Origin of the sequence: Roseomonas sp. BN140053 (assembly GCF_047690175.1) — a bacterium.
Lineage (GTDB): Bacteria > Pseudomonadota > Alphaproteobacteria > Acetobacterales > Acetobacteraceae > Roseomonas.
This window is the reverse complement of the sequence record NZ_JBLLEB010000001.1, coordinates 1-112957: the sequence shown is the minus strand read 5'-3', so window position 1 is coordinate 112957 and position 112957 is coordinate 1. Positions and strand designations below refer to the sequence as shown.

Below are 112957 nucleotides of genomic sequence, written 5' to 3'. Positions count from 1 at the left end.
TGTTAGATAGTCGGCACCACGCCGTGTCCGAGTCCGGGGTTTTCCCAGCGCACGGTGCAGGGTCCTTAGGGATCGAGGGGAGATCGAGATGAGCCTGAAGAAGGCGCTTTTGGCGGCGACCATGCTGGCGCTGCCGGTTGTGGCCAACGCCCAGCCTGTCACCGGCCTCTATGTCGGTGCCGGCGCCGGTGCGAACTGGCTGCAGAGCACCCGTAACGACGTGGACCGCGACAGCTCCTTCGCTGTCCGCAACCTCGGCCTGCCGAGCGACAGCACCAAGTTCAAGTTCGACCTGGGCTTCGGTGGCGTCGTGAGCATCGGCTACGGCTTCGGCAACGGCCTGCGCGTCGAGGCGGAAGGCAACTACCGCCAGAACGACATCGACGACGTGCAGATCTTCGGCGCGCGCACCTTCAGCACCGGCGGGCGCACGCGCTCCTACGGCGCCATGGGCAACGTGCTGTATGACTTCACGATGCCGTCCTTCGTGCCGCAGTTCATGCCCGTCGTGCCGTATGTCGGCGTCGGCGCCGGCTATGTCTGGCACGAATACGACAACGTGACGGGCCGCGCCGGCTCCAACGGCCGCCTGACGGTGGACGACACGGACGGCCAGTTCGCCTTCCAGGGCATCGCCGGTCTGGCCTTCCCGATCGCCGCCGTTCCCGGCCTGGCGATCACCGCCGAGTACCGCTTCCTGGGCACGCTGTCCCCGGACCTGGACGCGCGCGTGAGCACGGTCAGCAACAACGCGACTGTGAGCCGTGGCAAGATCGAGGTGGACAACTACAACCACTCCGCCTTCCTCGGCCTGCGCTACGCCTTCAACGCGCCGCGTCCGGCCCCGGTGCCGGTGGCGCCGCAGGTGCAGTCCACGGCTCCGCAGGCAGCCCGCACCTACCTGGTGTTCTTTGACTGGGATCGTGCGGACCTGACCGACCGCGCCCGTCAGATCATCTCCGAGGCCGCGCAGAACGCGCGCCGGGTGTCCTCGACGCGCATCGAAGTGGCCGGCCACGCCGACCGTTCGGGCACGCCGCAGTACAACCAGCGCCTGTCCCAGCGCCGGGCCGAGGCCGTGGCCGCCGAGCTGGCGCGCCAGGGCATCAGCCGCTCGGAGATGTCGGTCCAGGCCTTCGGCGAGAGCCGTCCCCTGGTCGCCACCGCCGACGGCGTGCGCGAGCCGCAGAACCGCCGCGTGGAGATCGTCCTGCGCTGATCCGCGCAGAACGCACGCGACCTTCAAGGGAGGGCCGGTCCGCAAGGACCGGCCCTTCTCTTTTCTGCCCCACCGCCTGAACGGCGCCGCCGTGCTCCTGCCCCGCCCGTCCGGCGCGAGGCCGATGCGGCCCGCCGATTCCCGGCCGCTCCGATCTGCTCTAGGAGAGCGGCCCATGTCCCCCGTCCCTCTCCGTTCCCACATCGCCACCCCCGGTCCCCGGATCCTGCCGTGACCCGCCCGCCCCCGGAGGAGATCGCCGCCGCCATCCTGCGCGTCGCCGGCGAGCGCGGGCCGCGCAAGACCATCTGCCCCAGCGAGGTCGCCCGCGCCCTGGGCGGCGAAGAGTGGCGCCCGCTGATGACCCCCGTGCGCAACGCCGCCGTGGCCCTGGCACGCGAGGGCCGGTTGGAGGTCCTCCGCAAGGGCAAGCCCGCCGAGCTGGACCCGCTTCGCGGCGTCATCCGGCTCAGGATCGTGCCGGGGTGAGCAACCCGCCCGCGATCCGGCCCTGCCGCTGATCCGGCGCGACGCCGCCCCATCCCGTTCCGGAACCACCCCCTCCTCTCCCCACGCGACGCGGAGCTTCGAACCCCCATGCGCGGAACCATCGACGCCCTCCGGGACGCCTGGACGCTGGCCAAGCCCTTCTGGACCGGCGAGGAGCGCTGGTCGGCGCGGTGGCTGCTGGCCGTGGTGGTGGTGCTCAACCTGGCGCTGGTGGGGATGAACGTGATCCTCACCTTCTGGCAGCGCGCCTTCTACAACGCCCTGGAAGCCAAGGACTGGGACGCCTTCATCGGCCTGCTCTTCCTCGGCCGCACCGACCCGGAGGATGGCTTCCTGCCCGGCTTCTGCCTGGTGGCCGGGCTGTTCATCCTGGTGGCGGTGTTTCAGCTCTACCTCAAGCAGCTGCTGACCATCCGCTGGCGCCGCTGGCTGACGGAGAAGCTGACGGCGCAGTGGCTGCACGGCCGCGCCTATTACCGCATCGCCCTGGCCGACCCCGGCACCGACAACCCCGACCAGCGCATCGCCGAGGACGTGGACAACTTCGTCACCCAGAACCTCAGCCTCGGCCTGGGGCTGATGAGCTCGGTGGTGACGCTGCTCTCCTTCGTGGTGGTGCTGTGGAACCTGTCGGGCCCGGTGAACGTGCTGAACCTGCCGATCCCCGGCTACCTCGTCTGGGTGGCGCTGCTGTATTCGGCGCTAGGCACCTGGCTGACGCACCTGATCGGCCGCCGGCTGGTGGAGGTGAACTTCCAGCGCCAGCGGCTGGAAGCGGATTTCCGCTACGCCCTGATCCGCGTGCGCGAGAACGCCGAAGGCATCGCCCTGCACCACGGCGAGGCCACCGAGGAGCGCGGCCTGGGCCAGCGCTTCGCCGTGCTGGTCGCCAACTGGCGGCAACTGATGACGGTGACCAAGCGGCTGACCTTCTTCACCGCCGGCTTCGGACAGGTGGCCAGCATCTTTCCCATCGTGATCGCCGCCCCCGCCTTCTTTGCCGGGCGGATCCCGCTGGGCTCGCTGATCCAGACCTCCTCCGCCTTCGGGCAGGTGCAGGGCTCGCTGAGTTGGTTCGTGGACAACTACACGACGCTGGCGGAATGGCGCGCCACCGTGGCCCGGCTGACCGGCTTCCGCACCGCCGTGGCGGCCGCCGAAGCGGCCGAGCACGGGGGCCCGCAGGTGGTGGCCGGCCCGGTGCCCGAGTTGCAGGCGAGCGGCCTGGAGCTGGATTTGCCCGACGGCCGCCGGTTGCTGGCCGATGCCTCGCTGGGCGTCGCCCCGGGTGAGGCGGTGCTGATCACCGGTGCGTCCGGCAGCGGCAAGTCCACCCTGTTCCGGGCCCTGGCCGGCATCTGGCCCTTCGGCCGCGGGCAGGTGGCGATGCCCACTGGCGCCCGGGCCCTGTTCCTGCCGCAGCGCCCCTACTTGCCGCTGGGCACGCTGCGCCAAGTGGTCTGCTACCCCGGCCATCCCGAGGACTTTCCCGAGGCCGCGGTGCGCGACGCGGTGACGGCGGCCGGGCTGGAGCACCTGCTGCCGCGGCTGGACCATCCGGAAGCCTGGGACCGCCAGCTCTCGGGCGGCGAGCAGCAGCGTCTGGCCTTTGCCCGCGCCCTGCTGCAACGCCCGGACTGGCTCTTTCTCGATGAGGCCACTGCCAGCTTGGACGGCCCCGCGGAGGAACAGCTCTACGCCCTGCTACGGCAGCGGCTGCCGAACACGGCGGTCGTGTCCATCGCCCACCGGCCGGCGGTGGCGCGGTTCCACGACCGCGCCGTACGGGTGGAAGCCGGCCGGCTGGTACCGGCCTGACAGGCCGCCGGCCCCGTCATGCGGGGCCGGTTCGCCTTACGCCCTCACATCCTCACCGGGGGCGGGCAGAGTGCCGCCGCGACGCGGGGTGTCAGTCGCCCGCGTTCTGCTCCTGGTCCGGCGCCGGATCGCTGTTGAGCAGCGTGTAGCGCTCCTCGCCGATACGCTCGATCAGCGAGAACTGGGCGTGCAGGTAGTCGGCGTGATGCTCCTCATCCTTCAGGATAGTGATCAGCAGGTCGCGCGACACGTAGTCCCGCACCGACTCGCAGTAGGCGATGCCCTCCTTGAGGTCGCCGATCGCCTTGGTTTCCAGCCGCTCGTCGCATTCCAGGATTTCCTTCACGGACTGGCCGATCAGGACCTGGTTGTAGCGCTGCACGTTGGGCAGGCCGTCGAGGAACAGGATGCGGTGGATGAGATCATCCGCGTGCCGCATCTCCTCGATGGATTCCTTGTACTCGTGCCGGCCGAGCCGGGTGACGCCCCAGTGGTTCAGGATGCGGGCGTGCAGGAAGTACTGGTTGATGGCGGTCAGCTCGTTGGTGAGCTGGGTGTTCAGGTGTTCGATCACCCGCGGATCGGACGGCATGGGGGATTCTCCTCTGTGCCGGCAGAGAAGGCCCCGCGGCCCCGCGAAGTCAAGTCTTTGATTTCAATGAATTTTGCTACTGAAAGGCAGTCTCAGTTGGCGACGGGCTTGCTGCCCTCCGCCGCCGGGCTGCGCAGCATGGACACGATGGTGCGGACGCAGGTGCCGCACTGCGCCCGGGTGCCGCAGCGGGCATAAACCTCGCAGGGGCGGCAGGCGCCGGCCGCCACGGCATCGCGGATACGGGTATCGGTCAAACCATTGCAGAGGCAGACATACATACCGGGTCGGGTCCGTCGCGCTGGGTGACGAAGCCTATACCGGGCGTTTCCATCGTTTGCAAGTCACTCGCAATTGCGGAGAACGCGAAGAACCTCATCGCCGTAGCGGTCCAGCTTGCTGGCCCCCACCCCCGGTACGGCGCTCAACTCGTCCAGGTCGCGCGGGCGCGAGGCGGCGATCTCCGTCAGCGTCCGGTCGGAAAAGATCATGTAGGCCGGCAAGGACTGCCGCGACGCTTCTTCCCGCCGCCAGGCCCGCAATGCGTCGAAGGCGGGATCGCCGGACATCGCCGGGACGGGCGCCCTGCCCGCCTTGGCCCGGCTGGGTGCGCGGGTGCTGCCGCGCGGGGTGGCGGCGTCCTCGCGCAGCATCACCTTCTCCTCGCCGCGGAGGATGGCGCGGCTGGCCTCCGTGGGGCGGTATTCGCCGTGGTTCTCCACCGCCACGTCCAGCGCGCCCTGCGCCACCAGCTGGCGGGCAACGCCGCGCCAGTTGTGCTCGGATACGTCGCGGCCGACGCCGAAGGTGGGCAACTGGTCGTGGCCGAACTGCACCACCTTGGCGGTGCGCTCGCCGCGCAGCACGTCGATCAGGTGGCCCAGCCCGAAGCGGGAGCCGGTGCGCAGCACGGCCGAGAGCAGCTTCTGCGCCGCCACCGTGCCGTCGCGCAGGGTGGGCGGCCGCAGGCAGGCGTCGCAATTGCCGCAATCGGCGGGCAGGTCCTCGCCGAAGCAGCGCAAGAGGATACGGCGGCGGCAGGTGGCGGCCTCGGCGATGGCCACCATGCGGTTGAGGCGCTCGCGCTCGATGCGCTTCTGCTCGTCCGAGGCGGGGCTGTCCTCCAGCCGGTGGCGGGCCCAGACGATGTCCTCGGCGCCGTGCAGCAGCAGCGACCGGGCGGGCAGCCCGTCGCGGCCGGCGCGGCCGATCTCCTGGTACCAGGACTCCGGGGAGCCCGGCAGGTTGGCATGCGCCACCCAGCGCACGTCGGGGCGGTCGATGCCCATGCCGAAGGCGATGGTGGCGGCCATCACCACCGCGTCGCCGCCGGCGAAGCGGCGATGCGCGGCGCGCTTGTCGGCCGGCTCCATGCCGGCGTGGAAGCACAGGGCGTCGTAGCCGGCCTCGCGCAGCCAGCCGGCGGTCTGCTCGGCCCCCTTGCGGGAGGCGCAGTACACGATGCCGGCGCCGCGGCCGTCCGAGGATTTGGCGGCGAAGTCCAGGATCTGCCGCCGGGCGCCGTCGCGCGGCGCCGCCTCGATGTGGATATTGGGCCGGTCGAAGCCGCCGCGGAACACGGGGTCCTCGGTCAGGCCCAGGCGTTCGCGGATGTCGGTGACGGTGCGAGCATCGGCCGTGGCCGTCAGCGCGATGCGCGGCACTTCCGGGAACAGCCGCTGCAGCACGTCCAGCTGGCGGTATTCGGGCCGGAAATGGTGGCCCCACTGCGACAGGCAGTGCGCCTCATCCACCGCGAACAGGGCGAGGTCGGTGCGGCTGAGGCGTTCGAGGGTGGATTCCAGCGTCAGCCGCTCGGGCGAGACGTAGAGCAGCTTGAGGGTGCCGCGGCCGAGGTCGCGCAGCACCGCGGCGCGCTTCTCCTCGTCCAGCTCGGAATGTAGGGCCGCGGCGTGGACGCCCTGCTGCCGCAGGGCGTTCACTTGGTCTTCCATCAGGGCGATCAGCGGCGAGGCCACCACGCCCAGGCCGGGACGGCACAGGGCGGGCACCTGGTAGCACAGGCTCTTGCCCCCGCCGGTGGGCATCAGCACGAGGCCGGAGCCGCCGTCCACGACGTGGCGCACGATCTCCTCCTGCCGGCCCCGGAAGGCCGGAAAGCCGAAGGTGTCGTGCAGGACCTTGGCCGGGTCCGGTTTCCCCCCGAAGAAGCCCGCCATCAGTTGTGGATGCGGATCTCCACCCGGCGCGACTCGACCTGGGCCGCCTCGTAGGCGACGGCGCCCAGCGGGGCGATCCGGATGCGGCCCTGGGGCACGCCGTTGACGCGCAATTCGGTGGACACGGTCCGGGCGCGGGCCTCGCTCAGCTGGCGGTTGCCGCCGGGGAAGCTGGTGCGGTCATCGGCCGCGAAGCCCAGCACGTCCACCACGGCGGAGGGGTAGCGCTTGGCGATCTCGGCGGCCTCGGCCACCACGGCGCGGGCGGGGGTGTCGAGCTCGGTGCTGTTGGCCTCGAAGAACACCACCCGGGCCTCGGGGCTGCGGAGCTCCGTCGGGGCGCAGGCCGCCAGCAGCGGCAACGCCGCGATCGAGGCGAGAAACAGGCGGCGCATGGCGGGTATTCTCCGGTTTTCGGGCAGGAAACGGGCCGAAGCGGCGCATCCCTCCGCGGAGGGATGCGCCGCGGGGCCCGGCCGCCCAGATGCGACCTGTCGCCCGAACCGTCAACGGGGCGGAGGGGGCGCGGTTACCGCCCATTCATTCCCGGCATGGGAGGATGGGGCATGTCCGCCCCCCTGCCCGACCCGAAGGCCTTCGATCCCGTCGCCTTTCCCGGCCAGGAGGAAGGGGAGGAATGGCCGCCGCCGCGCTTCGACTTCTCGGCCAGCCGGTTGCGCTCCCCCGGGCTGGTGTTCGAGCGCGACGCCGCCGGCGAGGCCCGGCTGGTGCGCGACTGCGGCACGGTGCGCTTCGTGATGCCGGTGGACACGGTGCATGTGGCGATGGACATCATCCCCGGCAGCCGGGACTACCGGCTGCTGCGGCTGGTGCCCACGGCGCTGCGCTTCGCCGAGCGGCTGGGTGCCGACGACCCGGTGCCGGAGGTGCTGCGCGGCGGCGAGCCCCCGCCCGTGGCGGACGAGCAGGTCTACGCCGCCACCACCGCGCTGGTGTCCGCCCTGACCACCCAGGCGGGGTCGCAGGGCCGCGCCCTGTGCGACGCGATCCGCCGCGTGCCGCCCGGTCAGGACATGTTCGAGCGTGCCGTGGCCCACTGCGTGGTGGAGGGCGGCCAGTCCATGGAGAACGTGGCGCTGCTGGCCCGCTCCCTGCAGCGGCTGGCCAATGCCCATGCCCGGGTGCTGGCGACCCAGTCGGCGCAGCCGGACTACCTCGGGATGGAACAGGCGGTGGCCTCCATCCACGCCGCCATGGTGCGGGACCGGGCCTGGTCGGCGGACCTGCTGACGCATGGGCTGGGGGTGCTGGCCGGCAAGATCACCCTGCCGCGGCAAGCGGTCACGGCCATCCTGGCGGAAGCCACGGCGGCGCTGGGGCGGCAGGGCGTGCTGGCCAATTTCGGCCGGTTGGTGGCGGCCCAGGATGCCGCCCGCGACCGGCTGCTGGACATTGCGGTGTTCTGGCAGCGGCTGGCGGCGGCCTGGATGGCGGTGGACCTGAACACCACCGACCGGCGGGAGATCGAGGCACTGGCGCGCAATTCCGCCCGGCGGCTGATGCTGGCGCCGCTCTACCAGCTCGGCAAGAACTAAGTTCCCGGCGCAGGAAGATGGCGTAACATGCTGTTCCTGCAATACTCCGACATCACCCGGCGGCGGGAAACGCCTTGCCACCCGCGAGGCGCAGGATACGGGTCGGCCGTTCCACCCCGGTGAGCCGGTGCAGCACCAGCAGCACGGTGCGGCCGGCGGTGGCTTCGTCCAGGGTTTCCAGAAAGGCGCGCTCGGCATCGACATCCAGGCCGGAGGCCGGTTCGTCCAGGATCAGCACGGGGGCCGGGGACAGCAGCGCCCGCGCCAGGGCGAGGCGCCGCGCCTGCCCGCCGGAAAACCGCACCCCGCCCTCGCCGCAGGGCGTGTCCAGCCCGGCCGGCAGGGCGCGCACGAGGTCGGCCACCCGCGCCCGTTCCAGCGCCTGCCAGAGATCGGCATCCGGCGCTTCCGGCGCGGCGAGGCGCAGGTTGGCGGCGATGCTGTCGTCGAACAGGCGGGCATCCTGGGTCAGGCAGGTGATGCGGGTGCGCACCGCCTCGGGCGACAGGCGGGACAGGTCGGTGCCGCCCAGGGTGATGCGGCCGGATTCCGGCTCGGCCAGGCGCAGCAGCAGCGTGGCCAGGGTGGACTTGCCGGAGCCGGACGGGCCGAGCAGCGCGACCCGGGCGCCCTCGGGGATCTCCAGCGACAGCCCGTCCAGCACCAGGGGGCGGTCGGCCGACCAGCGGAAGTGGAGGTTCTCCAGCTTCAGGGCGTTGCCGCGCGGCAGCGGCAGGGGCTCGGCCGGGGCGGCAACCGGCACGGGGGCGTCGGCGGCTTCCAGCAGGCGGCGGGACGCGGCACCGGCCGCGGCCAGGGCGGCGCCGGCGCGCGGCACGGCGGACAGGCTCTCGGCCGCGGCGAGGGCCAGGAACAGGGCGGGCACGGCCAGCAGCGCGGCCTCGCCCCCCGCGAGACCCCAGGCCAGGGCGCCCAGCAGCGCCGCCTGGGCGAGCAGCGCACCTGCGGCACCCCCGAGGGCGCCGGTGCGGGACAGGCGGCGCTCGGCGCAGGCCTGCCCCGCGCCGGCGGCGGCGAGGCGCTCGGCGGCACGGCCCTCGCCGTTGCTGGCCAGCACGTCCTCCAACCCCAGCAGCGGCTCCACCGCGCGGGCGCGCAGGGCGCCGCGGCTTTCCGCCACGGCGGCGGCATCGCGTGCTGCCACGGGGGCCAGCAGCGGCGGCAGCACCAGCGCCACGGCCAGCGGCAGCGCCACCACCCCGGCCAGGCCGGGGGCGGCGACGCCCAGCAGCACGGCGATGGCCAGCACCGCCGCCGCGGCCGCGGCCATCGGCACCAGGGCGCGGAGGTAGAGCCCGTCCAGCGCTTCCACGTCGGCCACCAGCCGGCCCAGCAGGTCGCCGGCGCGGCGCAGGCCGAGGCCGGTGGGCAGGCGTTCCGCGAGGCGCGAGAAGAACCAGACGCGGGTATCGGCCAGGGCGCGGAAGGTGGCGGCGTGGGTGACCATGCGCTCGCCCCAGCGCAGCGCCGGGCGCAGCAGGATCAGCGGCCGCAGCAGCAGCAGGGAAGCGGCGGCCACGGCGGTGGCGCCGTGCCGCAGCCCCTGGGACACGCCGTGCCCGGCCAGGGCCAGCAGCGCCACCCCCGCCAGCACGGTGAGCGCCGCAGCCAGGGCGCCCAGGACGAGGCGGGACCGGTGCGCCCGCCACAGCGCCAGGACTCGGCGGAGGTCACGCCACATGGCCGGCCTCCCGCCCGCGGCGGGGCGCATTGGCCACGCGGCCGTTCTCCAGGGTCAGCACCTTGTTGAAGCGGGCGCGCAGGGCCGGGGAATGGCTGGCGATCACGGCGGTGCGGCCGGCGCAAAGGCGGCGCAGCCCGTCCAACACCTCGGCCTCCGTGCCGGGGTCGAGATGCGCGGTGGGCTCGTCCAGCAGCACCAGCGGGCGGTCGCGCAGGAAGGCGCGGGCCAGGGCGACGCGCTGCGCCTGCCCACCGCTGAGGCCCCAGCCGCCCTCGCCCACCACGGTGTCGAGACCGTACGGCAGCTGCGGCAGGAAGTCGGCGACGCGGGCTTCGCGCGCCGCGGCTTCCACGGCGGCGTCGGTGGCCTCGGGCCGGGCGAGACGGATGTTCTCGCGCAGCGTGTCGCGGAACAGATGCGGCTTCTGAGGCACGTAGGCGATCATGCGGCGCAGCTCCTCCGGCCGCAGCGCGGTGGCGTCGCGGCCGTTGAGGGCGATGCGGCCGGCATCCGGGCGCCGGAAGCCCAGCAGCAGCCGCAGCACGGAGGACTTACCGGACCCCGACGGCCCGGCCAGCACCAGCGCCTCGTTGGGCAGGACGCGGAAGGACACGCCGTCCAGCGCCGGCGGTCGGGCGGGGTCGTAGCGCAGGGTCACGTCCTCGAAGGTGACCACGACGCTGGGCGGGACTTCCTGCAACAACAGGCCGTTGTCCGGCTCGGCTGCCAGCAGGGGTGCGAGCTCCGCGGCGGCGCCGGTGGCTGAGAGGCGCTCGTGATAGGCGGCGGAAAAGGCCCGCAGCGGGGCGAAGAAGGCCGGCACCAGCAGCAGCGCGAACAGCGCCGCCACCGGGGCGGGATGCCCGCCCGTCACCAGCGCGGCGTGGCGCCAGGCGATGCAGCCGAGCACCGCCGCGGCCAGCAGGTCCAGCGCGGCGGAGCTGAGAAAGGCGACCCGCAGCACCCGCATGGTGCGCTGACGCAACTCGGTGGCCGCGGCGCCGAGGGCCTGCGCCTCGGCCGCCTGCCGGTTGAACAGCACCAGCGTGGGCAGGCCGCGCACCCGGTCCAGGAAGCGGCCGCTCAGGCGCTGCAGGGCGCCGAACTGCCGGCGGCTCTGCACCGCCGCGCCGATCCCGGTCAGCGCCATGGCCACCGGCACCAGCAGCCCGCCGACCACCAGGATCAGCCCGCCCACCGGGTCGGCCAGGGCCACGGCCAGTGCCACGGCGAGGGGGGACAGGATCGCCAGCGCGGCGGTGGGCAGCCAGCGGGAGAAATAGCCGTCCAGCGCTTCCACCCGGTCCACCACCAGCGCGGCGCGTTCCCCCGCGGGGCGCTCGTCGGCCGGGCCGAGTTCCAGCAGCCGCGCCTGCACCCGGCCGCGCAGCCGCGCCCGGGCCGCGACGCCGGCGGCCCCCTGGGCGCGCTCGGCCGCCACGGACAGGCCGACCTGCACCAGGGCCAGCGCCGCGGCACCCCCCAGCGCACCCCACCCGGCCTCGGGGAAGCCCAGCAGCGTGGCCAGCAGGGTCGCGATCAGCCAGGCCTGCGCCACGCCACACAGGGTGGCGACCAGGCCGAGGGCCACGGGCAGGCGACGCCCGGCGCGGTTCTCGCGGGCGGCCTGGGAAAGGAAGCGGCGGGCAGCGGCCGTGCGGGCGGCCTCATCGGTGTCGGGCGACGACATGGCGCCTTCCTAGACCAGGGCGGCGCCGCGCGCATCCCGCCCCGCCCGCGGGCTTGCCCCCGGCGACCGCGGTGGGCGAGCATCGGCGATGCTCCCGCATCATGGCCGCTACGACTACCACCCCTGGCCCGCGCGCCCGCGCTGGAACTGGCCCGGCGGGGCGAAGCTGGCGGTGTATCTCGGGCTGAACCTGGAGCACTTCGCCTTCGGCGAGGGGCTGGGGGCGGAGCTGGCGCCGGGCGCAGCCTCCGGCGCCGGGCCGCAGCCGGACGTGCTGAACCACGCCTGGCGCGACTACGGCAACCGCGTCGGCGCCTGGCGCCTGCTGGAACTGCTGGACGAGCTGGCCCTGCCCTGCACGGTGCTGCTGAACAGCGCGCTCTACGACCACGCGCCGGAGCTGGTGGCCGCGCATCGCGCCCGCGGCGATGAGATCGCCGGCCACGGCGTCACCAACAGCCAGCGGCAGAGCGCCCTGGACGAGGCCGGCGAGCGCGCGGTGATCGCCGCGGCCACCGCGGCCCTCACCCGGCACGAGGGCACCCCACCGCGCGGCTGGCTGTCCCCCTGGATCGCCGAGAGCCATGCCACCCCCGACCTGCTGGCCGAGGCGGGCTACCGCTACACGCTGAACTGGTGCTCGGACGACCAGCCGGTGTGGCACCGCACGAAGCACGGCCGGCTGCTGGCCATCCCCTACCCGCAGGAGATCAACGACATCCCGGCGATCATCGCGCGCAAGCACGGCGCGGCCGAGTTCGCCGAGATGATCGTGGCGGATTTCGAGGAACGGCTGGACCAGGTGCGCGACGGCCGGGCGCAGGTCATGGGCATCGCGCTGCATCCTTATATCCTGGGGCAGCCTTTCCGGCTGCGAGCGCTGCGCGGCGCCCTACGCCGCCTGCGCGCGGCGCGTCCGGATGTCTGGCTGTGCACGGCAGGGGCCATCTTCGACCACGCGGCGACGTTGCCGGACGGCATGGTGATGGGCTGACGGGAACCAACGCCGCTGGGGAGGTGCCGTCCCGCATGGCCCCGGGACGCAGCTGGAACATCGAGGGCGAACATGCGTGCCCACAGCCGGAGGTAAGCCGATGCTGAGACCTAGCACCAACCACCGGGATCACCATATGCTCTGAGCCCATCCACGGGTTGAAGCGATGTCGATCTGGAGTTGAGCGGCGTTTTTTATTTGAGATTTGGTAAGGTTCCCGTTACTGATCGCGCCGCGGCGAGCGTGTCGTCCGCCCGAACTCATTGCGAGCCGATGCCATGACCCTCCGCACCGTTTTCCGGACCACCAACAGCTGGGACCAGGGGTTCACGGGCGAGATCCTCGTGATCAACGACGGCCCGGACACGGTGACGGGCTGGACGGTGTCGTTCTCCGCCCCCTGGGCGATCCAGAACTTCTGGAACGTCACGCCGATCGGCGCGCCGTCGGGCACCTACAGCTTCAGCAATGTCGGCTTCAACGGCACCCTTGCCCCCGGGCAGAGCGCCAATTTCGGCTTCAACGCAGCGGGCGCCCCCAGCAGCCCGGTGTTCCTGGACAACGGCGCCCCGATCTCCGGCCTGCCGGAACTGACCATCTCGGATGCCGCGGTCACGGAAGGCCACAACGGCACCACCCCCCTCACCTTCAACCTCAGCCTCTCCCACGCGTCCGACACGGCGGTGACGGTGCGCTGGGATACGGCGGCGGGCAGCGCCACGCCGGGGGTGGATTTCCAGGCGGCCGGCGGCACCGTGACCTTCGCCCCCGGGCAGACCCAGGCCACCGTGCAGGTGCAGGTGCTGGGCGACACGGCCGCCGAGAACAACGAGACGGTGCGGCTCGTGCTGTCCTCGCCCAGCGGCGCCCGGCCCACGCGCTACGAGGCCACCGGCACGATCCGCGACGATGACGGCGGCACCCTGCCGGCCGGCCAGAACAGCGGCTTCCTGTCCACCCGCGGGGCCGACATCGTCGATGCCTCCGGCACGGCGGTGCGGCTGGCGGCGGTGAACTGGTTCGGGCTGGAAACCACCCGCGGCGCGCCGGACGGGCTGAATGTCCGCAACTGGCAGGACATGATGAAGCAGATGGCGGATCTGGGCTTCAACGCCATCCGCCTCCCCTATTCCTCGGAAGTGCTGCACGGGCTGCCGGCCTCGGGCATCAGCACCAACCTGAACCCCGACCTCGCGGGCGTGTCGGGGCTGGCGCTGATGGACAAGATCGTGAACTACGCCGGCCAGCTCGGGATGAAGATCATCCTGGACCACCACCGCAGCAGCGCCGGCGATGGGCCCAACCTCAACGGGCTCTGGTACGATGGCCAGTGGACCGAGCAGGGCTGGATCGACGACTGGAAGATGCTGGCGCAGCACTATGCCGGCAACACCACCGTGGTCGGCGCCGACCTGCACAACGAGCCGCGCGAGCAGGCCACCTGGGGCGACGGTAACCTCGCCACCGACTGGGAAAAGGCCGCCGAGCGCGCCGGTGCCGCCATCCAGTCGGTCAACCCCGACTGGCTGATCGTGGTGGAGGGCATCACCCGCTACGAGAACGACTGGTACTGGCAGGGCGGCAACCTGCAGGGCGTGCGCGAGCATCCCGTGGACCTGCCGATCGCCAACAAGCTGGTCTATTCGCCGCACGACTACCCGAATTCCGTCTACGCGCAGCCCTGGTTCCAGGCCGCCAATTTCGGCGACACGCTGCAGGGCGTCTTCGACAAGCAATGGGCCTATATCGCCCGCGAAGGCATCGCCCCGATCCTGGTGGGCGAGCTCGGCACCAAGCTCGAAGACCCCAAGGACAGCGTCTGGCTGCGCGAGATCACGCAAACGCTGAACGGCGACTTCGACGGCAACGGGGTCCGCGACGCCGGCGCGCCCTCCGCCGGCATCTCCTGGGCCTGGTGGTCCTGGAACCCCAATTCCGGCGACACCGGCGGCATCCTGCAGGATGACTGGCGCACCCCCGTGCAGGCCAAGCTGGACGCCATCGTGGCGATCCGCGGCACCTCCTTCACCAGCGACGGCGTCTACGAGGGCGCGGAAATCCACCTTTCCGTCGGCCTGGGCGACCACGCCGTGTTCGACGAGAGCATGTCCGGGCTGCGCGGCAGCCAGTTCCTGGCGCGCGGCAACGGCGACACCCTGTTCATCGAGCAGGACGGCACGGTGCACGCGCTGCGCAACTTCGACGCAGTGCAGTTCGCCGACGGCCGCATGGTGATCGACCCCACGGATCCGGCCTCGCAGGTGGTGCGGCTGTACAACGCCGCGCTGGCCCGCAGCCCGGAGCAGGCAGGGCTGAACTTCTACATCGACAAGCTGCAGTACGGGGCCGGGCTGGCCGACATCGCCACGGGGTTCAACAACAGCCCCGAGTTCCAGGCCCGCTTCGGCAACGGCTTGAGCAACGACCAGTACGTCGTGCAACTCTACCAGAACGTGCTGCACCGCGGCGCCGCGGAATCCGAGCTGAGCTACTACCGCGACCAGTTCGCCGCCGGGCAGAGCCGCGAGCAGACCCTGGTGAACTTCTCCGAAAGCCCGGAAAACCAGCGCTTGACCGCCGCCACCGTGCAGGGCGGCATCTGGGACATCAGTGAGAACGCCGCCACGGTGGCCCGCATCTACGACGCCGCCTTCGGCCGCAAGCCCGACCTGCCGGGGCTGGGCTTCTACCGCGCCCAGCTCGACGCCGGCAACAACAGCGAGACCGGCATCATCACCGGCTTCCTCAACAGCCCCGAGTTCCAGGCCCGCTACGGCGCCAACACCTCCAGCACGCAGTTCGTGGAGTTGCTGTACCAGAACACGCTGCACCGCACGGCCTCGGCCGAGGAGGTGCACTACTACACCGTGCAGCTGGATGCCGGCGTCCTCAGCCGGCCGCAGGCGGTGGCCAATTTCTCCGACAGCCCCGAGCACGTGGCGCTGACCGCGGACAACATCATCAGCGAAACGCCCTCGCAGTTCGGCATCGCCTTCGCCTGATCGACGCCCTCTCCCCAGGGCGGACCCGCCTTGGGGAGATGGCACGGCCGGCGGTGGCGCCCCGCTAGATCTCGGCCTCGATCTCCTCGGCGGTCATGAAGGGGAAGCGGGCCCAGAACATGGTCTTGTGATTCTTCAGGGCCGCCTTCCAGGCATCCACCCTTCCGTCCGGACAGACGCGGTAGCCGGCCAGGCCATTGGCGCTGGGAAAGCGGCGCACCACGGCATTGTCGAAGGAATGGCCGGGCACGGCATGGCCGTAGACCTCCATCCCGTACTGCGCCCAGACCTTGAGGTTCTCCGACATGGTATAGGCGATGCCGCCATGCGCCGCGCAGGAACAGGCGTAGAGCAGCACCTTCACCCCCGCCGAGCCTTAGGTGTCCACCGCGTCGGTCAGCGCCCGCACCGTGGTCTGGTCCCAGCCGATGGACGACAGGTGCGTCTTGGTGCCGTGGCCGAAATACACGATCGCTCGTAGTACTGGCTGTTGGAACCGCGCACCAGCGCGTCCAGGATGCCCTGGCTGACCTTGGCACAGCCCAGGCCGCGCTCGTTGTTGAAGTAATGCTCCACCACCGTGCCGCCCAGGCCCTCGTGGTATGTTTTCCACATCCGCATGCCCGGGTGAAAAGCGCCCACGGCGTCATTGGGGTCCATGCCCGGCTTCTGCGTGTTGTTGAGCGGGGCGAAGATGAAACTCCGGGCCGGTGCGGTCACGGCACCCTGTCCTGGCGGTTGCGGGCGGAGCCTAGACCTCCCGCAATCGGACCGGAATCACAACGTTTCGAGCGGGTCCCGCGGTGCTTCCGCCGCCGCGGTCAGCTTCGGAACAGGCTGAGCAGGGTCTGCGGCGTCTGGTTGGCGATGCCCAGTGCCTGGGTGCCGAGCTGCTGCTTGATCTGCAGGGCCTGCAGCCGGGCGGATTCCTTGGCCAGGTCGGCGTCGATCAGCGCGCCCAGCCCGCTCTCCATGCTGTCGAGCTTGTCCTTGTTGTAGGTGATCTGGGCATCGACGTACTTGCTGTCGTTTCCGTAGCGGTTCATCGCCGTGTTCACCGCGCCCTGCACGGCGCTGAAGGTCTTGATGGCCGTGGCGGTGCCGGCGCCGGCGCGCACGTCGGGCAGGTCCGCCGCCGGCCCGGTGCCGAGCATGGCGCGGGCGTTCAGCGCCGTCATGGCGGCACCGGCCGCCAGGGTGAAGGCGCCGTCCGCCGTGGTCAGGGTGCCCGCCGTGGTCAGGTTGATGGCGGTGTCGAAGGTCAGCGTGGCACCGGCGACCTGTCCCACCGCGAAGGTCTGCCCGCTCTCGTTGCGCACCGTGACCACGTCGGTCGCGGCGTTCTCGTCCGTGCCGATCAGCGACTTGCCGTTGTAGGTGGCGTCCGACAGGAAGCGGTTCACCTTGTCCACCAGGGCGCCGAACTGGGCGGTGTACTGGGTGCGCTGGTCCGTGCTGGTGTTGTCGTCGGCCAGCTTCACCAGCACGGTGCGGATTTCCGTCATGGTGTCCGACACGTTCTTCAGCGCCGTGTTGGTGGTGTCCAGGATGCCCTTGATGCCGCCCAGCTGCTCGTTGGCGGAGGTCAGGCCGGCGACATCGGCGCGGATGCCCTGGGCCACCGCGAAGGCGGCGCCGTCATCCTTGGCGTCCGACACGCGGAAGCCGGTGCTGACGCGCTTCTGCGTGACGCTCAGCGCGTCGCTGGTGCGGTTGAGCGATTGCAGCGCCACCATGGCGCCGAGATTGGTGTTGACCGAGTTCATCGCCATCGCGGGATTTTCCCCTGCACCGCGCAGCCTCTTGCCGCGCTACGCCCCCGGCATAGCGGATTCGTCCTGAACGGACGGTTAACCCAGCTCACCCTTTCGTTGGCCCCCGCGCCCCGGGGCGCGGGCATGAAAAAACCCCGGCACGTCGCCGTGCCGGGGTTTCCGTTGCGCCGCCGAGGGGCGACCCGGGATCAGTTGTCCTTCAGCACCACGGCCTGGCGGCCGCGCTGGCCGTCACGGACTTCCAGGTTCACCTTCTGGCCCTGCTGCACGTCGGCCACGCCGGCGCGCTGCAGCACGGAGGAGTGCAGGAACACGTCCTGGCCGCCGTCATCGGGGGTCACGAAGCCGAAGCCGCGGACCTGGTCGAACCACTTCACGGTGCCGTTGATCGGGTAGCTCGGGCCACCTTCGTCGCGGCCGAAGTCGCGGCGCGGGGGACGGTCGCCGAAGCCACCACCACCGCCGCCACCGCCGAAGCCGCCGCCGCGCGGGGCCCCGAAGCCACCGCCGCCACCGCCACCGCCGAAGCCGCCACGGTCGCCGCCGCCGAAGCCGCCGCGCGGGGCCCCGAAGCCGCCACCACCACCGCCGTAGCCGCCGCCACCGCCGAAGTCACGGCGCGGGGGACGGTCGCCGAAACCACCGCCGCCACCGCCGAAGCCGCCACCGCCGCCGAAGTCACGGCGCGGGGGACGATCGCCGAAATCCCGCCGGGGGGGACGGTCGCCGAAGCCACCGCCACCGCCGGCAGCGCCGCCGCCCGGGCCCTTGCGCAGCTCGGTGATCCGCGTCACGAGGCGACGGCCCTGGCGGTCCGTGCCGATCTCACACACCAGCTTGTCGCCTGTTTCAGGCGGCTCGATCCCGGCCTCGGTCAGTGCCGAAGCATGAAAGAAGACGTCCTGCCCGTCGGGGCCGAGGACGAAGCCGAAGCCCTTGCGACCGTTGTACCACTTGACCTCGGCCTCGACGGACCCGGAGCCGCCCTGGAAATCGTTATCGTGAGACACTGTCTCTATCTGCCTACGCAACACTCGCGACCCGACGGGATGTAGGGCCGGTATGCTCAGACTGGCACGGCATCTGGGCGATTGCTAGCCGAAACGTATTGACCGCGGGGCATGCTTCGCGGAGGGGTGATCCCCGCCGCCCCGCCGCGCGTCCCGTCGCGAAAACCCGCCCCGGCCCGTCGCGCCCCACCGGTGGCGCGACGATGCCGGCCGCGGCGCGCAGGGCCCGCGCTGCCGCGGGCCCGGATGGCGGGTTCAGCCCGCCTCGGCCAGCGCGCGCTTGGCCATCACCGTCACGAGGTGCGCGCGGTATTCGGCGCTGCCGTGGATGTCGCTGTTCAGGTCGTCGGGGGACTGCTTGATCCCCGCCACCGCCTCGGCCGACCAGTTGGCCGCCAGCGCCGCTTCCATCTCCGCCTGGCGGAACACGCCGGGGCCGGCCCCGTTCACCACCACGCGCAGGCCCTTCGGCCCCTTGGCCACGAACACGCCGGTCATGACGTAGCGCGAGGCCGGGTTGCGCATCTTCGCGTAGCCGGCCTTCTCGGGGATCGGGAAGCGGATCGACACCAGCAGCTCGCCCGGCTCCAGCGCCGTGGTGAACATGCCCTGGAAGAACTCGTCCGCCTCGATGCGGCGGCGGTCGGTCACGAAGGTGGCGCCGAGGGCCAGCGCGGCCGAGGGGTAGTCCGCCGCCGGGTCGTTGTTGGCGAGGCTGCCGCCCATGGTGCCACGGTTGCGGACCTGCGTGTCGCCGAGGTTGCCGGCCATCTTGGCCAGGGCGGGAATGGCGGCCATCACCTCGGGGCTGGTGGCGATGTCGTTGTGGCGCGTCATGGCGCCGATCACGATCTCATTGCCCTCGCGCCGGATGCCCTTCAGCTCGGCGATGCCGCTCAGGTCCACCAGCGCAGCGGGGCGGTCCAGCCGGTGCTTCAGCGCGGGCAGCAGGGTCTGGCCGCCGGAGACCGGCCGGGCCTCGGGGTCGGCCAGCAGCGCCACGGCGTCGGCGATGGTGGCGGGCTTGTGGTAGCTGAAATCATACATGCGCTCGGTCCCTGGGCTCGGCGGCTCGTGCCGGCGCGGGGGCCGGCGGCTGCGCGTTTCGGATGCCGCGTGTGTCCGGCATCATGTGGGCAACCGGCCGGGCCCCGCGAGGGCGCCCGGCACGGGATTCACTCGGCGCGGGCGAGCTCCGCCACGCGGCCGTGCATCACGTCCTGCGCCGCGTCGATGGCGCGCACGATGTTGTGGTAGCCGGTGCAGCGGCACAGGTTGCCTTCCAGCCCGTGCCGGATCTCCTGCTCGCTCAGCCCCTGCGGGTGCTTCTGCACGAGGTCGATGGCCGACATCACCATGCCCGGGGTGCAGAAGCCGCACTGCAGGGCGTGGTACTCGCGGAAAGCTTCCTGCATCGGATGCAGTGTGCCGTCGGCCGCGGCCAGCCCCTCGATGGTGGTGACCTCGGCGCCCTCGGCCATCACGGCCAGCATGGTGCAGGCCTTCACGCTGTCGCCGTTCACGTGCACCACGCAGGCGCCGCACTGGCTGGTGTCGCAGCCCACATGCGTGCCGGTGAGGCGAAGCTTCTCGCGCAGCAGCTCCACGAGCAGGGTGCGGCCTTCCACCTCCACGGTGTGCGGCTTGCCGTTCACGGTCAGCGAAACCTGCGGCATCGCGCGTCTCCCCCAAAAGCATCAGGATCAGGTCGGCGGGCACCGCGGTGCCCGCGCGTCGTGCGGCAAAATCCCGCGCCCGGGTGCACCGCGTCAAGTGTCAGGTCAGTTGAGAACCATTCGCATGGATTTGCGCCGGGCGAAGCGGGTTCTCCGCTGCCGGGCGGTCGTGCAGGTGGCAAGCCGCGAGGTGCCCGGGATCGGTGGGCGCCAGCACCGGCACCTCCACCCGGCAGCGGTCGAAGGCGTAGGGGCAGCGGGTGTGGAAGCGGCAGCCGGCCGGCGGGTTGATCGGGCTGGGCACGTCGCCGCGCAGGATGATGCGCTGCCGCGCCGCCCCAGGCTGCGGCACCGGCACGGCCGACAGCAGCGCTTCGGTGTAGGGGTGCCGCGGGCTGGCGAAGATGGCGCGGCGCGGCGCCAGCTCCACGATCTGGCCCAGGTACATCACCGCCACCCGGTGCGTCATGTGCTCCACGACGGCGAGGTCGTGCGAGATGAACAGCAGCGCCAGCCCCAGCCGCGCCTGCAGGTCGCCCAGCAGGTTGACGATCTGCGCCTTGACCGACACGTCCAGCGCCGACACCGCCTCGTCGCAGATCAGCAGGTCCGGCTCGGCGGCCAGGGCGCGGGCGATGCCGATGCGCTGCCGCTGCCCGCCGGAGAATTCGTGCGGCCAGCGGTTCAGCGCGTCGCGCGGCAGGCGCACCGTGTCCATCAGCTCGAACAGCCGGCGGTCCAGCGCCTCCCGCGTCGGGGCGAGGCCGAAGTTGCGGATCGGCTCGGCCAGGGCGTCGCGCACCCGCATCCGGGGGTTGAGGCTGCTGAAGGGGTCCTGGAATACCACCTGCATGCGGCGCCGCAGCGGCCGCAGCGTGGCGGCGGGCATGGTGTCGATGCGCTGCCCGTCCAGCAGAACCTGCCCGTCCGTGAGGTCGAAGAGCCGCAGCACCGCCTTGCCCACGGTGGACTTGCCGCAGCCGGACTCACCCACCAGGGACAGGGTTTCGCCGCGGGCGATGGAGAAGCTGACGCCGTCCACGGCGTGCACCACGCCGCGGCTGCCGCCCAGCCAGCCGCCGCGCAGGGGGAAGTGCTTGCGCAGGTCGCGCACCGCTAGGATCGGGGTGCCAGTCGGCGCGGGCTCCGCCCCCGGTGCCGCGGGACGACGCATCGTGCCGGGAAACGCCGGTGCGGCCGCGCCGCTCATGCCGCCACCGCGTCGCGGTGCGCGTAGTGGCAGGCGGCGAGGTGCCCGGGCGCCTTGCCTTCCAGCGCCGGCGGCACGGCGCGGCACAGCTCGGTGGCGTGCGGGCAGCGGGAGGCAAAGACGCAGCCCTCGATGCGGGCCTTCAGGCTGGGCACCTGGCCGGGGATCTCGGCCAGCCGCGTCGCCGTGCCTTCCAGCGAGGAGCCGAGCCGCGGCACCGCGCCCAGCAGCCCCTGGGTGTAGGGATGGCGCGGGGCGCGGAACAGCGGCCCCACCGCGGCCTGCTCCACCACCCGACCGGCATACATCACGATCACCCGCTCCGCGACCTCCGCCACCACGCCGAGGTCGTGGGTGATCAGCACGATGGCCGCGCCCACCCGCTGCTTGAGGTCGCGCATCAGGTCCAGGATCTGCGCCTGGATGGTGACGTCCAGCGCGGTGGTCGGCTCGTCGGCGATCAGCAGCTTGGGGTTGCAGGCCAGGGCCATGGCGATCATCACGCGCTGCCGCATCCCGCCCGAAAGCTGGTGCGGGTATTCGCGCACCCGGCGCCGCGGCTCGGGGATGCCCACCAGGGTCAGCATCTCCACCGCCCGCGCTTCCGCGGCGCGGCCGTCCAGCCCCTGGTGCAGCCGCAGCGTTTCGCCGATCTGCCGCCCCACCGTCAGCACCGGGTTCAGCGAGGTCATCGGCTCCTGGAAGATCATGCTGATCTCGTTGCCGCGGATGGCGCGCATCTCGCGGTCGGACAGCTGCAGCAGGTCGCGCCCCTCGAAGCGGATGGCGCCGGCGATGCGGCCGGGCGGCTCGGGGATCAGGCGCAGCACGGACATGGCGGTGACGGACTTGCCGCAACCGGACTCGCCCACGATCGCCACCGTTTCGCCGGCCCGCACGGTGAAGCTGACGCCGTCCACGGCGCGGTTCACGCCGTCTGGGGTGCGGAAATGCGTTTGCAGCATCTCCACCGACAGCAGCGGCGGCGCGTCCGCGTCCATGCCGGTCACAGCCGCCGCGCCATGCGCGGGTCCAGCGCGTCGCGCAAACCGTCGCCCAGCAGGTTCACCGCCAGCACGGTGACGCTGAGGAACAGCGCGGGAAAGAACACGATATAGGGCTTCACCTGCCACAAGGCCCGGCCCTCGGCCATGATGTTGCCCCAGGAGGGGATGATCGGCGGGGTGCCGGCGCCGATGAAGCTCAGGATGGCCTCGGTGATCATGGCGGAGGCGCAGATATAGGTCGCCTGCACGGTCAGCGGCGCCAGCGTGTTGGGCAGGATGTGGCGCCACACGATGGCGGGGGTGCGGGTGCCGGCGGCCACGGCGGCGTCGATATAGGGCTGCTCGCGCAGGCTCAGCACCACGCCGCGCACCAGGCGCGACACGCGCGGCACCTCGGCCACGGTGATGGCCAGGATAACGTTGCCGACGGAACCGCGGGTCAGCGCCATCAGCGCGATGGCCAGCAGGATCGGCGGGATGCTCATCAGCCCGTCCATGATCCGCATAATGAGGCCGTCGGCCCAGCGCACGAAGCCCGACACCAGCCCGATCAGCAGCCCCGCCGCGGAAGCCAGGATCGCCACGGCGAAGCCCACCAGCAGCGACACGCGGGTGCCGTAGAGCACGCGGGAATACACGTCCCGCCCCAGCATGTCGGTGCCGAACCACCACTGTGCCGAAGGCTCGCGCGTGCGCAGCCGCGGCGCCAGGGCGGTGGGGTCGGCGGTCCAGAGCAGCGGCGCCAGTACCGCGGCCAGCAGCAGCAGCAGCAGCAGCCCGCCGCCCACCGCGATCGTGGGATGGCGGCGGACGAAGCCCAGCACGCCGCGCCGGGCGCGCACCGGCGGTAGCACGTCCGGCAAGGGGGCCGCGGCGCCGCCGCTGGGATGGTCGGACACGCCGGGCAGCGCCGGCAGGATGGCCTCGCCGCTCAATAGCGGATCCTCGGGTCGAACAGGGTGTAGAGCAGGTCCACGCCGAGGTTCACCAGCACGTAGACGAAGGAGAACAGCAGCACGACGCCCTGGATCACCGGGTAGTCGCGCCGCAGGATGGCATCCACCGTCAGCCGCCCGAGGCCGGGAATGGCGAAGACGCTTTCCGTCACCACCGCGCCGCCGATCAGCAGCGCCACGCCCAGGCCGATCACGGTGACCACCGGCACGGCGGCGTTCTTCAGGGCGTGCACGAACAGGATGCCGCGCTGGCCGACGCCCTTGGCGCGGGCGGTGCGGACGTAGTCCTGGCCCAGCACCTCCAGCATGGTGGCGCGGGTGATGCGGGCGATCAGCGCGATGTAGATGCCGCCCAGCGCCACGGCGGGCAGGATCAGGTTCTGCAGCCAGGGCCAGACCCCGCGCGCGATCGGCGTGTAGCCCTGCACCGGCAGCCATTGCAGCTCCAGCGCGAAGATATAGGCCAGGATGTAGCCCACCACGAAAACCGGGACCGAGAAGCCCAGCACCGCCAGCCCCATCACCCCGCGGTCCAGCCAGGACCCGGCCTTCCAGGCTGCCACCACGCCCAGCGGCACGGCGATGCCCACCGCCAGCACCAGCGTCAGCAGCATCAGCGACAGGGTCGGCTCGATGCGCTGGGCGATCATGGTGGACACCGGCAGGTTGGTGAAGATCGACTGGCCGAGGTCGCCCTGCCCGATGCGCCAGACCCATTCGCCGAAGCGCACCAGGAAGGGGCGGTCCAGGCCCAGCACGCCGCGGACGCGCTCCACCTCGGCCGGGGTGCACTGGTCGCCGCAGATCACCGCCGCCGGGTCGCCCGGCGAAACGTAGAGCAGCGAGAACACGAACAGCGCCACCACGGCCATCACGGGGACCGTGGCGACGATGCGCCGGAGCAGGTAGGGGAGCATCTGTGCAGGCTGCGCGGGGCGGTTGCTCAGCCCTCGCGCTTGACGTTCCAGAAGACCGGCATGCCCTTCAGCACCCCGCTCAGCCCGCGGCGATAGGCCGTGGCCTGGAAATACTGCCCCAGCGGCAGGTAGGGCACGTCCTGCAGCGCCTGGGTCTGCACCTCGGCCGCGGCCTTCTTCTGGGCGTCCAGGTCGGGGGCGTCGAACCAGGCGTCGCGCAACTCCTCCAGCCGCGGGGCGGTGGGCCAGCCGAACCAGGCCTCCGCGCCGTTGCCGCGCAGGGACTGATTGACGCCGGGGTTGAACACGTCCGTGCCGGCCCAGAAGGTGAAGAACACGTTCCAGCCGCCCTTTTCCGGGACTTCCCGGCTGGCGCGGCGCTGCACCACCGTGGTCCAGGAGGTGGACACGAAATCCACGTTCATGCCGGCCTTGCGGAACATGTCCACCCCCACCTGGGCCAGCGCGTTCAGCGAGGGCAGGTCGGAAGCGGCGATGATGGTCACCTTCTCGCCCTTGTAGCCGGCGGCGGCGAGGTCCGCCTTGACCTTGTCGTAGTCGCGCGGGGCGGTCAGAACCTCCATCCCGACATCGGTGGCCAGCGGCGTTTCCGGCGGGAAGATGCCGACATTGTCGCGCCACAGGGACCGATCCTCGCCGATCACCGCGGTCATGAAGTCGCCCTGCACCACGGCGCCGAGCAGGGCGCGGCGGATCGCCGGGTTGTTGAAGGGCGGGTGCAGGTGGTTGAAGCGGCACATCCCCATCAACCCGGTGGGGTCGGGGATCTCCAGCACCACGTTGCGGTTGGTGCGCAGCTTGGGCTGCAGGTCGGCGGTGGCCTGTTCCCACCAGTCCACCTCGCCGGCCTGCAGGGCGGCCGCGGCCGTGGCGGCATCGGGGATCACCGTCCACTCGACGCGGTCGAAATGGGCCACCTTGGGCCCGGCAGTCCAGGTCGGCGTCCCCTCCCCCCGCGGCACGTAGCCGTCGAAGCGCTGATACACGAGGCGGGAGCCCGGCACCCGCTCGTCCGCCACCCAGCGGAAGGGGCCGGAGCCCACCATCTCCGTGATCGCGGTGGCCGGGTCGGTGCGCGCCAGCCGCTCGGGCATCATGAAGCAGCAGGGGGTGGAGGGCTTGCCCAGCGCGTCGAACAGCAGCGGGAAAGGCCGCTTCAGGCGGAACACGACCGTCTTGTCGTCGGGGGCCGCGAGTTCCTCCGTCAGCGCGATCAGCCGCTGCCCCAGCGCGTCGCGGGCAGCCCAGCGGCGGATGGAAGCGACGCAGTCGCGCGCCCGCACCGGCTCGCCGTCATGCCATTTCAGCCCGTCGCGCAGGGTGATGGTGACGCGGCGGCCTTCTTCCTCCACCTGATGGCCCTGGGCCATCTGCGGCTGCGGCTTGTAGTCCTCGTCGTAGCCGTAGAGCGTGTCCCAGATCAGCAATCCGTGGTTGCGGGCGATATAGGCCGTTGACACGATGGGGTCCGCCACGCCGAGATCGGCATGCGGGACGAATTTCAGCACCCGCTGCGCCGCCGGCTGCGCCAGGGCGGGGCGGCTGAGCGGTGCCGCCAGGCCCAGGGCCGCAACCCCGCCCGCGGCGCCGAACAGAAGCTCACGACGCTGCATCCCGCATTCTCCCTGGCCCCGGAACGGGGTGAAGGAAGCGGAGCGCCGCCCGCCGTGCAAGCCCTGCCGTCGCCGGGGGCGCCGGATGCGCGGCCGCGGCACCCGGCGTGGCGGGCGCGCCGGGGCCCCGTGCCGCCGCCCCGGTGTTGCAGGAATGCCGCGCGCACGGCGGCATGGCCAGGGGTGGCGGGGGCGGGTCGCTTCCCGCTTGGCAGCCCTCCCCCGCTCCCCTATGCGTGGCCGGCATGCAGGCGACGCGATCTTGGACGGCTGCGGCCGGGCGGCCGCATGCGGTGCTGCTCGGGCAGGTGCTGCGCTTCGGCGTTGTCGGAAGCGTGGGCTTCCTGGTGGACTCCGCCGTGCTGCTGCTGACGATGCTGGCCGGGGCCGGCCCCTATGCCGGGCGGGTGCTGTCCTATCTCGCCGCGGCCAGCACCACCTGGGCGCTGAACCGCGCCTGGACCTTTCGTGCCTCCGGCGCCAGCCAGCCGGCGCGCCGGCAATGGGTCCGCTTCCTGCTGGTCAACCTCGTGGGCTTCGCGCTGAACTACGGCACCTATGCCCTGCTGGTGGCCAACGTGCCGGCGGTGGCGGCGCAGCCGGTGCTGGGGGTCGCGGCCGGGGCGCTGGTGGGCATGGGGGGCAACTTCCTGCTGTCCCGCCGCTACGTCTTCGCCCCGCTTCCCGGGGCCGCCCCGTGACCCCGCCGCCCCGCATCGCCGTGCTGGTACCCTGCCGGGACGAGGAAGCGGCCGTGTCCGGCGTGGTGGCGGGCTTCCGGGCGGCGCTGCCCGAGGCCACCGTCTACGTCTACGACAATTGCAGCACCGACGGCACCGTGGCGGTGGCGGAAGCCGCCGGCGCCGTGGTGCGGCAGGAGCCGATCCCCGGCAAGGGCAACGTGGTGCGCCGCATGTTCGCCGACGTGGAGGCCGAGATCTACGTGCTGGTGGACGGCGACGGCACCTACGATGCCGGGGCTGCCCGCGACATGGTGGAGCTGCTGCGGCGGGAACGGCTGGACATGGTCACCGCCGTGCGGGTGGACCAGGTGCAGGGCGCCTACCGCCCCGGGCACCGCCTGGGCAACCTCGTGCTGACGGGCATGGTGCGTTGGGTCTTCGGTAACCGGATCACGGATATGCTCTCCGGATACCGGGTCTTCTCGCGGCGCTTCGTGAAATCCTTTCCGGCGCTGTCCGAGGGCTTCGAGACCGAAACGGAGTTCACCGTTCATGCGCTGGAACTGCGGCTACCCGTGGGCGAGCTGCCCACGCCCTATGCCGAACGGCCGGCCGGGTCGGCCTCCAAGCTGCGGACCTATCGCGACGGGGTCCGCATCCTCCGCACCATCGTGGCGCTGATGCGCCGCGAAAAGCCGCTGCCCTTCTTCGGGGCGCTGGCCGGGCTGCTGCTGGCCGTGGCGACGCTGCTGGTGCTGCCGGTGCTGTCCACCTATCTCGCCACCGGGCTGGTGCCGCGGCTGCCGACTTTCCTGGCCGCCGTGGCGCTGGTCGTGCTTTCCTTTCTTTCGCTTGCCAGTGGGCTGATCCTCGATACGGTCACCCGTGGCCGGCGCGAGGCGAAGCGCATGGCCTACCTGGCGCTGCCAGGTTTGCCTGGCTGAGCACGAGGGGATAGTAAAATCTCGTTCCGCGAAAAAATCTCGGATCGCGCAACTTCGGCGTGCATCCAGGGGTTCCCGGGATTCGTAACTAACCCGCGATCAAGCCGCGTGGATCCGGTGGTCGGTTCCCGCGCTGGAGACGATGGATGACCCAGAACGCGACCGCGAGTACCGCGGGCGGCCCGGCGATTGCGAAGAACACGGTGCTGACGCGGGCCGTGGGTGCCTGCCGCGGAGCCTTTCTCGCGGTGGCGCTGTTCAGCGGGGTGGTGAACCTGCTGCAGCTGACCGTGTCGCTCTACATGATGCAGGTCTTCGACCGGGTGATGGCCACCCGCTCGCTGGACACGCTGTTCTGGCTCAGCCTGATCGCCATCTCGGCGGTGCTGCTGCTGGCGCTGCTGGAATATTCCCGCGGCCAGGCGATGCAGCGCTCCGCCTCCTGGATCGAATCGCGGGTGGCGCCCGAAGGTTTCCTGCGCGCCCTGGAAGCGCAGCTGCGCGGCCGCCCCTACCGGATGGAAGCACTGCGCGACCTCGGCCTGTGCCGCTCCTGGCTGGGCAGCCCCGGGGCGCTGGCGCTCTACGACGTGCCCTGGGTGCCCGTGTACCTGGGCGTGATCTTCCTGCTGCATCCCCTGCTGGGCGCGGTGGCCACCGGCGGCGCCGTGGCGCTGTTCGCCCTGACCCTGGTGAACGAGGGCACCACCTCCGCCCTGCTCAAGCGCGCCGGCACCGCCAGCATGGCCGCGCATCGCCGCACGGAAGTGCTGGCCCGCAACGCCGAGGTGATCGACAGCATGGGCATGGCCCCGGCCGTGCTGCGCGGCTGGCGCGCCTCGCTGGCCGAGGCCGCGCCGCTGCAGGAAAGCGCCGCCAACCGCGCAGCGGTGCTGGGCTCGGTGACCAAGTTCTTCCGGCTGGCCCTGCAGATCGCGATCCTCGGCCTGGGCGCCTGGCTGGTGCTGAAGCAGGAACTGACCTCGGGCGCCTCCATCGCCGGCTCCATCATCATGGGCCGGGCGCTGGCGCCGGTGGAACAGCTGATCGGCGGCTGGAAGGGGCTGGTGCAGACCCGGCAGGCGCTGACCCGCCTCAAGACCTTCCTGGGCATGCCGCGGCTGCGGCCGCCGGGCATGGTCATGCCCGAGCCCAAGGGCGAGCTGACCGCCGAGCGGCTGACCTTCATGGCCCCCAACAACGGGCAGGCGGTGATCAAGGCGCTGAACTTCCGCATCGAACCCGGCGAGAGCGTGGCGGTGATCGGCCCCTCCGGCTCGGGCAAGACCACGCTGGCGCGGCTGCTGATCGGCACGCTGGCCCCCACGGCGGGGGTGGTGCGGCTGGACGGGGCGGACGTGTCCACCTGGCTGCGCGAGGATCTCGGCCGCCACCTCGGCTACCTGCCGCAGGACGTGGAACTCTTCGAAGGCAGCGTGTTCCACAACATCGCCCGCCTGCACGAGGCCGAGCCGGAAGCGGTGTTCGAGGCCGCCCGGCTGGCCGGCTGCCACGACATCATCCTGCGCCTGCCGCAGGGCTACGACACGGAGGTCGGCGAAGGCGGCGCGCAGCTGTCCGGCGGCCAGCGCCAGCTGGTGGGGCTGGCGCGCGCCCTGTTCGGCCGGCCCAAGCTGGTGGTGCTGGACGAGCCCGACAGCAGCCTGGACGGGGATTCGGAAGCCCGGCTGCTGCTGGCGCTGAAGGAACTGAAGTCGCGCGGAACCACGGTGGTGCTGGTCAGCCACCGCCCCGTGCTGGTGCAGGGCGTGGAGAAGGTGATGGTGCTGCGCGACGGTCAGATCGATGCCTTCGGGCCGCGCCAGGAGGTGCTGAGCCGCATCATGGGCCCCCGTCCCGCGACGCTGCCCGCAGTGCGCCCGCCCGTGCCCCCGGCGACGCCCCCCGCGGCGCCCGGTAGCCGGCCGGGAGTGGCGGCATGAGCGCGACCTTTCCCCCGCTGGTGGGCCACAATGCCGGCATTCCGGCGGTGCTGCCCCGGCCCTCCATGCCGGAGTTGGTGCTGGACCTGCCGCGGCCGCGCACTCGCACGCCGATCATCATCGGCATGCTCGGCATCGCCGTGTTCGTCGGCGGCTTCGGCGCCTGGACGGCCTTTGCGCCGCTGAGCGAGGCCGCCATCGCCGCCGGCACCATCAAGGCGGAAGGCAGCCGCCGCGCGGTGCAGCACCTGGAAGGCGGCATCGTGCGCGAGATCCTGGCGCGCGACGGCGACGAGGTGAAGGCCGGGCAGGTGCTGATGCGGCTGGACGACATCCAGTCCGGCGCCAGCCTGGAATCGCTGCGCGGCTCGCGCTGGGCGCTGCTGGCGCAGGAAGCGCGCCTCGCGGCCGAGCTGGCCGGGGCCGCCGCCATCGCCTTCCCGCACGACCTGCAGACCAGCGACGACCCGCGCGCCCGGGAAGCCATGACCGGGCAGAGCATCCTGTTCAACACGCGGCTGGCCAACCTGGCCAGCCAGGTGCAGGTGCTGGAATCGCGCCTGCTGCAGCACCAGGCCACCATCGCCTCCGCCCGCGGCCAGTCCACCAGCCAGCGCCGCCAGATGGAACTGCTGCGCCGGGAGGAGAGCGACGTGCGCGCCCTGGTGGCCCAGGGCCTGGAACGCATGCCGCGACTGTTGGGCCTGCAGCGCCAGATCGCCTCGGCCGAGGGCAACCTGCTGGACCTCCAGGGCCAGATCGACCGCGCCCAGGGGCAGATTGCCGAAACCGAGCACCAGCTCCAGGGCCTGCGCGACCAGCGCCTGCAGGAAGTCTCCACCGAGGCGCGCGAGGTCCGCTCCAAGCTGACCGACGCCGAGGAACGGCTGCGCGCCGCCTCCGACGTCGCCACCCGGCGCGAAATCCTGGCGCCCGAGGACGGCACGGTGCTGAGCAGCCGCTTCTTCAACCCCGGCGCCGTGGTGCGGCCCGGCGACACGGTGCTGGAACTGGTGCCGGCGCGCGACCGGCTGGTGGCCGAGGTCCGCGTATCCCCCACCGACATCGACGTGGTGCATGCCGGCCTGCAGGCCGAGGTGCGGCTGCCCGCCTTCAAGCAGCGGCTGGTGCCCTATCTGCACGGCCACGTCACCTTCGTGGGCGGCGACGTGAACCAGGACCAGGCGCGCGGCATGGAATTCTACCGCGCCCAGATCGTGATCGACCCCGACCAGCTGCGCGCCCTGGACCACGTGTCCCTGCGGCCGGGCATGCCGGTGGAGGCGCAGATCCAGATCGGCGAGCGCTCCTTCCTGCGCTACATGCTGCAGCCGCTCTTCGACAGCTTCCACAAAGCGTTCCGCGAACAGTGAGACCCACCCCATGACCACGCTTACCACCCTGTTCGCCGACGGCGTGCTGGACGCCCAGATCCGCAACGGCGTGGCCCGGGTCACGCTGGGCCAGCTGGACGGCGAAGGGCGCGGCGTGCCCACCGGGCAGCTGGTGCTGCCGCTGGGTCAGCTGCCCTCCACCATCAACAGCCTCGTCCGGCTGTGGCAGGAATTCGAGAACCGCTCCCGCCAGGCCGCGGCCGCCGCCGCGCAGCCGGGCGCACCCGCCCCTGCCGCCGCGCCGGAACCGCCGCCCCCCGCCGGCGGCGCCTTCCGCTTCGGGCAGGAATAAGGGAGCGCGCGCTCGCTCAGGCGTAGGTGGAGGGCGCCCGCCGCGCGGCCAGGGCGTCGAGGATATCCATCTGCCGCGGTAGGCAAACCCGCCGCAGGTCGTAGAGCTCGGTGATCGTGCGGCGCGCGGCCTGGCGCAGCGCGGCGTGGCGGCCAGGGTTCTCGAGCACGGCCACCAGCCGCTCACACAGCACGGCACTGTCGTGGAAATCGGTCAGCAGCCCGTTGCGGCCGTCAGTGATGACCTCCTGCACCGGCGGCGTGGCGGAGGCCAGCAGCAGCGCGCCGCAGGCCATGGCTTCCAGCATCGACCAGGACAGCACGAAGGGCACGGTCAGGTAGACGTGCACCGCCGAGATGCGGAACAGGTTCAGCAGCGTGGCGTAGGGCACGCGGCCGGTGAAGATGACGCGCGCGGGGTCCAGCGCCCCGACCTCGCGCAGCAGCTGGTCCTTCCAGCTGCCGCCCGCTTCCGGGGACGGGCCGTAGCGCGCCTCGTCGCCCCCCACCACGACCACGCGCGCACCGGGCCGGCGGCGCAGCAGCTCCGGCAGGGCGCGCAGGAATGTCGGAAAGCCGCGATAGGGTTCCAGCCCGCGCGCGACATAGGTGACGACCTCGTCGCCGGGCTTCAGCACGCTGCCATCCGGCAGGGTGACGCGCGCCTGCGGGTCCGGGCGGCAGGTCTGCGTGTCCACGCCCTCATGCGCCAGGCTGATGCGCTGCCGGAACCAGGGCGGGAAGCGGTCGCGCTGCCACCGCGTGGGCGAGACGCCCCAGTCGGCGGCATTCATGGCCGACAGCATCGGCGCGTTCATCGCGCGCACCCGCATCGCCGTGCGCACCGTGGGGGTTTCGCCGGGCATGAAGCCCACATCGGCGCCGGTGACGCTGTAGAAGAACTCGCCGTAGAGCAGCATCGGCGCGTCGGGGAACACGTCCTTCAGGAAGATCGCGTCGCCCCAGCCGATATGGCAGGCGATCACGTCCGGCACGAAGCCGTCGCGGCGCAGCGCCAGGGCTTCCCCCGCCACCAGTTCCGCACGCTTCAGGGCGGCCATCATGTAGCGGCCGTAGCGCGCTTCCGGCGGTTCGGCCGCCGGCGCCTGGTACACGCGCAGCGTCACGCCCGCCGGCACCTCGACGTGCCGGGCGGAGATCGCCGCCACCTGCACGTCGCCCCGCGCCAGCAGGGCCGGCATCAGATGCGCGTACTGCCCGGGGAAGTTGGGGTGCACCAGCAGAACACGCACGGGATTCGGCTTCTTCCTGTAACGCGGCGGATCATGCCGGCTCTGTCCGGTGGCGCCAACGGGCGGCGCCCCGGCCACCGCGCCCCCGTGCAGCGTTCAGCCGCGCATCTGCAGCGCCAGCACGGGGTCGTCCGTGGCCATGGCGTCCACACCCAGCGCCAGCATGCGCCGGATGGCCGGCGCGTGGTTGGCCGCCCAGACGCCGACGCGCAGCCCGGCGGCGCGCAGCGTCGCCAGCAGCTCCGTGTCCATCGCGGCCTCATGCGTTTCCACCATCCCCAGCCCATGCGCCCGGGCCACGGCGACCACGCCGTGCTGGCCGATCTGCTGCAGCAGCGACGCCTCGAACAGCCAGGCGACGTGGTCCAGCCCGCCCGCGGCCTGCGCTGCCGCGGCGGTGCCGGCGTGGAAGGCGATGATGCCGCAGCGCGCGCGCATCCCCGCCGCGTCCAGCACCGCCAGGCTGTGGTCCAGAAGCGCCGGCGGCGGTGCGCCCTGCGGCCCGGACTTGACCTCCACCTGCAGCCGCAGCGGCGAGTCGCGCAGGGTCGCAGCGACCTCGGCCAGCAAAGGAACGCGATATTCCCCGGCACCGCGCAATCGATAGCTGCAAAGCTCCCGCGCCGTATGAACCGACAATGGTCCCCGCGCTTCCGTGGTACGCTCCAGCACGGCATCGTGATGAACCACGGGGATGCCGTCCGCCGAAAGATGCACATCGCACTCGGCCATCTCCAGCGGCAGTTCCGCCGAACGCCGGAAGGCGAGCAGGCTGTTCTCGGGCCACAGAAAGGCCCCGCCGCGGTGGCTGATGATCTGGACCGGCATCTTCTTCCGCCTCCTGAGACGATGTCTCAAATCAGAGTTGTTGGTTTTATGGCCGACCGGCGCATATGGTGCGGCCCGTTGTTGGAAAGCGGAGCGAGCCTCCATGCCCCTTTGCCTCGTGTTGCACGACCTGCCAGCCGGCGGGACGGAGGTGCTGGAAGCGGCGATCTGGGAACTCTCCGAGAGCCACTGGACGCCCATGGCCAACGCGTTGCTGGTGTCGAGCGACCTGTCGGTGGACTACATCTCCAGCCATCTCACCCGGGCGCTGCGCCGGGAGAACATCGGCGGCACGGTGCTGGTGATGCGCGCGGAATCCCGCGTGGTGGCCGAGGGTGTGTCGCCCGAGGCGGTGGCCTGGCTGCACGAGCAAGGGCGGCTGGAACCCGCGGGCGCCGCCATCAACTGAGCCGGCCCGCAGCAGCAGGAAGCGCCCCGCCGGCCCGGCACGAACCGTGCCTCACGGCAGCGCGGCCAGCCGTTCCCCCAGCAGGGCGAAGAACCCGTCCGCATCCAGCGTTTCCGCCAGCCGCACATTGGCCGGCGCCCCCCAGCGGTCCCAGCGGTCCCAGCGGTCCCAGCGGTCCAGATGCGTGCGGCCGCGCCCCGGCCCTTCGCCGCATTCCACCCGCGCCGCGACCTCCCGCACCGCGAGGAGCTCCGGCCTGACGGCCAGCGCCACGGCGCAGGGGTCGTGCAGCGGAAAGCCCGCAAAGCCGAAGCGGCGCGAGGTCGGCACCGCCGCCAGGATGTCGCAGGCCGCGCCCAGGCAGCGCCCCTCGCCGCGGGCGCGCAGGGCGGCCAGCCGCTCCGGCGTCACGAAGGCCTGGGCGGTGAGGTCCAGCGTCACCAGCGACACCGGCAGCCCGGCCGCCAGCAGCATCGCCAGCGCCTCGGGGTCGGAGGCGGCATTGAACTCGGCGCCTGGGGTGATGTTGCCCTCCCCCCAGGCGCCGGTCATCAGGATGATCTCGCGCACCCGGTCGGCCAGCGCCGGCTCGGTGGCGAAGACCAGGGCGAGGTTGGTGGCGGGCCCCAGGCCGATCAGCGTCGCCTCGCCCGGCCCGGCGCGGCGCAACAGGTCGCGGATCGCGTCGGAGGCCACGCCGGGGGCGGCCGGCGGCCCTTCGGGCAGGGTGATGCCGCCGATGCCGTTGGCGGCGTGCACCCGGGTTTCGCTGACATAGCGGCCCAGCAGCGGCCGATCCGCGCCGCCCACCACCGGCACCGGCAGGCCGGCCAGCCCTACCACGGCGCGGGCATTGGCCAGGGTCAGCTCCAGCCCGACATTGCCGCCCGCCACCGTCACCAGCCGCACATCCAGCTCCGGCGAACCCAGGGCGAGCCAGAGCGCCAGCGCGTCATCCGTGCCGGGATCGCAGTCGATCACGGTGAGGCGGCCGGTCATGCCGGCAGGGCTCCGGCCGCCCCGCGGGGATCGCCGGCCGGGCGAACCGGCGGCGACGGGGTGGAACCGGGACCGGCGAGGTCGTCGGGGCTGGGCATGGAAACGGCTCTCGCTGTGCTTGCGTTCCGGGGCGGCGCGGATCATGCCAGGGACGCCTTGCCACCGCCACCGGACCCGCCCCATGCCGCAGCACGCCCCCTCACCCGCCATCCTCCCGGGCCTGGCCGCGTGAGCACCGAGGCGGCCACCCGCGCCCGCGCCATCCGCGCTGCCCGGGGTGCGGAACCCTTCGACCTGCTGCTGGCCGGCGGCACGGTGGTGGACGTCGCCACGGGCGAGTTGCGGGCGGCCGATCTCGGCCTCGTCGGCGGGCTGATCGCTTCCGTGCACTCGCCGGGCGCGCGTCGGGACGCCGCCGAAACGCACGACCTGTCCGGCCGCTTCCTGAGCCCGGGCTTCGTGGACAGCCACCTGCACTTCGAATCCTCCTTCATGGCGCCCGCGGACTACGCGGGCGTGGTGGTCCCGCACGGCACCACCACCGCGGTCTGGGATCCGCACGAGCTGGCCAACGTGCTGGGCGTGCCGGGCGTGCGCTGGGCGGTGGACGCGTCGCGCGACCTGCCGCTGCGGGTGCTGGTGGCGGCCCCCTCCTGCGTGCCCTCCGCGCCGGGGCTGGAGGTCGCGGGGGCGGAGATCGGCCCGGCCGAGATGGCGGAGATGCTCTCCTGGCCGGAAGTCGCCGGCGTGGCGGAGGTGATGGACATGGCCGGGGTGCTGGCGGGCAGCCCGCGCATGTCCGGCATCGTCGGCGCCGGCATGGCGGCAGGCAAGAACGTCAACGGCCACGGCCGCGACCTCGCCGGCGCCGACCTGCAGGCCTACGTCGCCGCCGGGGTGACCAGCGACCACGAGATCACCTCCGGCGAGGACCTGCTGAACAAGCTGCGCGCCGGCCTGACCGTAGAGCTGCGTGGCAGCCACGACTACGTCCTGCCCGGCGCGGTGGCGGCGATCCGCTCCCTGCCCGCCTTTCCCGCGACGCTGGTGGTCTGCACCGACGATGTCTTCCCCGACGAGCTGGTGAACAAGGGCGGGTTGCGCGACACGCTGGCGCGGCTGGTCGGCCACGGGCTGGCGCCGATCGAGGTGTTGCGCATGGCCACGCTGAACGCGGCGCTGCGCCTGAAGCGCGACGATATCGGCCTGCTGGCGCCGGGACGCCGGGCGGAGATCGCCGTGCTGTCCGACCTGCCGGGCATGGTGGTGGAACGGGTCTACGTCGGCGGCCGGCTGGTGGCGCGCAACGGCGCCCTGCTGGAACCCTTGCCGCGCGACCTGTCCGACGCGCCGCGGGACACGGTGCACCTGGCGCCGCAGCCGCCCGAAGCCTTCGCCCTGCGCCCGCACGGCGTGACGGAGGGCACGGCGCGGCTGCCGGTGGTGGGCGGCGCACGGGTGGTGCGCTGGGCGGAGGCAGAAGTCTCCGTGCGCGGCGGCGTGGCCGCGATCCCGCCCGGCCACGCGCTGATCGCCATCCTGCACCGGCACGGCCGGCGCGACCCTGGCCCCATGGTCTGCCTGGCCGATGGCTGGGGCGAGCCGCGCGGCGCGGTGGCCACCACGGTCAGCCACGACAACCACAACCTGCTGGTGATCGGCCGCGACCCCGCCGACATGGCGGCCGCCGCCAATGCGCTGATCACCTGCGGCGGCGGCATGGCCGTGGCGGCGGGCGGCCGGGCCACGGCCGTGCTGCCCCTGCCGATCGCCGGGCTGCTGGCGGAAACCCCGCCGGCGGAGACCGCGGCCGCCTTCGCCACGCTGCGGGCCGCGGCGGACGCGGTGATGGACTGGGCGCCGCCGCTGCGGGTGTTTCGCGGCGTCACCGGCATTTCCCTGGCCTGCAACCCCGGCCCGCACCCGACCGACCTCGGCATCACCGATGGCGGCACCGGCGAGGTGCGCGACCCCGCGGCGCCCCTCGCCGCCTGACGCGGCGACCCGCTCGCGGCGGCCGGTCGGCCCCCACGGCGGTGGCAGTCCCACCGGCCGTGCGGCATCGCCGGATCGCGGCACGACGCCGCCCCGGTCCGGCGCGGAAAACCCCGCATCAGGCTGGCAGGTAGTCCAGGCCGCGGGCCAGCCAGCTGCCGAGCTGCAAGCCGGCGACCCGCCCTGCCCCGTCGCGCCGCAGCCGGACCGTCCAGTCGCCCGGCGCGGCGAAATCCAGCGCGCGCGGACAGGGCAACAGCCAGGTATCGGCGGCCAGCGGCAGCAGCGGCTGCATCGCCCCCTGGCCGAGATCGCCGGAAAACGCCGCGTAGGGCACGCCCCCGGCCAGCACGCAGGTGAGGTCGGCGTCCAGCTCGGCGCAATGAAAGCGGCCCTCGAAGGGTTCCGGCGCGGCCGCGGCGCAAGGGCGCAGGGTAGTGTCGAGGTGGTCCAGCAGCCGCCGCATCCGGATGCCCTCGGGGCCGCGGTGCAGGCGGATCTCCGGGCTGGCGGCGTCCTCGCCCGCGGGGGTCAGGAATTCCGGCCCGGGCGCGAAGCGCAGCCGCAGCCGGCCGTCCGGCTGCGCGTCGAGCCGCGCGGCCAGGCCGGTTTCCGGCTCCTCGAAGCAGCCGTCCCAGCCCGTCGCGGCCACCGCGGGGGCCGGCGGCGCGACGGGAAGGCCCAGCGCCGCCGCGAACAGGTCGCGCGCCGCCGCCCGGGGATCGGCCATGTGGTTGAACAGCACCACCACCGAAACGCGCTCGGCCGGGGCGTAGCAGCGAAAGGACCGCCAGCCCCGCAAGCCGCCGCCATGCGCGGTGATGGGACGCCCGAGCAGGGTGGGGCGCCCCAGGCCGAAGCCGTAGCCGGCGGGGGTGCCGTCCCGGAAGGCGACCGGCGCGCAGAGGCGGCGGTACAGCCCGTCCGCGTCGTCGCGCGTGGCGTCGATGAAGCGCTCCCAGGCCACGAGGTCGTCCAGCGAGGCCGCCAGCCCGGCATCGCCGGTCCAGTGGATGCGGTTCACCGCCGGCTGGAAGCCCGCCTCCACCGAGCCCTCGTAGCCCACCGTGCCGCCCGGCACCCGCGCCGTGTCGGGGCTGACGGCGGCGCGCGGCATCGCGGCGCGGTCCAGCACGCGCTCGCGCAGCAGCGTGCCGAAGTCGCGGCCGGTGCGCGCCTCGATCAGGTCGGACAGGAGGCGGAAATTGCCGTTGCTGTAGGAATAGCGCGTGCCCGGCGCGAAGTGCAGCGACCGGGTGCGGCCGATCAGCCGGCGCGCGTCGTCCGGGCCGAACTCACCCTCGGGCGCCGAGCCGCACAGCATGGCCAGCGCCCAGTAGTCGCGCAGGCCGGACTGGTTGTGGCACAGGTCCAGGGTGCGGGGCGCCTCGCCTTCCAGCTCCGGCAGCAGGCGGCGCAGGTCGGCATCCAGCACGCCGGGGTCGGGGAACTGGTCCAGCAGCAGCGAGCAGGTGAACTGCTTGGTGATGGAGCAGACCAGGAACATCGTGTCCGGCGTAAAGGGCCGCTGCGCCTGCGCATCCGCCCAGCCCCAGCAATGCTGCGCCAGCACCTCGCCCTCGCGCAGCACGGCCAGGGCGCCGCCGGGGCCGGGATAACGCCCGGGCAGCGCCGCGACCGCCCGGTCCAGCCGTTCGGAAACACCCATGCCGCTGCCGCCTTTGCCCGATGTTGCGACGGTGTGGTTACCGCATCCGCCCGCCGGCGCGCAGTCCCGCCGGGGAAGGAACAGGCCCGCCCGGGTCGCGGCGGCGCCTCGCCCGGGTCGCGGGGACGCCAACCCGGGGCGGGCAGTGCCTTACCCGGGCCGCCCCCCTCACCCCGGTCGCGGCAGCGCTTTGCGCAGGCCGTGCGACGCCCCGCCCGGGCGTCGGCGCTATTCCGCCGCCTGTGCCGCGGGTGCCTCGTATTTCCGCAGCAGCGCCAGCAACTGCCGCCGCATCATCACCCCCGGCTTGTCGGAGGGCATGTTCATCTCCACCCCCGTCTGGTCCAGCGGCACGTCGAATTCCGTGCTTTCCAGGATTCCGCGGTCTTCTTCCGTCACCTGGCGGTCGAACTCGATCACCTTGGCGGCGGGCGCGTCCGCTTCCGTGTCGTTGCGGTACACCCACTGGCAGACCTGGATGTGGCCATCGTCGATCGGCGTGGCCGCGGTAACGATGGAATGCACCAACCCGTTCGGATAGGTGATCCGCAGCTTGCGCAGGAAGGGCACGTACCAGCGGGCGCGCATGATCCGCACCGTGTCGTCGCTGTCCATCTTCAGCAGCTCCTTCTGCAGCGCCGGGTTCTTCACCGGCACCTCGGAGCGGAACAGGAAGCCGTCCTCGAACTCGTCGATCTCCAGCTTGGCGGGCTCGGGGTGGCCCTGGTCGCCGAAGGTGGCGCGATGCACGAAGGCGAAATGCGCGTTGTCGAAGGAGTTCTCCATCAGCCGCAGCCCGGCGCAGGCCCAGACGTCGTAGAACTCGTGGATCTGCCGGAAGCCCTCGCCCTCCTCCTCGAATTCCGGGAAGTCGAAGAGCGGCTCCTCCAGAGCCACCCAGGCGTAGCCGTAGCGCGACACGGCGCGATAGCTCGGCACGGACATGCGGGTGCGGCCTTGCCGGTCCACCGGGCGCTGCGGCACCCGCACCACCGTGCCCTCGGCGTCGAACTCCCAGCCGTGGTAGCCGCAGGCCAGGCAGCCGTTGCTGTAGAAGCCCTTGCTGAGCTTGGCGGTGCGGTGGCAGCAGCGGTCCTGCAGCGCGGCGACGCGGCCCTCGCCGTCTTGCCAGAGCACGAGTTTCTCGCCCAGCAGGGTGAAGGGCTGCGGGCCCTCGGCCAGCCGGTCCACGGGCATCACGGGGTACCAGAAGCGGCGCAGCAGCGGGGTCTGGGTGGCGAGCATGAACGGACCTCCATCGGGGGTCTGGCGGCACGGTGTTGTCCGGCATGGCTCTCAGCCGGCCGCGGTTCGGACCACGGGGTGCGCGCCCCGGGAAGCGCCGGGCGCATCGGTCCACCGATCCTACGAAACACCCCGGAGCAAGAGCCGGGCCAGGACCGCCGCCCCGGCCCTCACCGCCGCCGCGTCAGCCATCATCCCGCCGCCACGGCGAAGCCGGGAAACACCAGCCCGGCCGCGAGCACCGAGCGCGACCACCACCAGGTGCCCACGGCGCCCCATTCCGCGACGGCGGTGGGCGTGCGCGGCAGGGCGGCAGCATGGAGGAGAACGTCGTGCGCCATGCCGCCACCTTAGCCGCGCCTCGGCGACGCGCAGTTGCCCAGGAAACCACCACCGGCCGGTTTCCGTCCGATGGTGGCCGGTCCGGGCTCGCGCTGCGGAACGGCCGCGGGGCCCGGGTCCCTTCCCGGCCGCCCGGGCGGGCGCTGGGGCGGACGGGTTCAGGCGAAGGCGATGCCGAACTGCTGGGGGTTCTCGCTGACGATGTTCTCGGCCGTGAGGGCGACGTGCTCCGGACTGTCGGAGAAATTCACCACGGCCTGCGACCGGCTGAGCACCCCGGCGTCGAGCTGGGATACGTAGTAGGAGATTTCCTCCGCCGTGGCGCCCCGGTGCAGCGTGTTCTGGTACAGCAGCCCCACGAACTGCGTGTTGGAGGTGTTGGCGCCGTAGCGGGCCTGGAACTCGGGGCTGCCGATGAACCCCTCGACGATGCCGGTTTCGGAGTTGGTGCCGGCGGCCAGCTGGTCGCGGTAGAATACCAGCCCTTCGAAGTCGGGCTTGCGGCCCAGCGCCGTGTCGTAGATGCGGGCCACCGTCGCGGCATCCTCGTCCACGTCCCAGATCCCGGCCTTCACGGCGTTGGCCGTCAGCGCCTTGTTCTCCGGGCTCTCGGAGAAGTTGACCAGGGTCTGCTCCCGGCTGTCGCCCAGGGCGAAGCGCTCGCGGTAATAGTCCAGCTCGCTCTGGCTGGCGGAACGGTGCAGCACGTTCTGGTACAGCTGCACGACGTACTGGTCGTTGCTCAGGCCGGCGCCGAAGCGCGCCTGGAATTCGGGGCTGCCGTTGAAGCCCGCAGCGATGTCGGTCAGCGACCGGCCGCCCTGCAGGAAGTCGATATAGTAGTTCAGCCCGGCCTGTTCCGGGCCGCGCGCCAGGGCCGCGTTGTACAGCCGCACCACCTGCGCCGCCGGGTCCGTTTCGTCGAACACCATGCGGCCATCGGCGAAGGTCACGATCTCCATGCCGCGCAACGTGTCCACCTCCGTGCCACGGGTCATGGTCACGTCGCCATTCGGCTGCAGCGCGAAGTTGCTGGCCCGCCGGCCGAAGTTCAGCAGGTCCACCCGATCGAAGCCCGGGCCGCCGTCCAGCAGGTCGTCGCCGATCCCGCCGATCAGGACGTCGTCGCCGGTGCCGCCGATCAGGGTGTCATTGCCGACGCCGCCATCCAGGGTGTCATTGCCTCCGCCACCGGCGAGGCTGTCCGCGGCGACCGTGCCCGGCAGGAACTCGGCGGTGTCGGCGCCCGAATACTGGCCGTCATTGTCCAGGATCACCCCGGTGGCGCGCAGCGTCGGCGCGCCGCCGGCCAGCACCGCGCCGCCGGTCGGGTTGAAGAGCTCGAGGGAGAGGGTTTCGTTGGCCTCGACCAGCGTGTCGCCCCAGACGCGGACCGGCACGGTCAGGGAAGTCTGGCCGGCAGCGAAGGTGATGGCTCCGGACCTCGGCTCGAAGTCGAGGTCGGCCACGGCGGTGCCCGGCACCGTGCGGTAGCTGACGCTCACCGGCGCGGCCGAGGCCTCCGACAGCGTCAGCGTGAAGTTCAGCAGGTTGACGCTGGAGGCGTCCTCCACCGTGCTGGCGCCCGCGATCGAGAGCACGGGCACGGCACCGCCGCCCGCGTCGTCGTCCAGCACCGTCGCCGTGCCGGCCGCCGCCGCGATGCCGGCCGTGGCGGAGGTGACCACCAGCGAGAAGCTCTCGCTGTCCTCGACCAGGCCGTCGCCGCGCACATCCACCGCCACCGCCGCGCTGCTCTGGCCCGCCGCGATGGTGAAGCTGCCGCTCCGGCCCGTGTAGTCGGTGCCGGCCAGCGCACTGCCGTTCGCGGTGGCGTAGTTGAAGGTCATCGGCGCGGTGGCCGCCTGGGACAGGCTGACCTGGAACACCGCCTGCTGCGTGCCGCTGTCGCCCTCGACGAGCGTGGTGTCGGACACGAAGAGCGCCAGGTTCGAGCCCGATCCGTCATTGTCCAGGATCACCCCGGTGGCGCGCAGCGTCGGCGCGCCGCCGGCCAGCACCGCCCCGCCGGTCGGGTTGAAGAGCTCGAGGACGACGTTCTCGTCCAGCTCGTTGAGCGTGTCGCCCCAGGCGCGGACCGGCACGGTCAGGGAAGTCTGGCCGGCGGCGAAGGTGATGGCTCCGGACCTCGGCTCGAAGTCGAGGTCGGCCACGGCGGTGCCCGGCACCGTGCGGTAGCTGACGCTCACCGGCGCGGCCGAGGCCTCCGACAGCGTCAGCGTGAAGTTCAGCAGGTTGACGCTGGAGGCGTCCTCCACCGTGCTGGCGCCCGCGATCGAGAGGATAGGTGAAGCCATGATACGGGCTGCCTTTCTGGGAAATCTTCGATGACGTCCGGCGGAGCTTGAGTGACTTTCTCGAGAAGCCGCAACAGTTCGTTTCTTAGTCGTTACATTTTCCCGTAACGGGGATTGTCTGAATGAACGAGTTCTCCTTCGTGGCGAGGCGGGGCCTCACTTCCGCGCATAAACTCGCCGGGCGGAGGAAACATTCGCTCATCGGTTGTGGAACCGGCGCCAACGTCAGCATCGGGACGGTGTGGGTCGTTTCAGCCGATCCGGGGCGATGGGTGGACAGCCCGCGACGCACCGGGGGCTGCCGATCCTGGGATGGCGCGAGTTGCGGCGGAACCGGGTCGCTGCTGCTTGATCCTGGCTCACGCTTTGCTGGACCGTGCGGCGTGGACGAGCGACCCTGGGCCGGCATGCTGCCCGCCAAACGTTGCCGCGCCACCTGCATGTTGCTCGCGCGCCCGGAGGCCAAGCCCCTGCCGACCTGTCAAGCATCCCCGAGCGCGGCCGCTGCCTCGCCCGCCCTTCTCTCCTCCTTTACCGGACCCTGACACACATGCCGATCCGCACCCGCTTCTGGGCCGAACTCCGCTGGCCCGAATTCCGCGATCTGCCGGACAACACCGTGGCCGTGCTGCCGGTGGCCAGCATCGAGCAGCACGGGCCGCACCTGCCGGTCTCGGTGGACACCACCATCAACCAGGGCGTGGTCGCCCGCACTCTATCGCTCCTCCCGCCCGAAGTGCCGGTGCTGGTGCTGCCGACGCAGTGCGTGGGTGTGTCTGTGGAACACCTGGCCTTCCCGGGGACGCTGACCACCACGCCGGAAATCCTGCTGGCGTTGGTGACCGACATCGGCGCTTCCGTGGCGCGGGCGGGCGTGAAGCGGCTGGTGGTGGTGAACAGCCACGGCGGCAACGTCTCGACGTTGGACCTCGCCTGCCGCCGCATCCGCATCCAGAGCCGCATCCTGGCGCTGAACTGCATGTGGGCGCGCCTGGGCAAGCCCGCCTCCATGAGCGACCCGGTGGAGAACAAGTACGGCATCCATGCCGGGCAGAGCGAAACCGCGCTGATGCTGCGCTTGGCCAAGCACGACGTGGACATGGGCAAGGCCCGCAACTTCGTTTCCGCCTGGCAGGGACTGGAGAACAGCTTCCCCGCCCTGTCGCCGGACAAGGGCGCGCCGCTGGGCTGGCAGGCGCAGGACCTCAACCCAGCCGGCGCGGTGGGCGACGCGTCCAAGGCAACGGAACCGCTGGGCGAGGAAATCCTGCAGGACGCCGGCGAGCGCATGGCCGCGCTGTGGCAGCAGGTTTCCGGCTTCGACGTGGACGCCTGGCTGCGCGACGCCCCCGATGCCGGCTGAAGGAAGCGGCGTTGCCGCGCTGATCGCCGCGACGCCGGAACTGGACTGGATCACCGATCCCGCGCTGGTGCGGCAGAAGTCGCGCGACTTCTTCTGGTACTCCCCCGTCCTCAAGCGCCAGCTCAACCGCGTCACCGGCGAAGCCGTGGTGCAGCCGCGCGATGAGGCCGAGGTCCGCGCCGTGCTGGCCGCGGCCTTCGCCGCCGGTGTACCGGTCACGGCCCGTGGCGCGGGCACCGGCAATTACGGCCAGGCGATGCCGCTGCACGGCGGCGTGGTGCTGGACCTCAGCCGGCTGGACCAGGTGCTGTGGTGCAAGCCGGGCATCGTGCGCGCCCAGGCCGGCATCAAGCTGATCGACCTGGACGCACAAACGCGGCAGCAGGTCGGCGGCGAGCTGCGCTTCCACCCCAGCACCAAGCGCACCGCGACGCTGGGTGGCTTCATCGCCGGCGGCTCCTCCGGCATCGGCGCCACCACCTGGGGCACGCTGCGCGAGGCCGGCAACATCCTCGGCCTGCGGGTTCTGACCTGCGAGGCCGAGCCGCGCGTGCTGGAACTGCGCGGCGCCGAGATCAGCAAGGCCAACCACGCCTACGGCACCAACGGCATCATCACGGAAGTGGAGATGCCGCTCGCCCCGGCCTGGGACTGGGTGGACCTCGCCGTCTCCTTCCCCACGCTGCGCGAGGCGGCGCGCTTCGCCGACAGCTTCACCCGGCTGGACGGGGTGGTGAAGAAGCTGGCCTGCGTGGTGGCGGCACCCATCCCGCAGCAGCACTTCCGCTCCTTAGGCCACCGCGTGCCGGAAGGCCACAGCGTGGCACTGCTGATGGTGGCGGAACCCTTCCTGGACGCGCTGCCGCCACTGGTTGCCGCCCATGGCGGGCGGGAAATCCTGCGCGTGCCCACGGAACAGGCGGAAGTGCCGCTCTACGAGCACTCCTGGAACCACACCACGCTGCAGGTGCTCAAGACGGACAAGTCCGTCACCTACCTGCAATCCCTGTTCCCGGCGCCCCACCACCTGGACAAGGTGGCGCAACTGGAAGCCGCCTTCGGCGACGAGGTGCCGCATCACCTCGAATTCGTCCGCCTCGGCGGCGAGGTCTGCGCCTTCGGCCTCAGCCTGATCCGCTTTTCCACCGAACAACGGCTGGCCGAGATCATGGCGGCCTACGAGGCCGCGGGCTGCCCGGTCTTCGACCCGCACGCCTTCACCCTGGAAGCCGGCGGCATGAAGCGGGTGGATGGCGCGCAGCTGGCGTTCAAGCGGGAGAACGACCCCAAGGGCCTGCTCAACCCCGGCAAGATGGCCGCCTGGGACGACCCGGACTGGAAGCCGGACCGCCCGCAGAGCATGCACCTGTTCGAAACGGCCGAGCCCGCCCCGGCCGAGGTGCTGGAATAGCGCGGCCTGGGAAACAGCAAGCCGGGGGGAAGTATCCCCCCGGACCCCCTTCTATTTTCGGGAGTCTGCGGTGTGCGCCATGGCCACCCGTGCGCTTCTACTTCCGAAAAAAGGAGGGGGTCCGGGGGAATTCACTCCCCCGGCCTTTCCTGCCTCAGAACCCCGACATCCGGCGCCGCACCTGTTCCAGAAAGGCGCCGCAGCGCGCCGGCGTGGCGCGGTTCATGTCGTACATCGCGTGGTACTCCACCCGCGACCGCCCCCCGCTGACCATGCGGAAATACCGCGTCACCACCTTGCGCGGCGGGTCCGCCATGACCAGCGCGGTCCATCGTGGCCGCCCATAGGTGGAGATGCCCGCGACCTTGCGGATATGCGTCAGGGCCGGCGTCGCCTTGCCGTCGATCAGGTTGAAGGACACGCCGGGGATCATGGTGCGGTCGAACCAGCCCTTCAGGATCGCCGGCATGCCGAAGCACCAGGTCGGAAAGGACAGCACCAGCGCATCGGCCCGCTGCAGCCGCTCCACATAGGGACCGACGCGCTCGCGGTTGAGCGCGGGGTCGTGGTAGTCGCGCCGCTCCTCGACGCCCAGCACGGGATCGAAACCCTCGGCATACAGGTCGCACAGGTCCACCTCGTGGCCGGCGGCGCGCAGCCCTTCCAGCGCGGCGTCGCGGATGGCGGCGTGGAAGCTGTCCGGCAGCGGGTGGGCGTAGAGGTAGTGCACGCGCATCAGGGCCGCATCCCCGCCCGGGCGTTGCGCCGCCTCGCGGCGGGCTGAATGATGCTGGCCGACATGCGCGTCCTCCTGATTTATTGCCATCCCCGCGCCGACAGCTTCAGCGCGGCGCTGCGCGACGGCGTTGCCGCCGCCCTGCAACGGGTGGGCCACGACGTGGAACTGCGCGACCTTTACGCCGAGGCGTTCCAGCCCGCGATGGACGCCGCCGAGCGCGAACGGCACATGGACCCCGCGAGCAACACCCAGGGGCTGGAAAGCCACATCGTCTCCCTGCGCGCAGCGGACGCCCTGGTGCTGGTCTACCCGACCTGGTGGTACGGCATGCCGGCGATGCTGAAGGGCTGGTTCGACCGCGTCTGGGTTAACGGCGTCGCCTGGCACCTGGGCGAGGGCGCGATCGAGCCGGGCCTGCGCAACATCCGCCGCATCGCCGTGGTCACCACCTACGGCTCGCCGCGCTGGCTGCTGTGGTACCTGGGCTGGCCGGACCACCGGGTGATGTCGCGCGGCATCCGCCGCCTCTGCGCCCCGCGCTGCCGCCTGGACTGGCACTGGCTGCCCGATATGGACCGCCAAGGGCCGCCCGGCGCTGGAAGCCTTCCTGCGCCGCGTGGAAGCCCGCTTCGGCCGCTGGTGAAGCGCCTCCAGGCTGGGCGCCGGCACGCGCTGTGTGCCGGCGCCCCGCGCCCCGGTGGTCAGGCCTCCGCCACCCCCAGCACCGCGTCCAGCTCCCGCCAGTCCGGCAGCTCCGCTTCCAGCACCCGCCCCCCGCGCAGCACCACGCGGTCGCTCTGCGGCCGGCTCAGCAGCTCCGTCATGCCGCGCCCGCGGAACACCACGAGGTCCGCCGGCAGCCCCGGCGCGATCCGTCCGCGCTCCGGCAGGCCCAGCGCCTCGGCCGGGAAGCGCGTGGCGGCGCCCGGCCAGTCCGCGAAGGGATGGTCGAGGTGCAGGATGCGCGCGCTCTCGCGGAACACTTCCAGCATGTCGTGGTCGCCATAGGCGTAGAACGGATCGCGGCAGTTGTCGGAGGCCACGGAAACCCGGACCCCCGCCGCGCGCAGCTCATGCACCAGCGTCACGCCGCGCCAGCGCGGGGTGCGGCCGGCGACGCGGTCCTGCAGGTACATGTTGCACATCGGCAAAACGATGATCGACAGCCCGGCATCGGCGCAGGCCGCGACCGTTTCCCGCGCGAACTCCTCCGGCTGCAAGGACAGTGAGCAGCAATGCCCGCACTGCACCCGGTTCTTGAAGCCGCGGCGCACGGTGGTCAGGGCGATCTCGCGCAGCGCACGGGCGCCGGTGTCGCCGCTCTCGTCGACGTGCAGGTCGATCTCCAGCCCGCGCGCCTCGGCCAGGGAGAAGAAGTGGTCCAGCATGGCCTGGAAATCGGGCGGCAGCGCGTCGTGCAACCCGCCCTGCAGCCGCGTCACCATGCCCAGCACGCCGCCGGACTCCGCCACCATGTCGGCGATGCGGTCGCCTTCCTCCCCTTGGAAGCGGTCCAGCGGCGCGATGGAAGAGGCCTGGATGTCGATCCGCCCCGCCCAGGCGTCCCGCAGTTCGCGGAACACCGCCCAGGAGGTCGGGCCCTGCGGGTAGTAGGTGTCGATATGCGTGCGCAGCGCCACGGTGCCGTGCGCCTCGGCGCAGCGCAGGCCGAACTCGAAGCGGGCGCGCACGTCCTCGGCGCTCCAGCGCGCGCCGCGGTCGCTCGTCACGGCGTTCATGGCGCCGAAGAAGTCGCCCGTCGGATTGCGCATGCGCGGCCAGATATGGCCCTTGTCCAAGTGCTTGTGGCCGTCCACGAAGCCGGGCCAGACCTGGCCGCCATCCAGATCGGCGGCGCCTTCCGCCGGCGCGGTGCCGGCCGGCGCCACGGCGGCGATGCGGCCGGCTTCCAGGCGGATATCCGCCCGCACCAGCCCCTCGAAATCGGCGGGGCCGGGCGGCTGATCCAGGAAAGCGACGGAAACGCGGGCGTTGCGCAGCCAGTCGGGCGCTGCGGGGAAGTCGGGACGCGGGCTCAAGAGGTTTCCCTTCGGATCGCGCTCTCGTGCCAGGAGCGCAGCAGCAGGTGGCTCAGCAGCGAGAGCAGGAGGTAGATCGCGATGCCCGTGCCGGACACCAGCACCAGCGCCGCGAACATGCGCGGGATCTGCAGCTGGTACCCCGCTTCCAGGATGCGGTAGGCCAGCCCCGAGGCGGAACCGCCCGTGCCGGCCACGAATTCCGCCACGATGGCGCCGATCAGCGCCAGGCCGCCGGAAATCCGCAGCCCCGCCAGGAAATACGGCATGGCCGAGGGCAGCCGCAGCTGCGTCAGCACCTGCCAGCGGCTGGCGCGGTACAGGCGGAACAGGTCCAGCAGGTTGTGGTCGGCGCTGTTCAGCCCCAGCGTGGTGTTGCTCAGGATCGGGAAGAAGGCGACGATCCAGGCGCAGATCAGCAGCGACAGGATCACGTTGTCCGCCCAGATGATGATCAGCGGCGCGATCGCCACGATGGGCGTGACCTGCAGGATCACCGCGTAGGGGAACAGCGACAGCTCGATCACCCGCGACTGCGCGAAGAGCACCGCCAGCAGCAGCCCCAGCGTGGCCGCGATCACCAGCGCGGCAAAGGTGATCTGCAGCGTGATCAACAACGACCCCGACAGCGTGCCCCAGTCGCGCACCAGCGCCGTCACCACCGCCACCGGCCCGGGCAGAATATAGACCGGGATCTCCCGCGCCCGCACCACCCATTCCCAGCCGCCCAGCACGAGGATGCCGAGCACGGTGGGGGCCAGCAGCCGTATCCAGGACAGGCGGGTCATGCATGGGCCTCCCCGCCCATCGCCCCCGACAGGGCGTGGGAGATTTCGCGGCAATGCGCGGCATAGGTGGCGGAGGTGCGGAACTCCTCGCCGCGCGGGTAAGGTTCGTCCACCGCCAAATCGGCGGCGATCCGCCCCGGGCGCGCCGCCATCACCACCACGCGGCGGGACAGGTAGACGCTCTCGAACACCGAATGCGTGACGAAGATCGCGGTGAAGCGCTCCGCTTCCCAGAGTGTCAGCAGGTCGTTGTTCAGCTTGAAGCGGGTGATCTCGTCGAGCGCGGCGAAGGGCTCGTCCATCAGCAGCAGCCGCGGCTTCGTCACCAGCGCGCGGGCAATGGACACGCGCATCTTCATCCCCCCCGACAGCGCGCGGGGATAGGAGTTCTCGAAGCCCGCCAGCCCGACCTGCGCCAGCGCTTCCGCGGCGCGTGCCTCCGCCTCGGATTTCGCCATGTGCGACAGGCGCAGCGGCAGCATCACGTTGCGCAGGGCGGAACGCCACGGCATCAGCGTCGGCTCCTGGAACACGAAGGAGATACCCTCCGCGCCGCCCGACGCCGCGATGCGCCCGCTGCTGGGTTGGCTCAGCCCCGCCATCATCCGCAGCAGCGTGGACTTGCCGCAGCCGGAGGGGCCGAGCAGCGACACGAAATCCCCGTGCGCGATGCTCAGGTCCACGTCGCTGACGGCCGTGGTGCCGTTGCGGAAGCGCTTGGAAACGCCGCGCAGTTCCACCGCGGCGGTGGGCGTCGCCACCGCGCCATCGGGGGCGGGTTGCAGCAGGCCGTCAGGCAAGGCCGACCTTCTTGTTCACGAATTCCAGGCTATAGGCCTTGCGCAGGTCGATCCCGGGCGGGGCGGCGCCGGCATCGCGCATGGTGGTGTAGAAATTCTCCCATTTCGCGTCGGTCATGGCGCCGATGCCCAGCGTGGTCGCCTCGCCGGAGGACACGATGCCGCGCTCGTTCATGGTCTTCACCGCGAAGGCGATCTTCTCGTCCGTCATCTCCGGGTTGTCGCGCTTGATCATCGCGTTGGCGGCGGCCACGTCCTGCCCGGCCAGGTACTGCGTCCAGCCCTCGATGCTGGCGTTGATGAAGCGCTGCACGAGGTCCTTCTTCTCCGTCGCCATCTTGCGGGAAATGTCGATGGTGGTCTGGTAGTTGTCGTAGCCGGCATCGGCGATCAGGTGCACCAGCGGCTGAATGCCGGCCTGCTGCGCCAGAAAGGGCTCGGACGACACGAAGCCCTGCATGATCGTGTTCTTGTCCGCCAGGTACGGCGCGATGGAGAAGGTGTAGGGCCGGATCTGGTCGTCGGTGTAGCCGAACTTCGCGCGCAGGAAGGGCCAGAAGGTTACGCGCCCGGCGGCGCCGATCAGCATCGGCTTGCCCTTCATGGCGGCGAAGCTGTCGTTGCCGACGCCCGGATGCACCATCAGCCCTTGCGGGTCCTTCTGCATGATCGCGCCGATGCACAGGAAGGGGATGTCCTCGCGCGCGTAGTTCAGCGCCTGGAAGCCGTTGGACATGATCATGTCCACCCGCCCCGCCAGCAGCAGCTGCGCCGGGTTCTGCTGCGGCCCGCCCATGCGCAGCTCGCACTCGATACCGTGCTTGCGGTAAAGGCCCGCGGCCACCGCCTGGTAGTAGCCGCCGTGCTCCGCCTGGGCGCGCCAGTTGGTCTGGAAGGACACCTTCTCCATCGTTTGCGCGCGGGCGAAGCGCCCGGCCAGGGGCATCAGTGCGAAGGCGGCGGCGCCGGAAAGGAGTGCTCGGCGCTCGAGGCGGTAACGCATGGCCATTCCTTCGATGGGGCCGGCCCGGTTCCCCGGAACGGCGGATCGTGCGGTTTCCCCGTTCCTAGCAGGCGGCGTGCCGCGGCCCGTTCCGGCCGCAGCGTGGCGGCAGCCGGCGCGGGTTCCCTCCCCGGCCCCGAGCCCAAGGAAAGGGCAAGTGCTTGCCGAATGTCCAGCGCGACCCGGCTACACGGCCCACCCCGGCCGCGCTAAGGAATGGCACACTTCTTGGTGTGCGAGATACCGTGCCCGACCTTTCCCTGCGCCATCTCGTGAAGCTCTACGGCACGCAGGCCGCCGTGGATGACGTATCGCTGGAGGTCGCGGAAGGCGAGTGCATCGCGCTTCTCGGCCCCTCCGGCTGCGGCAAGACCACGACGCTGCGCATGGTGGCCGGCTACGTGACGCCCGACTCGGGCGAGATCCGGCTGAGCGGCCGGCCGATCCAGCGCGACCCGCCACATCGCCGCAACATCGGCATGGTGTTCCAGGCCTACGCGCTGTTTCCCCACATGACCGCCGGCGGCAACGTCGCCTTCGGGCTGGAGATGCGCGGCCTCCCCCGCGCCGAGCGCGACCGCCGCGCCACCGCGGCCCTGGCCATGGTGGGGCTGGACGGGTTGGGCGACCGCTACCCCGCGCAGATGTCGGGCGGGCAGCAGCAGCGCGTGGCGCTCGCCCGCGCCCTGGTGATCGAACCCGACGTGCTGCTGCTCGATGAGCCGCTGAGCAACCTCGACGCCGGCCGGCGCGCGGAGATGCGCAACGAGATCGCCCGCCTGCGCCGCCGCATCCCCGTGACCACCCTGTTCGTGACGCATGACCAGGAGGAAGCGATGGCCCTGGCCGACCGCGTGGCGGTGATGGAGCGCGGCCGGCTGGTGGAAGTGTCCGACCCGCGCACGCTGTCGGAAACGCCGCGCCACCTGTTCACCGCCGGCTTCCTGGGCGCCCGCACGGTGCTGCCCGGCCGCGTCCGCGACGGGCACTTCGCCACCGAAGCCGGGCCGGTGGCGAAGCTGGACGGCGCCGCCGCCTCCCCCACCCATCTCGTGCTGCGCGCCTCGCGGCTGCTGCTGCGCCCGGCCGGCGCCCCGGACGACGGCGCGCCCCTCGCCTGCGACGGCGTGGTGGCCGAGGCCGCCTGGCTGGGCGACGCCGTGTCCTACGAGGTGACGGCCGGCACCGCCCGGCTGCGCGTGCTGCGCCCCACCACCGAACCTGCCTTCCCCCCCGGCGCGCCGGTGCGCGTGCTCGCCGGCCCCGGGGCCCTCGCCTTCCTGTCGGATATCGGAGAGCTGCCATGACCCTGTCGCGCCGCCTGATCCTGGGGGCCGGTGCCCTGGCGCCGCTGCACTACGTCGTGCCCGCCCGGGCGCAGATCGCCCGCGGCAGCGAGCTGACGGTGGGCGTCTGGGGCGGCGAGCAGGAGCGCATCCTGCGCCAGCACGTGGTCGCGCCGCTGGAGGGGCAATACGGCGTGAAGTGCAACCTGGTGCTGGGCGGCACGCCCGAACGCCGCGCCCGCGCCTATGCCGAACGCGGCAACCCCAGCTTCGACATCGTCTACCTCAACATCTCCGAGAGCCGCCGCGCGGTGAAGGACGGCGTCACCCAGGCGGCCACCGACCGCGTCCCCAACGCCGCGCATCTCTACGCGCCGGCCAAGCTCGGCGGCTACGGCGTCGCCTTCAACCCCGTCACCGTGGTCTACGACAAGCGCGCGGTGTCCTCGCCCATCACCTCCTGGAAGGACCTGTGGCGGGACGAGCTGAAGGGCAAGCTGATCTGGCCGAGCTATCCCGGCGCGGAAGGCACCGCGGCGCTGCTGATGGCCGCCAAGCTGTGGGGCGGCAGCGAGACCAACATCGAGCCCGCCTTCGAGCGCATCAAGGCGCTGAAGCCTTTCGCCGCGATCCAGGGTGGCCAGGACCAGCTCTACGCCATGTTCGACCAGGGCGTCGGCGCCGCCTCGATCGAGTTCGGCTCCTTCACGCAGAAATACGTGGAAACCCGCAACCCCAACATCGTCGTGGCCGACCCGACGGAGGGCCAGGTGATCGCCATGAACGTCGCCTGCATCACCGTGGGCACCAAGAACCAGGCGCTGGCGGAAGCCTGGATCAACCTGCACCTCGCCCCCGACTGCCAGCGCGCCTATGCCGAGCGCATCTACTACTCCCCCACCGTGAACAACGTGGAGTTCCCGCCCGAACTCGCGAGCAAGCTGGTGCTGGGCGAGCAGACCCGCCGCCTGGTGGATTTCGACTGGGACGTGGTGGCGACGCAGGAACCGCGCTGGTCTTCCCGCTTCACGCGCGAGATCGCCGCGGGGTGAGCCACGCCGCACCGCACCGCCGCGAAACGAACCGCAGCGCAGCGCACCACCGCGAAGCGAACCGCACCGCACCGCATCGCCGTGGCACGAACCGCGCCGCAGCCTTGGGCCGGGGGCTGCGGCACGCCGCATCCCGCTGCCGCGGCGCGTCCCGGGCATGACCCGCTCGCGCGCCGCGCTGGGGGCGATCCCCTACGCGCTGTGGCTGCTGCTGTTCTTCGCGGCGCCGCTGGTGACGGTGCTGCTGCTCAGCCTGCAGGACGATCCCTCGCCCTTCGCGCCGATCTCCCTGGCGCTCTCGGCGGTGAACTATTCCGAAATCCTGGGCGACGCCTTCCTGCTGCGCACCCTGGGCCACACGCTGCTGCTGGGCGCCGTGGTCACCGCCATAGCGGTGCTGCTGGCCTATCCCGTGGCGCTGTGGCTGACGCGTCTTTCCCCGCGCTGGCGGCCCTGGGGCTTCGCGCTGGTGCTGGTGCCGCTGCTGACCAACGTGGTGGTGCGCTCGCTGGGCGTGATCCTGCTGCTGTCGCCCACGGGCGTGATCGCGGGCACGGTGCAGGCGCTGGGCTTCCCGCGCCCGGACCTGCTGTTCGGCTGGTTCGGCGTCGGCCTGTCCCTGTGCCAGGTCTTCCTGCCCTACATGGTGCTGTCGCTCTACGACGTGCTGGAAGCGCAGGAAGCGCGGCTGCAGGAAGCGGCGGAGGGCCTGGGCGCCGGGCCCGCGCTGCGCTTCCTGCGCGTCACCCTGCCGCTGTCGCTGCCGGGCCTGCGGGCCGGGCTGGTGGTGGTGTTCCTGCTGGCTTCCACCGCCTACGTCTCGGCCACGCTGGTGGGCGGCCGCAAGGTCTGGGTCACCGGCATGGTGATCTACCGCGAAGGGCTGGAGATCCTGAACTCCCCCCTCGCCGCCGCGCTGGCCGTGCTGATGCTGCTGGCCAGCATCCTGGTGACGATCCTGATCGGCCGCGCCGTGTCCGCAGCGATGCCCTGGGCCGCCCGCCGTCCGCCCCGGCTGCGCCTGTCCCTGCCCCCGGCGGCCCGGCGCCTGCTGGTTCCGCTGGCTGAGGCCGTGGGGCCCTGGCTCGGCCGGCTGCTGCTGGTGATCGCGGTGCTGCTGCTGGTGTTTCCGCTGCTGCTGGTGATGGTGGCCAGCGTCAACGACACGCCGCAGGCCAGCGTCGCCGGCTTCTACGGCTTCACCTGGAAATGGTACGCCCGCATCGCCGAGAGCACGCGCTACCTCCTCGACGCCTGGACCTCGGCGCAGCTCGCCCTGGCCACGGTGATCGTGTCCCTCACCCTGTCGCTGCCGGCGGCCTTCGCCCTGGTGCGCGGCCGCTTCCCCGGGCGGGAAGCCCTGGGCGCGGGGTTCATGCTGCCCCTGGCCCTGCCCGGCATCGCCGTGGGCCTGGGCATGCTGAAGCTGCTGCACTGGTTCGGCGCGCTGCCGCCCTTCCTGGGCATCCTGGGCGTCCACGTCGTGCTGGTGGCGCCCTTCACCCTGGCCCTGCTGCGCGCTTCCGTCGCCGGGCTGGATGTGGCGCAGGAGGAAGCGGCCGCCGGCCTGGGCGCCTCGCCGGCGCGGGTGTTCCGGCGGGTGATCCTGCCGCAGCTGGCCCCCGGCCTGGCAGTGGCGGGCATCCTGGGCTTCCTGATCTCCTTCGGGGAGGTCACGGTGACGGCCTTCCTGACCAATGCCCGGATGCAGACCCTGCCGGTGCGGATCTATGCCGAAGCCTCCTTCAGCCTGGAAAACACGGTGAACGCCATCTCCACCCTGACCATCCTGCTGACGGTGGCGCTGCTGCTGCTGGTGAACCGCTTCGTGCGGCTCGACCGCGCTTGGCGGCGGTGATGCGGCCGACCGTGCTTGGCGCCGCTGATGCGGCGCGGGGCCTGAGCGGCTAGCCTCCGCCCCATGGCCCCGCTCGTCGCGCTCACCCATCGCACCCGCTACCGCTACGCGCGGCCGGTCAGCCTCGGCCCGCAAACGGTGCGGCTGCGCCCGGCGCCGCACGGGCGCACGCCGATCCTGGACTACGCCCTGCACGTGGACCCCGTGCCGGAAACCCTGCGCTGGCTGGCCGACCCGCTGGGCAACCCGCAGGCGCGGCTGCTGATCCCCGGGCGCATTTCTGCGTTCGAGGTGCGGGTGGAGCTGACCGCCGACCTGTCCCCGATCAACCCTTTCGACTTCGTCCTGGAGCCGGAAGCCGCCGAATGGCCCTTCCGCTACCCCGACCTGCTGCAATCCCAGCTCGCCCCCTTCGGCGAAACCGAGATCCCCGATGCCGAGCTGGGCGCGCTGGTGCTGTCGCTGGGCACCGGCCGGCGCGACACGGTGGCGCTGCTGGGCGCGGCCAACACCCTGGTGCAGAACCGCATCGCCTATGTCACCCGCGACGAGCCCGGCATCTGGTCGCCGGCGCGGACCCTGGCGGAAGGCCGGGGCTCCTGCCGCGACTCCGCTTGGCTGCTGGTGCAGCTGCTGCGCGCCCTGGGCTTCGCCGCCCGCTTCTGTTCCGGCTATCTCGTGCAGCTGGCGGAGGGCGAGAAGCCCGACCGCGCCGACCTGCACGCCTGGGCGGAAGTCTGGCTGCCGGGCGCGGGCTGGATCGGGCTGGACCCGACCTCCGGCCTGTTCACCGCCGAAGGGCACATCCCGCTGGCGGCGGCGCCGGAACCCGCCTCGGCCGCCCCTATCGCGGGACGGCTGGAAGCGACGGAGACAGAGTTCTCCGTGTCGATGACGCTGCGGCGGGTGGCCGACCGGCCCTGACGGGCGCCCTCGGCGGCGTGATGCGCGCGGGCTGGTGCCGCGGCACCGCCCCCGGCAAGATGCACCCGATGACTCCGCCCCCCGGCCCCGCCGCCGCATCCCCGGCCGCGCCCCGGGACGCCCAGCCATGAGCGCTGCCCTCGACGAGATGGTGGACGGCAGCGGCCGCGTCCGCCCGCACTGGCGCGGGGTGCTCAGCGCCTTTTCCGCCCTGCCCGAGAACGAGCTGGCCGACCGCGTGCTGCGCCTCCACCGCGCCCTGGAGGAGGAAGGCATCACCGCCCTCCTCCCCTCCGAGGAACGGGTGGTGGCAGGCTGGCGCTGCGACCCCTTCCCCCTGCCGCTGCCGGCGGCGGAGTTCGCCGCGCTGGAAGCCGGGCTGCAACAGCGCGCCCGGCTGCTGGAAGCGCTGCTGCGCGACCTGTACGGCGAACAGCGCAGCCTCGCCGAGGGGCTGCTGCCGGCCGAGCTGGTGTTCACCAACCCCGGCTTCCTGCGCCCCTGCCGCGCCGCCGGCCAGGTGCCGCAGGGCATGCTGGCACAGTCCTGCGCCTTCGACCTCGACCGCGCGCCCGACGGCCGCTGGCGCGTGGTGGCCGACAGCACCGCCCGCATGGCCGGGCTGGCGCAGGCGCTGGAAAACCGGCGCATGCTGGCGCGCAAGCTGCCGGAAGCCTTCCGCAACGCCTTCCTGCGCCCGCACCGCCCCTTCCTGGAAAGCTGGGCCGAGGCGCTGCGCCGGGCGGCGCCCCCGGGCCGCGCTGGCGACGGCATCGCCCTGCTCACCCCCGGCGTCGGTGATCCCAGCTGGGCCGAGAACGTGGTGCTGGCCCGCGCCCTGGGCTGCATCCCCGTGGAGCCCGGCGACCTGACGGTGCGCAACGGCGACCTGTTCCTGAAAACCCTGCGCGGCCTGCAGCCGATCGGCGTGCTGCTGCGGCGCATGGAGGGCCGCCGGCTGGACCCGCTGGAATTCGGCGCCGCCGCGGCGGGCGGCGTGGTGGGGCTGCTGGACGCGGCACGCAACGGCGCGGTTCGCATCCTCAACGACCCCGGCGCCGGGGTGGTGGAAGCCCCCGCCCTGGCTGCCTTCCTGCCCGCCCTGTGCCGCCGCCTGCTGGCCGAGGAGCTGCGGCTGCCCTCCCTGCCGACGCGCTGGCTGGGCGAGCCCGGCGCGCTGGACGAGGCGCTGCGCGAGCCCGGCCGCTGGGTGCTGCGCCCCGCCGCCGATGCCCGCGCCCCCGCGGTGCCCCTGGCCGAGGCGGGCGCGGAGCAACGGGCGGCGATGGCCGCGCGCCCGGGCGATTGGGCGGTGACGGAGGCGGCGCCGCCTTCCCTGGCGCCGTGCTGGGACGCAGCGGGCGGCAGCCGCGGCAACAAGACCCCCCTGCCGGTCCGGCTGCGCCTGTTCCTGATGCAGGATGCCGGCCGCTGGCACGCCCTGCCCGGCGGCTTCGCCCGGGTGGTCGCGCCCGACGCGCCGCCGCTGGAACGCATGACGGCCGGCGGCTTGAGCAAGGATGTCTGGGTGCTGGAGGAGGAGCGCGGCGACCGGCCCGCCCCGTCCCCCGCGCCGCTGCCCACCCGCCGCCCCGCCCGCGCCGCGGCCGACCTGCCCTCGCGCGCCGGGGACAACCTGTTCTGGCTCGGCCGCTACGTGGAACGCCTGGACAACGCCGCCCGGCTGAGCCGCGCCGCCCTGGCCCGGCTGGAACGCGACGCGCTGCTGCCGCACGAACTGGCGGAGCTGGCCACCCTCGCCCGCTGCCTGATCCCCGCCGGTTTGGCCACCGCCGAGGACGCGCCCGCCGGCGGCGATGCCGGGGCGCTGCGCCGCGCCCTGCTGCGCGCCGCCCGCGCCGACGGCCCGCTGAGCCAGAGCTTCGGCCGCATCGCCCGGCTGGTGGACGCCACCCGCGACCGGCAAACGGGCGACATGCACGACGCCTTCCTGCAGCCGCTGCGCGAGCTGCGCCGCGCCCTGCCGGAAATCCGCGACGAGGCCGACCTGTCCCGCCTGCTGGGCGCCGCGCTGCGCTACGGCGCCGTGGTGGCCGGCGTGGCGGCGGAGAACATGGTGCGCGGCGGCGCCCACACCTTCCTGGACCTCGGCCGCCGGGTGGAGCGGGCGCAGTCCATCGCCTCGGCGCTCGGCCTGGCGCTGGACCAGCCGGCGGCGCGCGCTGAGGCCGGGCTGCGCCTGGCACTGGAACTGTGCGACAGCGTGATCACCTACCGCACCCGCCACCTGGACGCGCCGCAGCCGGGGCCGGTGCTGCTGCTGGTGCTGGCGGAAGCCGGCAACCCCCGCGGCCTCGGCTTCCAGCTGGCGCAGGCGCGGCTGCTGCTGGAAGACCTGGCCGGCGGCCCCGACGCCCTGTCGGCCGAAGCCGCCGCCCTGCTGGCCGAGGTTTCCGCCGTCGCCGCGGAAGGCGGCACCGGCGCCCCGGCCCGCCTCCGTCGCGTGGGCGAACGCGCCGGCGAACTGGCCGAGGCGATCTCGCGCCACTACTTCACCCTGCTGCCGCCGGCCCGCACCCTCGGGCCGGAACCGCTCACGCCGGCGCTGCGGGGGGCGGCGTGAGGCTGCGGGTGCGCCACCGGACCACCTACCGCTACGGCCAGCCGGTGGACATGGCGACGCACATGCTGCACCTCAGCCCGCGCCCGCTGCCGCACCAGCGCGTGCTGCACGAGAGCCTGTCCAGCACCCCCGCGGCGGCGCGCGTCACCGGCGGCCTGGACCATTTCGGCAACCGCACCGCCTGGATGTTCCTCAACAGCGAGCACGAGCGCTTCGAGGTGCTGTCCGAAGCCACGGTGGAAGTCCGCTTCCCCGACCCGCCCGCGGCGGACGCCACCCCCGCCTGGGAATCCGTGGCCGCCCTGGCGCCGCGCACGGCGGACGTCGCGGAGTTCCTGTTTCCCAGCCCGATGGTCGAGATCGGCGAGGCGGCGCGCGACTTCGCCGCCGCCTCCTTCCCGCCCGGCCGGCCCGTGCTGGCGGGGCTGCTGGACCTCAACGGCCGCTTCCGGCGGGAATTCGCCTTCCGCTCCGGCGTCACCACCATCGCCACCCCCGTGGAGGAGGTGCTGCGCCGCCGCCAGGGCGTGTGCCAGGACTTCTCGCACGTCATGATCGCCGGGCTGCGGGCGCTGGGCCTGCCGGCGCGCTACGTGTCGGGTTACCTGCGCACCTACCCGCCGCCGGGGCAGCCCAAGCGGCAGGGCGCCGACATGTCGCACGCCTGGGTCGGCGCCTGGCTCGGCCCGGAGCACGGCTGGGTGGACCTCGACCCCACCAACGACCTGGTGGTGCGCGAGGAACACGTGGTGCTGGGCTGGGGCCGCGACTTCGGCGACGTGTCGCCCCTGCGCGGCGTGATCCTGGGCGGTGGCCGGCACAGCCTGGACGTGGCGGTGGACCTGGAGCCGGTGGAGGGTTGAAGGAAGCCGGGGGGAAGTATCCCCCCGGACCCCCTTCTATTTTCGGGAGTTTTGGGGGTGCCGCTCAAGGCACCCACAGACTCCCGAAAAAAGGAGGGGGACCGGGGGAGTTCACTCCCCCGGCCTTTCTCCTCCCTGGGCGCACCGCCCACCGAGCCGCTAGGGTCGCGCATCCCTGAACGGCGCCCGAACACCATGAACCCTGGCCTGCTGCTGCTGATCGACCTCGCCCCCGCCTCGCTGCAACGGCTGGAAGCGGCCGGCTACCACGTGCACCGCGCCACCCCGGCCGCCCACCGCGCCGAGGGCGTGGCCGCCGCCGGCGCCCAGGTGCGGGCGGTGCTGACCAACGGCACCACCGGCCTGTCCGCGGCGGAGATGGCGCAGCTGCCGGCGCTGGAGATCGCCTGCGCCCTGGGCGCCGGCTACGAGGGCATCGACCTGGACGCCGCCGCGGCCCGCGGCATCGCGGTGGTCAACGGCGCCGGCACCAACGACAGCACGGTGGCCGACCACGCCATGGCGCTGCTGCTGGCCGCCGTGCGCGCCGTGCCGCAGGGCGACGTGGCGGCGCGCGGCAGCGGCTGGGCGACGTCGCGCGACACCCGCCCCAGCGTGTCGGGCAAGCGGCTGGGCGTGCTGGGGCTGGGGCGCATCGGCGCCGGCATCGCCCGGCGCGGCGCCGGCGGCTTCGGCATGACCGTGCGCTACCACAACCGCTCGCCCGTGGCGGACAGCCCCTGGGAATACTGCGCCACCCCGCGCGAGCTGGCCGCGGCGTCCGACTTCCTGGTCGTGGCCACCCCCGGCGGCGCGGGCACGCGCCACCTGGTGGACGCGGCGGTGCTGGAAGCGCTGGGGCCGCAGGGCTTCCTGGTCAACATCGCCCGCGGCAGCGTGGTGGACACCGCGGCGCTGATCACGGCGCTGGAGGCCGGCCGCCTAGCCGGCGCCGCGCTGGACGTGGTGGAGGGCGAACCCGAAGTGCCCCCCGCCATGGTGGGGCTGCGCAACCTGGTGCTGACGCCGCACATGGCGGGGCGCTCGCCGGAATCCGCCGCCGCATCGGTGGGGCTGGTGCTGGACAACCTCGCGGCGCATTTCGCCGGACAGCCGCTGCGCACGCCGGTGCTGCCGGCGCGGCGCTGAACCCCGCGGGCCGCGTGCGGCAACACCGCCGCGCCCGGTCCCGGCCCGGTTCTTGCCTCCCACCACGGGACGGTTCCCGCCGCTGTGGAGCCGCCCGCACCGGGAGAACACGCAACGTGACGCACCGCCGCACCCTGCTGGGCGCCGCCCTGGCCGCCCCCCTGGCCACCCCCTTCCTGCGCGGGGCCGCGGCACAGACACCACTGCGCTTCTCGCTGGACTGGGCGCTGCAGGGCAACCACGGCATGTGGGCCCTGGCCGAGGACCGCGGCCTCTACGCCCGCGAAGGGCTGGCGGTGCGGATGGACCGCGGCTTCGGCTCCGGCGACACCATCGTGAAGCTCGCCTCCGGCGCCTACGACATCGGCTTCACCGATCCGTCCGGCGCGGTGAAGTTCAACGCTGAGAACCCCGACAAGAAGCTGGTCTCCATCTACCAAGTCTTCGACCGCACCGCGGCGGCGCTGGTCACGGTGAAGGGGCGCGGCATCGACAAGCCGCAGGACGCCGCCGGCAAGAAGCTCGGCGCGCCGGATGCCGAAGCCTCGCGCATCCTGTTCCCCGCCTTCGCCAAGGCGGCGAACATCAACATGGCGGGGATCAACTGGACCTCCATGGCGCCCAATCTGCGTGACACCATGCTGGTGCAGCGGCAGGTGGACGCGGTGACGGGCTTCCTGTTCACCGTGCACTTCAACCTCGTCGGCATCGGCGTGCCGGAGGACAGCATCCTGAGCTGGCCCTATGCCGAGAACGGCCTCGACCTCTACGGCTCCGCCGTGATGTGCCGCGCCGACTGGCTGGAGCGGAACGGCGAGACCGCCGCCAAGTTCGTGCGCGCCTCGGTGGGCGGGCTCAAGGCGCTGCTCAACGACGTCCCCGCCGGCATGGCCGCCCTGAAGAAGCGCGAACCGCTGTTCGACGAAGCACTGGAAGCCCGCCGCTTCGCCATGACCCGCGACCGTTCCATGCTGACGCCCAACGTCCGCAGCAACGGCCTCGGATACCTCGACATGGAACGCGCCCGCCTGCTGGTGCGCACCAACGCCGAAGCCTACGGCATCGGCAGCCCGCCCACGGCGGAAAGCCTGTTCACGGACCGGTTCCTGCCGCCGGCCTCCGAACGCGCGGTGTGAGCTGCCCCCGGGCGGGCAGCCGGCCGAAAGCCGCGCGTCCCGCCCGAGACGGCAGGGGCTTGTTTCGATCCGGCATGCATCCTTAGTTCAAGCTCCCCTTGCGTTTCGGACAGGATCGATGCGCCTGCCTCGTTTTCCATGGCGTCCCTCCCTTCCCCGCCGGCCGGTGCCGATCCTGCTGACCGTGGCCGTGGCGGTGCTGGCCCCGATCCTGGCGCTGCGGACGGCCCAGGGGCTGGAGGAAGGGCCGCCCTGGCACGACTGCCTGGGGCAGCAGAAGACCTATCGCAGCTCCTCCCCCTCCATGGCGCCGCTGCTTCCCGAAGGCGAAGCGGCCAGCTTCGAATGCTTCGATCACGCCGCCTTCTTCGGCAGCCGGGTCGCGGCGTCCTCCATCGCGCTCAACACGCTCCACCCGACGCTGCAGGCGGGCGACGTGGTGACGTTTCGGGTACCCGCCGAATACGGCCGCGGCACCTGGGCGAAGCGGGTGATCGGCCTGCCCGGAGATGTCGTCGAGATCCGGGCCGGCCGGCTCCTCGTCAACGGCCGGACGGCCGACCTCGATCCGGCGGGCACCTTCACGCCGGCGCCGGGCCAGGGCGCCCCGCGGCCCATAAGCCGCGAAACCCTGCCGAACGGCCGCTCCTACGTGATCCTGGCCGAGGCAGCGCCCCGGGAAGCCAACATGCCGGCGGTCACGGTCCCGGCGGGGCACCTCTTCGTGCTCGGCGACTTCCGCGACCGGTCCCTGGACAGCCGCGTCGGGCGCTTCGGCTTCGTGCCCGTGTCGCACCTGATCGCCCGGCTGCCGCCCGGCTCCGAGCGGGCGCTGTAGGAGGGGGGCGCGCGATCCCGCGCCCCCGGGCGGGCGGCAAGGGCGAACGCCGTCGCGGCACATGAAATTCGCACGGACAGCCACAGGAATGTTTGCCTATTCGTGCGCGTTCTGGTTCACTCCCTTCCATGCCCCTTCCTCATAGCCCTCGCCTGACCCCGCCCCGACCCTGGTCCCCGCTCTCCGACGGCGAGTGGCAGGCCCTTCTGCCCCACCTCGCCCGCGACCTCCCCCAGGGCCGCCCGCTGCGTGACGCGCGCACCCGCATGAACGCCATCTTCCACCTCGCCTGCACATCAGGCGCGCCCTGGCACGCCCTGCCCGCCCGCTTCGGCAAGCCCGACACCGTGTCGCGGCATTTCCGCCGCCTCACCCATGCCGGGCTGTGGGGACGCCTCCTCCGCGCCCTGGCCGAGGCCCCCGCCGACCACCCGCTGCGCGCCCTGGAATCCTGGATCTGCCGCGCCGCCCGTCGCGCCCACCGCGTCCTCGGCCTCGGCCTGGTGCTGCTGATCCGCCGCCTCGGTTTGCGCTCCGCCCTACGCGCCCCGCCCTGGCTGCTGCCCGACCCGCTTTTGTCCGAAACCCTCGCGCGGCTGCCGTCCGCCGTCGCGAATTCCTTCGGCCCGCGCGGCGGCCGGTCCCGCACCGGCCCTTTCCGCTCCCTGCGGCACCTGCTGCGCGACGCCGCCGGCCGCGCCCGCATCCCGCGCGCCGTGGCGCTGGGCTGGCCGTGACCGCCGCCGCTCCGGTGCCACCCACCGCCCCTTCGGTGGCCGCCGCCCTCCCCCCGGCGGCTCCCGCCGCCCCCCACCGCCTGCTCCTCGCCGGCGCCCGCGTGCTGGCGGCGGATGCGCGCTCCGCCCCGCACCGCGACCTGCTGATCGAGGGCGACCGCATTGCCGCCCTCCTCCCCCCCGGCACGCCGGTCGAGGCGGCCGAGCGCCTCGACGCCGCCGACCGCCTCTGCCTGCCCGGCCTGGTGAACGCCCACACCCACGGCCATGGCGGGCTGAGCAAGGGCATGGGCGACAAGTGGGACCTCGCCCTGCTGCTGGCGCACGCGCCCTGGGTCGGCGGGGGCCGCGGGCTGGAGGCCAAGCGCATCTCCACCCGGCTCACGGCGGTGGAGATGCTGCGCAAGGGCTGCGTCGCCGGCTTCGACCTGGCGGCGGAGTTCCCCGGCCCCACCGCGGACGGGCTGCTGGCCATGGGGGAGGCCTACGCCGCCGTCGGCCTGCGCGCCGTGCTGGCGCCGATGATCGCCGACCTCAACTTTTTCCAGGCCACGCCGGGCCTGGTGGACGCCCTGCCGCCCGAACACCGCGCCCGCGCCGCAGCGATGCGGATGCCTGATGGCGCCGAAACCCTGGCCACGATCGACGCCCTGGCGCGCCGCTGGCCCGCCGGTCCGGTGCGGCTGGGCCTGGGCCCCACCATCCCGCTGCACGGCACCGACGGGTTCCTGCGCGGCTGCGCCGCCCTGGCCGCCGAGCACGGGCTGCCCGTGCAGACCCACGTCGCTGAGGCCCGCTACCAGGCCGCCGCCGGCGCGGAGCGCTACGGCACCACCCTGCTGCGCCACCTCGACGCGATGGGCCTGGTGACGCCCCGCTTCTCCGCCGCCCACGGGGTCTGGCTGACCGAGGCCGACCTCGCCCTGCTGGCGGAACGCGGCGCCGGGCTGGCGCACAACCCCGGCGCCAACATGCGGCTGGCCTCCGGCATCGCGCCGGTGCGGCGGGCGCTGCGGGCGGGCGTGACGGTGGGGATCGGCACGGACGGTTCCGGCTCCTCGGACAACCAGAACATGTTCGCGGCGATGCGCCTCGCCGCCTTCGCTTCCCGCCTGCTGGAGGACGAGGACTGGCTGGGCGCGGCGGAAACCCTGCACCTCGCCACCGCCGGCTCCCGCGCGCTGCTGGGGCTGGAGGGCGACGGCACCCTCACCCCGGGCCAGCCCGCCGACCTGCTGCTGCTGGACCTCCGGCACGTGAACTGGGCGCCCTTCAACGACGCCGCGCAGCAGCTGGTCTTCACCGAGGACGGCGCCGCCCTGCGCGACGTGATGGTGGCCGGGCAGTGGCGCCTGCGGGATGGCGCCGTGCTGGGCCTGGACGAGCAGCAGCTGTTCCGCGACGCCGAGGCCGTCGCCGCGGAGATCCGCGCCACCACCGCGGAGGTCCGCGGCTGGTGCGAGGCCATCGCCCCCGCCGTGGCCTGCCACTGCGCCGGGCTGGCGAAGCACTTCACCGGCGCCCGGCGCCTGCTGCGCGCCGAATGAGGGCGGGACGCCGCATCGCCCGCGGCGCCCCGGCCGCCGCGCGGCAGCCGCCGGGCATCCTGGTGCCGCTGCGCCTGGCGCTGGACGGACGCGCGCTGAGCTTCCTCAGCACCACCACCGTGTTCGGCACGCCGCTGGAGATCACCGTGTCGGAGCTGACGCTGGAAAGCTTCTTCCCGGCCGACGCGGCCACGGCGGCGCTGCGGCGATGAGCCTGCGCCGTCGCGACGGTCGACAGACCTGCGCCCCCCGCGGCATCCTTCCCACCCCGGGAGGAGCGCCGCATGGGCCAGATCGAAGTGCGTCAGATGGTCAAGAACACGCCGCGCCCGCCCTGGGCCGGGGTGGTCACCATCTCCGACAACAAACCCTTCGGCACCAACGACTGGCACACGATCGAGAGCAACGTGCCGCGCAGCGTCTACGGGATCATCGTGCCGGTCACCACCAAGGGTCGGCCAGGTGCCCCGAAGCCGCTGAACGAGCATCCGACCGGCAAGGCCTACGGCACCGACAAGGGCCACCTGCTGGGTCTCGACCTCGGCGGGCCCGACATCAGCGCCAATATCGCGCCGCAGTCCAACCTGTGGCAGCAGAGCGGCGGCTGGCGCGCCATCGAGACCAATGCCGGCGACATCGCCAAGCACTGGATGGGCATCACCGACACCTACGACCCTGCCGGCCCGATCCCGGCCCCCGCCTGCGCCGCCTTTTTCCGCGTCGGCCCCTACCCGGAAAAGGACCCGCGCACCGGCGAACCGCTGAAATACACGGGCAGCGTCACCAAGATCGAGCTCGACGGACGCAACAACGGCGGCTACCGCCCGCACCGCGATCAGGAAACCTACATCTTCCTGATCAGCCCCAAGGAAGTCTGGTGGGAGCGCGGCCGGTTGATCGGCGCCTGAACCCCTCAGGCCAGCATCCGCATGTCGCCATCCACCGCGATGGCCTGGCCGGAGATGGTGCGGCCGCGCGGCGAGCACAGGAACAGCACCTGATCGGCGATCTGCCCGGGCGTGACATAGTCCTTGATCGAGGTGAAGGAGAAGGCGAGCCGCTCCACCTCCGCGAAGCTCAAACCGCGTTCCTGCGCCTTGGCTTCCAGCACCCGGCGCTGCCGGTCGCCCGCCACCAGCCCGGGCAGGATGGCGTTGACGCGGATGCCGGCCTCGCCCAGCTCGATGGCCAGCGACTTGGTCAGCCCGATCACGCCCCACTTCGCCGCGGCATAGGGGCTGCGCTGCGCGAAGCCCATCCGCCCGGCGGCGGAGGACATGTTCACGATGGAGGCGTTGCCGCTGCGCCGCAGGTGCGGCACGGCGAGGCGGGCGCAGTTGAACTGCCCGGTCAGGCAGACCGCCAGGGTGCGGTCCCAATCCTCCGGGTGGATGGCCTCCAGCGCGCCGGTAGGGCCGGCGATGCCGGCATTGTTCACCAGCACGTCCAGCCCGCCGAGATGGTCCAGCGCCGCCGCCATCATCGCCGCGACCTGCGCCCGGTCCGCCACGTCGGCCACGGCGCGGCCGATGCCCGGCGGCAGCGCGTCCAGCGCCGCGGCGTCCAGGTCGCAGGCGAAGACGCGCGCGCCTTCCGCCGCGAAGCCGTCCACCACCGCGCGCCCGATGCCGGCCGCCCCCGCCGTCACCAGCACCCGCAAGCCCTCGATCCCGAGATCCACGCCCTTTCCTCCCCGCTCCGCGTCGCGCGCCCCGCCAGGATGGCCCAGCCGGCGCCGCGCCGCGAGTTGCACCCTGGGCGGGCGCGCCGCAGGCTGCCGCCGGGCCGGGAGGGAGTGCGGGCATGAGCGGCAGGGGAATTGCCCTGGTCACCGGGGCGGGGTCGGGCATCGGCCGCGCCGCGGCCCTGGCGCTGCTGGCGGAGGGCTGGTCCGTGGCCCTGGCCGGCCGCCGCGCCGAAGCCCTGCGGGACACCGTGGCAAAGGCCGGCGAGGCCGCCGCGCGCTGCCTGCCCGTGCCGGCCGACATTTCCGACCCGGCGCAGGTCACCGCCCTGTTCGCGGCGGTGCGGGACCGCTTCGGGCGGCTGGACCTGCTGTTCAACAATGCCGGGCGCGGCAGCCCCAGCGCCGAGATCGACGAGACCACCGACGAAGACTGGTTCGGCGTGGTGGCCGCCAACCTGCACGGCAGCTTCCTGTGCGCCCGCGCGGCCTACGCGATGATGAAGGCGCAGCGGCCGCAGGGCGGGCGCATCATCAACAACGGCTCCATCAGCGCCCATGCGCCGCGGCCGGGCAGCGTGCCCTACACGGCCACCAAGCACGCGATCACCGGGCTGACCAAGTCCCTCAGCCTGGACGGGCGGCGGCACAACATCGCCTGCGGCCAGATCGACATCGGCAATGCCGGCACGGAGATGACCGGGCGTATGGCCCGCGGCGTACCGCAGGCGGACGGCTCGATCGCCGCCGAGCCGCTGATGGACGTGGCCCATGTCGGCGGCGCGGTGGCGCACATGGCCGCCCTGCCGCTGGACGCCAACGTCCAGCACATGACGATCATGGCGACGGCGATGCCCTTTGTCGGGCGGGGCTGAGGTGACCGGGCAGCCCCGTCAGGCGGCGTCCCGCGCCGGCGCGGCGGCCGGCCGGGGCTGCTCAGCGCGCGCGGGCGATGCAGAACTCCACGATATCCGCCAGCGCGCGGCGCTCCGGCCCGTCCGGGAAGCGCCCCAGGGCGTCGGTCGCCGCCCGGCCGTAGTCCCGCGCCCGCGCCACGGTGGCGTCCAGCGTGCCGTGCCGGTGCATCAGTTCCAGCGCGTGCTCGAGGTCGCCGTCCCGCTGATCGCGGTCTTCCAGCACGCGGCGCCAATAGGCGCGCTCCTCCTCCGTGCCGCCCTCGAAGGCCAGCAGCACGGGCAGAGTGATCTTGCCCTCGCGGAAGTCGTCGCCCACCGTCTTGCCGAGCGCGGCTTGGCTGGCGCTGTAGTCCAGCGCGTCGTCCACCAGCTGGAAGGCCATGCCGAGCGCCCGGCCATAAGTGGCCAGCGCCGCCGCGTCCTCCGCCGGACGGTCGGCCACCACGGCGCCCACCTCCGTCGCCGCGGCGAACAGGGCGGCGGTCTTGCCCTCGATCACCTGCAGGTACTGCTCCTGCGTGGTGGCGGTGTCGTTCTGGGTCACGAGTTGCAGCACCTCGCCTTCGGCGATGGTGGCGGAGGCGCTGGACAGAATCTCCAGCACCCGCAGCGAACCGTCCTGCGTCATCAGCTGAAAGGCGCGGGCGAACAGGAAGTCGCCCACCAGCACGGATGCCTTGTTGCCGAACAGCGCGTTGGCGCTGGCCTGGCCACGGCGCAGCGCACTCTCGTCCACCACGTCGTCGTGCAGCAGGGTCGCGGTGTGGATGAACTCCACGCAGGCAGCCAGGCCGACATGCCGGTCGCCGCGATAGCCGCACAGGCGCGCGGCGGCGAGCGTCAGCAGTGGCCGGAGCCGCTTGCCACCGGCGGCCACCAGATGCGCCGCGAGCTGCGGGATCAGCGCCACCGGGCTGTCCATGCGCGCCACGATCAGGCGGTTGCAGGCTTCCAAGTCGTCGCGCACGAGGTTGGTCAGCGTGGTCAGCGCCGCCTCGGGGTCGCGATCCGTCCCGCGCGCGGCAGCGAGGCCCGCGGCGCCGTCCCGCGCGAGATCGAGCCTGGAAGGCGTAGGGCTGGTGGCGGCGCTCAAGCGGGCATTGACCTCGGGGAATGGCGGCGCACCATAGCCATCGCGGCCCTTCGAGCCAAGGCACGCGAAATCAAGGGTTTGAACGCTGCATGCAGGTTGTCGCGGTGTCCACGGATCTGGTTCGCCTCGGTTTCCTGCAGGCGCTGCTGCGCGATGCCGGCATCGAGCCGCTGGTGCTGGACGCCCATATCAGCGCGGTCGAGGGCGGCATCGGCGCCTTTCCCCGCCGCCTCGCGGTGCGGACGCAGGATGCGGCTGCCGCCCGCGCCGTGCTGCGGGACGCCGGCGAAGACACGGTTTGAGCGAGCGCACGGAAGACCGGCTGCTGGGCGGGCGCGTCCGGCTGCTGCAGCCGCGGGTGGGGCTACGTGCCGGGCTGGACGCGGTGATGCTGGCGGCCCGGGTGCCGGCGCGGCCGGGCGAGCAGGTGCTGGAGCTCGGCTGCGGCTCGGGGGCGGCCACGCTGTGCCTGCTGGCGCGGGTGCGGGGATTGCGGGCCGTGGCGCTGGAGCGCGACCTGGCGCTGGCGGCGCTGGCCGCGGAGAATGCCGGGCTGAATGGCTGGGGCGAGGCGGTCGCCGTGCGGGTGGCCGACCTGACGCGGCCCGAAGCCCTGGACGGCCTGCCCCGCTGCGACCACGGCTTGGCCAACCCGCCCTACTGGAACACCGGCACGACACCGCCCGCGGCCATCCGGGCCGCGGCCACCCATGCCGAAGCCGAGGTGCCACTGCTGGCCTGGACGGCCGCCCTGGCCAGGAAGCTGCGGCGGGGGGGGACCGCCACGCTGGTCCTGCCCGCGGCGCGGCATGGGGAAGGCTGGGCGGCGCTGCGGGAAGCCGGCTTCGGGGCAGTGTCGACCCTGCCGCTCTGGCCGCGAGCCGGGATGGCGGCGAAGCGGGTGCTGCTGGACGGGCGCCTGGGCGCGCGTGGGCCGGACCGGCTGCTGCCAGGGTTGGTGCTGCATGCCGGCCAGGGCTGGACGGCGGCAGCGACGGCCATCCTGCGCGACGGGGCCTCGCTGGGCGATGCCGGGCTGGACGGGGCTGCCAGCTGAACGGCCTAGCCGGAGTTCCTTCCGGAGATGGAGGACGGCGCCCAGGCCGCGCCAGACCTTTCGAGCGGACCCTAGCGCCGGGGCTCCGGGTGCTTCAACAACCAGAGACGCTCGTGCGCGGCGACCAGGCTCTCGATGTTCTTGCGGCGGTTCGCGTCCGGCTGCACCGGTCGGCGGGTCAGCATCATCTCCAACAAACGCAGTAGCTCCTCCGCAATCTCATAGTCTTCCTGATCGCAAGCGTGATGGAACGCGATCAGGATCTTGTCGGACAGGCGGCGCGTCTGCCGAGGGACGGAAACGCCACGTGGCGCCGCTCGGCCGCTGATGTCGTCGCCTTCAGGCATGCTCAGTTCAGGCTCCTCGGCACATCTTCTGGGTAAAACCCCCGGATGCCTGAACAGCCTAAGCGGAGCGGCAGCCGAAGCCTAGAAGGCCGAGAAAAATGTACGTGAACTGATTTAGATTTGCTGAAACAGTTCCTTTTTATCGACAGTAGAGGCCGCCGCGCAGCTTCGCGGCGGTCTGCAACGAAAATTCGACTTCAATGCTGGGCGGTGATCTCTTCTGCTGGCCGGACGGGGCTGAACACGGAGTCGGAGAAGGCTTCTTCCCAGGTCCCGACGGTGGAGGCCTTGGAGTACTCGGTGGCCCGGTTCTCGAAGAAGTTGGCGTGTTCGATCGCGTTCAGCATCTCGTCGAGCCAGGGGAGCGGGTTCTTCTCCACGTGGTAGAGCGGCTCCAGCCCCAACTGCTGCAGTCGGCGGTCGGCGATGAAGCGGATGTAGGACTTCACCTCCGGCGCGGTCAGGCCCTGCACGCCGCCCAACTCGAAGGCGAGGTCGATAAAGGCGTCCTCGTGGTCCACGATGGTGGCGCAGATCAGGTAGAGGTCGCGGCGGAACTCCTCCGTCCAGATCTCCGGGTTCTCCTGCACGAAGGTGCGGAACAGCCGGATCACGGACAGGCAGTGCAGCGTCTCGTCGCGCACGGACCAGGTCACGATCTGGCCCATCCCCTTCATCTTGTTGAAGCGGGGGAAGTTCATCAGGATCGCGAAGGAGGCGAAGAGCTGCAAGCCCTCGGTGAAGGCGCCGAAGGCGGCCAGGGTCTTGGCGATCTCGGTCTTGTTGGCGACCGAGAAGCTCTGCATGTAGTCGTACTTGTCCTTCATCTCCTTGTACTTGAGGAAGGCGGTGTACTCGATCTCCGGCATGCCGATGGTGTCGAGCAGGTGCGAATAGGCGGCGATGTGCACCGTCTCGATGTTGGAGAAGGCGGAGAGCATCATCAGCACTTCGGTCGGTTTGAAGACCTGACTGTAGTGCTTCATGTAGCAGTTGTTCACCTCGACATCTGCCTGGGTGAAGAAGCGGAAGATCTGGGTGAGCAGGTTACGCTCGGATTCCGACAGGTTCTTCTGCCAATCCTTCACGTCGTCGGCCATCGGCACTTCTTCCGGCAGCCAGTGGACGCGCTGCTGCATCAGCCAGGCCTCGTAGGCCCAGGGATAGCGGAAGGGCTTGTAGACCGGGTTGGAGGTCAGCAGGTCGAACTTCACGGGCAGTTCGTCGGGCGAGCCCGCCCCGTTGGTGCTGAAGCCGTCAGGCATGCGAGAGGCCCTTCCGTTATGGCGCGGCAAGCCCACGGCGCAGTCGGGCCGCGCGGTTCCGCCTTTGTTTCAGGGTTGATCATAGCGCCGCCCGCCGGCCGCAGCCGTTCACGATACGGGCGTGGTGCTGTGGATAGCCTGGATAAGATGACGTCGCCGACCGGGCCCCCCTAGACCCGACCGGCGACGCGCAGCCTCACTGACAGGCGAGGCATTCCTCGTAGTTCGTGGTCTCGGCCGCCTTGGCCACCAGGGGCAGCGGCGGCAGCACGTCGTTGGCCACCGCGAGGCCGAGGCTGGGCTGGATCGCGACCTTCTCGCTGATCGTGTCGGCGCGCTGAATGGATAGCGAGCGGCAGTAATACAGCGACTTCATGCCCTTCTTCCACGCCATCATGTGGATCTGGTGCAGGTCACGCTTATGGATGTTGGCCGGCAGGAACAGGTTCACCGACTGGCTCTGGCAGATGAAGGGTGTGCGGTCGGCCGCATGCTCGATCACCCAGCGCTGGTCGAGTTCCATGGCGGTCTTGAACACCGCCTTCTCCTGCTCGCTCAGGAAATCCAGGTGCTGCACCGAGCCCTTGTTGACGGTGATGCTGGTCCAGGTGTCCTCGTCGTCGCGGCCATGCTTGGCCAGCACCTTGGCCAAGTGCGGGCTACGCACGATGAAGGAGCCCGACAGGGTCTTGTGGTTGTAGACGTTGGCGGCCACCGGCTCGATGCCGGCCGAGGCGCCGCCGCAGATCACGCTGATCGAGGCGGTCGGCGCGATCGCCATCTTGTTGGAGAAGCGCTCGTTGAAGCCGTACTCGGCGGCGTCCGGGCAAGGGCCGCGCTCGTCGGCCAGCAGGCGGGAGGCCGCATCGGCCTGGGCGCGGATGTGCTTGAACATCCGCTTGTTCCACACCTTGGCCACCACGCTCTCGAACGGCACGTTCTGCGCCTGCAGGAAGGAGTGGTAGCCCATCACGCCCAGCCCCACCGAGCGCTCACGCATCGCCGAGTAGCGGGCGCGCGCCATGCTGTCGGGGGCGGTGTCGATGAAGCTCTGCAGCACGTTGTCCAGGAAGCGCATCACGTCGGTGATGAAGAGCGGGTCGTCCTTCCACTCGAACCAGGTTTCCAGGTTCAGCGAGGACAGGCAGCACACCGCCGTCCGTTCCTTGCCGTGCTGGTCGCGGCCGGTGGGCAGGGTGATCTCGGAGCACAGGTTGGAGGTCTTCACCTCCAGGCCCGAGAGCTTGTGGTGCTCGGGCCGCGCGTTGTTCACGTGGTCGGAGTAGATGATGTAGGGCTCGCCCTGCTCCATGCGGGCGGTGAGGATGCGGATCCACAGCGAGCGCGCCGAGATCTTGCGCACCACCGCGCCGTCCTTGGGGCTGGTCAGCGCCCATTCCTCATCCGCCTCGACGGCGCGCATGAAGGCGTCGGGGATCAGGATGCCGTGGTGCAGGTTCAGCGCCTTGCGGTTCGGGTCGCCGCCGGTGGGGCGGCGCAGGTCCACGAACTCCTCGATCTCGGGGTGCGAGGCCGGCAGGTACACGGCGGCCGAGCCGCGGCGCAGCGAGCCCTGCGAGATCGCCAGGGTCAGGCTGTCCATCACGCGGATGAAGGGGATGATGCCGGAGGTCTTGCCGTTCTGGCCGACCTTCTCGCCGATGGAGCGCAGGTTGCCCCAGTAGGAGCCGATGCCGCCGCCCTTGGAGGCCAGCCAGACATTCTCGTTCCACAGGCCCACGATACCATCGAGGCTGTCATTGGCCTCGTTCAGGAAGCAGGAGATCGGCAGGCCGCGCTCGGTGCCGCCATTGGACAGCACGGGGGTGGCCGGCATGAACCAGAGGCGCGAGATATAGTCGTAGATGCGCTGCGCATGGGCAGCGTCGTCGCCATAGGCACTGGCCACCCGGGCAAAGAGGTCCTGGTAGGACTCACCGGGCAGCAGATAGCGGTCGTCGAGGGTCGCTTTGCCGAAATCGGTCAGCAGTGCATCCCGCGAGCGGTCCACCACCACCTGACCGTGACCCGCGAGCTGAACGGCGTCGAACATGGCTACAATCCCTGAGAAACGTGGCCTCTTGAGCGTCACAGGTCGTGTCAGGCGCGGGGGGAGGCCTACCAGATGCTGCGTGCTCGACACCATAACGCCACAAGCCCTGGTGCGTCAGGGGCTCAAATTACGTTCCATCCGCATGTTCGCCGTTGACAGGGTGGTTCAGCACGAGTCGTGACTTTCCGGCCACGGCGTGGCTTTGCGATGCCGCAACCCCGGTGTTTCAAGCCGTTGCACCTGATGTCCTGAGATTCGCGCACAAGATCGTCCACACGGTGGGACCGAGTCGCGGCGCGGTTTCTTTCCCGGAATCGTGAGAATTTTCGGTGACGTCGGCTGGGCAGGCTGAACTGGGGCGCTTTGCCCTGCCCGGCCCGCGTGCAACCGCGCGGTAGCCCGAAACAGTGGCCCACGGATTTCCGAAGCCGCCTTCCGGCCACTCGCTAAGGGGAGAGGCGAGACCCCTCCCCGGCTCGGTTCTCCCCGAGTCGCGCGCGCCTCAGCGCATGGGCGGGGCGTACATCAGACCGCCCTGGTTCCACAGCCGGTTCACCCCGCGCGGCATGCCGGTCGGGGTGATGTTGCGCTCCCAGATCTCGCCGAAGTTGCCGACCGCACTGATCACCCGCACTGCCCAGTCATCCGACACACCGAGCATGGTGCCGAGCCCGCCGGAGCGGCCGGCGAAGCGCTGCACGTCGGGGTTGGCGCTGTTGACCGCCTCCGCCACGTTGGCCTGAGTGATGTTCAGCTCCTCGGCGGTCAGCAGGGCGAAGTGGGTCCAGCGCACCAGGTCGAACCAGCGCCAGTCGCCCTTGCGCACGGCCGGGCCCAGTGGCTCCTTGGAGAAGACCTCGGGCAGCAGCACGTAGTCGCGCCCGGCATCGCCCATCCCGACGCGAAAGGCCGCCAGGGTGGAGGTGTCGGAGGCGTAGGCGTCGCAGCGGCCGGCGGCGAAGGTGGAGCGCAGCTCCTCCAGGTTCTCGATCGCCACCGGGTTCAGCCGCATGTTGTTGCGGCGGAAATAATCGCCGACGTTGAGCTCCGTGGTGGAGCCGGGCTGCACGCAGACCGTGGCGCCGTCCAGCTTTGTGGCGCTGTCCACGCCGAGGCGCCGGTGCACCATGAAGGCGTTGCCGTCGTAGTAGTTGACCCCGGCGAACTCCAGGCCGAGCGAGGCTTCGCGCGCCAGGGTCCAGGTGGTGGCGCGGCTCAGGAGGTCCACCTCGCCCGATTGCAGCGCGGTGAAGCGCGTCTGCGCCGAGGTCGGCACGAAGCGGACCTTGTTCGGGTCGCCCAGCGCCGCAGCCGCGACGGCGCGGCAGTAGTCGGCGTCCAGCCCGCGCCAGTCGCCGCGGCTGTCGGGGGTGGCGAAGCCCACCGTGTTGGGCGTCACGCCGCAAATCACCTGGCCACGGGCGCGCACGGCGGCCAGCGTGTCGGCGGCGGGCTGCGCCACGGCCGGCGCGGCGGCCAGGGCCGGGGCGAGGAGCAGCGGCAGGAACGGCAGGAAGCGTCGCAGCATCGGTGTGGGTCCCCTTCCCTCAGCGCATCGGCGGGGCGTAGTGCAGCCCGCCCTTGGTCCAGAGCTCGTTCACCCCGCGCGGGATGCCCAGCGGCGCGAGGTTGCGGTTCCACACCTCGCCGTAGTTGCCCACCGCGCGCACCACCTGCACCGCCCAGTCATTCTCCAACCCCAGCATCTTGCCGAGGTCGCCGGTGCGGCCGAGGAAGCGCTGCACGTCCGGATTGGTGCTGCTGCCGGCCTGGGTCACGCTTTCCTGCGTCAGCCCCATCTCCTCGGCGGTGAGCAGGGCGAAGTGGGTCCAGCGCACCACGTCGAAGAAGCGCCAGTCGCCCTTGCGCACGGCGATGCCCAGCGGCTCCTTGGAGATCAGTTCGGGCAGCAGCACGTAGCGGGACGCGTTGTCCCCCTGGTTGACCCGCAGCGCGGCCAGCGAGGTCGCGTCGGTGGTGAAGGCGTCGCAGCGGCCAGCCAGGAAGGTGCGGCGCAGCTCCTCGATGTCCTCGATCAGCACCGGGGTGAAGCGCATGCCGTGGGTGCGGAAATAGTCGGCGAGGTTCAGCTCGGTGGTGGAGCCGGGCTGTAGGCACACCGTGGCGCCGTCCAGCTGGCGCGCCGAGGTCACGCCGCCTGCCGCGTGCACCAGGAAGCCCTGGCCGTCGAAGACGTTGATCCCCGCGAAGGCCAGGCCCAGCGAGGCTTCCCGCGACAAGGTCCAGGTCGTCACGCGGGACAGCATGTCGATCTCGCCCGACTGCAGGGCGGTGAAGCGCTGCTGCGTGCTGGTGGGGGTGATGCGCGCCTTGCTGCCATCGCCCAGGATGGCCGCGGCCACGGCGCGGCAGTAATCCGCGTCCAGCCCGCGCATCACGCCCTGGCTGTCGGGGTTGGCGAAGCCGGCGGTGGCCGGGGAAGTGCCGCAGATCAGCGCGCCGCGCGCCCGGATGGTGGCGAGCGTATCGGCCGCCGGCTGGGCCGCGGCGGGAAGCGCGCCGCCCAGCAGGGTCAGCGCGGCGGCGGCCATCCCGGCACGCAGGGTGGAAGCGAGTGTGGGCATGCCGGTCGTACCTCCCGCGGCCCGTCGCGCGGCCCGCCGGGAACAAGGCTTACGGCCTCGCGCGGTTCCCGGGCAAGGCACCTGCGGTCAGTGCGTGACGGAGCCGCCGTCCACCACCAGCGTCTGGCCGGTCATGAAGTCGCTGTCGCCCGAGCACAGGAACACCAGCGCGCCGGTCAGGTCCTGCGGCAGCTGGTCGCGGCGGATCGCGCGGCTGTTCACCGTGGCCTGGGATGATGCGTCCTGCCAGGTCGGGCTGGCCGCCACCGCCTCGCTCATGGTCAGGCCGGGGGCGATGGCGTTGACGCAGATGCCCTGCGGCCCGAGTTCGCGCGCCAGGCAGCGGGTCATGGCCACCACGGCACCCTTGGAGGTGACGTAGTGCAGCATCCCGACGATGCCCTTGAACACCGTGCCGGACGCGATGTTGACGATCTTGCCGCTGCCCCGGCGCGTCATGGCCGGCGCCGCGGCCCGGGCGCACAGGAAGGGGCCGCGCACGTTCACGGCCATCACCTTGTCCCATTCCCCCGCATCGATCTCGGTGAAGGGCTTCTTGTCGAGGTCGGCGAACAGCGCGGCGTTGTTCACCAGCGCGTCCACCGGGCCGAAGCGCCGCTCGGTGTCCGCGAAGAGCGCGGCGACCTCGGCCTCGGAGGTGACGTCGGTGCGGATGAAACCGGCGGTGCCGCCTGCGGCGGCGATGCGGTCGGCCGTCGCCGTGCCGTCCATCACGTCCGCGATCACCACGGCGGCGCCTTCCGCCGCCAGGGCCTCGGCGAAACTGGCGCCGATCCCGCGGCTGCCGCCCGTCACCACGGCAACCTTGTTCGCCAGCCTGTTCGCCATCGCCGCCTCCCCTGATCCGCGGGCCGCCTGCGCGGGAGGCCCGTTCACTGAACGGCTATGCCATGCCGGGCGGCGGGGAAACAGCCGCGGCCGGCCGCCTCAGGCGGTGGTCATTCCCACTCGATGGTGCCGGGGGGCTTGCTGGTGACGTCGTAGGTCACGCGGTTGATGCCGCGCACCTCGTTGACAATGCGGTTCGCCACCCGCCCGAGGAAGCCGATGTCGAAGGGGTAAACGTCCGCCGTCATGCCGTCCGTGCTGGTCACGGCACGCAGGGCGCAGGCCTGGTCGTAGGTGCGGCCGTCGCCCATCACGCCCACGGTGCGCACCGGCAGCAGCACGGCAAAGGCCTGCCAGATGGCGTCGTAGAGGCCGGCATTGCGGATCTCCTCCAGGAAGATCGCGTCGGCCTTCTGCAGGATCTGCACCTTTTCCCGCGTCACCTCGCCGGGGATGCGGATGGCCAGGCCCGGCCCCGGGAAGGGATGCCGGCCGACGATGGCCTCGGGCATGCCCAGCTCGCGGCCGAGGTCGCGGACCTCGTCCTTGAACAGGTCGCGCAACGGCTCCACCAGCCGCATCCGCATACCCTCCGGCAGGCCGCCGACATTGTGGTGCGACTTGATGGTGACGGAAGGGCCGCCCGTGGCCGAGACGCTCTCGATCACGTCCGGATACAACGTGCCCTGGGCCAGGAAATCGGCGCCGCCGAGTTTCTCCTGCTCTACCTCGAACACCTCGATGAACAGCCGGCCGATGGTCTTGCGCTTGATCTCCGGGTCCGTGACGCCGGCCAGGGCGCCGAGGAACAGGTCGGAGGCGTCGCGGTGCACCAGCTTGATGTTGAAGCGGTCGCGGAAGGTGGAAACCACCTGTTCCGTTTCGCCGCCGCGCATCACGCCGTGGTCCACGTAGATGCAGGTCAACTGGTCGCCGATCGCCTCGTGGATCAGCACGGCCGCCACGGAGGAATCGACGCCGCCGGACAGGCCGCAGATGACGCGGCCGTCGCCGACCTGGGCGCGGATGCGCCCGATGGCCTCGGCGCGAAAGGCGGCCATGGTCCAGTCGCCATCGCAGCCGCAGACCGCATGGGTGAAGTTCCGCAGGAGCTGCGCGCCGTGCGGCGTGTGCACCACCTCGGGGTGGAACTGGATGCCGTAGAAGTGGCGGCTGTCGTCGGCCACCATGGCGAAGGGCGCGCCCTCGGAGGTCGCGACGATGCGGAAGCCCTCGGGCAGCTCGGCGACGCGGTCGCCGTGGCTCATCCAGACCTGCTCCCGCGCGCCGGGGGCCCAGACATCCCGGGTCAGGGCGCAGGCTTCCCGCACCTCCAGGTAGGCACGGCCGTATTCCTGGTGGTCGCTCTTCTCCACCGAGCCGCCGAGCTGCATGCACATGGTCTGCTGGCCGTAGCAGATGCCCAGCAGCGGCAGGCCGAGCTCGAAGACAACCTGCGGCGCGCGCGGGCTACCCTGGTCCACCGTGCTGGCCGGACCGCCGGACAGGATGATGCCGCGGGGCGCGAAGCCGCGGATGCGCTCGGCATCGGCCGTGAAGGGCCAGACCTCGCAGTACACGCCGGATTCCCGCACCCGGCGCGCGATCAGCTGCGTCACCTGACTGCCGAAATCGAGGATCAGGATGCGGTCATGCCCCGAAGGGGCGGCGGGGGTGGTGGTCTGCTCGGCCATGGCGGGGTGCAACATGCACGCGGCGCGCCGTCAAGCCCAGCCGTCCGCGGCGGCGGCGTTCCGGCCGTTCTCGGCGGTGCCTCAGCCTTCCGGCTGCACCGCCGTGGCCGTCAGCAGCGTGCCGATCGGGTCCCAGGAAAAGGCGGTCTGCTCGATCTCCTGCCCGCCGACGCGGATGCGCTCCGTGGCCACGGGGCGGCCGTGCAGGCGGCGATAGAAGAAGCGGGCGTGGTTGTCCGACAGCACCCAGAGCATGGCGGAGCGGCAGCCGATGGCGGCGAGATGCGCGGCCGAGGCCCGCAGCAGCCGGCGGCCGATGCCGCCGTCGCGCCAGTCCGACAGCACGTAGAGGGTCTCGATCTCCCCCTCCCCCATGCCGGCGCGCCGCGCCGGGCCGGCGGAGGCGAAGCCCACCACCCCCGGACGGTCGCCGGGCACTTCCGCCACGAACACCGCCTCGCCGCCGCGCCGGGCCAGCAGGCCGTTCTGGTAACCGGCGCCGATGCGGGGGGCCGAAAGGTTGGCCAGGTAGCCGTCGCCGAGGATGCCGGCATAGGTGTCGCGCCAGCAGGACACGTGCACCGCGCCGATCGCGGGCGCGTCGCCCGGCCGGGCGCGCCGGATGCTGATCACCCCGCGCCGTCCGACACGGCGGCCTCGTCCCCCCCGCCGCGGCGTTCCAGCACCGCGCAGAAGAAGCCGTCCGTCGCCTGGGCGTGGGGGGCCAGGGCCAGGAAGGGGCCGGCGCAGGGCGGCGACCCGCCCGCGGAAACCTCGCCCCAGGCCTGTTCCAGCGGCACCACGCGGAATTCCGGCCGCTTCTCGAGCAAGCTCGCCACCTGCGCCTCGTCCTCCTCGGGCAGCACCGAGCAGGTAGCGTAGACCAGCCTTCCGCCGGCGCGCACCAGGGAAGCGGCGTGCGACAGGATTTCTTGCTGTTTCGTGACCAGTTCCGCCAAGTCCTGCGGGCCGGTGCGCAGCCGGGCGTCGGGGTTGCGCCGCCAGGTGCCGGTGCCCGTGCAGGGCGCGTCCACCAGCACCCGGTCGAACTGCCCGGCGCGGCGCTTGGCCCAGCGATCGCCGGGTTCCAGCAGGTGGGTCTCGGCATTGTCCACCCCGGCCCGGCGCAGGCGCTGGGTGGCGCCGGTCAGGCGCGGGACGGACACGTCGCAGGCCACGATGCGGCCGCGGTTGTTCATGGTGGCGGCCATGGCCAGCGTCTTGCCCGCCGCGCCGGCACAGTAATCCGCCACCCGCATCCCCGGCCGGGCATCCGCCAGCAGGGCGATCAGCTGCGAGCCCTCGTCCTGCACCTCCACCAGCCCTTCGCGAAAGGCGGCGGTGGCCAGGATCGGGCGGCGGCCCGGCAGGCGCAGGCCCCAGGGGGACCAGGGGGTGGGGGTGGTTTCCACCCCCTCGGCGGCCAGGGCGGCGCGGGCGGCGTCCCGGGTGGTCTTGAGCAGGTTGACCCGCAGGTCCAGCGGCGCGGCGCCGGTCATGGCGGCGGCGGCTTCCGGCAGTTCCTCGCCGAAGCGCTCCCGGAAGCCCGGCAGCGCCCAGGCCGGCAGGTTGAAGCGGACGTCCTCCGGCATCTCCGGCCGCAGCAGCGGCGGGGCCAGCGCGTCCAGCACCCGGCGCTCGGGGGCGGAAAGCGGGGCCTCGGCGTGGCGCTCGCCGCTGAAGCTGCCCGCCACCGCCGCGGGGGATGCCCCGTCGACGAGGCGCAGATGCGCCGCCACCAGCAGCCGCGCGGTGGGCGCCGCCCCGGCCTGGGCGAGGTGCCAGTCCAGCCGCAGCCGCTCGCGCACCACCGCCCAGACGCGGTCGGACACGTCGCGGCGGTCGCCGGAGCCGATGAAGCGGCGGGCGCGGAAGAAGTCGTTGGCGGTGGCGTCGGCGGGCCGGCGGGGCTGGGCTTCCAGCGCCGCCAGCAGTTCCACCGCCGCCGACAGGCGGGCGGCCGGGGTCAAGGCCGCGGCGCGCCGGCGGGCGGGCTGCACTCAGCCATCGGCGCGGTAGTTCGGCGCTTCGCGCGTGATGGCGACGTCGTGCACGTGGCTCTCGCGCAGGCCGGCGCCGGTGATGCGGCGGAAGCGGCTGTTGTTCTGCATGTCGGCCACGGTGGCGGAGCCGGTGTAGCCCATGGCCGAGCGCAGCCCGCCCACGAGCTGGTGGATCACCGTGCCCACCGGGCCCTTGTAGCCGACCCGGCCCTCGATCCCCTCGGGCACCAGCTTGAGGCTGTCCGACACCTCGGCCTGGAAGTAGCGGTCGGCCGAGCCGCGCGCCATGGCGCCGATCGAGCCCATGCCGCGATACGACTTGTAGGAGCGGCCCTGGTACAGGAATACCTCGCCCGGCGCCTCGTCGGTGCCGGCGAAGAGGCTGCCCATCATCACGCAGTCGGCGCCGGCGGCGATCGCTTTGGCCAGGTCGCCCGAGGAGCGCACGCCACCATCGGCGATGGCCGGCACGTCGCGCTCGCGCGCCGCGGCGGCGCATTCCATCACCGCCGTCAACTGCGGCACGCCGACGCCGGCCACGATGCGGGTGGTGCAGATGGAGCCCGGGCCGATGCCGACCTTCACCGCATCCGCCCCGGCCTCGATCAGCGCGATCACCGCTTCGGGGGTGGCGACGTTGCCGGCCACGATCTGCACGGAATTGCTCAGCTGCTTCACCCGCTCCACCGCGCGCAGCACGCCGGCGGAATGGCCGTGCGCGGTGTCGATCACCACCACGTCCACCTCGGCGGCGACCAGCGCCTCGGCGCGGCGCAACCCGTCCTCGCCGGTGCCGGTGGCGGCGGCGACGCGCAGCCGCCCCAGCGCGTCCTTGACCGCGCTGGGATTGGCCTGGGCCTTGTCCATGTCCTTGACGGTGACCAGGCCGACGCAGCGGAACTGGTCGTCCACCACCAGCAGCTTCTCGATGCGGTGCTTGTGCAGCAGCGCCCGGGCCTGTTCCGGCGTCACCTCGGCCGAAACGGTGACGAGGTTTTCCCGCGTCATCAGCTCGTAGACGCGCAGGTTAGGGTCGGTGGCGAAGCGCACGTCGCGCGAGGTGACGATGCCCACCAGCCGCCCGGTGCCCGGCTCCACCACGGGGATGCCGGAGATGTGGTACTGGTCCTGCAGGGCGCGCACGTCGGCCAGGGTCTGGTCGGGGTGGATGGTGACGGGGTTCACCACCATGCCGCTCTCGAACTTCTTGACGCGGCGGACCTGCGCCGCCTGCTCCTCGAAGCTCATGTTCTTGTGGATCACGCCGATGCCGCCGGCCTGGGCCATAGCGATCGCCATCGGGCCTTCCGTCACCGTGTCCATGGCGGCAGCCACCAGCGGGATGTTGAGCGCGATTTCCCGCGTCAGTCGGGTGCGCGTATCGGTCTGCGAGGGCAGGACCGTGGAATAGGCCGGCACCAGCAGCACGTCGTCGAAGGCATAGGCCTCCTCGAAGCGCGAACGGCTGTCGGGACGGGAAAGCATGTCGGGTGCCATGGGCGGGGGCCTCTCGTGGGGCGGCGCTGCCGCGACCTTGGCGACCCGTCCTACGCCCGGACTGATCGCGCTGTCCAGCGCCCGCCGCGTTACGATCGCGCGGCGCCGCCGCGGAAGCCCTGGGCCACCACGTAGGCCTCGGCGCTGTCCTTGCGGCTGGCCGGGGGCTTGGCGTGGCGCACCTGGGCGTAGTCGCGCTTCAGCGCGTTCAGCAGTTCCCGCTCCGTGCCGCCCTGGAACACCTTGGCCACGAAGGCGCCGCCGGGGGCGAGCACCTTGCGGGCGAAGTCGGCCGCCAGCTCCACCAGGGCGATGATCCGCAGGTGGTCGGTGGCGGTATGCCCGGTGGTGTTGGGTGCCATGTCCGAGAGCACGAGGTCGGCCGGACCGTCCAGCGCCGCCAGCACGGCCTGCTCGGCCGCGAGGTCCTCGAAGTCGCCCTGCAGGATCGTGGCGCCCGGCACGGGGTCCATGGGCAGCAGGTCCAGCGCCACCACCCGGGCCCGCTCGCCGCCATGCTGCACGGACACCTGGGTCCAGCCGCCCGGCGCGGCGCCGAGGTCCACCACGCGCAGCCCGGGCTTGAGGAGGTGGAAGCGCTCATCCAGCTCCAGCAGCTTGAAGGCGGCGCGGGAACGCCAGCCGGCCGCCTTGGCCGCGCGCACGTAGGGGTCGTTGATCTGCCGCTGCAGCCAGCGCTGTGACGCGGTGGAGCGGCCCTTGGCGGTTTTCAGCGCCGTGTGCAGGCCGCGGCTGCCGGGAGTCTGGGACATGCGTGTTCTCGATTCGAAAGCGGGGGGGCCGCGCGGCGCCGCCTCGGCGCGACGCACGGCCCGATTTCCCCGAACAGGTTCAGGGGGAGGCGGCGGCCGCAGGCTGGTGCCACGACGGGTGGCGCCGGACGGCGGGGAACTCGCCCCGCATCAGCCGCAGCAGCATGCCCTCGCGCAGGCCGCGGTCGCAGACCGTCAGCTGCCGGGTCGGCCAGGTGCGCCGGATGGCGGCATAGACGGCGCAGCCGGGCAGCACGAAATCCGCCCGTTCCGGCCCGATGCAGGGATGCGCCGCCATGCCCGGCGTGCCGAGGGCGAAGAGCGCCGCCAGCGCCGCATCCGCCACCGCCGTGTCCAGCACCTGCCCATCCACCGCCGGGCGGGAATAGCGCGGCAGATCCAGGGCGATGCCGGCCAGGGTGGTCACGGTGCCGCTGGTGCCCAGCAACTGCACCCCACCGGCGCGGATTTCCTGCCGGATGCAGTGCACGGCGTCGAAGGCGTCCAGGCGGCTCGCCACCTCCTCCACCACGGCGGCAAAGCCTTCCGGCGTGGTGCAGGGGCGGCCGGGGCGCTCGGCCAGGGTGACGACCCCCACGGGCAGCGACACGTAGCCGATCAGGGAGGGCGCCTCGCAGGGCGATTGCGGCGCGCGAATCCAGGCGATCTCGGTGGAGCCGCCGCCGATGTCGAACAGCAGGGCGCGCCGGAAGCGCGGGTCCAGCAACGGCGAGCAGGACTCCATCGCCAGCGCCGCTTCCTCGCGGGCCGAGATCACCTCGATCGGCATTCCCAGCGCGTCCTCGGCCCGGCGCAGGAACAGCGCGCCGTTGGACGCCCGGCGGCAGGCTTCGGTGGCCACCGCGCGGGCGGCACGGATCGGGCGGCGTGCCAGCTTGCCCCGGCACACCGACAGCGCCCCCAGCGCCCGGTCCATCGCCGCCGGCGACAGGGCACCGCTGGCGCCCAGCCCCTCCCCCAGCCGGACGATGCGGCTGAAGCTGTCCAGCACCCGGAACCCGTCCGGGCCACCGGGGGTGGCGAGCAGCAGGCGGCAGTTGTTGGTCCCCAGGTCCAGGGCGGCATGGGCCTGGGCCGGTGTGGCCGCGTCTGGGCGGAAGGGGGGAAGGACGTTCAACATGCTGGAGCCGAGGGGATGATCCGGAAGGCCGCGGCCTGCGGCAAGAACTTTCATATGGGGATGGTTGCGGCCGGGGAAAACGCGTGGTAACCGCTGCGCCGCCGGCCGTTGGGGAATAGTTTAACGGTAGAACTCCCGACTCTGACTCGGGCAGTCTTGGTTCGAATCCAGGTTCCCCAGCCACCTCAATGCTTTCAGTGACATAGCCGCCACGCCCAGGAGTTCCGGGCGCTGGTGCGCACTCCTGGTCCGCAACCGTGGTCCACGAGGTGGCGCGATGGCTGCAGAGCATCTCCGAAGAAGGTCCGGGACGTACTGGTTCCGGCGCAGGGTTCCCGACGCGTTCGTCGAACGCCTGGGCAGACGGGAAATCCACAAGAGCCTCCGGACGACCTCTCCGCAGGTCGCCGCTGCCCGTGGTAAGCAGGCCTGGCTTGCAACTCAAACCCTGTTCGAATTGATGAAGAACAACTCCTCGCTCACGGCGCGCCAAGCCCAGTTGCTCATCGACCAGCTCCTCGACGAGCCTCTCCATGCATCGCCCACCGCCGACGAACTGGTTGCCGCCCTGGGCCGCGGCGAAGGCGCACTGGCAAGGCAGCTTTTCAACGCCACCGGCGCCGAGCTCGTCATGGCCCTTCCTTCCGAGGAACAGCGGCGGCATGTGGCGGCTCACATGATGCGCGTGGCGGATCGGGCGGAACTGAACGCGGCGCGGACCAGGAAGGAGCTGGAGCAGGAGAAGGCGCGGCTGGCCCTGGAGTATGCCGCCGACGCCGAGGAACGCGCCGCCGACGCCGAGAGCCGTGCCAGCGATGCGGAGCGTCAGCTGATGGAGACCGAGGTCGCCCGGCGGGTCGCGCACGAGGTCACCGCTATCGTGGACAGGCAGAGCGTGCAGCCTCTTCCGCTGGCACCGGCCGATCCGCCGCCGGAAAAGTCGGGGCGCCGCAAGGCCAAGCCCCCTTGTGGTCGGCAGTCGAGGCGAGTTTCGTCGCTTATAAGACGCAGCACGCGGAAGGCCACCGGCCCTACGACGCCCACGAGGTCCGGCAGAGCGAAGGCACCTTCCACCTCTGGCGAGCGATTGTCGGCGACCGTCCGGTAGACGAGTACGATGGTTCCGACGCAGCCCTATTTCGGGAGACGATGCTGCGGATGCCAGCTTCCCACGGGAAAGGCGGGACGCGGGCTGACGTGCGCCGCACGGTCCCGCCTCTGGAGGCAATCCGGCAGGCCGACGAGAAGCAGAAGGCGATCGACGCCCGGAACGCGCTGCTGCCGCCCGGGGCACCCCGCGAGCCGAGCGTGCCCCGTCTCCAGATGAGGACCCTGAAGAAGCACTTCAGCAAGCTCAGCCAGTTCTGGATCCACGCGGGACGCCTCAGCCACGTCCCCAAGGCTGAGAACCCGTTCCGGGGATGGGAGTATCAGGGTGTTCGCCGGAAGCTGAAGAAGAGGGGCCCGTGGTCGGACGCCGACCTCAACGCCTTGCTGGCCTCGCAGTGGTTCGACGAGGACCGGGTCGGTAGCGACCACTGGTGGGTCACCGTCATCGGCATGTGGAGCGGCCTGCGCGTCGAGGAGATCGCCCGCCTTCGGCCAGCCGAGGACATCCGGGAAATTGCGGGCGTGATGGCCTTTGTCATCCAGGAGCACCCGGCACCTGAACCGTGGTCCCCCAAGACCGAGTCCGGGGAGCGGACGGTCCCCATCCATTCAGCCCTGCTCGAGCTAGGCATCATGGACTTCGTGGACCGACGGAGGCGTGAGGGGGCCTCCAGGCTCTTCCCGAGCTACAGGATCACGCCATCTTCGGACAAGCTGAGCGCCCGCTTCGTATCGGACTTCTCCAGGCATAAGAACTCCATCGGGATCGGGCCGAAGACCACATTCCACTCCTGGAGGCACAACGTCGCGACCATCCTCCGCAACAAGGCGGTATCCGAGGCGCGCGAGTCCTGGATCGACGCGGTCCTCGGCCACGCGGGCGGCGAGGACGACGAGGGCAAGCCGGTCCGCCAGTCGGTGGGCGTAACGGTCTACCTGGACGCCGTCTGGATGCAGAACTTGAAAGCCACGGTCGAGGCGATCCGGTACCCGGACGAGGTCGACTTCTCGCGTCTGCGGCGACCATGATGCCAACCGGTGACTGTGGAGACCGGCTTGCCCCGCTTTGGTCCTGACACAACCCGGACGACCGCGGAGATGCTCGCGGCGGCCGATGAGCTCGGACTCGGTGACCATGACCTCACCAGGGCGATGCGCTGCTCCTTGGACACTGTCCATGCCTATCGGCAGGGGCGCAGCCTCCTGAAACATGGCTTCCAACTGGACACAGCCGACTTCCTCTGCCGCTTGGCGACCCTGGCCAAGCAACTCGTCGGCCCGGACGGCTCGCCGTCGAGATGGATCCGTCAGCCCAATGCATCGCTTGGGGCCGTGCCGCTCGACCTGCTTCGGGAGGAATGGGGGCTGGGCCGGATGGTGATGCGGCTCGAGGCCGAGCACCTGCCTGAAGAGGAGGTCTACGGTCCGGCGGCCAGGGAAGAGAAGCTGAAAGCCGCCCCCGGGGCCTCGCGGGGCGGCACCTCGCGAGCCAAGGCTCCGCTATCTACCCCGCCTCGCCCTGCCCCACCTGAGACGACCGGTTGGCTTCCCTGGATCGCGGGCTCCGCGGCGGCAGGGGCGACCGCGGCTGTGGGCGTTGCTGTCTGGCTGCTCCGCCGGGTCCGTTAGCCCGAGGAGGTCCTGACGGACCTCCAGCATCGGCGCGACGCGCTCAGATCCGGTTGCTCTTCGATAGATTGCAGCCCTCGCAGAGCAACTGGATGTTCCGGACCGTGTTGCTGCCGCCCAACGAGAACGGGACGATGTGGTCGAAGCACAGCTTTTCCCGGGTGGAGCATTCGACGCACCGGCCGCCGTCCCGCTGCCACACCTCGCGCTGGACTACACGGGGGATCGCCTCCCGGCGAGGTTTGACCGGCTCGGGGAGCGGCATCGAGGCCGGGTCGATGAAGCCCGATGGCGCCGTGTCCGAGACGTGCCCGGGGGCGCTGGTGCCGGGCCCTGCGGCCCGGATCCGTCCTGCCCTCTCCGGCCGTGCCCGGACCTCGGGCAGCGGTGCGGAGGCTGCCATGGCGCGAAGGTATGCCACGACGTCGGCGACCTCCCCCGGATCACGTAGGGTCAACTTCAGGGCGGGGTCGCCGCGGCGGAGACCAGGGGTGGCGTAGGTGCCGCTGTGGCGCCCTGCCTCGCCCGGATACTCTGCGGCGATTTCGGGGATAGCCTGCCCGTCTCCAGGATACGGGAGCCACACGTAAGCGGCGTTTTCGCGGTTGGGCTGGTCCACCTGGAGCACGACGCCGACAGCGCCGGTCAGGGTCCAGGACTTCACCTTCTGCACGTCTCTGGCGGGTGGTCCGAAGGCCTCCGCCAGTCGCGCGGCAACCTCGTCCTTCATCGGCCTGCGCAGCTCACGCCTTCAGCGCCATGGCGACGGCTCCCGCGACATCGGCGGCATGGCGGGCGCGCAGCTTGCCGGTGGTGCTGTAGGCGGACCAGACGGTGAACCCCGACTTGCTCACCTCGTTCATCTGGTCGTTCCACTTTCCCTTGGAGATAAGGCGCACCAGCACCTTCCGGTTCTTCTTCTCGTCCTGGATATTGAGCAGCTTCCGCCCGGCATCCTTCGCCAGGAGGTTCCCGCCCTTAGGATCCACGGCGAAGATGATGCCGTCCTTCCACACCAGGAAGTCGGGGAAGAACCGCTGGGTGTCCCCCTTGTCTAGCAACGGGATGCTGAACCCGTTCTGGGCGGGATTCCTGGCCCAGGTGTAGCCGGTCACGTCGAGGGCCTCGGCGACCTCCTGCTCCAGCCCGTTCAGGTCGTAGGCGTCGTGCAGGGCGTGGACGAAGGGTCTCGCCTTCGCCGGGTTCACGTGCAGGGCGCCTGCCGTATAGGGATTGCCCTCCTCGAACACGAGGTCACTCCCCTCCAGGAAGGCGTCGACCAGCTTCTCGGCATCGTCCCGGAGGGCCGTGGCGGCCGCGCTGGTTATCTCCACGCGGGCGTCGAACCGTCCGTCGTCCCACTCCACCGCGGCGACCGAACGGGGGAAGAGGGTCCGCATCTCCCGCCGGACGATCCAGCGCGCCATGACCCTGTTGGAGTGCGGTGCGACCAGCTCCTGGACGGAGGCAGCCGAGCCGTCACCGATGCGCTGCACAGCCCTCATGGACTCCCCGACGCCCACCGTGTTCAGGACGTCGTGCCGGTAGTCATGGACGCTGGACATGACTACCGCCATCGTCTCCTCGGCCTCGGCGGCGTCGATGTGGATCTCGGGCACCTGCAGCACCTGCTTAGGCTGCTGGATCGCTCGCTGCCGATCCCGGGGGTCGTCGTAGCCCTGGATCTCAACCTCGGGCAGCTCTGCCCCGAGCTTCTGCCGCACCATGTTCAGGATGCGGGGGAACTCCTGCCGGTCGTCCACCCGGACGAAGAAGGTGGCCGTGTTGAGGTCCACGTCGGAATAGTGTCGGGCCCCGGGCTGCCGCAGGGCCCGGCCGATGATCTGCTCCACCTGCACCGCCGATCCCATGGACTTGTCGATGTAGGCGAACCCGACCGCCGGGTCGTCCCAGCCCTCCTGGAGGCTGAGGTTGAAGATGACGTGCTTGTAGTTGCCCGCCGTGAACACCGCGAAGTCCTGCTCCCCTCCGGAAAACAGGTTGAACTCCTCCGGGGGCGGATTGTCGGTGCGCTCGAACTTCAGCTCGCAGTAGACCGCGATATCCTTTGGATCGACGCCCTTGGAGACGAGGTGCTTCCAGATGAGGATTGGTGGCGCCCGCCTCTCGGCGAAGGGCCGTGATGGCAGGTCGGGCGTCCCGTCGTCCTGGTTGATGTTGGTCTTGCAGACGTAGATCGCCTTCGGCTCGAAACCCGCGCCCAAGTCGACCGCCTTCTTTCGGGTCGCCGTCATCGCATCGAGCATGTCGTCCAGCATGGTTTCCATGATGGACATGCTGGCGCCGATGACGACCTGCTGCTTGACCAGCCCGGCCTCGACCACCGCCTTGCTGCTGACCGCCGTCTTCAGGCAACGGTGGATGGTGCTCTTGTCGTCGCTCAGGGCGTCGTCCGTCCAACCGTAGTCCCGCAGCCGGTCGACCACCCTGCCGAGCCTGCCCAGGTTCAGCGAGCGGAGGGTGGCCCCGGCCACAAGCAGGGCGTCGGGCTCGAGGTCCAGGATGAGGTTGGCCTGAGGATCAGTGAGGTTGTGGCCCTCGTCATAGACGACCAGCAGCGGCCGCCTGATACCGCCACGGGTCATCCGCGCAGTCAGGGCCATCCACAAGGAGACATCGCCGTCGTCGTCCCCGGTCTTGTGGACGTTGAGGCCTCCCTTGGCGGCCTCATTCCGGTTGAAGGCTCCTACCGTCGCGAGGGACAGCACCGCCGTGCTGCCGTCCTCGATAGCCTCGGGGGACAGGTTCGCGAGGTAGTCGACGTTGAAGGGGCCTACGAGGTGCCGGTACTTCCCGCCCGCCTCGAGGTTCGCGTAGGTCTGCTCCACGACGGCCTTGGCCCTCGACACCCACAGCACGATGGGCTGCGCGTCGGCGGGCATGGTGGACCGGATCTGCTCGACCGCGTCGGCAAGGATAGGCGTCTTCCCCGCGCCGGTCAGGGCCGAGAGGGCTTGGTAGAAGGGTGTCGGCCAGTCCCTGTGCTCCATGGGCCGCTTGCGGTCCCCGGCGAGAGCAAGGAATCGGTTCGCGATCTGCTGCGAAGCCCGGACTTGGAAGGGGAATAGGACGATGCCGCCGGTCACGCCGCGGACTCCTCGGCCGGGGGGCGTTCCGAGTACGGGTGCGTGGTCTCGTTGAAGCCCAGCTTTTCCAGGATCCGGTCAGGGATCTGGTAGAATTCGACGTTGGGTCCGAGGTAGAGGGCCTTCCGGGCATAGACGTGGTAGGGCGCGACGAGCCCGGCCGCCTTGGCCTCCTCGACGATGCCGCGGAACGCCGTGCGGTCCAGGACCGAGGGGTTCTTCGGCCCGCTCCAGATCAGGAAGAACCCTTCGTTCCGGCCGCTGGTTGCGAAAAGGTAGGTGTGGTTGCCCGCTGGCTGGCGACGGAGGTGTGCGCTCGCCCGTTCGCTCTGGTCCCAATGAGACGTCACCAGGAGGTCCAGCATCTCCTCGCGCTCGAGCGCAAGGACGGCCTCGGCGTCCACCTTCAGCATGAGCTTGGCGAACCGGAAGCCGCCGGGCAACGGAGTCACCGTTGCTGGACTTCCATCCTTCGCGACGCGCTCGCCCGCGATGACACGCCGCATGCGCTCCGCGGTCAGCCCTCGCGCGTAGCTGTCGCCCCGCTCCGGCCTGCCCTGTTCGACCATGATGAAGCGACGCTCGGCTCCGCTCTCATGGTTCAGGTCCAGCACGGCGTGTCCGGTGGTGCCGGAACCCGCAAAGCAGTCGAGCACGATGCCGGTCGGAGGGCACCAGATCTGGATGATCTTCTTGAACAGGCGGAGCGGCTTCACGGTCTCGAAGCTGTGTGCCTTGCCGACGATGGCGCTGAGCTCGTTGACTCCAGCCTGGCTGTGGCCGGACTGGGCGTGCTCCCAGGAGACGTCCCCGATATCCACGGGCTCTCCGTAGTCGTCCTCCGACCAGTAGGTCGTCGGCACGATCCCCTTTTTCACATCCTTCAGGTACTTCTTCATCCCGAAGGTGCCCTGCCCCTCGTCCCGCCAGTGGGCGGCAGGCCAGTTGCCCTCCCCTCGGATGCGCTCTGCCTCGGTCTTGGCCTGCTTCAGCACACGATGGTCCGGCCTGAACTTCGCCTCGCCTGGAAGCGGTGCGTCCTTGATAACGAGGGCCTTCGCCTTGCCGTCCTGGATGTCTCGCTCCGAGTAGCCGGATCCCCACTTCTCGAGGAACGCCTTCATGCGCCTTTTCTCGGAGCCCCAGCACCGTCCCTCGGAAGGGTAATGCAGCAAGCCGGTGAAGGGTGACTGGATGGCGTAGATCATGCCGGGGTGCGTTTGCGCGCCGGGGGCGGTCAGGTCGCCCGGCTTCCAGACATGCGGATCCCCGTCTGGCGAGAGATACCGGGCATCCATCGCGTCCGTGCGGGCCAAGGGCGCCGTCGAGGCTCGATCCAAGGTCTTGGCATAGACGAGGACGTATTCGGTAGCGGTCGACAGGTGCTTGCGGTCATTACGCGGGGCATAGGATTTCTGCCAGTTGATGATGCCCAGGCGGTTGGTCTCGCCGAACATCTCGTCCAGCAGCATTCCGAGCCGGAACAGCTCGCGGTGGTCGATGCAGATGGCCAGCACGCCGCCCGGTCGCAGCATCTCCTTCATCATCCACAGCCTGGGAGCCATGAACTTGAGCCACTTGGTGTGCTTGGAGCCGTCCTCGGCCGAGACCAGGGCGCCGAGATCCGGATCGTTCGGGTCCTCGTCCCACTTGTCGTTGTACCGGAAATCCTCGCCGGTGTTGTAGGGCGGGTCCGTGAGGACGAGGTCGACCTGGCCCCGGTACTTGTAGAGGGACACCATGGCCTGGAGGTTCTCGCCCTCCAGAATCAGGTTTGCTGATTGAGCGCTTTCGGGCCCCGCACTCAGGCGCGGTTCGATTTTCTGGCGCCGAGGCTGCACCTTGCGGACGATGCGCCAGGGTGGCGTCTGGCCCTTATAGCGCAGCCGCAGGCCCCCTGCGTCGTCAGCGTCCCGGTCCACCAGAAGGCGGATTAGATCCTCGCGCTTGAGGGAATTATAGTTGCGGACATCAGACATAAGGAGTGCTCGACCGGCGGGGAGTTGGCGGAACAAAACAGGTACGTAGATTGCTTGTCAACATAGCCTGCCTGTCGCGCATCTCCCACACGGAAACGCGAGAGGCCAGGGTCGGTCACTACCGCAGGTCTGTGATTAAGGGTCCGGGCCTGCCCCGCGCTCACGGGAAAGCCGGGTAGTGATGTCTTCGTAGCCGCCCTGAGGCGGCAAGGTCATGCCGCCTTCACCGAGCTGGCGCCAGGGACGGAAGTGGCATTCGCCCCGGCTTTCGCCGCTGCCAGGGCCTCCCTCATCCGGTTCAGGGCTGTATCGGAGAACCGGGGGTGCTTGGAGCTTCCGAAGGCAAAGACGTGCATGCAGTCCTTGTCCTTGTCGATTCCGAGATGCTGCCGCAACGCGAACGACCTCGGCGGGGTCAGCTTCAGAAGTGCAGCCAGCCTCTTCGCCGGGAGGTGGAAGCGCCGCTGTAGGTCCACCTCTCGCACGGCGGCCGCCTCGGCCGGATCGTCGGCGGCGATAAAACGGACCGGCGCTCCCTCCCCCTCCTTCTTCGTGAAGCGGACCACGACGGCCGCACCGGATCCTGAGATCTGGGTATCAAGCGAGCCGAGCCGGGGAAACACCGCGCTCCAGGCCTTGCCGCCACGTATGGCCTTCTCGACGCGGTCGATGTCGGCCTCGCTGACGTCTACGTCCTCGGCGACATGCGACTCCATGGCCAGCAGGGTGCGTATGCGCCCGCGCGCCTCGTCCCGTTGCCGCCTGCCCGGCTGTAGCAGTTCCCGGATCTGGGAGTACTCCCGATCCACGAGCAGGTCGAAGCCGATCGGCGGCTGCGTGCTGATCGGCAGCACCCGCGCAGGCAGGTGGCTGGCGAGGGTGTCGCCCAGGGTGCGCCTGAGCAGGTCGTCAAATATGGTCACCAGCCCGCGGGCGTGGAGGTAGAGGACATCCTCCGGCACCACGATGAGCCAGTGTTGCTCGGCGTCCCGGAACGCGTCCACGGCGCGCAGTAAACCGGCCTCCTCAGCCGTGAGCCCGGCATGCTGCATGGCCAGATTGACGCACTTCGCGAACCCGAGGCTGGTCTGCTTTCCGGGGTCGAAGACCTTTACCCGCTTCTGTACGAGGATGGCCTTCAGAAGCATTTCGGACGCGTGCTGCATGTGGAGCAGGATGCATGTCACCCGCCCGTCCTCGTCGAACCCGTTGAATGCTGTCACCGCCCTGCGCAACGAGCACAACGCCTTGCCCTTCAGGGTCCGGGCCTCTCGGAACAACTTCATGGACGAGATCATGCCGCCCGCCGGAGCGCACGGAAAGCGGAATGCAAAAAACCGGGGGAGCGCCGGGTCTCCCCAGCACTCCCCCGGCCTTTGCACTCGGAGAACACCCAGGTCCAAGGATAGCACAGGCGGGCTGCAAGGCAGATCGGGTTTCGCTCGCCCCCTGTTCGATGACCGCCTCCGTGACTTGCACGAAGCCGCGGCCTGACGACGGCCGACCTCCTCGCGGCGGCTCTGGACGCCTTGGAACACGAGGCCGCCAAGGCGAGGCTGGCTCCCTTCAGGATCCAGGTCGCCAGCAGGTCACCCCCGCAGGCGGCATCGAGGGTGGTTGGCGCGCGGTGCTTCAGGAACTCGATAGCTGACACAGCTGCCGTGTCGACATCCTTCAGGGGTCCTGCGGCTTGTCCAGGATACCGTCCATGATGGCCCATCCGCGGCAGGCCTCCTCGTACTCAGCCTGGATCCGCTCGCCGTTCTCCGCCCACCACCGGGACTGCTCCGCGTCCTCAATCTCCTGCATCGCCTCGAAGTAACCGGCTTGCCTCGCCGCCCGCACGGCGCTGGAGGGAACCCATGCATCCCCGAGCTTGAGCTCAAATGGCTTGACGCCCATCGCGCCGACGATGGCGTCCATCGAGGCAAGCGACAGGTCGAGGCGGGGTGATGCCCGGTCGCGCAGGAACTCCACACCGCCCTGCTGGTCTGCAGCGAGAAACCATTTCCTCGCCTTCCAGCTCATCGCCGCGTCGTCCACTGCCATGGGCTGCGTGAACATCACCAGTCCGCTGATATGGCCCAGGTCGTTCGGCGGCCGGAGGAGACCGCTCCGCGACAGCCAACCGGCCAGAGCGGATTTGTAGCGGGCCACCTGGGCGAACGGGTTCACGTCCCGGACGCCCCCGGCAATCCTGGCTCCCTCCACCGTTGTCCATTCGGTGTCCTCGGAGATACGGACGGCGCCGCCATAGTCCTTGAAGTCCACGACGGTGATCGAGGTCCGGCGGATGACAAGCGCGTCGATCTGGCCCGCGCGGGCGGTCTGACCGTCGCCGCCGTAAGGAATGTTGCCGATGATCACGGTGTCACCGGCCAGGTACTGCGAACCCGCGGAGCACAGGTGCCGGAAGGCCCGGTTCTCCTGCGGGTGCTCGAAGTCATCGGCAAGGAAAAGTCTGGTGCCCATCAGTCCGCCCCCTTGGTCATGGACACCGTAGCCGCGCGGGGCCCTGACAGCACCTGCGGGGCTGGGGGCATGAGCACGGCAGACCTCCTGGCGAGGGCGCCGGACCGTTGAGGGCGGTCTGAAACGAGAGAAGCCGCCCTCGGGGGTGTCCCGAGGGCGGCTTCATGGCTCAGTCGTCGTCCTCATCGGACGGCTCGTCATCCGGGGCAGCTTCCGCTTCGAAGACCTCGAAGTTCGCGATGCCCCTGCGTAGTCTCCGACACCTCGACCAGCGCGGCTGCGGCGTCGTCGCTGATGTCGTCAGCGTCGCGAATGACGATTCCGCCGGGGCCCCACGTCACCGTGTCGCGGATGTCGGCGAAGGCGATGCTCGCCAGTTCCCGCACGACGCGGTCGGCCGACACGTGCGTGCGCCGAGATCGCTCGGCCATCGCTTCCGCCAGGGCGGCGGCGACGTCGGCCTCCTGCATGAGGCGGGAGCCGATCTGCTTGGCGCTGGCGGCGGAGTAGCCTGCGCGGATCGCCGCCGCGGATGCGTTCAGGTCGGCGAGGTATTCCTCGACGAAGCGCCTCTTCTTCGCAGTCAACGCCATGTCGGGCCACCTCGCGGCATCTGGCCGCCGATGTCCGCAGCAGGAAGAGCCGCGCTCATAGGAGCACGGCGGACTACGGGATGATGTGGTAGCCGGGTCAGCGCGGGCGGGAAGCGTCGCCGGGCGCAGGACACCAGAATAGATAAAAGGTAGCACACCGCGTGGCGGCGGACCTATAGGTAACTCGTTGACTTAGATCGATTTTTCCCGTATTCAGTGTGGGACCGACGCCACCGCCGACCAGGGAGACCGCCATGAGCCGCGCCGCCGCCGAGAACTACGTGGGGACCTTCGAGGCTGGCCTGGGGCTCCTTGCTTTCGCGGCTGGCAACGCCTTCGCCGACGCTCGCGACGCCTCCGCGCGCCGAGCCGCCCAGGTCGCCCGCTCCGATGCCGCGGCCCACGCCGCAGCCGGTGCCGTGTACCAGGGCAGCGCGGCGGCCCTTCGCGAGAAGCTCGCCGATGCTGAGGCCGAGCTGGACTTCATGCACGACGAGCGCCGCGACCTCCTCGCCGAGCTCGCTGCCGCCCGTCGGCAGATCGCCGCGCTCCGCGCCATGAACGCCTGACACCGGGTCACCGACATGAAGACGGGCCGCCGGGGGGATGCCCCGGCGGCCCTTTTCGTTTGCGGGTGGGCCGCGAGCTTCAGGCAGTCAGCGGCTCCGCTCCCAAGTCGCGGGCGCGTCCGCGCCGGAGAGCCGCGCGGACCTCGGCGCGCCTCGACGCACGCTCGCCCTCGCTGGACCTGAAGTTCGACTCCACCTCGGCCCGGTCCTCGGCGACCTGACGCGGCGAGCGGACACCGTCCGGGGCGACCCCGGTCTCGAGCAGGATCCGCAGCACAGCGGTGCGCGCCACGGCCAGCGCCTCGCACTCCCCGGGCTCCAGGCCGAGGGCGTACACCGCCAGGGACGGCGGCAGCGCGTCGAGGGAGTCCTCGGGCGGGCGGGCTCCACGCGCGCGGGCGGCAACCACCTTCCGGAACGAGTTCAGCAGGACGCGGTTGTCCGCAGCGGCATCGGCCTTCTGCTCGTGCTCCTGGGCCCGACGGGCAGCCTCGGCAGCGGCCTGCGCGGGAGCAGCGACCGCAGGACGGGGGCGGACCGCCTCGAGCACCGAGCGGACGGCCCGGAGCGGCAGGCTTGCGGCGCCTCGGACGGCCGCGCCAGGCAGGCTGATGGCGGCGCTGGCGGCCGACCTCGCAGGACCGGCGGCCGCACCGACGACGCCCTCGTATCCACGCCGGACGGCGGCGGCGCAGCGGTCAGCGACGGGCCGGATGCGCCCCTTGTCCTTGGCCGTCATGATCGGGATCCAGAAAGGCGACAGCACGACCTGCGCGGGCACCTTCGCACCCCAGGTCCACGCCTGCCCGCAAGCGCGGCCGAACGGCGTCGCCGCCATCGCGTTCCACCTGTGGCCAAGCCAATCCCAGCCGCCGGTGAGGCTACCCCACGCGCCACGCAGCACGTCCAGAATCCTCGTGAGCAGTCCCTTCATGGTGTCCTCCGGGTGCGCGGCGAACAAGATGTCCGCCTCTGCTCCGAGGATGCGTCCCACAATGGCAAGCGACTGGGCTCACGAGCGCCTTCGAACTGGAGCAAGGGCGCAACCAAGAGCGGGTGGGTCGCGCAGGTAGCAGTAATTCTCCGTCCGGTTTGATAATTCCGAAACAGTCTGCTATAAAGGTGACGAACGCTGTTCCTGTTCGACGGGTCTAGTCGTCGCCGGAACGTTTCCGTTGTGAAGCGCGCGTTCCCTCCAGCGAACATACCAAGCAGGCATCTCAGAGGTCAGGCTCACAGCGCCGGGCGGAGATGACCCTATGCTGCGGAACAGCTCCCAACCCTTCCCTGTAGTTAGGGCTTCATCCCTGCGCGGTGCGGGAGTGAGTAGCCCAGGGCTGGAGGGCTTGCCCATGAATTACGACCTGAGTAGCTGGTCCAACCTTGGTTCCAAGCGCCGCAGGCTCGGCGACCCGGAATCTTGGGCCCATTTGGTACCTATGACCGAGGAGGAGGCCCGTGTCCGCCTTCGAGCGGCGCCTGGCTGCCACTACACCTACGTTCTCATCGACCATCATGGAGTCCCGCTATACGTAGGCAAGGGTCGGCAATGGCGTGCCTTCGACCACGTGGCCGAACACTCCGGCCGGGCCCCACGCATCAGAAGTCACAAGTTCAACGCGATTGGCGTGTCTCTCAAAGCGGGTCACGAAATCCGATACGCTCTGCCGGGGATCTTCCCAAATCATGACGAAGCCATTGCGATGGAGATGGATCTCATCGCCCGCATTGGTCGGTACTACACCGAGGGCAAGGCGCATCGCGGACCGCTAACCAATCAGACGGCAGGCGGCGAGGGAACTGTGGACCCTTCCCCGGAGGCTCGGCTTGCCCGCTCCTTGAGTCTCTGGGGCCCCTCGCCCGATCCAGAACGCTTCGCCGCATGGCGGTTCGTATCCGAAATCTCGCCGAAGCTGCGCTCGAACATCCTGAAGCCGATGGACGGGCATACAAGCTTCGCGTCCGAACTGAGGTCCACCCGCCCGCCAGAGACGCGCAGTGGAAGCTCAAGCAGCCCGGGCGCAACACGTCGGCGAGCCACGACAGTCGTAGCTCTCGCAATAGCCTCTGGCAGCCTTCTGAACCATGAGACGGAGATTCCCAGGTTGCTGCATATCGAGACTGGTGCCACGGACCCGGTCCGGCTGGTGGTTGAGAACGGGGCGCTCCAAGACGTGGTGAACGCGCTGATGGTGGAGGTGAAGAGGCGCGAGTCTGCCAACCCCGAAACTGAGGTGATAGCATTCCGGTTTAACGCACGTGCCCTTGCGCGGCGCGTCTTTGGTGACGACCAGCTTGTTTCGCTCGGCGTGCTGCTGCCGAACGAGTAGGCCCACCTTGCCGACCGGCGTTGTGGGACTTGTGGGGCCGGGGTCTCCTCCCGGCGGTCACCCATGATTTGGGTGACTAGGCAGCCAGCCTCTCCGGTAGCGTTGCCAGCCGTTCCCGGATCTCCGCCATCGACACGGGGCGGTAGTCCCAAGGATCGACCCCGACGTCGCACGACTGCCGGTCGCCCGGGAGCTGGCCGTGACTGTGCCCGTACAGGTGCAGCGACCCGTGATGGCTACGCGGCCAGACCCTCATCGCGTAGTGCAGCAGCACGATGCGCTCGCCCTCGACGGTGACCTCCGCGAACGGCTGGCTCGAAGCCCACCCCGACGCGGCGCGGGCCTGGGCGGAATCATGGTTGCCGTGGATCAGGTGCTTGCGACCATGCAGGCAGGCGAGCAGTGCTTCGACTGCCGTCCTTCCCCGGGGACCGAAATCCCCAAGGTGCCACACGTCGTCGGCCGGGCGCACCACGGCGTTCCAGTTCACGATGAGCGCCTCGTCCATCTCCGCAGCGCCCGCGAACGGGCGCGAGCAGTGCCGGATGATGGCCTCGTGCCCGAAGTGCGTGTCGGCGGTGAACCAGGCCTTGCTCATCGCACGCCTCCCACTACGACGGCCGCCTCGGGCACGGGCAGCGCCCGCACCGGCTGCCGGACCGCCGCGACGATCGCCTCGACCTCGTCGCCGCTCAGCGTCTCTCGGTGGACGAGCGCCTCCGCCACCGCGTCCAGCTCCGGCCGCGCCTGCCGCAGCATACCCCGGGCAGCGGCCAGAGCGGCCTGCAGGCGGGCCTCGACGCGCGCTGCGGCGACGGGATTCGCCGTCAGCAGCAGCGGCAGGGATTCCGCATCCGGATCGCCGCGCCACGTCACCAGTTCGCCCAGACCCCACGCCAGCTCCGCGCTGGCCGCGAGCAGCGTGGCGCGCGCAAGGTCGCTCCCGGCAGGCCCGCCGCACCCGGCACCGGCGTCACCGAGGACGACTTCCTCCGCGGCCCGCCCGGCGAGTAGGGCAACCAGAAGCGGCGCTCCGCCCTGGGCGACCTCTACGCCGAGCGCGGCACCAGGCCCGAGCTGCTGAACGGCATACGCGCCTTCTGGAACGACGCCCCGGTGCTCGACGCCGCCGGCACCGGCCGCGCGGTGAACGAGGGCACCCCCCACGCCATCACCGCGGCGAACTTCAACGTCAGCAACCGTGCCGGCGCGGCCGTGATCGACACCTTCGGCAAGGCCATTCGGATGCCCACGCGGCTGATGATGGGCGCCGACGAGATCGTGCGGGGCCTCGCGTACCGCATGGAGCTGCGCCGCATGGCCACCGAGGAGGGCCTGGAAGCCCTCCGCAATGGCACCCTGAAGTCCGACCGGGACTTCGCGGAGTTCATCGAGCGCAGCGTCACCAGCCCCGGCGAGGACGCGCACAAGCTGGCGCTCCAGGTGGCCCGCGAGAGCACCTTCAGCCAGAAGCTCGACCGCAACGGCCGCGTGCTGGACCGCCTGGGCTCCCGTGTGGGCGACATGGTGACGGCCTACCCGCCGCTGCGCGCCTTCCTGCCGTTCATCACCACGCCGACCAACATCATCAAGTGGTTTGCGGACCATTCCATCGCCGCCCCTCTCGCTTCGGGCAGCTTCTACCGCGACGTGCGGGGGCTGAATGGCGAGATGGCGCAGCGCATGGCCGCGGGGAGAATGAGCCTGGGCGCCGTGCTCTGGGGCGCTGCCTACTACCTCACGAGCACCGGCAGCGTGACGGGAAACATCCCGGGGGGACAGCAGGGCACGGCGGAGCGGGCCACCGGGGCAATGCCGTACAGCGTCCGTGTCGTGGACGCCCAGGGCCGCGCCAGCTTCGTGCCGTTCTCGCGCTTCGATCCCATCGCCATGCACCTCGGGGTGGCGGCGGATATCGCGCAGTTGTGGGACCACCGCGACGCGCGAACCGTGGAGGGGCTGACGATGGGCTATGTCGTGGCCGTAGCGCAGAACCTCTTCAACAAGACCTACCTGAAGGGCATCTCCGACCTCTTCTCCCTCGTGTCCGATCCGCTGTCTTCCTCGACCAACCCGGGGGAGCGTATCGGCCGGCAGTTCGCCAACACCGCGGCCTCCCTGGTGCCCTTCTCGGGGCTCCAGCGTGGCATCGCGCGCGCCGTCGATCCCGTGCAGCGGGAAACGCGGCCGGAGGGCGACAGCGAGTGGTCGATGCTTCAGCGCGCCGTGAACCAGGTGAAGGCCCAGACGCCCGGCATGTCCGCCACCCTGCCGCCCGTCCGCGACCTCATGGGGAACCCCGTGCAGGTTCCGGTGGGCTGGGGGCACGAACTGATGGGGGGCCTGCTGGGCTCCATCTCGCCCCTCCAGTACCGCAACGAGAGCCAGGAGCCCTTCCTGAAGGAACTCCGCCGGCTGGGCTACGACATGGCCCAACTGGTGCCCTGGCGGAACTCCGATGGTCTCCCGATGCCCGCCCAGATGCGCGACCGGCTGATCCTGCTGACGACGCAGGGGGCCGAGTTCAACGGCAAGACCATGCAGGAGATGTTAAACGAACTGGTGCAGTCCCAACCGTACCGCGAACAGGGCACCGACGACGGCCGCGACGGGGCACCGGGTAGCCGGCGTAACATGCTCCGCGCCGTGGTGCGGGCTTACCGTGCAATGGGCGAGGAACTGTTGCGCCAGGAGAACCCCGAGTGGGGCGACCTGGTGCAGCGGACGCGCATCCAGCGCCGTCAGCAGTTGATCCCCGGCATCATCGCCGGGCGGGACTAATCGACAGGGAGGGCCACCCGCGCAAAGCAGGCGGCCCCCCTCTAACTTACTTCTTCCGCTTTTGGTCGCCCTTGTCGCCCTGGCCGGAAGGAACAACGGTCTTCGCGTGCTGCTGCACGTCCTTGGACAGCGAGCGGCCTACGTCGTCCGACTCTTTGAACTGTCCCTGGTCATTCCGGCGGACGTACCGCTTGTCCGTGCCGGTATCGATCAACTCACGCTTGTTGGTCATGGCCCAATCCCTTCAGGAAAACGCCTTGATCCGAAAAGTGGAAGCCCCTTGGCATCCAGTCCGAGAACGTTCTTCAACAACGAGAGTTGCTGAGATGTTCTCCAAACTGCCGGCTCTCTGAGCCGCCCTTTCCTCCCCCCTTTACCTGCGCTCGCTACCTCACCCGCGCCGCGGGCGGTCGCGTTTGCGCGCACCACGAGGACAACCACATGGACCGGCACACCTTCAGCAAGCGTTCCCCCCGTACCCCCGTGCGCGCCACCGATGCGGACGGCGCGGCTATCGTGCGGGTGCCGCTGGCGAACACAGGCAGCAAAGCGAAGCTGCTGGCGGAGGACTTCGACCGCCTCGGCGGGAGCGCCATCACCTCACAATGGACGCTCAATGAGAACCGGAGGGGCGGGCACGGCTACGTTCGGTGTGGCTGTGGCCACGTCCCGGGCGGTCTCGTGATCGTCGCCCGGCTCATCATGGAGCCACCTCCGGGGTTCATGGTGCGCTACCGCGATGGCGACCGGATGAACCTGCGGCGGGACAATCTCTGCCTGGTGCGGGGGCGCGCCCAGGGGCAGGAAGCAGCGATCATGGCAGGGGAGGCACCTGTCCCTGGGCCGTCAGCATTGATCTCCACGGCCGCCAGTCTATCTCCCACTGTTCGATTCCTTGAAGGAAACCGTCTTGGGGAAAGAAGTTCATAGCTGGCCGTTCACCCACAAGGACCAGTCCCTACGGATCAATGCTTGGCCTTAACCTGGGTACTGGTCCATCGAACTCGCTGAGGACGCAGGAGCAGTTTACGGCCGCTGGATGGTGGGGCCGGACGTGACGGGAGACGATCCCCTCCTGGCGGCGTCTGTCCTAGCTAAATTCATTATTGGCTTGGTTCGCGGGGGAACTCTTCAGACCGCCGTCCCGGCCCAAGGTCTCTAGCTGACACCGGACTATCGACTACCCCGCAGCAGGGCCGGGCCGCAGCCTTGACCCTGCCAGCGGACTCGACCACCTTCCTCCCACAATTCCAATCGGGCGCCGAACTAAGCTTCTGAAAACTTTGGACGGTCTAACAGCGGGGTGCAGGTCCAGGTTCCCCAGCCACCGACTTCCGGATGGCAACCGGCTACCACCCTTTCCGGGATGTTCATCGGTCGCGGCACAGAGTGTCAGCGGACCTGCCAGCCCGCCTCCCCTGCTTCCTTCCCCGTGTTCTCGCGCCGGTCATGGTTCGTTGAGCGGGTAAGCTGCCCGAAAAGGGCCTGGAATGCTGGTGCGACCGGTTTATGGTTCGTCGGCGCAGCGGGTGAGGCGCGCCGACCGCAACCACCGGACGTTTGGCTTCCGGTCCCTTGGCTCAGCGAAGAAGCAGGACTCCGATGAAGCTGGACGGTTCTACTCTGCTCCTGGTGTCCGGTGCCGTCCTGCTGCTGCTCTGCTTGCTCTGCCTCGCCTTCTGGCGGCAGCACCGGGCCGAGAAGGCGCTGGGCTGGCTGACCGCGCAAACGCTGTTCCTGCTGATCGGCGGCACGCTGCTCGACCTACTGCCCAATCGGGCCGCCGGGCTGGGCAATGCTTTCCTGCTGCTGGCGGCCGGCACGGGACTGGCGGCGGTTCGCGCCCTGGACCAGCGAGGCACGCCGGCCTGGGCCATCGGTGGTCCTGCCCTGGTATGGCTGGCGATCGGACAGGCGGGGGCGCTGGCCAGCGGGGCCGGCACGCGGGTGGCGCTGATCTCGCTGCTGCTGGCCGGATACGCCCTGGCCACGGCCTGGCAGTTCGGCCGCACCGGCAACCGGGACGCGCTGCGCAGCCGCCGGTTGTTGTCGGCCGTCCTGTTGGCCCACGGCGCCTACATGCTGCTCCGTGCCGCCCTGGCCGGCACGCTCCCGGCCCCCTGGGCCGCGACGCGGCAGGACTGGCTGCTGCTGTTGCCGCTGGAAGGGGTGCTCTACGGCCTCGCCATGCTGTTCGCGGTGACCAACCTGGTGTGGGAAGCGCGGGAACAGCGGGTTCGGCGCGGGGCCGGGGTGGACATCCTCACCGGCCTGCCGAACCGCACTGCCTTCCTGGACCACGCCACACGGTTGCGGAGCACGCCGCCGGCGCTGATGATCTTCGACCTCGACGATTTCCCGCGGTTGATGGAGAACCACGGCGCGGCGGCCGGCGACGCGGCCCTGGTTCAGTTCGCCAACACGCTCAGCGAGATGCTGCCCTCCGCCAGCTTCGAGGGTCGCCTGGGCGGTACGGAGTTCGCGGCCCTGGTGCCGGTGCGCAGCCCGCAGCACGCCAGGGACCTGGCCGGCGCGGTGTGCAAGGCCTTCGCCAGCCGCTACGCCGGCAACAGCGGCCCCAGGGTCACCGCCAGCGCCGGGCTCTACGCCAGCCTGGACGCGCCTTGGGACATCCGGACGGCCCTGCTCTTCGCCGACGCCGCGCTGTACCGGGCCAAGCGCGCGGGCGGCAACGGCGTGCTGCTGGCCGATGACAGCGCCAACCCCGGTCTTTGCGCCGGCAGCCCGATCCTGATGGCCGGCGGACGCCGCCGCTGGCGGGACCTGATCTTCCAGCCCAGGCCCGGCGCGACCGAGGGCGCCGAGGAGCCGGAGCCCAAGGAACCCGCCGCCGGCGCACCGCCCTGACATCGGATCGGCCCAGGCCAGGCACGCCGAAGACGCCGGATCAGGCCCGCCCAGGCTGCGCGCCTCGGTTCGGGGCCGACAGGGCAGGTTCGGAGCAGGCCTGACCCGGTTCCCGGCACCTCGGCCCGGGCGTCACAGCCGCAGCTTGTACGCTGCCTCCCCGCTCCTGCGCCCCTCCTGGCCGAGGCCGGCCGGCCGCAGGATGGGACGTTCCACCGTGACGGGCAGGAACAGCTGCGCGACCTGGCGGGGGTCGGCCGGCAACGCCTCGCGGCGCAGCGCCTGGGCGATAAGGTCCACCAGCGCCGCATTCTCCGAGGCCTGCAGCGCGTCGAGCCATTCGGCCAGGAAGGCCCGGGCATTGCCGGGCAGCTTGCCCTCGCAGCCCAGCATGGCATCCGCCACCTCGCCCGCTTCCAGCGCGTCGCGCAGCGGGTGCAGCAGCCCGACATAGCCGTACCGCAGCAGAGTCGCGAAAACCCCGCCACGGTTGGCGCAGGTTTTCTCCTCCAGCAGCGTGCGGAGCCGGTGTGCCGCCTCGCCCCCGGCGTCCAGCCAGGCTTCCGCCGCTTCCGCCGCGACCTGCCGATCGGGATCGACGGTCAGGAAGGGCAGCCAAACGGAGGCCGGCAGGCGGCCATGCAGCTGCCCGTAGCGCCGCAGCGCCCGCACGGCCCGCCGACGCTCCTCCGCCACCAGCCCGTTGCCCAGCCCGAAGCCGTACAGGTCGCGCAGCGAGATCAGGGCGGCCGCATCGCCGTGCCGGGCATGGCGCACCGACTCGCCGATCAGCATGTCGGAAAAGCCGGGCCAAGCCCGCAGCCGGTCGTCCAGGAAGGGCCGCGCCAGGATACGGTCGAACAGCGCCGCATCGTCGAGAAACAGGGGCTGCCACCCGCGGCGGTGATTCGGCATGGAATTTTTCCTCGCATCCTGCGGCGCCCTGGGCTGCCACCTCGCTGCACTCCGCCAGAGGGCAGAAGCCGCCCCGACATCGGGCCCGCACCGTGCCGGACAGGCATTTGGCCCATGCGGAACAGCGCGTGGCCCCGTGATGCACCCCCAGATCCTACCGAAAGGTTAACGCGTCGCGGTTTTCACCGCATCGGGGCGCGGCAGTATTGGGAAGGGCCGTAAAGATCTCGTGTCGCTCCGCATTCCCCCGGCCCGCGAGCCGGGGGAATGCGCGCCGCGATGCGTCAGACCCGTTCCAGCACCATGGCGATGCCCTGGCCGACGCCGATGCACATGGTCACCAGCGCACGCCGGGCACCACGGCGGTGCAGTTCCTCCACCGCCGTTTGCACCAGCCGGGCGCCGCTCATGCCCAGCGGGTGGCCCAGCGCGATGGCGCCACCATTGGGGTTCACGTGCTCGGCATCATCGGGCAGGCCGAGGTCGCGCAGCACCGCCAGTGCCTGGGACGCGAAGGCCTCGTTCAGCTCGATCACGTCGATCTCGGACAGCGTCAGCCCCGCCTTCTCCAACACCTTGCGAGTGGCCGGGGCCGGGCCGATGCCCATGACGCGCGGCGGCACGCCGGCGGTGGCCGCGGCGATCACCCGGGCGCGGGGGGTCAGGCCGTGCTTGCGGGCGGCCTCCTCGCTGGCCACCAGCATGGCGCAGGCGCCGTCATTCACGCCCGAAGCATTGCCCGCGGTCACCGTGCCGCCTTCCTTGCGGAAGGGGGTGGGCAGCTTGGCCAGGATCGCCGCGGTGGTTTCGGGGCGGGGATGCTCGTCGCGGTCCACCACCACCGGGTCGCCCTTGCGGCGCGGGATGGTGACGGGGACGATCTCGGAGGCGAAGCGGCCCGCTTCGGTCGCACGGGCACAGCGCTGCTGCGAGCGCAGGGCGAAGGCGTCCTGGTCCTCGCGGCTGACGCCGAAATCCTGGGCAACGTTCTCGCCGGTTTCCGGCATGGCGTCCGTGCCGTAGGCCTTGCGCATCGCCGGGTTCACGAAGCGCCAGCCGATGGTGGTGTCGTAGATCTCGGCGGCGCGGCCGAAGGCTTCGGCGCTCTTGCCCTGTACGAAGGGCGCGCGGGTCATGCTCTCGACGCCGCCGGCCAGCATCAGCGCGGCCTCGCCCGCCTTGATGGCGCGCGCGGCGATGCCGACCGCGTCCATGCCAGACCCGCAAAGCCGGTTCACCGTGGAGCCCGGCACTTCCTGCGGCAGCCCCGCCAGCAGCAGCGACATGCGGGCGACGTTGCGGTTGTCCTCGCCGGCCTGGTTGGCGCAGCCCATGATCACGTCGTCCACCGCGGCCCAGTCCACGCCGCCCTGCCGGGCCATCAGCGCCTTGAGCGGCACCGCCAGCAGGTCGTCCGGCCGCACCGTGGCGAGGCCGCCGGCATAGCGGCCGATGGCCGTACGCGCCGCGTCGCAGATAAAGGCTTCCGGCATGGTGCTGCTCTCCCTCTCGATCCTGCCCGTCAGGCGGCAGGAAGCCGGTTTCCGGCAACAGGGCAAGGGCCGGACGCGGCGGCTGTGCCGGCGCGGCTTTCCGCAGGCCGGGGCACAACCCTCGGCGTCGCCGCACGTCATTGCCGGATGAACACAAGCGAAGCGAAGACCCCGCGCCCCTGGCCCTCCCTGCTGCTCGGCGCCGTCCTCTGCGCCGCCGGGGCGACCGGGGCCGTGGCCCAGGACGCGGCCTCACGTGGCACGGCGGCACCCGCCGCGGCGAATGGCGACGCTCGGGCCACGGCCGGGCAAACCGCACCCGACCGTTCCGGGCGGGAACGGCGCGGCGCGGCGGCGGTGATTGCGCCCCGCCTGAACGGCCGGCGCATGGCCGATGGCGGGGTGTTCGAAACGGCCTCCGACACGGCGGCGAGCAATTCCCTGCCGCTGGGCACCACGGCCCGCGTCACCAACCTGCGCAACGGCCGCGTCGCCATGGTGCGAGTGCGCGACCGCAGCGCCGATGGCAGCGAGCGGCTGCTGCATGTCAGTCCCAAGGTGGCGCAGTTCCTGGGCATCGGCAGGGGCGGGGTGGTGCCGGTGGCGGTGGCGCCATTGGCGGTGCCGCAGGCGGACGGCACCCGGCGGCTCGGCCAGGGCACCGCCGCGCCAGGGCGCCGGGCGGCCCCCGCGGTGGGCGTGCCGACGCGCTGGGAGCACCGCCGACCGGCGACGTAACGGCGCGAAACATTCGGCGCCCAGCCTTGTTGCAACCGCAGGACGTCCCGCCACGGGCCGGCCTTTCAGCGCCGGACCGCAGCGACCCATGCCCATTCCCCCCGCCAGCCTGGCCCCCCGCCCCCCGCCCGAGGTGCAGCCGCCCGGCAGCCCGGACCTCGCCCACCTGCTGACGGTGGTGGTGAGCGTGGTGGTGGTGGCAGCACTGTACTTCGCGCGCGACGTGCTGATCCCCGTCACCCTGGCGGTGCTGCTGAGCTTCGTGGTGTCGCCCGTGGTCGGGCTGCTCCGGCGGATCGGCCTGTGGCGGGCGCCCTCCGTGCTGCTGGCCGTGGTGCTGGCGCTGGGCGTGATCCTGACCTTGGGCAGCGTGATCGGCGTGCAGATCGCCGGGCTGGCCCGCGACGTGCCGCGCTACCAGGTCACCATCCAGCAGAAGGTGGACACCGTTCGCGGCACGGTGCTGTCGCGGATGGACGAGGTTCTCAGCCGGTTCAGCGGCCCCGCCAGCCGGCTGCAGCCGGACGCACCCGCCGCGGCGGACCGCCCCGCCGCCCCCGGCGGCGCGGCACCGGGCACGCTGGGCGAGGGCGGCACCACGGGGGAACAGCGCCCGGTTCCGGTGGAAATCCGTCAGGGCGACGCCTCTCCCCTGGAACTGGCGCAGCGGCTGCTGTCGCCCGTGCTGGGACCGCTGGAAACCACCTTCATCGTCTTCATCGTGGCGGTGTTCATGCTGCTGCAGCGGGAGGACCTGCGCGACCGGCTGATCCGGCTCTTCGGCTCGGACGACCTGCACCGCACCACCGCCGCGCTGGACGATGCCGGGTCACGGCTGAGCCGCTACTTCCTGGCGCAGCTGGCGCTGAACGCCCTGTTCGGCGTGGTGATCGCCGTGGGCCTCGCCTTTATCGGCGTGCCCAGCCCGATCCTGTGGGGCATCCTGGCCGCACTGTTCCGCTTCGTGCCCTATGTCGGCGCCGTGCTGGCCGCGGTGCTGCCTATTGCCCTGGCCGCGGCGGTGGACCCCGGCTGGTCCACCGTGGCCTGGACCGCCGCGCTGTTCTTCATCACCGAGCCGGTGATGGGCCAGGTGGTGGAGCCCATGGTCTACGGCCACAGCACCGGCCTGTCCCCCCTGGCGGTGATCGTGGCGGCGATCTTCTGGACCTGGCTCTGGGGACCCATCGGCCTGATCCTGGCGACGCCGCTGACCCTGTGCCTGGTGGTGCTGGGCCGCCATGTCGAGCGGTTGGAGTTCCTGGACGTGCTGCTGGGCGACCGGCCAGCCCTGACGCCGGTGGAGAATTTCTACCAGCGCATGCTGGCCGGCGACGCGGACGAAGCGCTGGCTCAGGCCGAGACCCTGCTCGCGGAACGCTCCCTGTCCTCCTACTATGACGAGGTGGCGCTCAAGGGCCTGCAGCTGGCGGCCAACGATGCCGGGCGCGGCGTTCTGCCCCAGGGCAAGCTGGAATCCATCCGGACCACCGTGACCTCGCTGGTGGAGGACCTGGCCGACCGCGAGGACGAGACGCCCGCGCCATCGCGCAAGAGCGTGGCGCAGGAAAGCTCGGTGGCGGAAAAGGCGCTGCCGAGCACCCCTCCCCCCGACGTGGCGCTGCCGCCGGCCGATCAGCGACCGGGATACTGGGGCAGCCCGGGGGCCGTGCTCTGCCTCGCGGGGCGCGGGCCGCTGGACGAGGCCGCCTCGGCCATGCTGGCGCAGATCCTGGGCAAGCACGGGCTGGGCGCGCGGGTGCTGCCGCACGAGATCAGCTCGCGCGCCCAGATCCGCAGCCTCAACCCCGAAGGGGTGGCGATGGTCTGCATCTCCTACCTCGACATTTCCGGCAGCCCCGCGCACCTGCGCTACCTGCTGCGCCGGCTGAAGCAGCAGCTGCCCGGCGTCCCCCTGCTGGTGGGACTCTGGCCGGCGGAGGAAGGCGTGCTGAAAGACCGGCAGATGCAGCAGGCCATCGGGGCGGACCATTACACCGCCTCCTTGCAGGAGGCCGTGTCGGCCTGCCTCAAGGCTGCGCAGCAGGCGGCAGCGCCGGAACGCAGCGCGGCCTGAAGCGTCGCCCCCCGGCGGCAACCGGGCCGGGAACGAGGGCACCGAAAAGAAAAAGGCGGCCTTCCCGAAGGAGGCCGCCTTTTCCAGAGCCGATCAGCGCTGCCGGGGAATCACCCCCGCGAAGGGGCTCGCGCCCGGGCGCAGATCCGAGGCGTCAAATCGCCTTGAGGTTCACCGCAGAGGTCTTCCCCTGGCGGCCCTGCTCCAGATCGAAGCTGACGCGCTGGCCGTCATTGAGGCCCTGCATGCCGGCCTGCTGCACGGCGGAGATGTGCACGAACACGTCGGCGCCGCCGTTCTCCGGCTGGATGAAGCCGTAACCCTTGGTGGCGTTGAACCACTTCACCGTTCCAGTAGCCATGAACTCGTTCTCCGGAGCGATGGGAGCGGGCAGGATCGCCACGGGTCGGCATCGCAGTGTCTCAGGACGCCTACCCTTAAACGCTGTCGCCCTGGTCGAGAAGGCCCAGCGCTCAGATCATTCGCCTTCGGCGTCGTCGGCCATGCGGCTCCAGGACTTGCCGGCGGCCAGCCGGACGCCACGCGAACCGGCATCGGGGGTGAACTCGACCCCGGCCCGCTCCAGGGCGGTGCGCAGGAAGGCCAGCACAGGCTTGGACAGCAGCCGGGTGTCGCGCTCGAACTCCTGGAGGTCGGAAACCTGCAGGCGGGCGATGAAGGCCAGTTCGCCCTCATCCCATTCCAGCAGGGTGCGGGCCTGGCGGCACAGGTAGGGCGTCAGCGTGGCGGGAGGCGCGTAGTTGTTCATATGTCCGGACCTATCTGCGGAACGCCTTTTTCGCAATCACATTCCGCCTCTGTTTTGCCATCTCCGCCGCTGGGCAGCCATTCGCGGCCCGGGACGTGGCACGGCGTTCCGGATGGGCAGACATGCCACCGCGTCCGGGCCGAGGCGGACCGGCAATACCCCCGCTCCCCTCGCAGCGGCCGCATCGATCGCGGGCAGGTGCTTGCCACCCCCGCAGCGTCCCCCCGAGTCCCGCTGCGGCTGCCGCTGCCCGGGCCTGCTGGCGATCCGGTGCCCGAACGGCGATCAAAATCCGTTGCACAGCATCCCCACCACGACCCGGAATACAACTTAAAGGCGAATAAACGCTTTACGACTAGCAATAACCCATGATCATGCACGCATCAGATGTGGACTACGGAGAGCATGCGCGTACTCGTGGTCGAGGATGATCCCAATATGGCCCGCGGCCTGCGTTGCATCCTGCGGGCTGCGTCCATGGTCGCCGACCTGGCGGATACCGGTGAAGAAGCCTGCGGCCTCGCCCAGCTCTACGACTACGACATCGTGGTGCTGGACCTGATGCTGCCGGACATGGAGGGCTACGAGGTGGTGCGGAAGCTGCGCGCCTCGCGCATCGACACGCCCGTGCTGATCCTGTCGGGGCTGAGCCGGCCACAGGCCAAGGTGAAGGGCTTCGGCATGGGAGCCGACGACTTCATCGTGAAGCCCTTCGACCAGGCCGAGCTGATCGCCCGCATCCAGGCCATCGTGCGCCGCACCAAGGGCTTCAGCCAGCCCACGCTGGAGGTGGGCGAGCTGAGCCTGGACCTAGGCTCGCACGAGGTCGCCGTGGCCGGCCGCCCCGTGCACCTGACCGGCAAGGAATACGCCATCCTGGAGTTGCTGATGCTCCGGCGAGGCGCGGTGCTGACCAAGGAAGCCTTCCTGAACCACCTCTACGGCGGCATGGACGAGCCGGAAGGGCGGATCATCGACGTGTTCATCAGCAACCTACGCAAGAAGCTGAGCCAGGCCGGCTGTTCCGATCTGATCGGCACGGTCTGGGGACGTGGGCACGTCCTGCGCGGCCCGATGGGCCGGGCCAACGGCTGGGCGGCTACCCCCCCGGCCTTCCCAGGCCGCGACCGATGGCCCGGGGTCGCCGCGGTGACGGCGGAGTGTTCCAGCCGCCCGGCAGCGTCCCGGCGTCACGGCACGCAGCACCCGGAAGCAGGCGGCGCCCCATCCTGGCCCGCCAGCCAGGGCAAGGCCGACAGGCTGGCAGAGACGGCGACGCATTTGGACCGCAGCGAAATCCTGGCCTGAAAACCGAGCCGGAACCGTCAGCCCACCTCCCCCGCAGCCCCTCCGCCGGCCAGCCATTCGCGCCACAGCAGGATCAGCACGGCCATGATCGCCGGCCCCAGGAACAGCCCCAGCAGGCCCCAGGTCTCGACGCCGCCGAGAATGCCCAGCAGCACCCAGAGGAAGGGCAGCCGGGTGACGCCGCCGATCAGCGCCGGGCGGACGACATGGTCCGCCACGAAGGTCACCACGACTCCGAACAGCAGCACCGCCACGGCCGCGGCCAGGGCACCCTGGACCGCCAGCAGCCACAGCGCCGCCAGCCCGAACACCAGCGGCGCGCCGAAGGGGATCATCGCCGCCACCGCCGTCGCCGCACCGAGCAGGGTCGGATGCGGCACGCCGGCCAGCGCATAGGCGATGCCCAGCAGCACGCCCTCTCCCAGCCCCACCAGCACCAGCCCGTTCACCGTGCCGTGCACGGAGGCCACCATCTGCCGCCCGATGCGCTCGCCGGAAGAGCCGAAAGCGCGGAGGCTGGCCTGGCGGCACTGCCCCGCCAAGCCGGCACCATCACGCAGCAGGAAGAACAGGGTCACCAGCATGAAGCCGAACAGCACCGCCCGGTGCGCCAGCTGGGTGCCGAAGGCACGGCCGTAGGCGAGCAGCTCCGAACGGTTGAGCCGGTTCAGCAGCGCCGCCATGCCGGCCGGTCCGCCCAAGGTGTCGTTCCACCAGCTGGCCACGGCGGGGCCGGCGACCGGCAGGCGCGGCACCCAGGGCGGAACCGGCAGGCCGTCCTGCTGCGCCGTTCGCGCCCAATCGATCAGCGCGTGCGCTTCCCGGCCGAGCTGGGCCGCCGCGAGCCCCAGCGGCACCAGGAACACCAGCCCCACCACCAGGGTGAACAGGCCCGGCAACAGGATACCGTGGCCACGGGCGGGCCAGCGGCGCTCGCAGCGCCGGTAAAGCGGCCACACGGCGATGGCGAAAACCACCGCCCAAGCCAGGGCGGGCAGGAAGCGGTGCAGCGTCCAGGCCCCGAGCAGCACGAAGGCGCCAGCCAGCACCAGCCGCGCGACCCGCTGCCTCGGCATTCCTTCCCCTTCAGTGAGTCCCCCCTCTGCCTCCCGCAGCGGAGCCAGTGCGGCGTCCGCTGAAACCCGGTCGGCCTCCGGGGCGAGCGGGCGTGCCGCGGCATGATCGCCGGCCGCGTCCGGCAGGTCGTTCATGGCCTGCGCCTCGGGAGCACGCGGAACGGAGGCCGGACCCGGCGGAGCCGCCTGCCCGCTCCGCATCCCGCTGCGGGGCGGGCAGCGATCATCGGCACGCGCCTACCCGAGGCGGTCCAGCCCTGGCGGCCACCGTCCTTATCCTTGCCGCCGTCGGATCCTCGACTGCAGCTCACCCGGCCGCGGTCGAGGGTTGGACGGTCACTGCTCGGCGTCCTCGATCACCGTGCGCATGTAGCTGCGGAAGCTCTCGTCGGAGGCCACACCGGCAACAAAGGTGTTGGACAGGTCGGCGATGGCCTCGGCCAGGGTGGTCGAGCCGGTTCTGTATCGGACGAGGATGAGCTCGAAGAAGCGGGCCATCATCTCGCGGTCGGCCGGGGTAATCTCGATTGCCATAAGGTGCCTTTCTGAGTCCGGGGAGCATAACGGCCCGGTGCGCCGCCCCAGCGGTCACCTTCGCGGGATGTGTTGGACCGGCGCCAGGGTTCGCAGCCCAGCCCTGCGCTGCGGCCCCGGGCGGAACGCTCTCGGCATTGTCGGGTGCAGCGGCGGTCGTTCCGGGCGATACACTGGGGGGCGCGGCTGGCTGCCGTGGCTGGCCTGCTTCCGGTTCGCGGCGGCAGGCCCGTCACGGGCCTGCCCACGGGATTTCCGATATGCAAACCCACAAGTTCCTGGTCGGCGACAACGTGTCCTTCGTGCCGAGCCGGTCCGAGACCCACATCCCCGGCGGGACCTACACCATCACGCGGCAGCTTCCGAACGACGCCCCGGACCGCGAATACCGGGTCAAGAACCTGCGCGACGGCCATGAGCGGGTGATGCAGGAAAGCCAGCTGCTGCAGGACGCCAACCCGGCCCAGCGCCCGCGCTGACGCTGCGGGCGTCGGTGCAGGGCTTTCCGCAGCGGAAACCCGGCACCGTCCGTCATCTTGGGAACCCATCCCTTGCATGGGCGGTGCAGATCCCGGCCGTTCCGTTCAGGACGACGCCGTCGGGCGTGACCCGCCGCACGGACACCCGGAGCATGACCTGCGCCATCGCCGCGGCACCATCGCGCCGCGCCGCGACGGCGCCCTGGCGGTGAAGGGGGAAGCGAGCTGGGGCACGGGCGATCCGTGCGGATGGAGCGCCGCGGCGTGCACACCGGCGAGATCGCGCCCCCGCGGCCCGCCCCGCGGACTGCTTTCCGTCCCCAGCTCCGGCCCGCCGCGTGCCGCCGGTCAACCCAGGGGCGTGGAGCGCAGCACCGCCGGCAGCGGCTCGCCACGGTCGATGGCGGCGCAGCGCTCGTCCTCGGCCCGGGACTTCTTCTGGGCCAGGCGCAGCACCTCCTCCGCCCGGTCGCGCGGCACGAAGCAGACGCCCGTGTCGTCGGCCACCACGAGGTCGCCGGGGTTCACCCGCACCCCGAAGATCTGCACCATGCCGAAGATCTCCACCGTCTCGATGCGCCACTTGCCCGTGACCGGCGTGATTTCGCTGGCCCAGACGGGATAGTCCACCGAACGCGAATGGGCGATGTCGCGGCCTCTATGAGGGCGGGGAAGTCGCGTTGAAAGACATCTGGGCCGCCGCGTCGTGGCCGGGATGACGCGGGCGGGTCACCAGCCGCCGGAACCCCAACCGGCGCAGCACCGTGCCGACCGTCCGCTCGGCCAGCACCACTCCGAACCGCTCGGCGATGACGCGCGAAAGGTCTGCCCGGCGCCAGCGCACCACGCCATCCCGGGACAGGTCCGGCCCCTGCCGCATCCACTCGGCCACCTCCGCCTCCTGTGCAGGCGTGAGGCGGCGCTTGGGACCAACTTCGCCGGCCCGGTCCCGCAAGCCTGCCAAGCCCTCCTCGTTGTAGCGGTGCACCCAGTCCCGCAGCGTCTGACGGTCCATCCCCGCCGTCTGCGCCGCCTCCGTCCGCGAGGCTCCGTCCAGCACGGGCGCCAACGCCAGCATCCGCCGCGAGGCCGCCGCCTCCCGCTCACGCCCTGCCGCCCGACGCAGACCCGCCGCGTCCAAATCAACCCGTGTGATCGCCACCGCTGCGTAAGCGTCCGGTGACGCGGGGACCGACTGTCAGGTTGCTGCGGCTTCGGCGTCGCTTGACAGGTTCCACGGCAGGAGTTCAGCGACCCGGCTGACGGGATGGTCGGCGATGCGCTCCAGCAC

At 71.2% G+C, this 112957-nt stretch carries 104 protein-coding genes, 1 tRNA gene and 2 pseudogenes; 46 read left to right on the top strand and 61 right to left on the bottom strand.

Annotated features, from left to right (window positions below; all coding sequences use genetic code 11):
• Positions 1–88 precede the first annotated feature (88 nt).
• From ACLIBK_RS00535 to ACLIBK_RS00525, 3 genes are all read left to right on the top strand, one after another.
• Positions 89–1219: an OmpA family protein gene (locus tag ACLIBK_RS00535; protein ID WP_415385252.1), complete on the top strand. Its 1131-nt coding sequence runs from the start codon at positions 89–91 to the stop codon at positions 1217–1219.
• A 231-nt stretch (positions 1220–1450) separates the two neighbouring features.
• On the top strand, positions 1451–1708 hold the full coding sequence (locus ACLIBK_RS00530) for a DUF3253 domain-containing protein (protein WP_415385251.1): 258 nt from the start codon (positions 1451–1453) through the stop codon (positions 1706–1708).
• 108 nt (positions 1709–1816) lie between these two features.
• Positions 1817–3547 carry an ABC transporter ATP-binding protein/permease gene (locus ACLIBK_RS00525; RefSeq protein WP_415385250.1) on the top strand — a complete coding sequence of 577 codons (1731 nt, stop codon included), beginning with the start codon at positions 1817–1819 and terminating at the stop codon, positions 3545–3547.
• A gap of 91 nt (positions 3548–3638) precedes the next feature.
• On the opposite strand, the gene bfr is transcribed toward ACLIBK_RS00525, so the two are convergent.
• The 4 genes from bfr to ACLIBK_RS00505 form a co-directional block, all read right to left on the bottom strand.
• Positions 3639–4139 (bottom strand): bacterioferritin, encoded by a 501-nt coding sequence (gene bfr / locus ACLIBK_RS00520; RefSeq protein WP_415385249.1) that lies wholly within the window; start codon positions 4137–4139, stop codon positions 3639–3641.
• 92 nt (positions 4140–4231) lie between these two features.
• Positions 4232–4420 carry a bacterioferritin-associated ferredoxin gene (locus ACLIBK_RS00515; RefSeq protein ID WP_415385248.1) on the bottom strand — a complete coding sequence of 63 codons (189 nt, stop codon included), beginning with the start codon at positions 4418–4420 and terminating at the stop codon, positions 4232–4234.
• 63 nt (positions 4421–4483) lie between these two features.
• Positions 4484–6319 carry a DNA helicase RecQ gene (recQ, locus tag ACLIBK_RS00510; protein WP_415385247.1) on the bottom strand — a complete coding sequence of 612 codons (1836 nt, stop codon included), beginning with the start codon at positions 6317–6319 and terminating at the stop codon, positions 4484–4486.
• Complete coding sequence (locus tag ACLIBK_RS00505) at positions 6319–6714, bottom strand: OmpA family protein (protein WP_415385246.1); 396 nt, start codon at positions 6712–6714, stop codon at positions 6319–6321. Before ACLIBK_RS00505 ends, recQ begins: the two co-directional genes overlap by 1 nt.
• A 171-nt stretch (positions 6715–6885) precedes the next feature.
• Between ACLIBK_RS00505 and ACLIBK_RS00500 the strand changes: the two genes are divergently transcribed.
• Positions 6886–7875: a hypothetical protein gene (locus ACLIBK_RS00500; RefSeq protein WP_415385245.1), complete on the top strand. Its 990-nt coding sequence runs from the start codon at positions 6886–6888 to the stop codon at positions 7873–7875.
• 52 nt (positions 7876–7927) lie between these two features.
• Here ACLIBK_RS00500 and cydC read toward each other — a convergent pair whose 3' ends face one another.
• Together cydC and cydD are read right to left on the bottom strand one after the other, a co-directional pair.
• The gene (cydC, locus tag ACLIBK_RS00495) at positions 7928–9577 is read right to left on the bottom strand and encodes a thiol reductant ABC exporter subunit CydC (protein WP_415385244.1); all 1650 of its coding nucleotides are present in this window, start codon (positions 9575–9577) and stop codon (positions 7928–7930) included.
• Positions 9567–11270: a thiol reductant ABC exporter subunit CydD gene (gene cydD, locus ACLIBK_RS00490; protein ID WP_415385243.1), complete on the bottom strand. Its 1704-nt coding sequence runs from the start codon at positions 11268–11270 to the stop codon at positions 9567–9569. Before cydD ends, cydC begins: the two co-directional genes overlap by 11 nt.
• A gap of 88 nt (positions 11271–11358) precedes the next feature.
• On the opposite strand from cydD, the gene ACLIBK_RS00485 reads away from it, so the two are divergent.
• Positions 11359–12264, top strand: a complete 906-nt coding sequence (locus ACLIBK_RS00485; protein ID WP_415385242.1) for a polysaccharide deacetylase family protein — start codon at positions 11359–11361, stop codon at positions 12262–12264.
• Between the two features lie 278 nt (positions 12265–12542).
• Positions 12543–15266, top strand: a complete 2724-nt coding sequence (locus ACLIBK_RS00480; RefSeq protein WP_415385241.1) for a DUF4214 domain-containing protein — start codon at positions 12543–12545, stop codon at positions 15264–15266.
• Positions 15267–15330: 64 nt separating this feature from the next.
• Here the strand turns inward: ACLIBK_RS00480 and ACLIBK_RS00475 are convergent, their stop codons facing one another.
• The 11 genes from ACLIBK_RS00475 to ACLIBK_RS00425 form a co-directional block, all read right to left on the bottom strand.
• Positions 15331–15630 carry a hypothetical protein gene (locus tag ACLIBK_RS00475; RefSeq protein WP_415385240.1) on the bottom strand — a complete coding sequence of 100 codons (300 nt, stop codon included), beginning with the start codon at positions 15628–15630 and terminating at the stop codon, positions 15331–15333.
• Between the two features lie 32 nt (positions 15631–15662).
• Positions 15663–15986 carry a hypothetical protein gene (locus ACLIBK_RS00470; protein ID WP_415385239.1) on the bottom strand — a complete coding sequence of 108 codons (324 nt, stop codon included), beginning with the start codon at positions 15984–15986 and terminating at the stop codon, positions 15663–15665.
• A 101-nt stretch (positions 15987–16087) separates the two neighbouring features.
• The gene (locus tag ACLIBK_RS00465; RefSeq protein WP_415385238.1) at positions 16088–17038 is read right to left on the bottom strand and encodes a flagellin; all 951 of its coding nucleotides are present in this window, start codon (positions 17036–17038) and stop codon (positions 16088–16090) included.
• 191 nt (positions 17039–17229) lie between these two features.
• The gene (locus tag ACLIBK_RS00460; RefSeq protein ID WP_415385237.1) at positions 17230–18051 is read right to left on the bottom strand and encodes a cold-shock protein; all 822 of its coding nucleotides are present in this window, start codon (positions 18049–18051) and stop codon (positions 17230–17232) included.
• A gap of 255 nt (positions 18052–18306) precedes the next feature.
• A complete protein-coding gene (locus ACLIBK_RS00455) occupies positions 18307–19098 on the bottom strand; it encodes an FAD binding domain-containing protein (RefSeq protein WP_415385236.1) in 792 nt (263 codons plus the stop codon).
• Between the two features lie 128 nt (positions 19099–19226).
• The gene (locus ACLIBK_RS00450) at positions 19227–19727 is read right to left on the bottom strand and encodes a (2Fe-2S)-binding protein (protein ID WP_415385235.1); all 501 of its coding nucleotides are present in this window, start codon (positions 19725–19727) and stop codon (positions 19227–19229) included.
• Between the two features lie 100 nt (positions 19728–19827).
• The gene (locus ACLIBK_RS00445; protein ID WP_415385554.1) at positions 19828–20901 is read right to left on the bottom strand and encodes an ABC transporter ATP-binding protein; all 1074 of its coding nucleotides are present in this window, start codon (positions 20899–20901) and stop codon (positions 19828–19830) included.
• 32 nt (positions 20902–20933) lie between these two features.
• On the bottom strand, positions 20934–21938 hold the full coding sequence (locus ACLIBK_RS00440; RefSeq protein ID WP_415385234.1) for an ABC transporter ATP-binding protein: 1005 nt from the start codon (positions 21936–21938) through the stop codon (positions 20934–20936).
• Between the two features lie 5 nt (positions 21939–21943).
• On the bottom strand, positions 21944–22879 hold the full coding sequence (locus ACLIBK_RS00435) for an ABC transporter permease (RefSeq protein WP_415385233.1): 936 nt from the start codon (positions 22877–22879) through the stop codon (positions 21944–21946).
• Positions 22876–23817 carry an ABC transporter permease gene (locus ACLIBK_RS00430; RefSeq protein WP_415385232.1) on the bottom strand — a complete coding sequence of 314 codons (942 nt, stop codon included), beginning with the start codon at positions 23815–23817 and terminating at the stop codon, positions 22876–22878. Before ACLIBK_RS00430 ends, ACLIBK_RS00435 begins: the two co-directional genes overlap by 4 nt.
• 26 nt (positions 23818–23843) lie before the next feature.
• Positions 23844–25451 (bottom strand): ABC transporter substrate-binding protein, encoded by a 1608-nt coding sequence (locus ACLIBK_RS00425; RefSeq protein WP_415385231.1) that lies wholly within the window; start codon positions 25449–25451, stop codon positions 23844–23846.
• Positions 25452–25696: 245 nt separating this feature from the next.
• Between ACLIBK_RS00425 and ACLIBK_RS00420 the strand changes: the two genes are divergently transcribed.
• The 5 genes from ACLIBK_RS00420 to ACLIBK_RS00400 all read left to right on the top strand — a co-directional run bounded on the left by ACLIBK_RS00420 (position 25697) and on the right by ACLIBK_RS00400 (position 30707).
• Positions 25697–26152, top strand: a complete 456-nt coding sequence (locus tag ACLIBK_RS00420) for a GtrA family protein (RefSeq protein ID WP_415385230.1) — start codon at positions 25697–25699, stop codon at positions 26150–26152.
• Complete coding sequence (locus ACLIBK_RS00415) at positions 26149–27078, top strand: glycosyltransferase (RefSeq protein ID WP_415385229.1); 930 nt, start codon at positions 26149–26151, stop codon at positions 27076–27078. The genes ACLIBK_RS00420 and ACLIBK_RS00415 overlap by 4 nt, the downstream gene beginning before the upstream one ends.
• Before the next feature lie 146 nt (positions 27079–27224).
• Complete coding sequence (locus tag ACLIBK_RS00410) at positions 27225–29021, top strand: type I secretion system permease/ATPase (RefSeq protein WP_415385228.1); 1797 nt, start codon at positions 27225–27227, stop codon at positions 29019–29021.
• Positions 29018–30394 carry an HlyD family type I secretion periplasmic adaptor subunit gene (locus ACLIBK_RS00405; RefSeq protein ID WP_415385227.1) on the top strand — a complete coding sequence of 459 codons (1377 nt, stop codon included), beginning with the start codon at positions 29018–29020 and terminating at the stop codon, positions 30392–30394. Before ACLIBK_RS00410 ends, ACLIBK_RS00405 begins: the two co-directional genes overlap by 4 nt.
• 10 nt (positions 30395–30404) lie before the next feature.
• Positions 30405–30707 (top strand): hypothetical protein, encoded by a 303-nt coding sequence (locus ACLIBK_RS00400; protein WP_415385226.1) that lies wholly within the window; start codon positions 30405–30407, stop codon positions 30705–30707.
• Between the two features lie 16 nt (positions 30708–30723).
• Here the strand turns inward: ACLIBK_RS00400 and ACLIBK_RS00395 are convergent, their stop codons facing one another.
• Together ACLIBK_RS00395 and ACLIBK_RS00390 are read right to left on the bottom strand one after the other, a co-directional pair.
• The gene (locus tag ACLIBK_RS00395) at positions 30724–31959 is read right to left on the bottom strand and encodes a glycosyltransferase (protein WP_415385225.1); all 1236 of its coding nucleotides are present in this window, start codon (positions 31957–31959) and stop codon (positions 30724–30726) included.
• A 96-nt stretch (positions 31960–32055) separates the two neighbouring features.
• Positions 32056–32787: a glycerophosphodiester phosphodiesterase gene (locus ACLIBK_RS00390; RefSeq protein ID WP_415385224.1), complete on the bottom strand. Its 732-nt coding sequence runs from the start codon at positions 32785–32787 to the stop codon at positions 32056–32058.
• 103 nt (positions 32788–32890) lie between these two features.
• On the opposite strand from ACLIBK_RS00390, the gene ACLIBK_RS00385 reads away from it, so the two are divergent.
• On the top strand, positions 32891–33196 hold the full coding sequence (locus ACLIBK_RS00385; RefSeq protein WP_415385223.1) for a hypothetical protein: 306 nt from the start codon (positions 32891–32893) through the stop codon (positions 33194–33196).
• 51 nt (positions 33197–33247) lie between these two features.
• On the opposite strand, the gene ACLIBK_RS00380 is transcribed toward ACLIBK_RS00385, so the two are convergent.
• Entirely contained in the window at positions 33248–34195 is a 948-nt protein-coding gene (locus tag ACLIBK_RS00380; protein WP_415385222.1) for a nucleoside hydrolase, read from the bottom strand.
• A 228-nt stretch (positions 34196–34423) separates the two neighbouring features.
• Between ACLIBK_RS00380 and ACLIBK_RS00375 the strand changes: the two genes are divergently transcribed.
• Positions 34424–36190: an adenine deaminase gene (locus tag ACLIBK_RS00375; protein ID WP_415385221.1), complete on the top strand. Its 1767-nt coding sequence runs from the start codon at positions 34424–34426 to the stop codon at positions 36188–36190.
• A gap of 118 nt (positions 36191–36308) precedes the next feature.
• Here ACLIBK_RS00375 and ACLIBK_RS00370 read toward each other — a convergent pair whose 3' ends face one another.
• The 4 genes from ACLIBK_RS00370 to ACLIBK_RS00355 form a co-directional block, all read right to left on the bottom strand.
• Positions 36309–37859, bottom strand: coding sequence for a D-aminopeptidase (locus ACLIBK_RS00370; RefSeq protein ID WP_415385220.1), 1551 nt, complete (start codon positions 37857–37859; stop codon positions 36309–36311).
• 228 nt (positions 37860–38087) lie between these two features.
• Positions 38088–39104, bottom strand: a complete 1017-nt coding sequence (locus ACLIBK_RS00365) for a Rieske 2Fe-2S domain-containing protein (protein WP_415385219.1) — start codon at positions 39102–39104, stop codon at positions 38088–38090.
• 191 nt (positions 39105–39295) lie between these two features.
• The gene (locus tag ACLIBK_RS00360) at positions 39296–39445 is read right to left on the bottom strand and encodes a hypothetical protein (RefSeq protein WP_415385218.1); all 150 of its coding nucleotides are present in this window, start codon (positions 39443–39445) and stop codon (positions 39296–39298) included.
• Between the two features lie 159 nt (positions 39446–39604).
• The gene (locus ACLIBK_RS00355; RefSeq protein ID WP_415385217.1) at positions 39605–41764 is read right to left on the bottom strand and encodes a DUF4214 domain-containing protein; all 2160 of its coding nucleotides are present in this window, start codon (positions 41762–41764) and stop codon (positions 39605–39607) included.
• Between the two features lie 550 nt (positions 41765–42314).
• Between ACLIBK_RS00355 and ACLIBK_RS00350 the strand changes: the two genes are divergently transcribed.
• Both ACLIBK_RS00350 and ACLIBK_RS00345 read left to right on the top strand, forming a co-directional pair.
• A complete protein-coding gene (locus ACLIBK_RS00350) occupies positions 42315–43127 on the top strand; it encodes a creatininase family protein (RefSeq protein WP_415385216.1) in 813 nt (270 codons plus the stop codon).
• On the top strand, positions 43117–44538 hold the full coding sequence (locus ACLIBK_RS00345; protein ID WP_415385215.1) for an FAD-binding oxidoreductase: 1422 nt from the start codon (positions 43117–43119) through the stop codon (positions 44536–44538). Before ACLIBK_RS00350 ends, ACLIBK_RS00345 begins: the two co-directional genes overlap by 11 nt.
• 154 nt (positions 44539–44692) lie before the next feature.
• On the opposite strand, the gene ACLIBK_RS00340 is transcribed toward ACLIBK_RS00345, so the two are convergent.
• On the bottom strand, positions 44693–45505 hold the full coding sequence (locus tag ACLIBK_RS00340) for an NAD(P)H-dependent oxidoreductase (RefSeq protein WP_415385214.1): 813 nt from the start codon (positions 45503–45505) through the stop codon (positions 44693–44695).
• Between ACLIBK_RS00340 and ACLIBK_RS00335 the strand changes: the two are divergent.
• A pseudogene (locus ACLIBK_RS00335) lies at positions 45392–45679 on the top strand (NAD(P)H-dependent oxidoreductase); the annotation flags it as partial. The gene ACLIBK_RS00340 and the pseudogene ACLIBK_RS00335 overlap by 114 nt on opposite strands.
• A gap of 299 nt (positions 45680–45978) precedes the next feature.
• On the opposite strand, the gene ACLIBK_RS00330 reads toward ACLIBK_RS00335, so the two are convergent.
• The 4 genes from ACLIBK_RS00330 to ACLIBK_RS00315 are packed head-to-tail and all read right to left on the bottom strand — an operon-like array spanning position 45979 to position 49907.
• On the bottom strand, positions 45979–47316 hold the full coding sequence (locus ACLIBK_RS00330) for a cytosine deaminase (RefSeq protein ID WP_415385213.1): 1338 nt from the start codon (positions 47314–47316) through the stop codon (positions 45979–45981).
• Positions 47313–48104 carry an ABC transporter permease gene (locus ACLIBK_RS00325; RefSeq protein ID WP_415385212.1) on the bottom strand — a complete coding sequence of 264 codons (792 nt, stop codon included), beginning with the start codon at positions 48102–48104 and terminating at the stop codon, positions 47313–47315. Before ACLIBK_RS00325 ends, ACLIBK_RS00330 begins: the two co-directional genes overlap by 4 nt.
• The gene (locus ACLIBK_RS00320; protein ID WP_415385211.1) at positions 48101–48904 is read right to left on the bottom strand and encodes an ABC transporter ATP-binding protein; all 804 of its coding nucleotides are present in this window, start codon (positions 48902–48904) and stop codon (positions 48101–48103) included. Before ACLIBK_RS00320 ends, ACLIBK_RS00325 begins: the two co-directional genes overlap by 4 nt.
• A complete protein-coding gene (locus tag ACLIBK_RS00315) occupies positions 48897–49907 on the bottom strand; it encodes an ABC transporter substrate-binding protein (RefSeq protein WP_415385210.1) in 1011 nt (336 codons plus the stop codon). Before ACLIBK_RS00315 ends, ACLIBK_RS00320 begins: the two co-directional genes overlap by 8 nt.
• 245 nt (positions 49908–50152) lie before the next feature.
• On the opposite strand from ACLIBK_RS00315, the gene ACLIBK_RS00310 reads away from it, so the two are divergent.
• The 13 genes from ACLIBK_RS00310 to ACLIBK_RS00250 all read left to right on the top strand — a co-directional run bounded on the left by ACLIBK_RS00310 (position 50153) and on the right by ACLIBK_RS00250 (position 64789).
• Positions 50153–51214: an ABC transporter ATP-binding protein gene (locus ACLIBK_RS00310; RefSeq protein WP_415385209.1), complete on the top strand. Its 1062-nt coding sequence runs from the start codon at positions 50153–50155 to the stop codon at positions 51212–51214.
• Entirely contained in the window at positions 51211–52245 is a 1035-nt protein-coding gene (locus ACLIBK_RS00305; RefSeq protein ID WP_415385208.1) for an extracellular solute-binding protein, read from the top strand. Before ACLIBK_RS00310 ends, ACLIBK_RS00305 begins: the two co-directional genes overlap by 4 nt.
• A 157-nt stretch (positions 52246–52402) precedes the next feature.
• Positions 52403–54103: an ABC transporter permease subunit gene (locus ACLIBK_RS00300; protein ID WP_415385207.1), complete on the top strand. Its 1701-nt coding sequence runs from the start codon at positions 52403–52405 to the stop codon at positions 54101–54103.
• Positions 54104–54166: 63 nt separating this feature from the next.
• Positions 54167–55027, top strand: coding sequence for a transglutaminase family protein (locus tag ACLIBK_RS00295; RefSeq protein WP_415385206.1), 861 nt, complete (start codon positions 54167–54169; stop codon positions 55025–55027).
• Between the two features lie 127 nt (positions 55028–55154).
• Positions 55155–57611, top strand: coding sequence for a circularly permuted type 2 ATP-grasp protein (locus tag ACLIBK_RS00290; RefSeq protein ID WP_415385205.1), 2457 nt, complete (start codon positions 55155–55157; stop codon positions 57609–57611).
• Positions 57608–58474, top strand: a complete 867-nt coding sequence (locus ACLIBK_RS00285) for a transglutaminase family protein (protein ID WP_415385204.1) — start codon at positions 57608–57610, stop codon at positions 58472–58474. The genes ACLIBK_RS00290 and ACLIBK_RS00285 overlap by 4 nt, the downstream gene beginning before the upstream one ends.
• A 195-nt stretch (positions 58475–58669) precedes the next feature.
• On the top strand, positions 58670–59623 hold the full coding sequence (locus ACLIBK_RS00280) for a 2-hydroxyacid dehydrogenase (protein ID WP_415385203.1): 954 nt from the start codon (positions 58670–58672) through the stop codon (positions 59621–59623).
• A 116-nt stretch (positions 59624–59739) separates the two neighbouring features.
• Positions 59740–60759 (top strand): ABC transporter substrate-binding protein, encoded by a 1020-nt coding sequence (locus tag ACLIBK_RS00275; RefSeq protein WP_415385202.1) that lies wholly within the window; start codon positions 59740–59742, stop codon positions 60757–60759.
• 118 nt (positions 60760–60877) lie between these two features.
• Positions 60878–61597: a signal peptidase I gene (gene lepB / locus ACLIBK_RS00270; RefSeq protein ID WP_415385201.1), complete on the top strand. Its 720-nt coding sequence runs from the start codon at positions 60878–60880 to the stop codon at positions 61595–61597.
• A 128-nt stretch (positions 61598–61725) separates the two neighbouring features.
• The gene (locus ACLIBK_RS00265; RefSeq protein ID WP_415385200.1) at positions 61726–62334 is read left to right on the top strand and encodes a transposase; all 609 of its coding nucleotides are present in this window, start codon (positions 61726–61728) and stop codon (positions 62332–62334) included.
• Positions 62331–63881: an amidohydrolase family protein gene (locus ACLIBK_RS00260; RefSeq protein WP_415385199.1), complete on the top strand. Its 1551-nt coding sequence runs from the start codon at positions 62331–62333 to the stop codon at positions 63879–63881. The genes ACLIBK_RS00265 and ACLIBK_RS00260 overlap by 4 nt, the downstream gene beginning before the upstream one ends.
• Entirely contained in the window at positions 63878–64093 is a 216-nt protein-coding gene (locus tag ACLIBK_RS00255; protein ID WP_415385198.1) for a hypothetical protein, read from the top strand. Before ACLIBK_RS00260 ends, ACLIBK_RS00255 begins: the two co-directional genes overlap by 4 nt.
• 72 nt (positions 64094–64165) lie before the next feature.
• Positions 64166–64789: a hypothetical protein gene (locus tag ACLIBK_RS00250; RefSeq protein WP_415385197.1), complete on the top strand. Its 624-nt coding sequence runs from the start codon at positions 64166–64168 to the stop codon at positions 64787–64789.
• Between the two features lie 5 nt (positions 64790–64794).
• On the opposite strand, the gene ACLIBK_RS00245 is transcribed toward ACLIBK_RS00250, so the two are convergent.
• Positions 64795–65562 carry an SDR family oxidoreductase gene (locus tag ACLIBK_RS00245; protein ID WP_415385196.1) on the bottom strand — a complete coding sequence of 256 codons (768 nt, stop codon included), beginning with the start codon at positions 65560–65562 and terminating at the stop codon, positions 64795–64797.
• A gap of 122 nt (positions 65563–65684) precedes the next feature.
• Here ACLIBK_RS00245 and ACLIBK_RS00240 point away from each other — a divergent pair, with 122 nt between their 5' ends.
• Positions 65685–66440, top strand: a complete 756-nt coding sequence (locus tag ACLIBK_RS00240; RefSeq protein WP_415385195.1) for an SDR family oxidoreductase — start codon at positions 65685–65687, stop codon at positions 66438–66440.
• Between the two features lie 61 nt (positions 66441–66501).
• Here ACLIBK_RS00240 and ACLIBK_RS00235 read toward each other — a convergent pair whose 3' ends face one another.
• Positions 66502–67470, bottom strand: a complete 969-nt coding sequence (locus tag ACLIBK_RS00235; RefSeq protein WP_415385553.1) for a polyprenyl synthetase family protein — start codon at positions 67468–67470, stop codon at positions 66502–66504.
• A 194-nt stretch (positions 67471–67664) separates the two neighbouring features.
• Between ACLIBK_RS00235 and ACLIBK_RS00230 the strand changes: the two genes are divergently transcribed.
• Together ACLIBK_RS00230 and ACLIBK_RS00225 are read left to right on the top strand one after the other, a co-directional pair.
• Entirely contained in the window at positions 67665–67877 is a 213-nt protein-coding gene (locus ACLIBK_RS00230; RefSeq protein WP_415385194.1) for a DUF2007 domain-containing protein, read from the top strand.
• Positions 67874–68632 (top strand): tRNA1(Val) (adenine(37)-N6)-methyltransferase, encoded by a 759-nt coding sequence (locus ACLIBK_RS00225; protein WP_415385193.1) that lies wholly within the window; start codon positions 67874–67876, stop codon positions 68630–68632. The genes ACLIBK_RS00230 and ACLIBK_RS00225 overlap by 4 nt, the downstream gene beginning before the upstream one ends.
• Positions 68633–68703: 71 nt before the next feature.
• Here the strand turns inward: ACLIBK_RS00225 and ACLIBK_RS00220 are convergent, their stop codons facing one another.
• The 12 genes from ACLIBK_RS00220 to ACLIBK_RS00165 all read right to left on the bottom strand — a co-directional run bounded on the left by ACLIBK_RS00220 (position 68704) and on the right by ACLIBK_RS00165 (position 82839).
• On the bottom strand, positions 68704–68979 hold the full coding sequence (locus ACLIBK_RS00220; protein ID WP_415385192.1) for a hypothetical protein: 276 nt from the start codon (positions 68977–68979) through the stop codon (positions 68704–68706).
• Between the two features lie 197 nt (positions 68980–69176).
• The gene (locus ACLIBK_RS00215) at positions 69177–70244 is read right to left on the bottom strand and encodes a ribonucleotide-diphosphate reductase subunit beta (protein ID WP_415385191.1); all 1068 of its coding nucleotides are present in this window, start codon (positions 70242–70244) and stop codon (positions 69177–69179) included.
• Positions 70245–70440: 196 nt separating this feature from the next.
• On the bottom strand, positions 70441–72297 hold the full coding sequence (locus ACLIBK_RS00210) for a ribonucleoside-diphosphate reductase subunit alpha (RefSeq protein ID WP_415385190.1): 1857 nt from the start codon (positions 72295–72297) through the stop codon (positions 70441–70443).
• Between the two features lie 502 nt (positions 72298–72799).
• Positions 72800–73825 (bottom strand): amino acid ABC transporter substrate-binding protein, encoded by a 1026-nt coding sequence (locus ACLIBK_RS00205; RefSeq protein WP_415385189.1) that lies wholly within the window; start codon positions 73823–73825, stop codon positions 72800–72802.
• A gap of 19 nt (positions 73826–73844) precedes the next feature.
• On the bottom strand, positions 73845–74882 hold the full coding sequence (locus ACLIBK_RS00200) for an amino acid ABC transporter substrate-binding protein (protein WP_415385188.1): 1038 nt from the start codon (positions 74880–74882) through the stop codon (positions 73845–73847).
• 87 nt (positions 74883–74969) lie between these two features.
• Positions 74970–75731 (bottom strand): SDR family NAD(P)-dependent oxidoreductase, encoded by a 762-nt coding sequence (locus ACLIBK_RS00195; RefSeq protein ID WP_415385187.1) that lies wholly within the window; start codon positions 75729–75731, stop codon positions 74970–74972.
• Positions 75732–75841: 110 nt separating this feature from the next.
• Entirely contained in the window at positions 75842–77440 is a 1599-nt protein-coding gene (guaA, locus tag ACLIBK_RS00190) for a glutamine-hydrolyzing GMP synthase (RefSeq protein WP_415385186.1), read from the bottom strand.
• Positions 77441–77506: 66 nt separating this feature from the next.
• On the bottom strand, positions 77507–78058 hold the full coding sequence (locus tag ACLIBK_RS00185) for a GNAT family N-acetyltransferase (RefSeq protein WP_415385185.1): 552 nt from the start codon (positions 78056–78058) through the stop codon (positions 77507–77509).
• Entirely contained in the window at positions 78055–79395 is a 1341-nt protein-coding gene (locus ACLIBK_RS00180) for an RsmB/NOP family class I SAM-dependent RNA methyltransferase (protein WP_415385184.1), read from the bottom strand. The genes ACLIBK_RS00185 and ACLIBK_RS00180 overlap by 4 nt, the downstream gene beginning before the upstream one ends.
• Before the next feature lie 30 nt (positions 79396–79425).
• Positions 79426–80925, bottom strand: coding sequence for an IMP dehydrogenase (gene guaB / locus ACLIBK_RS00175; RefSeq protein ID WP_415385183.1), 1500 nt, complete (start codon positions 80923–80925; stop codon positions 79426–79428).
• 89 nt (positions 80926–81014) lie between these two features.
• Positions 81015–81698, bottom strand: a complete 684-nt coding sequence (locus ACLIBK_RS00170) for an RlmE family RNA methyltransferase (RefSeq protein WP_415385182.1) — start codon at positions 81696–81698, stop codon at positions 81015–81017.
• Between the two features lie 79 nt (positions 81699–81777).
• Complete coding sequence (locus ACLIBK_RS00165) at positions 81778–82839, bottom strand: Ppx/GppA phosphatase family protein (protein WP_415385181.1); 1062 nt, start codon at positions 82837–82839, stop codon at positions 81778–81780.
• A gap of 109 nt (positions 82840–82948) precedes the next feature.
• On the opposite strand from ACLIBK_RS00165, the gene ACLIBK_RS00160 reads away from it, so the two are divergent.
• The 4 genes from ACLIBK_RS00160 (at position 82949) to ACLIBK_RS00145 (ending at position 85578) form a co-directional block, all read left to right on the top strand.
• Positions 82949–83022 (top strand) — tRNA-Gln (locus ACLIBK_RS00160).
• A gap of 94 nt (positions 83023–83116) precedes the next feature.
• Positions 83117–83947 (top strand): DUF6538 domain-containing protein, encoded by an 831-nt coding sequence (locus ACLIBK_RS00155; RefSeq protein ID WP_415385180.1) that lies wholly within the window; start codon positions 83117–83119, stop codon positions 83945–83947.
• Positions 83948–84036: 89 nt separating this feature from the next.
• Positions 84037–84978 (top strand): tyrosine-type recombinase/integrase, encoded by a 942-nt coding sequence (locus ACLIBK_RS00150; protein ID WP_415385179.1) that lies wholly within the window; start codon positions 84037–84039, stop codon positions 84976–84978.
• Positions 84979–85047: 69 nt separating this feature from the next.
• Positions 85048–85578 carry a hypothetical protein gene (locus tag ACLIBK_RS00145; RefSeq protein ID WP_415385178.1) on the top strand — a complete coding sequence of 177 codons (531 nt, stop codon included), beginning with the start codon at positions 85048–85050 and terminating at the stop codon, positions 85576–85578.
• A gap of 43 nt (positions 85579–85621) precedes the next feature.
• On the opposite strand, the gene ACLIBK_RS00140 is transcribed toward ACLIBK_RS00145, so the two are convergent.
• The 6 genes from ACLIBK_RS00140 to ACLIBK_RS00115 form a co-directional block, all read right to left on the bottom strand.
• On the bottom strand, positions 85622–86308 hold the full coding sequence (locus tag ACLIBK_RS00140) for an HNH endonuclease (protein ID WP_415385177.1): 687 nt from the start codon (positions 86306–86308) through the stop codon (positions 85622–85624).
• 13 nt (positions 86309–86321) lie between these two features.
• Positions 86322–88685, bottom strand: a complete 2364-nt coding sequence (locus tag ACLIBK_RS00135; RefSeq protein WP_415385176.1) for a hypothetical protein — start codon at positions 88683–88685, stop codon at positions 86322–86324.
• A complete protein-coding gene (locus ACLIBK_RS00130; protein ID WP_415385175.1) occupies positions 88682–90664 on the bottom strand; it encodes a site-specific DNA-methyltransferase in 1983 nt (660 codons plus the stop codon). Before ACLIBK_RS00130 ends, ACLIBK_RS00135 begins: the two co-directional genes overlap by 4 nt.
• 212 nt (positions 90665–90876) lie before the next feature.
• Positions 90877–91950 carry a hypothetical protein gene (locus ACLIBK_RS00125; protein WP_415385174.1) on the bottom strand — a complete coding sequence of 358 codons (1074 nt, stop codon included), beginning with the start codon at positions 91948–91950 and terminating at the stop codon, positions 90877–90879.
• Positions 91951–92338: 388 nt separating this feature from the next.
• Positions 92339–93136 carry a nuclease-related domain-containing protein gene (locus tag ACLIBK_RS00120; RefSeq protein WP_415385173.1) on the bottom strand — a complete coding sequence of 266 codons (798 nt, stop codon included), beginning with the start codon at positions 93134–93136 and terminating at the stop codon, positions 92339–92341.
• Between the two features lie 197 nt (positions 93137–93333).
• Entirely contained in the window at positions 93334–93729 is a 396-nt protein-coding gene (locus ACLIBK_RS00115; protein ID WP_415385172.1) for a terminase small subunit, read from the bottom strand.
• Between the two features lie 254 nt (positions 93730–93983).
• On the opposite strand from ACLIBK_RS00115, the gene ACLIBK_RS00110 reads away from it, so the two are divergent.
• The gene (locus tag ACLIBK_RS00110) at positions 93984–94298 is read left to right on the top strand and encodes a hypothetical protein (RefSeq protein ID WP_415385171.1); all 315 of its coding nucleotides are present in this window, start codon (positions 93984–93986) and stop codon (positions 94296–94298) included.
• A 79-nt stretch (positions 94299–94377) separates the two neighbouring features.
• On the opposite strand, the gene ACLIBK_RS00105 is transcribed toward ACLIBK_RS00110, so the two are convergent.
• The gene (locus ACLIBK_RS00105; RefSeq protein ID WP_415385170.1) at positions 94378–95232 is read right to left on the bottom strand and encodes a hypothetical protein; all 855 of its coding nucleotides are present in this window, start codon (positions 95230–95232) and stop codon (positions 94378–94380) included.
• A 418-nt stretch (positions 95233–95650) separates the two neighbouring features.
• Between ACLIBK_RS00105 and ACLIBK_RS00100 the strand changes: the two genes are divergently transcribed.
• Complete coding sequence (locus ACLIBK_RS00100; protein ID WP_415385169.1) at positions 95651–96628, top strand: hypothetical protein; 978 nt, start codon at positions 95651–95653, stop codon at positions 96626–96628.
• Between the two features lie 76 nt (positions 96629–96704).
• Here ACLIBK_RS00100 and ACLIBK_RS00095 read toward each other — a convergent pair whose 3' ends face one another.
• Positions 96705–97226 (bottom strand): metallophosphoesterase family protein, encoded by a 522-nt coding sequence (locus ACLIBK_RS00095; RefSeq protein WP_415385168.1) that lies wholly within the window; start codon positions 97224–97226, stop codon positions 96705–96707.
• Positions 97223–97795 (bottom strand): hypothetical protein, encoded by a 573-nt coding sequence (locus ACLIBK_RS00090; RefSeq protein WP_415385167.1) that lies wholly within the window; start codon positions 97793–97795, stop codon positions 97223–97225. The genes ACLIBK_RS00095 and ACLIBK_RS00090 overlap by 4 nt, the downstream gene beginning before the upstream one ends.
• Here ACLIBK_RS00090 and ACLIBK_RS00085 point away from each other — a divergent pair.
• The gene (locus ACLIBK_RS00085) at positions 97745–99409 is read left to right on the top strand and encodes a hypothetical protein (RefSeq protein WP_415385166.1); all 1665 of its coding nucleotides are present in this window, start codon (positions 97745–97747) and stop codon (positions 99407–99409) included. The two genes, ACLIBK_RS00090 and ACLIBK_RS00085, sit on opposite strands and share 51 nt — an antisense overlap.
• A gap of 46 nt (positions 99410–99455) precedes the next feature.
• Here ACLIBK_RS00085 and ACLIBK_RS00080 read toward each other — a convergent pair whose 3' ends face one another.
• Positions 99456–99641, bottom strand: coding sequence for a hypothetical protein (locus tag ACLIBK_RS00080; RefSeq protein WP_415385165.1), 186 nt, complete (start codon positions 99639–99641; stop codon positions 99456–99458).
• Positions 99642–99850: 209 nt separating this feature from the next.
• Between ACLIBK_RS00080 and ACLIBK_RS00075 the strand changes: the two genes are divergently transcribed.
• Together ACLIBK_RS00075 and ACLIBK_RS00070 are read left to right on the top strand one after the other, a co-directional pair.
• Positions 99851–100339 (top strand): hypothetical protein, encoded by a 489-nt coding sequence (locus tag ACLIBK_RS00075; RefSeq protein ID WP_415385164.1) that lies wholly within the window; start codon positions 99851–99853, stop codon positions 100337–100339.
• 672 nt (positions 100340–101011) lie between these two features.
• The gene (locus ACLIBK_RS00070) at positions 101012–102277 is read left to right on the top strand and encodes a GGDEF domain-containing protein (RefSeq protein ID WP_415385163.1); all 1266 of its coding nucleotides are present in this window, start codon (positions 101012–101014) and stop codon (positions 102275–102277) included.
• Between the two features lie 132 nt (positions 102278–102409).
• On the opposite strand, the gene ACLIBK_RS00065 is transcribed toward ACLIBK_RS00070, so the two are convergent.
• Complete coding sequence (locus tag ACLIBK_RS00065) at positions 102410–103192, bottom strand: hypothetical protein (protein ID WP_415385162.1); 783 nt, start codon at positions 103190–103192, stop codon at positions 102410–102412.
• A 284-nt stretch (positions 103193–103476) separates the two neighbouring features.
• On the bottom strand, positions 103477–104685 hold the full coding sequence (gene pcaF / locus ACLIBK_RS00060; protein WP_415385161.1) for a 3-oxoadipyl-CoA thiolase: 1209 nt from the start codon (positions 104683–104685) through the stop codon (positions 103477–103479).
• Here pcaF and ACLIBK_RS00055 point away from each other — a divergent pair.
• The 3 genes from ACLIBK_RS00055 (at position 104684) to ACLIBK_RS00045 (ending at position 107500) form a co-directional block, all read left to right on the top strand.
• Positions 104684–104836 carry a hypothetical protein gene (locus ACLIBK_RS00055; protein WP_415385160.1) on the top strand — a complete coding sequence of 51 codons (153 nt, stop codon included), beginning with the start codon at positions 104684–104686 and terminating at the stop codon, positions 104834–104836. The two genes, pcaF and ACLIBK_RS00055, sit on opposite strands and share 2 nt — an antisense overlap.
• Complete coding sequence (locus ACLIBK_RS00050) at positions 104833–105423, top strand: septal ring lytic transglycosylase RlpA family protein (RefSeq protein WP_415385159.1); 591 nt, start codon at positions 104833–104835, stop codon at positions 105421–105423. The genes ACLIBK_RS00055 and ACLIBK_RS00050 overlap by 4 nt, the downstream gene beginning before the upstream one ends.
• 88 nt (positions 105424–105511) lie before the next feature.
• Positions 105512–107500, top strand: a complete 1989-nt coding sequence (locus ACLIBK_RS00045) for an AI-2E family transporter (protein ID WP_415385158.1) — start codon at positions 105512–105514, stop codon at positions 107498–107500.
• A 154-nt stretch (positions 107501–107654) separates the two neighbouring features.
• Here the strand turns inward: ACLIBK_RS00045 and ACLIBK_RS00040 are convergent, their stop codons facing one another.
• Positions 107655–107861, bottom strand: coding sequence for a cold-shock protein (locus tag ACLIBK_RS00040; protein ID WP_415385552.1), 207 nt, complete (start codon positions 107859–107861; stop codon positions 107655–107657).
• Positions 107862–107978: 117 nt separating this feature from the next.
• A complete protein-coding gene (locus ACLIBK_RS00035) occupies positions 107979–108269 on the bottom strand; it encodes a hypothetical protein (protein ID WP_415385157.1) in 291 nt (96 codons plus the stop codon).
• Between the two features lie 405 nt (positions 108270–108674).
• Between ACLIBK_RS00035 and ACLIBK_RS00030 the strand changes: the two genes are divergently transcribed.
• Positions 108675–109577: a response regulator transcription factor gene (locus tag ACLIBK_RS00030; RefSeq protein WP_415385156.1), complete on the top strand. Its 903-nt coding sequence runs from the start codon at positions 108675–108677 to the stop codon at positions 109575–109577.
• A gap of 17 nt (positions 109578–109594) precedes the next feature.
• On the opposite strand, the gene ACLIBK_RS00025 is transcribed toward ACLIBK_RS00030, so the two are convergent.
• Positions 109595–110653 carry an AI-2E family transporter gene (locus ACLIBK_RS00025; RefSeq protein WP_415385155.1) on the bottom strand — a complete coding sequence of 353 codons (1059 nt, stop codon included), beginning with the start codon at positions 110651–110653 and terminating at the stop codon, positions 109595–109597.
• A gap of 336 nt (positions 110654–110989) precedes the next feature.
• The gene (locus ACLIBK_RS00020) at positions 110990–111187 is read right to left on the bottom strand and encodes a hypothetical protein (RefSeq protein WP_415385154.1); all 198 of its coding nucleotides are present in this window, start codon (positions 111185–111187) and stop codon (positions 110990–110992) included.
• Between the two features lie 260 nt (positions 111188–111447).
• Between ACLIBK_RS00020 and ACLIBK_RS00015 the strand changes: the two genes are divergently transcribed.
• Positions 111448–111666, top strand: coding sequence for a hypothetical protein (locus ACLIBK_RS00015; protein WP_415385153.1), 219 nt, complete (start codon positions 111448–111450; stop codon positions 111664–111666).
• A 348-nt stretch (positions 111667–112014) separates the two neighbouring features.
• On the opposite strand, the gene ACLIBK_RS00010 is transcribed toward ACLIBK_RS00015, so the two are convergent.
• On the bottom strand, positions 112015–112296 hold the full coding sequence (locus tag ACLIBK_RS00010) for an RraA family protein (RefSeq protein ID WP_415385152.1): 282 nt from the start codon (positions 112294–112296) through the stop codon (positions 112015–112017).
• Positions 112297–112316: 20 nt separating this feature from the next.
• Positions 112317–112828, bottom strand: a pseudogene (locus ACLIBK_RS00005) (helix-turn-helix domain-containing protein); the annotation flags it as partial.
• Positions 112829–112957 lie beyond the last annotated feature (129 nt).

Coding starts and splice junctions, on each gene's coding strand:
- ACLIBK_RS00535 (WP_415385252.1), top strand. CDS start 89: ATGAGCCTGAAGAAGGCGCTTTTGGCGGCGACCATGCTGGCGCTGCCG.
- ACLIBK_RS00525 (WP_415385250.1), top strand. CDS start 1,817: ATGCGCGGAACCATCGACGCCCTCCGGGACGCCTGGACGCTGGCCAAG.
- bfr (WP_415385249.1), bottom strand. CDS start 4,139: ATGCCGTCCGATCCGCGGGTGATCGAACACCTGAACACCCAGCTCACC.
- ACLIBK_RS00515 (WP_415385248.1), bottom strand. CDS start 4,420: ATGTATGTCTGCCTCTGCAATGGTTTGACCGATACCCGTATCCGCGAT.
- recQ (WP_415385247.1), bottom strand. CDS start 6,319: ATGGCGGGCTTCTTCGGGGGGAAACCGGACCCGGCCAAGGTCCTGCAC.
- ACLIBK_RS00505 (WP_415385246.1), bottom strand. CDS start 6,714: ATGCGCCGCCTGTTTCTCGCCTCGATCGCGGCGTTGCCGCTGCTGGCG.
- ACLIBK_RS00500 (WP_415385245.1), top strand. CDS start 6,886: ATGTCCGCCCCCCTGCCCGACCCGAAGGCCTTCGATCCCGTCGCCTTT.
- cydC (WP_415385244.1), bottom strand. CDS start 9,577: ATGTGGCGTGACCTCCGCCGAGTCCTGGCGCTGTGGCGGGCGCACCGG.
- cydD (WP_415385243.1), bottom strand. CDS start 11,270: ATGTCGTCGCCCGACACCGATGAGGCCGCCCGCACGGCCGCTGCCCGC.
- ACLIBK_RS00485 (WP_415385242.1), top strand. CDS start 11,359: ATGCTCCCGCATCATGGCCGCTACGACTACCACCCCTGGCCCGCGCGC.
- ACLIBK_RS00480 (WP_415385241.1), top strand. CDS start 12,543: ATGACCCTCCGCACCGTTTTCCGGACCACCAACAGCTGGGACCAGGGG.
- ACLIBK_RS00465 (WP_415385238.1), bottom strand. CDS start 17,038: ATGGCGATGAACTCGGTCAACACCAATCTCGGCGCCATGGTGGCGCTG.
- ACLIBK_RS00455 (WP_415385236.1), bottom strand. CDS start 19,098: ATGTATGATTTCAGCTACCACAAGCCCGCCACCATCGCCGACGCCGTG.
- ACLIBK_RS00450 (WP_415385235.1), bottom strand. CDS start 19,727: ATGCCGCAGGTTTCGCTGACCGTGAACGGCAAGCCGCACACCGTGGAG.
- ACLIBK_RS00445 (WP_415385554.1), bottom strand. CDS start 20,901: ATGCGTCGTCCCGCGGCACCGGGGGCGGAGCCCGCGCCGACTGGCACC.
- ACLIBK_RS00440 (WP_415385234.1), bottom strand. CDS start 21,938: ATGGACGCGGACGCGCCGCCGCTGCTGTCGGTGGAGATGCTGCAAACG.
- ACLIBK_RS00430 (WP_415385232.1), bottom strand. CDS start 23,817: ATGCTCCCCTACCTGCTCCGGCGCATCGTCGCCACGGTCCCCGTGATG.
- ACLIBK_RS00425 (WP_415385231.1), bottom strand. CDS start 25,451: ATGCAGCGTCGTGAGCTTCTGTTCGGCGCCGCGGGCGGGGTTGCGGCC.
- ACLIBK_RS00420 (WP_415385230.1), top strand. CDS start 25,697: ATGCAGGCGACGCGATCTTGGACGGCTGCGGCCGGGCGGCCGCATGCG.
- ACLIBK_RS00410 (WP_415385228.1), top strand. CDS start 27,225: ATGACCCAGAACGCGACCGCGAGTACCGCGGGCGGCCCGGCGATTGCG.
- ACLIBK_RS00405 (WP_415385227.1), top strand. CDS start 29,018: ATGAGCGCGACCTTTCCCCCGCTGGTGGGCCACAATGCCGGCATTCCG.
- ACLIBK_RS00400 (WP_415385226.1), top strand. CDS start 30,405: ATGACCACGCTTACCACCCTGTTCGCCGACGGCGTGCTGGACGCCCAG.
- ACLIBK_RS00390 (WP_415385224.1), bottom strand. CDS start 32,787: ATGCCGGTCCAGATCATCAGCCACCGCGGCGGGGCCTTTCTGTGGCCC.
- ACLIBK_RS00385 (WP_415385223.1), top strand. CDS start 32,891: ATGCCCCTTTGCCTCGTGTTGCACGACCTGCCAGCCGGCGGGACGGAG.
- ACLIBK_RS00380 (WP_415385222.1), bottom strand. CDS start 34,195: ATGACCGGCCGCCTCACCGTGATCGACTGCGATCCCGGCACGGATGAC.
- ACLIBK_RS00370 (WP_415385220.1), bottom strand. CDS start 37,859: ATGGGTGTTTCCGAACGGCTGGACCGGGCGGTCGCGGCGCTGCCCGGG.
- ACLIBK_RS00365 (WP_415385219.1), bottom strand. CDS start 39,104: ATGCTCGCCACCCAGACCCCGCTGCTGCGCCGCTTCTGGTACCCCGTG.
- ACLIBK_RS00360 (WP_415385218.1), bottom strand. CDS start 39,445: ATGGCGCACGACGTTCTCCTCCATGCTGCCGCCCTGCCGCGCACGCCC.
- ACLIBK_RS00355 (WP_415385217.1), bottom strand. CDS start 41,764: ATGGCTTCACCTATCCTCTCGATCGCGGGCGCCAGCACGGTGGAGGAC.
- ACLIBK_RS00350 (WP_415385216.1), top strand. CDS start 42,315: ATGCCGATCCGCACCCGCTTCTGGGCCGAACTCCGCTGGCCCGAATTC.
- ACLIBK_RS00345 (WP_415385215.1), top strand. CDS start 43,117: ATGCCGGCTGAAGGAAGCGGCGTTGCCGCGCTGATCGCCGCGACGCCG.
- ACLIBK_RS00325 (WP_415385212.1), bottom strand. CDS start 48,104: ATGACCCGCCTGTCCTGGATACGGCTGCTGGCCCCCACCGTGCTCGGC.
- ACLIBK_RS00315 (WP_415385210.1), bottom strand. CDS start 49,907: ATGCGTTACCGCCTCGAGCGCCGAGCACTCCTTTCCGGCGCCGCCGCC.
- ACLIBK_RS00305 (WP_415385208.1), top strand. CDS start 51,211: ATGACCCTGTCGCGCCGCCTGATCCTGGGGGCCGGTGCCCTGGCGCCG.
- ACLIBK_RS00300 (WP_415385207.1), top strand. CDS start 52,403: ATGACCCGCTCGCGCGCCGCGCTGGGGGCGATCCCCTACGCGCTGTGG.
- ACLIBK_RS00295 (WP_415385206.1), top strand. CDS start 54,167: ATGGCCCCGCTCGTCGCGCTCACCCATCGCACCCGCTACCGCTACGCG.
- ACLIBK_RS00290 (WP_415385205.1), top strand. CDS start 55,155: ATGAGCGCTGCCCTCGACGAGATGGTGGACGGCAGCGGCCGCGTCCGC.
- ACLIBK_RS00280 (WP_415385203.1), top strand. CDS start 58,670: ATGAACCCTGGCCTGCTGCTGCTGATCGACCTCGCCCCCGCCTCGCTG.
- lepB (WP_415385201.1), top strand. CDS start 60,878: ATGCGCCTGCCTCGTTTTCCATGGCGTCCCTCCCTTCCCCGCCGGCCG.
- ACLIBK_RS00265 (WP_415385200.1), top strand. CDS start 61,726: ATGCCCCTTCCTCATAGCCCTCGCCTGACCCCGCCCCGACCCTGGTCC.
- ACLIBK_RS00255 (WP_415385198.1), top strand. CDS start 63,878: ATGAGGGCGGGACGCCGCATCGCCCGCGGCGCCCCGGCCGCCGCGCGG.
- ACLIBK_RS00250 (WP_415385197.1), top strand. CDS start 64,166: ATGGGCCAGATCGAAGTGCGTCAGATGGTCAAGAACACGCCGCGCCCG.
- ACLIBK_RS00240 (WP_415385195.1), top strand. CDS start 65,685: ATGAGCGGCAGGGGAATTGCCCTGGTCACCGGGGCGGGGTCGGGCATC.
- ACLIBK_RS00230 (WP_415385194.1), top strand. CDS start 67,665: ATGCAGGTTGTCGCGGTGTCCACGGATCTGGTTCGCCTCGGTTTCCTG.
- ACLIBK_RS00220 (WP_415385192.1), bottom strand. CDS start 68,979: ATGCCTGAAGGCGACGACATCAGCGGCCGAGCGGCGCCACGTGGCGTT.
- ACLIBK_RS00215 (WP_415385191.1), bottom strand. CDS start 70,244: ATGCCTGACGGCTTCAGCACCAACGGGGCGGGCTCGCCCGACGAACTG.
- ACLIBK_RS00210 (WP_415385190.1), bottom strand. CDS start 72,297: ATGTTCGACGCCGTTCAGCTCGCGGGTCACGGTCAGGTGGTGGTGGAC.
- ACLIBK_RS00205 (WP_415385189.1), bottom strand. CDS start 73,825: ATGCTGCGACGCTTCCTGCCGTTCCTGCCGCTGCTCCTCGCCCCGGCC.
- ACLIBK_RS00200 (WP_415385188.1), bottom strand. CDS start 74,882: ATGCCCACACTCGCTTCCACCCTGCGTGCCGGGATGGCCGCCGCCGCG.
- ACLIBK_RS00195 (WP_415385187.1), bottom strand. CDS start 75,731: ATGGCGAACAGGCTGGCGAACAAGGTTGCCGTGGTGACGGGCGGCAGC.
- guaA (WP_415385186.1), bottom strand. CDS start 77,440: ATGTTGCACCCCGCCATGGCCGAGCAGACCACCACCCCCGCCGCCCCT.
- guaB (WP_415385183.1), bottom strand. CDS start 80,925: ATGGCACCCGACATGCTTTCCCGTCCCGACAGCCGTTCGCGCTTCGAG.
- ACLIBK_RS00170 (WP_415385182.1), bottom strand. CDS start 81,698: ATGTCCCAGACTCCCGGCAGCCGCGGCCTGCACACGGCGCTGAAAACC.
- ACLIBK_RS00165 (WP_415385181.1), bottom strand. CDS start 82,839: ATGTTGAACGTCCTTCCCCCCTTCCGCCCAGACGCGGCCACACCGGCC.
- ACLIBK_RS00155 (WP_415385180.1), top strand. CDS start 83,117: ATGGCTGCAGAGCATCTCCGAAGAAGGTCCGGGACGTACTGGTTCCGG.
- ACLIBK_RS00145 (WP_415385178.1), top strand. CDS start 85,048: ATGCTCGCGGCGGCCGATGAGCTCGGACTCGGTGACCATGACCTCACC.
- ACLIBK_RS00140 (WP_415385177.1), bottom strand. CDS start 86,308: ATGAAGGACGAGGTTGCCGCGCGACTGGCGGAGGCCTTCGGACCACCC.
- ACLIBK_RS00130 (WP_415385175.1), bottom strand. CDS start 90,664: ATGTCTGATGTCCGCAACTATAATTCCCTCAAGCGCGAGGATCTAATC.
- ACLIBK_RS00125 (WP_415385174.1), bottom strand. CDS start 91,950: ATGAAGTTGTTCCGAGAGGCCCGGACCCTGAAGGGCAAGGCGTTGTGC.
- ACLIBK_RS00120 (WP_415385173.1), bottom strand. CDS start 93,136: ATGGGCACCAGACTTTTCCTTGCCGATGACTTCGAGCACCCGCAGGAG.
- ACLIBK_RS00115 (WP_415385172.1), bottom strand. CDS start 93,729: ATGGCGTTGACTGCGAAGAAGAGGCGCTTCGTCGAGGAATACCTCGCC.
- ACLIBK_RS00110 (WP_415385171.1), top strand. CDS start 93,984: ATGAGCCGCGCCGCCGCCGAGAACTACGTGGGGACCTTCGAGGCTGGC.
- ACLIBK_RS00105 (WP_415385170.1), bottom strand. CDS start 95,232: ATGAAGGGACTGCTCACGAGGATTCTGGACGTGCTGCGTGGCGCGTGG.
- ACLIBK_RS00100 (WP_415385169.1), top strand. CDS start 95,651: ATGAATTACGACCTGAGTAGCTGGTCCAACCTTGGTTCCAAGCGCCGC.
- ACLIBK_RS00095 (WP_415385168.1), bottom strand. CDS start 97,226: ATGAGCAAGGCCTGGTTCACCGCCGACACGCACTTCGGGCACGAGGCC.
- ACLIBK_RS00080 (WP_415385165.1), bottom strand. CDS start 99,641: ATGACCAACAAGCGTGAGTTGATCGATACCGGCACGGACAAGCGGTAC.
- ACLIBK_RS00075 (WP_415385164.1), top strand. CDS start 99,851: ATGGACCGGCACACCTTCAGCAAGCGTTCCCCCCGTACCCCCGTGCGC.
- ACLIBK_RS00070 (WP_415385163.1), top strand. CDS start 101,012: ATGAAGCTGGACGGTTCTACTCTGCTCCTGGTGTCCGGTGCCGTCCTG.
- ACLIBK_RS00065 (WP_415385162.1), bottom strand. CDS start 103,192: ATGCCGAATCACCGCCGCGGGTGGCAGCCCCTGTTTCTCGACGATGCG.
- ACLIBK_RS00055 (WP_415385160.1), top strand. CDS start 104,684: ATGGTGCTGCTCTCCCTCTCGATCCTGCCCGTCAGGCGGCAGGAAGCC.
- pcaF (WP_415385161.1), bottom strand. CDS start 104,685: ATGCCGGAAGCCTTTATCTGCGACGCGGCGCGTACGGCCATCGGCCGC.
- ACLIBK_RS00050 (WP_415385159.1), top strand. CDS start 104,833: ATGAACACAAGCGAAGCGAAGACCCCGCGCCCCTGGCCCTCCCTGCTG.
- ACLIBK_RS00045 (WP_415385158.1), top strand. CDS start 105,512: ATGCCCATTCCCCCCGCCAGCCTGGCCCCCCGCCCCCCGCCCGAGGTG.
- ACLIBK_RS00040 (WP_415385552.1), bottom strand. CDS start 107,861: ATGGCTACTGGAACGGTGAAGTGGTTCAACGCCACCAAGGGTTACGGC.
- ACLIBK_RS00035 (WP_415385157.1), bottom strand. CDS start 108,269: ATGAACAACTACGCGCCTCCCGCCACGCTGACGCCCTACCTGTGCCGC.
- ACLIBK_RS00030 (WP_415385156.1), top strand. CDS start 108,675: ATGCGCGTACTCGTGGTCGAGGATGATCCCAATATGGCCCGCGGCCTG.
- ACLIBK_RS00025 (WP_415385155.1), bottom strand. CDS start 110,653: ATGCCGAGGCAGCGGGTCGCGCGGCTGGTGCTGGCTGGCGCCTTCGTG.
- ACLIBK_RS00020 (WP_415385154.1), bottom strand. CDS start 111,187: ATGGCAATCGAGATTACCCCGGCCGACCGCGAGATGATGGCCCGCTTC.
- ACLIBK_RS00015 (WP_415385153.1), top strand. CDS start 111,448: ATGCAAACCCACAAGTTCCTGGTCGGCGACAACGTGTCCTTCGTGCCG.